This window comes from Herbiconiux sp. FW305-C-125 (genome assembly GCF_058783455.1).
In genome coordinates this window covers 57672-171314 of sequence record NZ_JBYSYO010000003.1, presented here as the reverse complement: position 1 = coordinate 171314, position 113643 = coordinate 57672, and the positions used below count along the sequence as shown (strand labels likewise).

The window sequence follows — 113643 nt, the reverse complement described above, 5'->3', positions numbered from 1 at the left end:
GCCTGCCCGTGCACGCCGCCGGTCAAGGTCAACGACGACGGCACCCCCGTCCCCCCTGACCCCGAGGACTAACCGACCGTGCTCGACGTCCGACGTTCCCGCGAACTCACGGCCGCGCTGATCTCACTCAAACGCGCGAACCGAGAGATCCGACTCGACATCAATAAAGAGGCGCGCAAGCGACTCAACCCGGTGTGGTCGGAAGCCCTTCGCGGGCACGTCGAGACGCGCATGGAAGAGCGCGTGATCGCCAAGGGTTCTCGAGTCCAAGTCGGCGTGAGGCAAGTCTCGCTCCGCGCGGCGACGTCGAACAGGCCACTACGCGGCGGGTTCGTCCCGTCGTCCGACTGGCCGTCGGTCGAACTGGGCGCACGAGTCCGCAAGCGCACCTTTGAAACCACCTCGCGGCGCGGCAAGAGATTCACCGTGACCCGCACCGTCAACACCCAGTTCCGCCCCCGTCAGAAGCAAGGCCGCGTGGCCTTCGCGGCCGCATCGGTCACCGGCCGCCGGCTGGTCGCTATGTGGGTGGAAACCATCGTCGATCTCTACCGAGACGCATTCACAGGGAAGAGCAACTAGTGGCGATCTCTATCGACTTTCTCGCGAACGTGCGCGACGTGCTGCGCGGCGGCGAGCAGGTCGAAGCCACCTTCGAGGCCGTGGCAGACTCGCTCGACGATCTCGCCCAGGACGGCCGCACCGCCGGCGATAAGGTCGCCTCTGCCCTCGACACTGCCGCCGACGCCGCCGACGATCTCGGCAAGGCCGGCGACAAAGCCGGCGACCGCCTCGCCGACGGGATCGACGACGGGGCGCGTGATGCGCGATCGAGCGTCGACCGGCTCGAAGCCAGCTTCAAAGACATGGCCGACAATGTGCGCCGGGACACCAGCACCGCCGGCGACGCGATCGACCAGAACATCGGCCGCGGAACCCGTGGCGCGAAACGGTCGATCGACGAGTTCAAAGACGAGAGCGTCTCGACCGCCAAGGAATCGGCGGCAAGCTTCGACGGGTCGGCCGACAGTATCGTCGATGCCTTCCAAGAGGTGGCCGCGAACGCCTTCGCCGGATTCGGCGGGGCCGGCCTGGTCGCCGGCCTAGGGATCGCCGCCGGTATCGGCATCGGATCGAAGGCGATTCAGGATGTGATCGCCGGCGACGAACTCATGAAGGAGCGAGTTCGGGAACTCGGGCAGGAGTACATCGACACCGGAAAGATCAGCGGCGTCTCGCTCGACTTCCTGGTCGACAAGCTGAAAGAACTCGCGACCAACACCGAAGACGGCACAGTCAAACTCGCCGACCTGCAAGACCAAGCCGGCGTCACCGGCAGCGACTTCCGGAAGCTCGCTCAGGCTTACGCCGGCAGCACCGACGAACTCGACGACCTGGTGCGCACCGAGAAGGCGCACCTCGACCAGCTGCGCGCGGAAGCCGACGCGATCGACACCACCTCGTCGACGGCCTACGGCAACGCTCTGCGCCGAGCCGACGCCCAACAGATGATCGTCGACCAGCTCGAAAAGACCCAGAGCGCCGCCAATGACGCCGCCGCCAGCGAAGCCGCCTACCTCGCCGCCGGCGGCGCAGCCATGGAGACACGCGCCGCCGCCGTCGACACCTACCAATCGGCGATCGACGAAAGCGTCGGATCGTTCGACAACTTCAAGAACGCCGAGACGAACGCGCTCGATCCCGCCGGCTACCTCGCATCGATCCAAGCCCGCATCGACGCGACCGCCAATTTCAACACGAACGTCGCCGACCTCGCGACCCGGTTCGGTCTCACCGACGCCGAGATCCAAGCCGTCCTAGATCAGGGCATCGACTTCGCACCCATGCTTCAGAGCATCAAAGACAGCGGCCTCGAAGGCGAGTTCGTCGCCAAGCTGCAAGCCGCCGTCGGGGGCGGTCAGGCCGTGCTCGACGGCACCGACCTGTCAGCCACGGCCGAGGTCGACGCGAACACCGACAAGGCCACGAACGCGGCCGAGATCTTTACATCGACGAAACGCGAAACCACCATCACCGCGAAGGCCGACACCGCGACCGCTGAGTCGCAGATCCGCGCCGCCGCAGCCGGCGACTACCGGGCAACCGTGCGCGTCGACGCTGACCTCTCCGACGCCGACGCGGCCGTCGACGCATGGCTGCGCCGGCGCCGCACGATCACGGTCACGGCGAACGTCGTCGACCGGAACGGGAGCCCTGTCGAATGATCACCATCACCTACGCCGAAGACGTCATCCTGCGCCCCGACCTCGTGCTCGGCTACGAGTGGGAGCACGAGAGCCGGAACGTCATTCACCCGGTCATCGCGAACCCACTGCCGGCCGTCACGCTGCGCCCCGCCGGCGCACGAAAGGGCACGCTCCAACTGTTCTTCATGGAAGAGGCCGCAGCGCTTGCCGCCGCCGACGCTCACCGCGCCGCCGAGGTGTTCACCTACGCCGACACCGAGCGGCCGGCGCTCACGATGCGATACGTCGTCGACGGCCGTATCGGCGTCACCCTGGACGACAAGACGCTGACCCGCTGGATCGTCGCCGTCGACTATCGCCAGGTGGCCGGGGTGGTGGTGCCGCTGTGATCATCGGCGGAACTGAGATCACCTCGCACACCCTCGACGCGGTGCTGCTCGGCGACCAGCCCGTCGACCTCAGCCCGACCTCAGCGACGATCACTCTCGACGAAGGCTGGTCGCCCTACGGTCAGATCACGCTCGTCTGCCCGTTCGCCGCCGGCCTCGCCGAGATCGACCCGGCCGACACCTGGTACGTCTCCGTCAAACTCACCCAGACTTACGGCCGGCTACTGACGATCGGCGACATGTCGCGTCGGTGGTTCGGTCAGACGCTCCGTGCGCTCTCCGAGAAGTTCCGCACACCGGGAGTCGGCGGGACATGGTTCGGCACCGTCGACCGCTTCTCGCGCAGCGCGTTCTCGTCCTGGTCGAATCCCGGCGACGCCTACCAGTCGACCTCTCGGGACTTCCCCGAGATGATGCTGCGTGCACGCGCGATCGACCACGTGGCCGGCACCGTCACCCTGACGCTCGCGACCCTCGACGTCAAGCTGCACGACTGGACACACACGTCCGATACCAACCCCGAACTGTTTCCGCCGGCCGACGTCGACCGCGTGCACGAACTCGTGGCGTGGGTGCTCGACTACATCGACGCCGAACTCGACGACGTGCCCGGCGGTGCGCTGTTCCCGACCTTCGACCGCGACGCGAACCCCTGGCGCACCGGCACGACCGCGTGGGAATACCTCACCCCCATTCTGCAGAGAGCCGACCTCCGGCTGTGGTGTGACGAAGCCGGCCTGTGGCACCTCCGCACCGACCAGCCGACCCCGGCCGACACCGTGGAACTGTCCGCCGAGCGCACCATCACGGAAGCGACCGACACGATCGATCTCGACCGCAGCGTCGTCGAGTCGGTGCTGGTCACCTACCAATGGACCGACAGCGCCGGCGTCAACCACACCGCCTACGACGTCGACCAGGTGCCCGGTGCTAGCCGCCTGCCCTACGTCGTCACCTACAACCGGCCGTTCCCCGGCAAGGGGGCGGCCGCGCGCATCCTCAAATCGAAACTTGCTCGCCGCCGGCTCGTGCCCGTCTCGGCAGTTTCCGACTACCGGCTCGAACCCGGCGCACCGATCACGCTCGACCTTCCCGAAACCCCAACCCTCGCCGGCGTCGTGTCGTCCGTCACCTGGCGATTCCCCGACGACGAGATGAACGTGGCGACGCGCGACGTCGCCCTGATCTGAGAGAGAAGAACGATGACAACCGGTCCCGGCCACTACGACGACGACGGCGCTTACGTCTACGGCGAAAGCGACCTGTTCGCCCCTGACGGTCAGTTCTCCGAACTGCTGAACAAGGGTCTGCAATCAATGAAAGGTGTGGTGCGCAACGTGACAATCCAGACGATCTCCGACGATCCGAGCATCGTCGAAGCCGCCGCCGAACTCGCTCAGGACGACGCCGGCCTCGTGCGTGCCGAGCGGCCGGCGGGCCGGCTGATCGGCTTTGTCGACCCGCTCGGGTTCGCGACGTTCATGGTCGCCGATCTCGACGACGACGGCGGCCCGATCCCGAGCGCCGCCGATCTGATTTTCAGTCGCGCCACCCTCGACCGTCTGCCCCTCGAAACCCGCACGGCGATCGCCGCCGACGTCGGCGATCGGCTCGGCGTGACCATCACTCCGAAGATGGCCGGCGTGCACGCACCCGTCGTCGACGAATCCGGCCGGATGCTGTTCACGTCGACGGCGGACGACGGGGGAATGCTCCCCTTCTGGATCGACTGGCACCGCCAGAAGTTCGCCGAGGCGCAGGGATGGATCACTGTCGACCAACTCGCCGACGACGTGCTCACGTCGTTCTCGACCCCCGGATACGTCACGGAAACGACGGGGGGATCCCCCAATCGTGCGATCTACGCGACGGCCCGCGCGACGGCCGATCGCCGGCTGATCGCGAACACCGACGACCCTCACAACCCCGAGATGACTTCTGACGGCTGGGTGCTGTTCGATGCCGCCGGCGAACGCCGCGCACGGAAGGCTGACGGGACCGGCGACGTCGTGCCCGCGGTCACCCGGCTCGACTCGCTCTCGTCGTGGGGCGACTCGCTGACGGCCGTCTATACAGGGATCGGCATCGACGACACCGAGACGTTCACCTACCTACTCGCGCAGCAGCTCGGGCTCGGCGCGAACTACTACAACGGCGGTCGCGGTGGGCAGCACATGGAAGAGATCGCCACCCGCGCCGGCGGAATCGTCCTGAAGCTCTCCGCCGGCATCACCGTGCCCGCGACCACCACGTCGGTCGCCGTCGTGCCCGATCGGATCATCAACGCCTACATCACGGCTTCCCAGGGCTGGGACATGACGTGCACCCTCGACGGTATCGCCGGCACCCTCACCCGCACGCCGAATACCAACAACTACACGTTCAAGCGGACGACCGTCGGCGCGGCCGTCGACGTGCCGGCCGGCACCCCTTTCCGCAGCGTCGAGGGCGAAGGCCGCAAGTCGTCGCTTCAGATCGTCGGCGGCGGCATGAACGATCTCCTGCACAACACCGACTCGAGCGCCGTTCTCACTCAGCGGGTGATCGACGCGACCCTCGCGATCTACGAGCACCACGCCGCCTATGCCAAGCGGGTGCTGTTCATCGGCACGATCACGCGCACGGACTGGGGAGTTGGCACCGGCGGTTACCAGCGGGTGCAGACGATCAACGACGGCATTCAAGAGGCGGTCGGCGATCTGTTCGTTCCGGTGCGAGATCTCCTGATCGCGAACGCGCCGGCGATCATGGCCGCCCAGGGCATCACGCCCACGGCCGACGATCTCGCGAAGCTCGCCGCTGACACGCTCCCGCCCTCGATCATGGCCGACGCGACTCATTACAAAGACTTCGTGCACGCCGCGATCGAGTCCTACCTCTACGCCCGAATCACTCAGAAAGGTTGGACCGCCTAATGGTCGACACGTCACTACTCATCACCACGCCGGGCAAGATCTCGAACCCGGCCGGCCCGCCCATCTACGTCCCGCCCTACCCGGTCGACACTCAGCCCGTCGCCCGCTACTCGACCGTCTACTCGACCGCCGACGTCGCCGAGGCGGTGGCCTCGCTGATCGACCTGGCCGGCGGCGCGCCGCTCGCCGCCGCCTCTCCGAAACAGCCCGTCGTCGCGATCGTCGACGACGTGCCGGTGCTCACCTTCGACGGGGTGGATGACCAGCTGCGCGCCGTCTACGCGCTCGACGGGGCGCACGCACTGACGTTCGCTCTCGCCGTGAACATCATCGCCGTGGCCGCGAACAAGGTGATCGTCGACGTCGGCGGTCGCCGGCTGTTCCTGAACGCCTCGAATCAGTTCTCGCTGTTCCTGACCGGCGGCGGTGCCGGTGGCGTTGCCGGCGTGACCGGCTGGCACTTCTTCGCCGGCCGCTTCAGTGCGACCGCGACGGCGCTTTTCGTCGACGGCAACAAGTACCCCGGCGCATCCGCCGGCACCGCCACCGGAGCGGGCACGACGAATCTCGGCGCGCTCTCGTCGGCGACCGCGACGAACATGCAGTTCGCCGAGCTCGCCGTCTTCGAGTCGGAACTCACCGACGCCGACGTCGCCGCCGTGCGCGCTGACATGCGCGCCCGCTTCCCCTTCCTGCCCTAGCCACCCGCAAAGGAGTCACCGTGCAAACTATCGATCCATTCCCCGGCCACTACGACGCATCCGACCCGTTCGGGAACGCCGACCCGCCGCGCCAGTACGGCCACACCGGCTCGGACTGGGGCAACGGCATCGGCGGCGAGTCCATCCCGGCGATCGCCGCCGGCGTGGTCGTCTTCGCCGGCTGGGAGCCCACCGGCGGCAACGGCTACTGCGTGTGCATCGACATGGGCAACGGCCTGTATTGGGCCGGCCTCCATCAGGCGCAGCAGCCGTTCGTCGACGTCGGCGAGCATGTGGCGCTGGGCGAGCACGTGGGCGTCGTAGGCGGCACCGGAAGCAACGCCCGAGGTCCGCACCTGCACGTGACCATCAGCGACAGCCCACGGGCTTACCAGGGGCTCGGCAACAAGGTCGACCCCTGGGAGTACATCCAGCAGCACCTCACCACCACCGCGGGCGACGGTTTCTCGCCCATCGATCAAGTCATCAAGAAGATGGAGGCTCAAATGCCCGTTGCAATCACCGAAGACAAGCCCGGCGGTTCGCCCTGGATTCTCGTGTTCCCCGGCGGCGAGTACGCCGTCAGCGGGGCCGAGGGGCAGGATGCCGACGGCGTGGGGCCGGCCGACCGGAACACCGGCGCTGTGATCGAAAAGGTCTGGGGGCCGGTGGTCAAGCTCAACGGCACCGACGTTCGCACCGTGCTCGCGCTCAACGCCAAGATGACCGAGGTCGCGAAAGCACGCCTCCGCGCGTGAGCGAGGGAGTGATCATCGCACTGATCGCCGCCGGGCCGGGCATGGTCACGTCGGCGATCGGTGTGGTGTCGCTCGTCAAGGTGCGCCGCATCCGCCAGGACACGGCCGCGACTCGCGACCAGGTGGAGAACAACCACGAAACCAACATGCGCGAAGAGGCCGACGAGCGCCACGAAGAGAACGCCGGCCTGCTCCGCCAGCTCGTGACCACGGTCAACGGTGTTGTGCGCGACCTAGGCGGCATCCGCGCCGAGATCCGCGGCCTCCGCGACGACGACGCCGACCAGCGCGACCGTCTCCACGATCTCGAAATCACCCAACCCAAGACCCAACCCAGGAAAGGCAGACACGCATGAATGACACCATCCCCGGCCCCGACCACGCGGCCGCAGTCGACACCACGGCGGCAAAGGCGATCGTCGGCGCATCGATCGCAATCGTCGGCTCTGGCGTGACCACGGCCGTCGCACTCGTCACCGAGGGAACCGGCTGGTTCATCGGCCTGACGATCGCGTCGGCCATGCTCACCACCGCCGGCACGTTCTTTGGCATCTACCAGACGACGAACAAGCCGAAGGGCTAGATCACCAGATCGACATAGCGTCGTGCACCGTGCAGTGCTCACCCGGGTGGGTGTTGCACGTGCACGCGCGCTCGTCCTCTTCGCGCCGCAGCCGATCGCGTGTCTCGCGGTCGACCTTGGGCCGCGCGATCAGCAGCCGCACGAAGCTAACGGCCACGAGCGCGAGGCCGGCTATGCCCAGGATCACGAGAAGGTTCATGAGGCGACCATAGCCGACCGCGCGCCGGCCATGCTAGGCCGCCGCAGCCGCTAGGACTGCGTTGCGCAGCTTCGAGCGCTTGACCTGGGTGTAGATCTCCGTCGTCGCGCTCGAAGCATGCCCGAGGAATTCCTGAGTCACCCGGATATCGCCGCCGGCGGCTTCGTGCACCTTCGTCGCGGCCGTGTGCCGCAGCATGTGGGCCGTGACGTCTGCCGGCAGCGCTCGTGACAGCAGCTTCGAGATATAGCCCGACGACAGGTGCCCGTCGAAGCGGCCGGGAAAGGCGTAGCCTTCGCCTCGCTTGCGCAGCAGCACGAGCACGTCAGGCGGCACGTCGACGTCGCGCTCACGCCGGCCCTTGCCATGTACGTGCAGCAGCCAGTCGCCGAAGAGATCCTGATGCAGATCGCGGGAGTGCACGCGGGAGATCTCGATGCACCGTAGCCCCATCTTGTGCCCTAGCTCGATCATCAATCGCTCGCGCTCGTCAGCGCCGGCGAGCCCGAAGTCGATTGCGAACTGATCGGCCGGCCGAGCGCGCCCAATGTCGGCCGGCGCCGGCGGCGTCAGCGCGGCCGGGTTGAACGTCATCCGGCCCGAGTTGTACGCCCACCCGTAGAAGCTCCGCAGAGCGTTTCGCATGCCCCGGCGGGTGTTGTTCGACCAGTCGCGGATGTTGGGCCGGCCCTTGCCGGCGAGGTAGTCGACGAGCAGATCTGTTGTCGCATCGAACGGATCGATACCCACATCGATCGCGTATCGGCGCAGCTGGTAGCTCCGCAGGTAGAGAGTTGAATCAGGACGGTTGGACGCCCGGAGCCACGATAGAAAGTCCCCCAAGGGAACTACCCACGACCCCGGCGTATGTAGTTCGGTTTTCACCCCCGACGATATCAAGCCGTTGACCCCTCGCCGGCCCATCTCACGCCGCCAAACGAAGCGGCCTATAATCGTCCAAAGCTCTTAAGCAGTGGGTTCAGGGTTCAAGTCCCTGGGGGTGCACCACGACGAGAAGGCCCTCGGTCCCAGCACATGTGCGGGATCGAGGGCCTTCTTGCATTCATCCGCTCTGGTGCCTCTGGCGCTAGGAGCCGTGCGCCGGATTCCGGCATCCGCACGGAAGCGGCGTCAACCCTGACGGATCGCTTGAGTAGTCGCGAACCTGGCATTCAGCCGGACGGGGCTTCAGTCGGAGGACGCGTCGCCACATCGACGGGCGGCGGGGCCTGATCAGGGCGGGATGAAGACATTCTTCGCACACCGGGCTCTGACCGCCTGCGCGCGTGCTCAGATCAGGAAGCCCGGGTCCGGCTTCGACGTTCGACATTGTGCGGCACTCCCCGCTGGGGCGCATCGGGGCGTGCGCCTCCCTCGACGATAGCCACCGGTAGACAGTTGTAGACAGTCCCCGATCGAGGGGAACGCCACGAGCTCACCGCTCGAAGCCCGGGCGGCGTCGACCGCGGGTTCAGAGCGCCGGGTCGCGCGTGTCCTCGTCTTCGGGATGCGGGGCCGGCGCGCGGCGGTCGGCGGACGCCGCGACGGTGACGATCGCACCGACGGCGGCGCAGCCGAACGCGATCAAGGCGATCCACGACGTCAGGCTGTCCAGCGTGGCGTCGTCGGCCCCGTCAGGCGTCGCTCCCACGATGGCGGGCGCCACGATCGCGAGCACCACGTCGAGCAGGAACAGCACCGCGCCGATCACGTACGCCAGACGGAGCGCGAGCACGAGGTGGGCCAGACGCGGGTTCACCCTTCCACGCTAGTGCGTGCGGTCGCCCGGGCGCGAGGCAGCAGCGCCGGGCCACCGATGCCGCCGCGCAGGTGGTCCGGTGGGGACTACGTAGATATTGCCCGCGGACTACGTAATCCGGCGCGCATCCGTCAATTTTTCCGTCGAAAGTGAGTAAAACCTACTCATGCCGTTTCGACCAGGCGGCCCCGTTCTCGCCCGAAATGCCGCGACGAAGCCGACGCCGCATGAAGAGAAAGTGTTCGAATCATGACACAGCACAAAAACCCCGCTCTGCTCTCCGATGGCCGCCGCCTGCGTGGTCGCGATCGCGCGTTCAAGCAGGCGCTTGCCGCCCTGGAGCGCCGCGAACCGCGGGCCGTCGTCGTCTGCGGCCACGCCGGTGTGGGCCGCACCGCCTTCCTCGACGCCCTGGTGGGCGCCCTCGATCCCGCACGAGTGGTGCATCGCGTGCGGGGCAACGCCGACCTCTCCGGTGTTCCGCTCGGTGCTCTGGCGCCGATTCTCGCGACACTGCCGGGTGGTCCTGACGGCTCCGCCATGGTCGGGTTCCACCGCGCCGTCAACTGCGCCGAAGTGGTGCTCGTGGTCGATGACGTCGAGTTGCTCGACCCCGCCAGCGTCGGCGTCCTGGAGCAGGTCGCGAACGCCGGCGTCGCCTCCCTCGTCGTGGCGCGATCCGCCCGGGCAGCGGCCGATCGCCTGGGGTCAACGGCCCTCAACCTCGCTCGAGAGGCCTCCCTGCTCATCGAGCTGCGCCCGCTGAGCGTGGCCGATGGCTGCGCGGTGGTGAAAGACCTCCTCGGCCCGAGCGTCGGCGCCGCCGCGGCCGAAGAGATGGTGCGCCTGTCCGCGGGGAGCACGCGCCTGCTCGCCGAGTTGATCGAGGCATCCGTCGGCGCGTGCGACCTCGCCGACGATCAGGGGGCGTGGCGGGAGAGCTGGCCGCACGTCTCCGACGGCGTCATCGGCGCACTGCCCGCGAACCCGCTGCTCGCCCTGCCACTCGTGCTCGACCTGCTCACGGTGCTGGCGGTGGCCGGCGAGCTGCCGGTCGAGCAGGCCGGTACGTCGGGCATCTCCGAGACCGGCACGCAGCAGGCCGAGGCGGCCGGGTTCGTGACCACGCGCCGGCGCGACGGTCGCGTCTGGGCGGAGCTCGCGCATCCGCTCTACCGGCCGGTGCTGCTCACGACCGTCTCGGAGTTCGCGCGCACCGGGTTCTGTGCGGCCGGCGTCGACATGCTCGACGGCTACCCGGAACACCGCGTGCGCCGCGCTCTGCTGCAGCTGAACGCCGGCCAGCCCGTGGCGCCCCGGGTGCTCATCGACCTGGCCCGGCGGGAGTTGCGGGAGCGGCGCTACACGACCGCCATCACCCTCGGTGAGCACGCGGCCGAATCGGCGGGCCGGGATGCAGAACTCCGCGCCGCCGGTGAGTACGTGCAGGCGCAGGCCCTGTCGCAGATCGGCCGGAGCCGCGAGGCCTCTGAGCACTTCGCCGCGGCCTGGACTGCCGTGAACAGCGCGGGCGACGCAGCCGACCGCGGGTTCATGGCCGCCCTCGCCCAGGCTGAGGGCAACCATCTGGCCTTCCGCGAACTGCAGCCTCAGGTGGCGGTGTCTCGCGTCGAGTCGGTGTTGCATCGGCTGGCCGACGACGACCGGGCGTCGGTGGAGGCCGACTTGGCGAAGTGGCGCCTGATGTCCGGTCAGGGAGTCCCGGTGGGTGTCGAGCAACTCGCCCTGGTCGGCCCGGTCGAGACACCGGGCGACCTCAACCTGCTCATCATGATCGCCACGCTGCAGACGATGGGCGGCAACCTCACCCTCGCCGGCGAGGCGGTGCAGCGGGGGCTGGCCGAGTGCGATCGTTTTCGCGACACGCTCCCGAACGCACGCGACCTGCTCGAGTTCTCGGAGGTGCTCGTGCTCTCCTTCACCAGCAGGTTCACGGATGCGCGGAGCGCGGCCCGCCGCAACCTCGCCCGCGCCGAGAAGGACAACCCGAGCGCTCGGGGCATCTGGAAGCTGGTGCTCGCGATCATCGAGTTGCACGCGGGGTCGCCTGCCCGCGCCTGGAAGCTCGTCACCGAAGGGCGACGCGATCTGGTGTGGCGCGACATTGCGGGGCTCCTGCCGACGGCCGACGCTCTGTCGGCCGCAGTCGCCGCGCGCACCGGGCGATTCGCGATCGCGCGCAGCTGGCTCGACCAGCTGACCAGTGCCGAGATCGTCGATCCGAAGGTCGAGCTGTACGCGTCGCTCGCCCGGGCGTGGGTCTCCGCGGCGTCGGGCCGGCCCGGCTTCGCCATCCGGAGTCTGAGCCCGGCGCTGCACAAGGCCGTCGACGCGGGGCACCTCTACCTGGCCGCCATGGTCGCGTACGAGGCGGTGCGCATCGAGCCAGTCGTCGGCGCGACGGTGATGCTCCCGCACCTGCTCGCGGCGCGGCACGCCTTCCCGCTCGCCGAGTCGCACGCGCGCGCCGTGATCGCCCGCTACGACGTGCTGCCCATCGCCAAGGAGCTCGCCGAGGCGGGCCTCCTCGGCCCGGCGATCGACGCCGCGCTGTGGGTGGCCGAGCACTCCGGAGGCGATCTGGTGCGGGCATCCCGAGCCCACCGCCTGGCCGACTCCTGGACGGTGCGGGCCGGCGTCGCGATGACCAGCCGCCGAGCGCGGCAGTCGCGGGTGACTCCGCTCACCGACCGCGAATGGCAGCTGGCCTCGGGCGCCGCGGCGCACCGCACGAGCGCCGAGCTGGCGGCCGAGTTCGGCATCTCGGTGCGCACCGTCGACAACCATCTCGCGCGCATCTACAAGAAGCTCGGAATCACCGGGCGCCGCGAGCTCGCGGCCGAGCTGAGCGAGCTCCGGCTCGACGGCGCCTACGCCGAGCATCCCGTCTCCCTCGCCCCCGGCGCCGTGAACAAGTAGAAATTACTCACGCCAGGGTGGCGGATGCGTGCCTGAGAATAGACCTCGGCGTAAGCCAGATCATCCGAACGCGGGGCACAGTTCTGTGTGCCCGAGGTTCACTCGTCAGTTCCTCGCCGGCGGTGCACCGCGTGATGATCCAGGAACAGGGGCGGCCTTCGGGTGGTCGTCCCTGTTCCGCTTTCCCTCCTACCGTGTCTCGTCGTCACGCTGGGCTACTGTGACAGGTATGACGCAACGGGTCGACACGCTCCTCATCTTCGGCGCCAGCGGAGATCTCACCGCACGCCTCCTGCTCCCCGGCCTCGGGCAACTCCTCAGCGATCAGCCTGATCGCCACCTCGAACTCATCGGCGTCGGCAGCGCCGACTGGAGCGACGACGACTGGCGCAAGGTCGTGACCAGCTCGTTCGGCGAAGTGACCGCATCCGGCGCGGCCGTCGACGCCCTGGTGGCCGGCACCCGTTACGTCAAGGCCGACGTGACCGACGCCGACGCGCTCACGAAGGTGCTCGGGATGGCCGCGGGCACCCCTGCCATCTACTTCGCGCTGCCGCCCGCGGTGGCAGCACAGGTCGTGGTCACGCTGCAGGGCGTCGACTTCCCATCCGGGCTGACGCTGGCGCTCGAGAAGCCCTTCGGCATGGACGTACCGAGTGCCCAGGCGCTGAACGGCGAACTCGCCAAATTGGTGCCGGAGAACCAGATCCACCGGGTCGATCACTTCCTCGGCCGGTCGACGGTGTTCAACATCCTCGGCCTGCGGTTCGCGAACCGCATCTTCGAGCCGGTGTGGAACGCCGAACACATCGCCGAGATCGCGATCGTCTACGACGAGCAGCTCGGGCTCGAGGGCCGCGCCGGCTACTACGACAAGGCCGGGGCGCTGATCGACATGATCCAGAGCCACCTGCTGCAGGTCATGGCCGTGCTCGCCATGGAGCCGCCCTCGACGCTCGGTCAGGACGACCTGCGCGATGCCAAAGAAATCGTGCTGCGCGCCACCCACCTCTGGAACGACGACCCGAAGGAATCCAGCCGCCGCGCCCGCTACTCCGCCGGCAGCATCGACGGCCGGCAGCTGCCGAGCTACGCCGACGAGCAGGGTGTCGACCCGGCCCGCGAGACCGAAACGCTCGCCGAGGTGACGCTCGAGGTCGCGACGTGGAGGTGGAAGGGTGTGCCGATCACGTTGCGCTCCGGCAAGGCCCTCGGTCAGCGCCGCCGCGAGATCGTGGTCACGTTCAAGCCCGCGCAGCAATTGCCGGTGGGTCTCACCGGTGCGAATTCGCCCACGGTGCTGCGCATCTACCTCGCACCGGATGCGATGTCCCTCGAACTCGATATCAACGGCCCGGGCGACCCCTACGAGCTCGAGCGCGTCAGCCTCGACGCCACGTTCGGCGACGGGCAGCTGCTGGCCTACCGCGAAGTGCTCGCGGGCATCCTCGACGGCGACCCGACGCTGAGCGTGCGCGGAGACTCCGCGGTGGAGGGGTGGCGCATCCTCGCTCCCGTCATCGCCGCGTGGCATGGCGACGAGGTTCCGCTGGAGGAGTACCCGGCCGGCTCAGAGGGTCCCGCGGACTGGCGGCCGATCGGCTGAGCCGGGCGTGCCCGTCGGCCCGCCGCCCAGGAGCGCGGGGTCAGATGGCGATGAAGCCGCTCTCGGCCGTCTGGCGGGCCGCGACGGCCTCGGTGACCTCGGCATGGTGCGCGACGAGCGCACGCAGCGCGTCGTCATCCATCGGGTCGGGGCCGTCGATCATCGGCGCTGCGCCGATGGCGATGCCGTCGGCCAACGCGGGGTAGGCCGGCACCTCCGGCTCGGCCGGCGCGACAGCGAGCGCCACAAGGGGCGCGGTCGGTGCGACGGATGCCCCTGGCGCGGCGGATGCCGCCGGCGACAAGCGGCTCGACACCGAACCGACCGCCCGGGCCAGCTGCCGGGGAACGGCGACCGTGTCGACGGGAGTCAGCGGTGCCACCGTGCCGTGGCCGTTCGATCTCATGCTGATGCCGTGCTCGGCGAGGTTGGCGACGATGTCGCGGGACACCGACTTGGCCAGCGCTGTGTGGAAGATGTCGTCGGTGTCGGTGCTCGACCGGCGGGTGATCGCGAACGATCCGAGCGGGCCGAAATTCTCCATCAGGGTCTGGCTGACCAGCTCGTACAGGCGCTCCTGGCTGACCGTGCTCTCCCGTGCCGCCTTCGCGCGCCGTCGCCAGCCGATCATCGCAACTCCCTCTGCATTCCCACCGTGTGAACAGTGTGCGTGCTGGAGGTGTGCGGGAGCCAATCGACACGCCGGGTTGCGGCGCGCAATGGGCTGATTAGGGTGGGAATTCGCCCGATCGCCGCCCATCCGCCCCCGCGGCCGTGCAGGAAGGACTCCCGCTCATGAACAGAACCTGGATCGTCTTCGCGATCTCGTCCGCGCTCGCCCTCGTCGTCGCGGTCGCCGTGACCGCCGTCGTCGCCCTCGTCGTGCGACTCATCGCCCGGCGCAAGCAGTGGGCGGCCACGCTCATCCGTCGCGCGCGCATCCCGTTCCGCATCGTGCTGCTGGTGCTGTTGCTCTGGGTGGCTATGGCCTCCACCCTGCCCGCGACGGACTGGCTGCCGGCCGTGAATCAGGTCTTCCTGATCCTCGCCATCGCGTCGGGGGCGTGGTTGCTCTGCGCGCTCGCGCTGTTCGTCGAGGACATCGCGCTCGCGCGGTACCGGATCGACCGGCGGGACAATCGCATCGCGCGCCGCGCGCGCACCCAGGTGCAGATTCTGCGGCGCCTCGCCATGGCGGTCGTGATCGTGCTGGCGGCGGGCGCGATCCTGCTCACCTTCCCGGGCGCGCAGGCGGTGGGCGCCAGTGTGCTGGCCTCGGCCGGGATCGTCTCGATCATCGCGGGGCTCGCCGCCCAGTCGACGCTGGCGAACGTGTTCGCGGGCATGCAGATCGCGTTCAGTGACGCCATCCGTGTCGACGACGTGGTGATCGTCGAGAACGAATGGGGGCGCATCGAAGAGATCACCCTCACCTATGTCGTCGTGCACATCTGGGACGACCGGCGCATGGTGCTGCCGAGCACCTACTTCACGGCGCAGCCGTTCCAGAACTGGACCAGGCGCAACTCCGAACTCCTCGGTTCGGTCGAGTTCGATCTCGATTGGCGGGTCACACCGGGGGAGATGCGGGAAGAACTGGGGCGCATCCTGGCCCGCACCGACCTCTGGGATCAGCGCGTGTCGGTGCTGCAGGTGACGGATGCGGTGGGCGGCTTCGTTCGGGTGCGCATCCTGGTCACCGCGATCGACGCGCCGACGCTGTTCGACCTGCGCTGCTTCGTGCGGGAGGAGATGATCGCGTGGCTCTACCGGCAGAGCCCGCAGTCGATCCCGCGCACCCGGGTGCGGATGGTGGAGGAGGAGCCGGACATCTCCCGGCCCTCCCACGTCGGCGACCCGGATGCGGTGGGCCTGTTCCACGGCGACCGCGACGCGGAAGGCCGGGCGAGCATGTTCACCGGGCCGACCGCGACGCGGAAGGCCGGGCGAGCATGTTCACCGGGCCGATCGAGACCCGGTGAGCCGCCTCAGCCGGCGGGCGGGGACTTCGGCTTGAGCGGGGCGCGCGGTGGAACGGGCGCTGCGTTGTCGGGGAGGGGGACGGTCTCGTCGGTCGCGGGGGACTCCGTCGAGGGCGCTGCGGCCGGCGCTGCCGACTGGGTCTCGGACGCCGTTGCCGGCGACGGTGCCACCGGTGGCTCGCCGACCGGGCGCGGCGGCCAGGTGAAGCGCCCCGGCTCCCCGTTCTTCACGAGGTAGACCTGGGCCGCGCGGGTGCCGAACCAGAGAAAGCGCACCAGGAGGAAGAGCACCCCCAGCACGAGCAGGAACACGAGAGCGGCGGCGATGACCGAGACCACGCCGCTCAGCACGCTGAACAGGATGGGCACCGGGCCCGCGCCGGGGTGGAACACCTCAGTGGTCCTCGAGCTCGCGGGCGTCCTCGTCCTGCTGCAGCACGCTGCCGATGGCGAGCGCGAGCGTGATGCCCCAGCTCACCCACATGAGGATCAGGCGCCAGTCACGCGGACCCTTGCGGGTGGCCTGGATGGTGGAGAACGCGCCGATCGCCGCGCCGATGATGCTGCTGTTCAGGATGTACTTGCGCACACTGTCCCCGTCCTCTTCCGTCGATGCTCCTACGGTACCCCGCACGGCCGCTCCGAGGCCCGCCCTGGTAGACTCGGAGTTGGAAATCCGGGCCGCCTGCTTCGCACCTGAACCGCGCCCGGCTCAGCCGAACGGACACATGCCCTCTTCAGCCACTCCCGCCATCCCCTCCTCCGCCGAGTTCCCGTTCGTCGTGGTCTCGAACCGGCTGCCGGTCGATCGCGTCGTCGGTGACGACGGCACACCGTCCTTCCGTACCTCGCCGGGCGGCCTCGTCACGGCGCTCGAACCGGTGATGCGCGAGGCCGATGGGGCCTGGATCGGCTGGACGGGCACGGCCGACGACGAGGCCGAGCCGTTCGAGAACGACGGCATCCACCTCATCCCGGTGACGCTCTCGGCCGACGACATCGAGCTCTACTACGAGGGCTTCTCCAACGACACGCTCTGGCCGCTCTACCACGACGTCATCGCCCCGCCCGCCTACCACCGCGAATGGTGGGAGCGGTACGTCATCGTCAACCAGCGCTTCGCCGACCGGGCCGCGGAGGTGACCGCCGAGGGCGGCACCGTCTGGGTGCAGGACTACCAGTTGCAGCTGGTGCCACGGATGCTCCGCAGCCAGCGACCCGACCTCACCATCGGCTTCTTCAATCACATTCCGTTTCCGGCATACGGGATCTACTCGCAACTGCCGTGGCGCACGCAGATCATCGAGGGGCTGCTCGGCGCCGACGTGATCGGCTTCCAGCGCACCGCCGACGCCGGCAACTTCTCGCGGGCGGTGCGGCGTCTGCTCGGCTTCCAGTCGAAGGGCACCGTCATCGACGTGCCGATCGAGGCCGAGGTGGAGGTGGCGAGCGCGAAGCACCGCATCTCGACCGTGCGGGACGACAAGCTGGTGCGCACCGTCGTGGCGAAGGCGTTCCCCATCTCCATCGACGCGGCGAGCTACGAGGAGCTCGCGCACCGACCCGACATCCAGGCCCGCGCGAAGGAGATCCGCGAGGGGCTCGGCAATCCCGAGGTGGTCATGCTCGGCGTCGACCGGCTCGACTACACCAAGGGCATCGGGCACCGGCTGAAGGCGTTCGGCGAACTGCTCGCCGACGGTGCGCTCGACGTCGAGGATGTGACGCTCGTGCAGGTCGCCAGCCCGAGCCGCGAACGGGTCCGCACCTACCAGAACCTGCGCGACGAGATCGAGTTGACGGTGGGCCGGATCAACGGCGACTACTCCACCATCAGTCACACGGCGATCAGCTACCTGCATCACGGCTACCCGCGTGAGGAGATGGTGGCGCTCTACCTCGCCGCCGATGTGATGCTCGTGACCGCGCTCCGCGACGGCATGAACCTGGTCGCGAAGGAATACGTGGCCACGCGCTTCGACAACGACGGCGTGCTCGTGCTGAGCGAGTTCGCCGGCGCCTCCGACGAGTTGCGCACCGCGCTCCGCGTGAACCCGCACGACATCGAGGGGCTGAAGGAAGCGATCCTCCAGGCCTCGCGGATGCCGCGCAGCGAGCGGGCGAGACGGATGCGGGCGATGCGCAAGCGTGTGCAGGAGAACGACGTGGCGCGGTGGTCGTCGTCGTTCCTCACCGCGCTCGCCACGCCCTCGAACGACCTGGCGCTGCCGAAGGCGAACACCCGCACGGCGGCCCCTCGGCACCAGCGGGCGGCGGAGGAGTCGGAGTGACGTCGTCGGACGTGGCCGACGGCGCCGCCGCCAGCGCCTTGGCGAGCGATCTCGAGCAGCTGGCGGCCGCGCGGCGCCTGCTCGTCGCCCTCGACTTCGACGGCACTCTCGCGCCCGAGGTCGATCGGCCCGACGATGCGCGCGCCCTCCCCGAGGCTCGGGCTGCGGTGCTCGCGCTGCTCGACCTGCCGGACACCTGGGTGGCGATGATCTCGGGCCGTGCCATGGCGAGCCTCGAGCACGTCACGCAGTTGCCCGAGACCGCGCTGCTGGTGGGGTCCCACGGGGTCGAAGTGCGGCATGACGGTGTGACGGAGGTCGCCCTCGACGCGGCCGAACGGAGCCGCGTCGCCGACCTCGGCTCCACTCTGCAGAGCATCGCGGATGCCTTCGAGGGCGTCTGGGTGGAGGCCAAGCCTGCCGGCCATGCGCTGCACGTGCGGTTGGCGAACGAGGCCGACGCCGCCGAGGCGGAGTCGCGCGCGCTCGCCGAGACCGGAGCCGAGGAGAACGGGCTGACCGTGCGGCGCGGCAAGAACATCGTCGAGTTCTCGGTGCGCGACACGACGAAAGGCGAGGCGGTGCGGATGCTCCGCACCCTCGTCGAGGCCGATGCCGTGCTCTTCGCCGGCGACGACGTCACCGACGAGGACGGTTTCGCCGCCCTCCGGTCCGGGGATCTCGGGCTGAAAAGCGGCCCGGGTGAGACGGCGGCCGCGCACCGGGTCGCCGGCCCCGCCGAGGTCGCGCGGGTGCTTGCCAGGCTCGCGGAGCTGCGCTCGAAGAAGTCCTCCACAGGCGGGCGATGAGGGCCGGTTCTCCACAGATCCGGCTGGGTGCCGGAGCACCCCTTTGCCGGTTCTAAACTCATACCATGCCGGAAATAGACATGAAGCCCCGCAGTCGCACCGTCACCGACGGAATCGAAGCCCTCACCTCCCGCGGAATGCTCCGCGGGGTCGGCATGGGCGACGGAGACTGGGAGAAGCCGCAGATCGGCATCGCGAGCTCGTGGAACGAGATCACGCCCTGCAACCTCTCGCTCGAGCGGCTCGCGCGCGCGTCGAAGGAGGGGGTGCACGCCGGCGGCGGCTACCCGCTGCAGTTCGGCACCATCTCGGTCAGCGACGGCATCTCGATGGGGCATGAGGGCATGCACTTCTCGCTGGTCTCGCGCGAGGTGATCGCCGACTCGGTCGAGACGGTGATGATGGCCGAGCGCCTCGACGGCTCGGTGCTGCTCGCCGGTTGCGACAAGTCGCTGCCGGGCATGCTCATGGCTGCCGCCCGCCTCGACCTGGCCTCCGTCTTCCTCTACGCCGGGTCCATCGCCCCGGGCTGGGTGAAGCTCTCCGACGGCACCGAGAAAGACATCACCATCATCGACTCCTTCGAGGCCGTCGGTGCCGTGCGCGCCGGGCGCATGTCGATGGAAGACGCGCATCGCATCGAGTGCGCCTTCGCCCCGGGCGAGGGCTCCTGTGGTGGCATGTACACCGCGAACACCATGGCGAGCGCCGCCGAGGCCATGGGCATGAGCCTCCCGGGTTCGGCTTCGCCCGCCGCGGCCGACCGCCGCCGTGACTACTTCGCGCACCGCTCCGGCGAGGCCGTCGTCAACATGCTGCGGCTCGGGCTCACCGCCCGCGACATCATCACCAAGAAGTCGCTCGAGAACGCGATCGCCGTCGGCATGGCCTTCGGCGGGTCGACGAACCTCGTTCTGCACCTGCTCGCCATCGCGGCCGAGGCCGACGTCGAGCTCACCTTGGCCGACTTCAACAAGATCGGCGACAAGGTGCCGCACATCGGCGACCTCAAGCCCTTCGGCCGCTTCGTCATGAACGACGTCGACCGCCACGGCGGGGTTCCCGCTGTCATGAAGGCTCTGCTCGACGAAGGGCTGCTGCACGGCGACGCCATGACGGTCACCGGCAAGACCATCGAAGAGAACCTCGCCGAGATGGACATCGCGCCGCTCGACGGCGAGGTGCTGCGCCCGCTGTCGAACCCCATCCACAAGTCCGGCGGCCTCACGGTGCTGCAGGGCTCGTTCGCGCCCGAGGGCGCCGTGGTGAAGTCGGCCGGGTTCGACGCCGATGTGTTCGAGGGCCCGGCCCGGGTGTTCGAGCGCGAGCGTGCGGCGATGGACGCGCTCACCGAGGGGCGTATCAACGCCGGTGACGTCGTGGTCATCCGCTACGAAGGCCCCAAGGGCGGGCCTGGCATGCGCGAGATGCTCGCCATCACCGCCGCCATCAAGGGGGCCGGCCTCGGCAAGGATGTACTACTATTGACCGACGGCAGGTTCTCAGGCGGCACAACCGGACTGTGTATCGGCCACATAGCACCCGAAGCGGTCGACGCAGGTCCGATCGCCTTCGTGCGCGATGGTGATCTAATACGGGTCGATATCGCCGCTCGCTCGCTCGACCTACTTGTCGAACCGGCTGAGCTGGAAGCCCGCCGAGACGGCTGGGCCCCACTTCCTCCGCGCTATACCCGTGGCGTTCTCGCGAAGTACTCCAAGCTCGTGCACTCCGCTGCGGTGGGCGCGATCACGGGGTGACTTAGCGCTCCATCACACCCGCGCTCGACTTTAGGAAAAGACCACAATGTCCACGGACGCTTTCCCCGTGCCAACCAAGAAGACTCCACCCGGTCCGGCTGAGCCCGAAATGCTCACCGGCTCCGGAGCGGTACTCCGCTCGCTGAAGAACCTCGGCATCACCGACGTGTTCGGTTTGCCGGGCGGAGCCATCATCCCGTTCTACGACGAGCTGATGACGCAGAACGACATCCGCCACATCCTCGTGCGCCACGAGCAGGGCGCCGGCCACGCCGCCGAGGGTTACGCGGCCGCGACCGGCAAGGTCGGTGTCGCCATCGCCACCAGCGGGCCCGGTGCCACCAACCTCGTCACGGCGATCGCCGACGCCTACATGGACTCGGTGCCGCTGCTCGCCATCACCGGCCAGGTGTTCTCGCACCTGATGGGAACGGATGCTTTCCAGGAGGCCGACATCGTGGGCATCACGATGCCCATCACGAAGCACTCCTTCCTCGTCAAGACCGCCGAGGAGGTGCCGGCCACGATCGCCGCGGCCTACCAGATCGCCACCACCGGGCGTCCCGGCCCGGTGCTCGTCGACATCACGAAAGACGCCCAGCAGAACCTCGCGCCCTTCATCTGGCCCCCGAAGGTGGAGCTGCCCGGCTACCGACCCATCACCAAGGCGCACGGCAAGCAGATCCAAGCCGCCGCGCAGTTGCTGCTGGAGTCGAAGAAGCCGGTCTTCTACGTCGGTGGTGGCGTCATCCGCGCCGAGGCGACGGCCGAACTGGCCCGCCTGGTCGAGGCGACCGGCGTGCCGGTGGTCACCACGTTGATGGCACGCGGGGCCTTCCCCGACTCGCATCCGCAGCACCTCGGCATGCCGGGGATGCACGGCACGGTTCCCGCCGTGCTGTCGTTGCAGGAGAGCGACCTGATCGTGTCGCTCGGGGCGCGCTTCGACGACCGGGTGACCGGCAAGGCCAGCGAATTCGCGCCGAACGCGAAGATCGTGCACGTCGATGTCGATCCGGCGGAGATCTCGAAGATCCGGGTGGCGGACGTGCCGATCGTGGGCGACGCCAAGGAGGTCATCTCCGACCTGATCACGGCGTACACCGACGCGGCGGGCGGCTCGAAGCTCGACCTCGCCGACTGGTGGAACTACCTGCACGGTCTGCAGAAGGAGTTCCCACTCGGCTACGCCGAGCCCGCCGACGGGCTGCTCGCGCCGCAGTACGTGATCAAGCGCATCGGGGAACTCACCGGGCCCGAGGCGATCTACGCAGCAGGCGTCGGGCAGCACCAGATGTGGGCCGCACAGTTCATCAAGTACGAGCGACCGCATGCCTGGCTGAACTCGGGCGGCGCCGGCACCATGGGCTACGCGATTCCCGCGGCGATGGGGGCCAAGGTCGCCGAGCCCGAGCGCACGGTGTGGGCGATCGACGGCGACGGCTGCTTCCAGATGACCAATCAGGAGCTCGCCACCTGCACGATCAACGACATCCCGATCAAGGTCGCGGTCATCAACAACTCCTCGCTGGGCATGGTGCGCCAGTGGCAGACGCTGTTCTACGACGGCCGGCACTCCTTCACCGACCTCAACACGGGTCATGAGACCCGGATGGTCCCCGACTTCGTGAAGATGGCCGACGCCTACGGCGCGCTGGGCATCCGGGTCACCAAGGTCGAGGAGGTCGACGCGGCGATCAAGCTGGCGCTGGAGACGAACGACCGCCCCGTGGTCATCGACTTCATCGTCTCGGCCGACGCCATGGTGTGGCCGATGGTGCCGCAGGGCGTCAGCAACAGCTTCGTGCAGTACGCGAAAGACCACGCCCCCGAGTGGGAAGAGGAGTAGACCCATGAGCACACACGTTCTGAGCCTCCTCGTCGAGGACAAACCGGGTCTACTCACCCGGGTCGCCGGACTGTTCGCGCGTCGCGGCTTCAACATCGAGTCGCTCGCGGTCGGCCACTCCGAGATCGACGGCCTCTCGCGCATCACAGTCGTGGTCGACGTCGAAGACCTCCCGCTCGAGCAGGTGACCAAGCAGCTGAACAAGCTGATCAACGTCATCAAGATCGTCGAACTCGACCCGGCCCAGTCGGTGCAGCGGGAGCACCTGCTGGTCAAGGTGCGGGTCGACAACACGACGCGCTCCCAGGTGCTCGAGGCCGTGAACCTCTTCCGTGCCCGCGTGGTCGACGTCTCGACCGATGCGCTCGTGATCGAGGTCACCGGCGACTCCGGCAAGATCCAGGCATTCCTCCGGGTGCTCGAGCCCTACGGCATCAAGGAGCTCGCCCAGTCGGGCCTGCTCGCGATCGGTCGTGGCAGCAAGAGCATCACCGAACGCGTCTTCAAGAACTGAAACCAAGCCCCACTAACAAGGAGAGAAACACACGTGACCGAGATCTTCTATGACCAGGACGCCGATCTGTCCCTGATCCAGTCCAAGAAGGTGGCCATCATCGGCTACGGCTCGCAGGGCCACGCCCACGCGCTGAACCTTCGTGACTCGGGCGTCGACGTCGTCGTCGCGCTGAAGGAGGGGTCGAAGTCGACCGCCAAGGCCGAGGAGGCGGGCTTCAAGGTCCTCTCCGTCGCCGAGGCCACCTCCTGGGCCGACGTCATCGTCATCCTCGCGCCGGACCAGCACCAGCGCGGAATCTACGCCCAGGACATCCAGCCGAACATCACCGAGGGCAAGACCCTCGTGTTCGGCCACGGCTTCAACATCCGCTTCGGCTACATCCAGGCGCCCGAGGGCGTCGACGTCATCATGGTCGCTCCGAAGGGCCCGGGACACACCGTGCGTCGCGAGTACGAGGCCGGCCGTGGTGTGCCCGTGATCGTCGCCGTCGAGAAGGATGCGACCGGCTCGGCGTGGGACCTCGCCTGGAGCTACGCCAAGGGCATCGGCGGCCTGCGTGCCGGTGGCATCAAGACCACCTTCACCGAAGAGACCGAGACCGACCTGTTCGGCGAGCAGGCCGTGCTCTGCGGTGGTGTCTCGCAGCTCGTGCAGTACGGCTTCGAAACCCTCACCGAGGCTGGCTACCAGCCGCAGATCGCCTACTTCGAGGTGCTGCACGAGCTGAAGCTGATCGTCGACCTCATGTGGGAGGGCGGCATCGCCAAGCAGCGCTGGTCGGTCTCCGACACCGCTGAGTACGGCGACTACGTCTCCGGCCCGCGCGTCATCGACCCGCACGTGAAGGAGAACATGCAGGCTGTGCTCGCCGACATCCAGTCGGGCGCGTTCGCCAAGCGGTTCATCGACGACCAGGACGCCGGAGCGCCCGAGTTCCTCGCGCTGCGCGAGAAGGGTGCCGCCCACCCCATCGAGGCCACCGGCAAGGAGCTGCGCGCCCTCTTCGCCTGGAAGCAGCAGGACGCGGACTACACCGACGGCAGCGCTGCGCGCTGACCTCAGCACGACCCGAAGGGCCCTGGAACGCATGTTCCGGGGCCCTTCGGTCATGTCAGGGCCGGCGGTCATCCCGGGGGCGGGGCCCTGGATGGAGCGTGGCCCGGCATGGAGCGGGGTTCGGGAGACGCGGGCGGGCTACTGGGCCGGGATGCGTTCCGGCGTGCGCAGGATCAGTCGCGGGCGCACGAGACGGTGGCGCGGGTCGTCCGCCGGAGCGTCGCCGAGCCGGCCACCGTGCACCCCCGTCAGCAGGTCGAGCACGCCGGCCGCCACCTCGTCGAGCGGCTGCTCGACGCTCGAGAGTCCGAGGGCGGCGGCGACGGGCGTGTTGTCGTAGCCGACCACAGGAATCCGGCCGCCGGATGCGATCAGCGCGCCGAGCGCGAGGGAGTCGCTCGCGCACACCACGGCATCGACATCGCCCGCGGCGAGCAGCTCGCGCATGGCGGCCCCACCCTGGGTGACGCCGTCCTCGACCGCGCGGCTCATCGCGGCGAGATCGTCGTCCGAGACGGGCCCGTGCTCACGCAGCGCGTCGCGCCAACCCCGCCGGCGATCGTCGCCGGTGCCGGAGGGGCTGGGCCAGCCGATGTAGCCGACCCGCCGATGACCCTGGGCCAGCAACGCTGCCGTGGCTTCGTGCAGGCCGAACCAGCCGTCGACATCCACCCACAGGTGCTGCGGATCGTTCATGTCGTCGATGCCCCACGGGCGCCCGAAGGTCACGAACGACTGGCCGTTCTCGATCAGCCACTGGGTGCGCGGGTCGCCGTGGAAGGTGGAGGTGAGCACGAAGGCATCGACATCGGCGGCGTCGCGCAACCGCGCGAACTGGGCGATCTCGTCGTGCGGATCGGTCGCCGTGAAGAGCATCACGCGCAATCCCTGCCGCGCGGCCTGCTCGGTCAGGGCGTGCAGGAAGCGGTCGAGCACCGAACCGGAGATGCCGTCGGTCATCGGATCGATGCGGATGCCGAGGGTCGAACTCTTGCGCGTGCGGAGCCGGCGGGCCGACTCGTGCGGCCGGTAGCCGAGCTCGGCGATGGCCGACTGCACCCGCGCGCGGGTGTCGGGACGCACGATCGCGGGGGTGTTGAGCACGTTGGAGACCGTCTGGCGCGAGACGCCCGCAACGCGGGCCACGTCGTGAATGGTGGGGAGTGCCGACACGATGCCCCTCTCCGGCTCGCTTGATCGTTCCAACGACATTACCGCCTTGCTCCTTGCCGCATCCGCAGCGCCGGGTTATGGTGGACGAATCATCCTTTGAACGATCAAATTCTCATCGACCGAGCATTAGAACGTTCAAAGCTCATCCGGGTGACCCACCGTCGGGTCCGGAGGTCCAGCACCAGCACAAGGAGAAACCCCATGCAACGACGCAGCTCCCGTTGGCTCGTCGCGCTCGGCATCGCCGGCGCGACGGCTCTCACCCTCAGCGCCTGTGGCTCCGGCTTCGACGACGCCGGATCGACCGGCGCCGCCCAGGACTCCGCGGCGCCGCTCACCGTGCTCATCGGCTCGAGCGGTGACGCCGAGACCGCGGCCGTCACCGACGCCGTGGCGGCGTGGTCGGCCGACTCCGGCACCGACGCCACGGTGACCGCCGCATCCGATCTCAACCAGCAACTCAGCCAGGGCTTCGCGAGCGGCAAGCCCGCCGACGTGTTCTACGTGTCGACGGATGCGCTGGCCGGCTTCGCCTCGAACGGCTCGCTCTACCCCTACGGCGATCAGCTGAGCAACAAGAGCGACTTCTACCCGACCCTCGTCGACTCCTTCACCTACGACGGCCAGTTCTACTGCGCCCCGAAGGACTTCTCGACCCTCGGTCTCGTCATCAACACCGACATGTGGGCCGCCGCCGGGCTGACGGATGCCGACATCCCCACCACCTGGGACCAGCTCACGGCCGTCGCCACCAAGCTCACCACCCCCGAGCACGTCGGCCTCACCTTCTCGCCCGAGTTCGCCCGCGTCGGCGCCTTCATGGCCCAGGCCGGCGGATCGCTCCTGAATGCCGACCAGACCGAGGCCACCGTCAACAGCGACGCCAACCTGCAGGGCCTGGACTACGTGAAGTCGCTGCTCACGAGTGGCGTGGCCAAGTACTCCTCCGACCTCGGTGCCGGCTGGGGTGGTGAGGCCTTCGGCAAGGGTCTCGCGGCGATGACCGTCGAGGGCAACTGGATCGCCGGCGGCCTCGAGGCCGACTACCCCGACGTGAAGTACTCCGTGGCACAGCTGCCGGCCGGCCCCGGAGGTCAGGGCACCCTGCAGTTCACCAACTGCTGGGGCATCGCCGCCGACAGCCCCAACCAGGAGGCAGCGCTGAGCCTGGTGGAGCAGCTCACCAGCACCGACCAGCAGCTCGCCTTCGCGAAGGCCTTCGGCGTCATGCCCTCGGTGCAGTCGGCCGCCGACCAGTGGAAGAGCGAGAACCCCGACAAGACCGCGTTCCTCGACGCCGCCGACTACGCCCAGGGCGTGCCGACGCTGCAGGGCTCGGCCGACGTCATCAAGGACCTCAACTCGCAGCTCGAGTCGCTGGCGAGCCAGGACCCGAAGACCATCCTCGACAGCGCGCAGAAGAACATGGAAGCGGTCGTCGCCGACAACCAGTAGGCGAACGGATGCGGGCCGGCCCGACTCGAGGGTCGGGCCGGCCCGACCGAAGCACCCCCGATCATCCGTTGTTCCGATGCGAGGCGAAGGAGACCCCATGAGTGCGAACGCGACCGCTCAGGCTCCCGTGAAGACGGGCAAGCAGCCGGGCCGTGACCGCGGTGTGGCGAGAGGGATCGCCAAGTCGGAGGGTGTGGCCGGATGGCTCTTCACCGCCCCGATGCTCGTCATCCTCGGCCTGTTCCTCGTGGTGCCGGTGCTCATGGCGCTCTGGGTCAGCTTCTCCGACTGGTCGGGCCGGGGCAGCCCGTTCTCGGGCAACGTCAGCTTCGTCGGCACCGAGAACTACGCCGACCTGCTGAGCGGGGGCGGCCTGGCCGAACGCGACTTCGGCATCTCCCTGCGCAACAACGCCTGGTACGTCGTGCTGGTGGTGCCGCTGCAGACGGCCCTGTCGTTGTTTCTCGCGGTGCTGGTGAACCGGCAGATCCTCAAAGGGCGCGGGTTCTTCCGCACGGCGTTCTACTTCCCGAGCGTCACGAGCTCGGTGGCCATCACCGTGCTGTGGCTGTTCCTCTTCGGTGCGAGCGGTGCCGTCAACAAGGTGCTCTCGTGGTTCGGCGTCAACGGGCCGAACTGGTTCCAGGACCCCTCGGGCATCGTGCACAACCTCCTCGCGGCGATCGGCGTGACCGAGGGGCCGGCGCTCCTCACCGACAACACCGCGCTCGGCGTGTCCTGGTGGGACTGGCTCTCGGGCCCCTCGGTCGCGATGTCGGCGTTCGTGCTGATGGCGGTCTTCACCACCAGCGGAACCTTCATGCTGCTGTTCATCGCCGCCCTGCAGAACCTGTCCGGCGAAGTGCAGGAGGCCGCCATGATCGACGGGGCCAACGGCTGGCAGCGCTTCTGGCGCGTCACCCTGCCTCAGCTGCGGCCGACCCTGTTCACCGTGCTCACGCTCGGTCTCATCGGCACCTGGCAGGTCTTCGACCAGATCTACACCGGAACGCAGGGCGGCCCCGGCAAGACCACCGTGACCCCCGCCTACCTCTCCTACACCTCGGCGTTCGAGAGCCAGCAGTGGGGGCGCGGCGCGGCCATCGCATTCGTGCTCTTCGTGATCATCGTGCTGTTCACCATCCTGCAACGCTTCATCCTGCGCGACCGGAAGGTGTCACGACGACGGATGCGCGCCTATGCCATCGCCGCCACTCCGAAGGAGGCGGGTCGATGACCACCCTGGCGCGCCGCCGCACCCCGCGCGCGATCGCGGCCTCGTCGATCGTCTACGCCCTCCTCGTGGTCATCGCGATCATCTACATCTTCCCGTTCCTGATCAACGTGGCCACCTCGTTCAAGACCGACGCCGAGGCCGCCAGCGATCCGCTGTCGCTGATCCCGCAGACCTGGACCACCGCGGCCTACGCGCGCCTGTTCCTCAACTCCGACTTCCCGACCTGGTTCGCCAATTCCGCGGTCGTGACGATCTTCGTGACGGCCGGTCGCGTCTTCCTCGACTCGCTCGCCGGTTACGCGCTCGCCCGCCTGCATTTCCGCGGCCGGGGGATCGTGTTCGCCGGACTCATCGCCGTGATGGCGGTGCCGGCCGTGGTGCTCCTCATTCCCAAGTTCCTCGTCATCAACCAACTCGGCATCTACGACAGTTACGCCGGCATGATCATCCCGCTGCTCGTCGATGCCGCGGGCGTGTTCATCATGAAGAACTTCTTCGAGTCGATCCCGGCGTCGGTCGAAGAGCAGGCGCGTATCGACGGAGCCGGAACCTTCCGCATCTTCTGGTCGGTCGTGCTGCCGATGGCCCGGCCCGCGCTCATCACGATCATCATCCTGTCGTTCCAGGGCTCGTGGAACGAGCTGTCGCACTTCATCATCTCGACGCAGTCGCCCGACCTCACCACGCTCACGAAGGGCGTCGCGTCACTCGCCTCGGGGCAGCTGAGTCAGGGGACGCAGTATCCGCTGAAGCTCGCGGCCGCCGCGATCATGACCATCCCGGTCGCGGTCATGTTCTTCATCTTCCAGCGCCGCATCATGAACGCGAGCGAAGGGGCGGTGAAGGAGTGACCGCGCCGCCTGCCACCATCGCCGCCCCCTGCGGCGGCTTGAACCCGGGGCGCTGGTCGTTCCGTCCGCCGCGGACGCGTGCATCGCCGGCGCCCCGCCGTTCCCGTCTTCGCCCGACCGACCAGGAGTCGTGACCATGTCCCATCCTCTTCAGCCCCTCCTCAGCGACGCGACCGTCGTCCTCGCCGCGCCCACCCAGGCCTGGTCGGCGTGGTCGGGCGCGATGACCGAACCCATCCACGGCATCTACCACTCCGACGCCCGCGTGTTCCGCGGCCTGTCGGTCACCGTGGGCGGGCGGACGCCCGAGGCGATCTCGAGCGCCACGACGGATGCGACGACCGTCGTCGTCACCTCCCTGGTGCGCAACATCGACGACCGCGGTGCCGATCCGCGGATGCGTCTGGATGCCCGCCGTGAGGTCGCGCCCGGGCGGCTCACCGAGACCTACGCTCTCTCCTCCGCACTGACCGAACCGGTCACGACCACGGTCCGGGTGACGCTCGTGGCCGACTTCGCGCCCATCCAAGCCGTGAAGGCCGGCGTCGCGGGAGTGGGTTTCGACTTCGCGTTCGTGGGCGGCGATGCAGGGGGCGCGACGGCCGACCGCATCGACGCGCTCGCCGAAGGGGAGCGGGCACGGCTCGCGGCCGGCAGTGCCTCCGCGGCGCTCGAAGCACCAGGCGCCGAGGTGCGGATCGTGCGCCCCGAGAACACGGGCGGCATGGTGCAGGTGGTGATGGACTGGCCCGTGACGGTTCCCGCCAAGGGGTCGGTGACCCTCGGTTGGCACGCCGAGCTGCGCGACGATGCGGCCGTCGTGCAGGGAGCATCCGGACAGCCTGAGTGGCGCGACGCCCGCGTCGAGGCCGGTGACACGCGCCTCGCCCGCTGGTCGGCCCGCGCCCTCGACGACCTGTCGGCGCTCCGCATGACGACGGCAGCGCATCCGCACGAGCCGTTCCTGGCCGCCGGCGCCCCTTGGTTCTTCACCCTCTTCGGCCGCGATTCGATCTGGGCCGCGCGCCTGCTGCTGCCGCTCGGCACGGACATCGCCGGGTCGACCCTGCGCGTGCTGGCGGGCCTGCAGGGCACCGCGACGGTGGGGGAGACGGCCGAGCAGCCGGGCAAGATCATGCACGAATTGCGGCCGGCCACCTTCACCATCCCGGGCGAAGGGGTGTCGTTGCCGCCGCTCTACTACGGCACCGTCGACGCCACGGCCCTCTGGATCTCGCTGCTGCATGACGCCTGGCGCTGGGGCCTGCCCGACGACGAGGTGCGTGCCCTGCTGCCGAACCTGCGCCGCGCCCTCGAATGGATGCGCGACCACGGTGACAGCGACGGCGACGGCTTTCTCGAGTACGCCGACACCACGGGCCACGGCCTGGCGAACCAGGGATGGAAGGACTCCGGCGACTCGGTGCAGTGGCGTGACGGCCGACTCGCCGAGGGGCCTATCGCGCTCTGCGAGGTGCAGGGCTACGCCTACGAGGCGGCGCTCGGGGGAGCGGAGTTGCTGGAGCACTTCGGTGAGCCGGGCGCGGCCGAGTGGCGGGGCTGGGCGGCCGCGCTCGCAGACCGGTTCCGCCAGGCGTTCTGGGTGACGGATGCGCGGGGCCGCCACTACCCGGCCATCGCGCTCGACGCGGCGAAGCGCCCGGTCGACACGCTCACCAGCAACATCGGTCATCTGCTCGGCACGGGCATCCTGAACGCGAGTGAGGCGGCAGAGGTCGCCGCCCTCCTCGCGTCCCCGGAGCTCGACTCGGGCTTCGGCTTGCGCACCATGGCCACCGACTCGGCCGGGTACTGGCCGCTCAGCTACCACGGCGGATCGGTCTGGGCGCACGACACGGCGATCGCCATCCGCGGCCTCGCGCACGACGGGTTCCGGGCCGAGGCTGCCGCGCTGAGCGCCGGGCTCCTCGCCGCCGCCGAGTCGTTCGGCTACCGGATGCCCGAACTGCACTCCGGCGATGCGGCCACCTCGGCCGTCGCGCCCGCCCCCTATCCCGCGGCGTGCCGCCCGCAGGCCTGGTCGGCCGCGGCGGCCGTGGCCGTGGCGACAGCCGCCGTCGACGTCCGCCCCACGCCCGACCGCGCGGGCATCACGGTGGCGCCTCTGGCCGACGCCGCCCTCGGTCACGTCGCTCTCGAGGGTGTGCGCGTCGGCGCGGCGCGCTTCACGGTCCACTCGGCCGCGGCCGGTGCATCCGTCTCCCCGGCCTGACCTTCGCTCGCCCTGGGCGGTTCGCGATTTCGGACGATGCCGCCGGGGAGGCAGCAAGGGGGCGCGGTAGGGTGGGGGCATGAGCGACCGGCGGGATGACGACGCGCTCGCCTGGGCGGGCGACGACGACCCGACGCTCGCGCCGGTGGGGTCTGCGGTCGAGGGCGACGAGATCGAGGAGATCGACGACGCCTCGGCCGACGAGCCCGGGCCCGCGCCGGTCGGCGCGGCCGCCCCGGCGTCCGCCGGCGCAGGTCGGGCCGCTCAGCGCACCGTGCTCGACGAGGCGGAGGACGCGGAGGACCGCGCCGCCGAACGAGAGCTCGCGGAGGCGGAGGCCGCCACGAAGCAGCTGAGCTCTGCGGCACTGATCGGCATGGGCATCCTGGGTGGGGTGTACCTGCTCTACACCATCGGCTGGGTCGTGAGCTTCAGCCGCTACCAGACCCCGCTCACGGTCGACTTCTCGGTGGTGAGCTACCGCATCACCCAGACCCTCGCCATCGCGGCCACCCCGCTCTGGTTCGTGGCGACGCTTCTCATCACGCAGCGCCGGGACATCCGCTTCCGCTTCCTCTGGCTCGTGCTCGGTGTGCTCGTGCTGGTGCCGTGGCCCTTCCTGATGGGGGTGTGACATGGGTTCGACGACAACGACGAGCACGTCGGCTGCACCGGCGAAGCGCGGCTTCCGCACCTTCGGCGCCTCCGGCTGGGCTGTTGCGGTGATCTTCGCGTTCCTGTTCGCCTACCACCTGTGGGGCGGCGTCGCGAACCTGATCGGCGTGGTCTCGACGTTCTCGAGCTTCGGCGTCGCCGTGTCGGCGGAGGTGTGGGCCCTCGTCATCGCCTATGCGGTCGCCCCCGTCGTCGTCTACGCGGCGGCGCTCCTGATCGGCCGCACGCTGCCAAACTTCGGCCGGGTGGTCGTGTTCGTCGTCGGGTTCGCCGTGGTCTCGGTCATCTCGCTCGACATCCTCGTGCTCGCCAGCGCATCCTGAGCATCGTCATTCGGCGCGTTCGCGGGCGGCCAGCGCCTCGGTCTCCGCTCGGGTGATCTCGACGGATGCCCTCAGGTGCCGCTCGAGGAATCGCAACTCCTCGAGTGAGTACCCTGCGTAGAGTCGCTCGAAGGCCGCGCCGATGCCGGCGTAGATGTTCTCGCGCTCGGCCAGTGCCGCTTCATCGGCGGAGACGACCGCCCGGCGCCGATCGGTCGGGTGGGTGTCGCGTCGGGCGAGGCCCTTGCTGCGCAATCGGTCGATCACGCCGGTCACCGCCCCCGAGGTGACGCCGAGGCGCGTCATGAGGTCGCCGGCCGATTGCGGGCCTTCGCGCAGCAGGATGCTCAGCGCCTTCATGTCGGTCACGCCGAGTCCGTTTTGTGCGGCGGCCAGTTGATGGAAGTGCGCGGTCTGGGTGGAGTCGATCTCGCCGAGCAGGGTGAGGGTGGCGATGAGTTCGCGACGGACATCCGAATCGGGCACGACTCATCTTGTCACGCATTTATCTTAACAACTAAGATAAATGCGTGATCACGCCCATCGAAGCCATCGCCATCGCGGCCGACGGCGCGCGAATCGCCTACCGCACCCTCGGCACCGGTCCCGGCCTCGCCATCGTTCACGGCGCGATGCAGTCGGCGGCCAGCCAGCTCGAACTCGCGGAGCTGCTCGCCGAGCGGCGAACCGTGCACCTGATCGACCGCCGCGGGCACGGCGCGAGCAGCCCGCAGTCGGGAGCGCCCCACACTCAGCGCGAGGTCGACGATCTGCGCGCGGTGCTCGCCGCAACCGGGTCGCGAGTCGTACTCGGCGTCAGTTCGGGCGGGATCATCGCGGCGCGCGCGGGCATCGCGAGTGCCGACATCGACGAGCTCGTGCTGTTCGAGCCCCCGCTCGTGATCGACGGGTCGGCCGATCTCGGTCTGCTCCCGCGCTTCGACGCTGCGGTGGCCGAGGGCCGCCTGCCGACCGCGATGGCGCTCGCCATGAAGATCGCCCAGATGGGACCGCCGTGGATGTTCGGCCTCCCGGTACCTGTGCTCGCCGCGGCGTCGGGGCGCATGCTGCGCGATCCGGAATTCGCCGAACGCGCCCGGGCGGTGAGTGCCGATTTCGGGATCGTGCGCGAGAACGCCGACCGCGTCGACGAGTTCCGTGCCGTCAGCGCCCGCACGCTCGTGCTCTCGGGGTCGGCGACGCGGCCCTACCTGAAGGGCGCCGCGACCGCGCTCGCGCAGCGCATCCCCGGCGCGCGGCACACCGTGCTCGACGGCCAGTGGCACAGCGCGACGCAGAACCGCGCCGAGCGGGGGCGGCCCGAGCTGGTCGCCCCGCACGTGCTGGAGTTCCTCGGCGTCTGAGCGGGTGCAGGCGAGCCCGCCCGGCTCAGAAGAAGGCGACGACGAGCACCAGCGCCGCCAGCACCAGCTGGCCGATCAGGCGCGGCACCAGGGGCACCGCCAGCGCACCGAAGCGCTCGCGGTGCCGCGCCGCGTAGGCGTTGGCCGGGAAGACGCAGGCGAGGAACACAACCAGTGCGACGCCCGCGAGCATCCGCGTGGGTGGGAACAGCAGCCCGAGCCCGCCCGCGATCTCGCACACCCCGGTGACGTAGACCAGCGTCAGGGGAGTGACCCGTCCATCCGGCCGCAGCCACGGCGGGATCATGGCCGCCATCGTGCGCGCCGACCGCGGCACGAAGTGGTTCACCCCCATGCCGATGAACACCACGGCGATCAGGATGCGCAGCACCAGCACGCCGACGCCGAACGTCACAGAGTCCATGGCCTCATTCTGCCTGCACTACGCTTGAGGGGCTCCCACCAGACCAACCGAAGGACCCGATCCGTGTCGAAGCCGGTCGTGCTGATCGCCGAAGAATTGTCCCCCGCCACCGTCGACGCTCTCGGGCCCGACTTCGACGTGCGCAACGTCGACGGCACCGACCGCCCCGCACTGCTGGCGGCGCTCGCCGACGCCAACGCGGTGCTCGTGCGCTCGGCGACGAAGGTCGACGCCGAGGCGATCGCCGCGGCGCCGAAGCTGCAGGTCGTCGCCCGCGCGGGCGTGGGGCTCGACAACGTCGACATCAAGGCCGCCACCACCGCCGGTGTCATGGTGGTGAACGCGCCGACCTCGAACATCATCTCGGCGGCCGAGCTCACCGTCGGGCACATCCTGAGCCTCGCCCGGCACATCCCAGCCGCCCACGCCGCGCTCGCGCAGGGGCAGTGGAAGCGCTCCGCCTACACCGGTGTCGAGCTCTACGAGAAGACGGTCGGCATCATCGGTCTCGGCCGCATCGGAGCGCTCATCACCGCGCGCCTGCAGGCCTTCGGCGTCAACGTCATCGCCTACGACCCCTACGTCACGAGTGCCCGGGCGCAGCAGCTCGGCGTCACCCTGGTGACCCTCGACGAGCTGCTCGAGCAGAGCGACTTCATCACCATCCACATGCCGAAGACGCCCGAGACCACGGGCATGATCAGCGACGAGCAGCTCGCACGCATGAAGCCGACCGCGTTCATCGTGAACGTGGCTCGTGGCGGCCTGATCGACGAGGAGGCGCTGCACCGCGCCCTCACCGCCGGCACGATCGCCGGCGCCGGCCTCGACGTGTTCGTGAGCGAACCGCCGAAGGACTCGCCGCTCCTCGCGCTGCCGAACGTCGTCGTCACCCCGCACCTCGGCGCCTCGACCGACGAGGCGCAGGAGAAGGCGGGCGTGTCGGTGGCGAAGTCGGTGCGGCTGGCCCTCTCCGGCGAGCTGGTCCCGGATGCGGTCAACGTGGCCGGCGGGGTCATCGACCCGTACGTGCGCCCCGGCATCCCCCTGGTGGAGAAGCTCGGGCAGGTGTTCTCGGGCCTCGCCGAGAGCCCGCTCACCTCGGTCGACGTCGTCGTGAAGGGCGAACTGGCCGATTACGACGTGAGCGTGCTGAAGCTCGCCGCCCTCAAGGGCGTGTTCACCAACGTCGTGAGCGAAACGGTGTCCTACGTCAACGCTCCGCTGCTCGCCGAGCAGCGCGGCGTGACCGTTCGGCTCATCACCGAGCCGGTCTCGGAGGAGTACCGCAACGTCATCACCCTGTCCGGCGCGCTGAGCGACGGCTCGCAGATCTCGGTCTCTGGCACCCTGACCGGCACCAAGCAGATCGAGAAGATCGTCGAGATCAACGGTTACGACGTCGAGGTGCCGTTCGCGAAGCACCTCATCGTGATGCTCTACACCGACCGGCCCGGGATCGTCGCGGTCTACGGCAAGGAGTTCGGCGAGGCATCCGTCAACATCGCCGGCATGCAGATCGCCCGCCACGAGGCCGGCGGCCAGGCGCTCAGCGTGCTGACGGTCGACTCCCCGGTGCCCGACGGCTTGCTCGCCACGCTGCAGGATGCGATCCAGGCCGACCTGATGCGCGAGATCGACGTCACGGACGAGTAATTCCCGAAGAGATCCTTCTCGGCTGTCGATTTCGGCAGCTAGCGTTCGTCGTATGGATGTCGCTTGACACATTCTGACGGAACAGAAGGAGAAGGCATCATGAAGGAATACATCGTTCTCATCCGCGAGCCGCAGTGGGACTCGTCGGCGGTCACCGAGGAACAGTGGGCCGCCGCCATGCAGGAGCACGGCGCGTTCGCGCAGGCCGTGGCCGCGGCGGGCGGACAGGTGCTGGGTGGCGACGCCCTCGAATCCAGCGACAAGGCGGTGCGCATCACCCCCGCGCGCGACGGGGCGCCGGCCGTGTTCACCGACGGACCGTTCACCGAGACCAAGGAGGTCATCTCGGGCTACTACAAGATCGCAGTCGAGAACGAGCAGCAGGCGCGTGAGCTCGCCGCCCTCGTGCCCACCGAGGGCGTCCTCGAACTCTTCCCCGTGATGGACACCCCGTGATGCACGCCGATGGACGAGCCGCCGCCGGCTGACGGTCGACGGATGCCCCGCAGCACCGGCGCGCTGGAGCACGCTTTCCGCGAGGAGTGGCCTCGCATCCTGGGCAGCGTGCTCCGGTTCACCGGCGACCTCCAGCTCTCCGAGGACGCCGTGCAGGAGGCGTTCGCGCGGGCCACGGCAGAGCCTGAGCTCCGCAACCCGGCCTCGTGGATCACCACCACCGCCAAGCACATCGCGGTGGACTGGATGCGCCGCGAGGCCGGATTCGTGCGCCACTTCGGCCGCCTCGCGGCGGAGGCGGCCGACCGTGAGGCGGCCGCCGCGGAGCAGGTGGGCGCCGATCCGTTCGCCGTCTCGATCGACGACGACCGGCTGCAGCTGCTCTTCCTGGCCTGCCGGCCCGAACTCAGCGAGGATGCGCGCCTCGCCATCGCGCTGCGTGCCGTCTGCGGCGTGTCGACCGATGAGATCGCCGAGTTGCTGCTCGTGAAGCCGGCCACCATGGCGGCGCGGCTGACGCGGGCGAAGAAGCGCATCCAGTCGTCGGGCATCCGTCTGGAGCAACCGGATGCCGCGGAACTCGCCGAGCGCACCGACGACGTGCTCTCGATCGTCTACCTGCTCTACACGGCGGGGCACACGGCATTGGCGGGCGACGAGATCAGCCGCTCGGTCACCACGGCGAGCGCGCTGTCGCTGGCGCGCTCAATGGTGCGGCTGCGGCCCCGCCATCTCGAGGCGCGGGGCCTGCTGGCCCTGCTGCTGCTCACCGAGGCCCGGGCGCCCGGGCGAACGGATGCCGCGGGGGAGGTGGTGGCGCTCGACGAGGCCGACCGTTCGCGCTGGAACACCGCGATGATCGAGGAGGGCCTCGCTCAGGCGACCATCGCGTTGGCCGGTCGCGGGCGGTTCGCGCTGCAGGCCGGCATCTCGGGCCTGCACTCGCAAGCGCCCTCCTGGGCGGCCACCGACTGGGTCTCCATCGTCTCGCTCTACGACGCCCTGGTCGCGTCGTGGCCCTCGCCGGCCGCGTGCCTCAATCGGCTCGTCGCCCGCTCGTACCTCGCCGGTGCCCGCCTCGACGACTCCCTGGCGGCCGTCGACGAGTTGATGGCGGATGCGTCGGGCCCGGCCTTCACCCGCCAGCTCTGGGCGGTGCGCGCCGATCTCCTCCGCCGGGCGGGCCGCCCGGCGGAAGCGGCGGACGCCTACGCCCGAGCGCTCGAGGGCGAGCCCAACGGCGCCATCCGGGCATTCCTCGGCAGGCGGGCGCGAGAACTCCAGGGGCGGCGGATCGCACCTCGTCGCGACGACTAATCTGGGTGCATGGCGCGAACGATCAGACTTGCACTCATTCCCGGTGACGGGATCGGCCCCGAGGTCGTCACCGAGGCGGTGAAGGTGCTCGACGCCGTCACAGCGGGCGGCGACGTGGCGTTCGAGAAGACCACGTTCTCGCTCGGTGCCGCGCGGTACCTCGAGACGGGCGACGTGCTCACCGACGACGACCTCGCCGCGATCGCCGGCCACGACGCCATTCTGCTCGGCGCGGTCGGGGGAGTGCCGGGCGACCCGCGCCTGGCCGACGCGAACATCGAGCGCGGGTTGCTGCTGAAGCTGCGCTTCGCGCTCGACCACTACGTGAACCTCCGGCCCACCACGATCTACCCCGGCGTGCCCAGCCCCCTGGCCGCTCATGGCGACGTCGACTTCGTCGTGGTGCGCGAAGGCACCGAGGGCCCGTACGTCGGCAACGGCGGCGTGCTGCGCGCCGGCACCCCGCACGAGATCGCGACCGAGGTGTCGGTGAACACCGCCTACGGGGTGGAGCGCGTGGTGCGGGATGCGTTCACCCGCGCATCCGCTCGGCGCAAGAAGCTGACGCTCGTGCACAAGACCAACGTGCTCACCTTCTCGGGCGGGCTGTGGAAGCGCATCGTCGACGAGGTGGGGGCCACCTTCCCAGAAGTGGCCGTCGATTACCTCCATGTCGACGCTGCGACCATCTTCCTGGTCACCGACCCTGCTAGATTCGATGTCATCGTCACGGACAACCTCTTCGGCGACATCCTCACCGACCTGGCCGGCGCAATCAGCGGCGGGATCGGATTGGCGGCCTCGGGCAACATCAACCCCGACGGCACGTATCCTTCGATGTTCGAACCGGTGCACGGCTCCGCTCCCGACATCGCGGGGCAGCAGAAGGCCGATCCCACGGCCGCGATCCTCTCGGTCGCCCTGCTGCTCGACCACCTCGGACTGCCCGAGCAGGCGACGCGCGTGCGCACCGCCGTCGTGACCGACATCGCCGGCCGCGACGGCTCACCTCGCGCCACCGCCGCGATCGGCGACGCGATCGCCGCCGCACTCGCCGCACCGGCCCCCGAGACCCACTGACGACGCATCACCAGAGACAGGCTGATCATGACCATCGCACCGACCTCCACCTTCCCCCTCCAGTTCGAGCTGACACCCTCGCAGGATGCGCGGGCGGAGGCCGAACGCGAGGTCATTCTGGCCGACCCCGGCTTCGGCAAGCACTTCACCGACCACATGGTGCAGATCGATTGGACCGTCACCGAGGGCTGGCACAACGCCAGCGTCATCCCGTACGGCCCGCTGCAGCTCGACCCCGCCGCCGCGGTGCTGCACTACGCCCAGGAGATCTTCGAGGGCCTGAAGGCCTACCGGCACGCCGACGGCTCCATCTGGACCTTCCGGCCCGAGAAGAACGCCGAGCGCCTGCAGAACTCCGCCCGCCGGCTCGCGCTGCCCGAGCTCGCCACCGAGGACTTCGTGGAGTCGCTGCGGCAGCTCATCGCCGTCGACGGCGCCTGGGTTCCGGATGCGCCCGAGACGAGCCTCTACATCCGCCCGTTCATGATCGCGAACGAGTCGTTCCTCGGCGTGCGGCCTTCGCAGAAGGTGGGCTACTACGTCATCGCGAGCCCCGCCGGGGCCTACTTCACGGGCGGTGTCGCGCCGGTGTCGATCTGGCTCTCGACCGAGTACTCGCGGGCCGGCCGTGGCGGCACGGGTGCGGCCAAATGCGGCGGCAACTACGCCTCCTCGCTGCTGCCGCAGCAGGAGGCCTACGAGCACGGCTGCGCACAGGTGCTCTTCCTCGACGCCGAGACCGGGCAGCACGTCGACGAGCTCGGCGGCATGAACGTGTTCTTCGTGCACCGGGGCGGCAGGATCGTCACCCCGCGGCTGTCCGGGACCATCCTCGAGGGCATCACCCGCGACAGCATCATCCAGCTCGCCCACGACCGCGGGCTGACGGTGGAGGAGCGCGACGTCACCATCGAGGAGTGGCGTGACGGCGTGGAGTCGGGCGAGATCACGGAGGTGTTCGCCTGCGGCACGGCCGCGGTCATCACCCCCATCTCGGCCCTCAAGTCGCCCGAGGGCACCATCGGCGACGAGAACGCGCCGGCCGGCGAGGTGACGCTGTCGATCCGCGAAGAGCTGACCGACATCCAGTACGGCCGCCGCCCCGACCGGCACGGCTGGCTGACGAGACTGGACGCGTAGCCCATGAAGATCGCGCGGTTCAGTCATGGCGGTGCCATCAACTTCGGCATCCTCGACGAGGGAGAGGGCGATGGCACCGACCTCGTGGTGCTGAACGGCGACCCGATGTTCGCGGGGTTCGACACCACGGGCGAGCGCGTGCCGCTGGCGGATGCGACGCTGCTGGCACCGGTCATCCCGCGCTCGAAAGTGGTCGCGGTCGGCAAGAACTACCAGGACCACGTGGCCGAGATGAACACCGGCGAGGCCCCCGCGGAGCCGTTGCTCTTCCTGAAGCCCAACACCGCGGTCATCGGCCCGGGCGACCGCATCGTGCGGCCGCCGCAGTCCGATCGTGTCGACTTCGAGGGTGAACTCGCCGTCGTGATCGGCAGCGTCGCGAAGAACGTCGCGGCCGCCGACGCGGCCAGCGTGATCTTCGGCTACACCATCGCGAACGACGTGACCGCCCGCGATCTGCAGGCCGCCGACGGGCAGTGGGCCAGGGCCAAGGGCTTCGACACCTTCTGCCCGCTCGGGCCGGTGATCGAGACCGAGTTCGACCTCGCATCCGCTGCTCTCGAGACCCGCCTCAACGGGGTGCTGAAGCAGAGTGCGCCACTCAGCGACATGATCCACTCGGTGCCCGCGATCGTGGCGTACGCCTCGGCGGCGTTCACCCTGCTGCCGGGCGACGTCATCCTCACCGGCACGCCGGCCGGTGTGGGGCCGATGGTCGCGGGTGACACCGTCGAGATCGAGATCTCGGGCCTCGGGGTGCTCTCGAACCCCGTCTCCTGACGGCCGCCGAACGGCGGGTCAGGACTCGTCGGGCGCGGGGTTCTCCTGCAGGCCGGCGGCGACGTCGAGGGCGTCGAGCGCCCCGGCGAGCTGGTCGATCTGCTCGTCGGTGAGCTCCTCGAACAGTTCGAGCACGTGCTCGGCGCGCTCGCTGCGTGCCCGCAGGATGGCTTCGGCACCGGCGTCGGTGGATTCGACGAAGAAGGAACGCCCATCGTCGGGGTCGGCGGTGCGGGTCACCAGTCGCTTCGTCTCGAGATCGGCCAGGAGCCGCGTGATGGTGGGGGCCGCGACGCGCTCCACCCGGGCGAGGTCACCCGGACGGATGGGACCGTTGCGCACGATGGTCGACAGCGCCGAGATCTGGCCCGGGGTGAGCGTGTCGCTGGTGGCCCGGATGCGCCGGTTCAGCCGCCCCACGGAGAGCGCGAGGCGCGCGGCGATCTCAGCTCGGTCCTGGTCGGGTTCATTCGTCATCGGTTCTGACTTTCGGTCACCAATCGGGCGGGTACCGTCGAGTCTTCCACATGCAGGAACTTCTTGCCCCGACTGAGCGAGGCGATTGCAGCGATCACGCTCATCACGGCGGCGGCCGTGAACACGACGACGAGTCCGGCGTGGAACGGCCCCGAGATCAGTTGCGGGAAGAACTCCTTGCCGGTGAGCACCCCGGCGTTCGACGCGGAGAGCTGGTCGAGGACGCCGGTCGGGCCGAGCAGGCTCTCGATGGGGTTGTAGCCGAGGAAGGCGGCGAACAGGCTGCCCACCGGCGGGAGGGCCCCGATCTGCTGGGCCGCCGCAGCCGGGACCCCGTGGGACGTGAGACCGTCGGTGAGCCTCTGCGGCAGCGTGGCGGCGAGGCCCACGATCATCAGCGAGAAGAAGATGCCGATCGAGAGCGAGGTGCCCGCGTTCTGCACCGTGCCGGCCATGCCCGACGCGGAGCCGCGCTGGTTGGCGGGCACGCTGTTCATGATCGCGGTGCGGTTGGGCGCGCTGAACATGCCCGATCCGAGCCCCGAGACGAGGGTGATGAGCGCGAACTGCCAGTATTCGAAGTTCACCGGGATGGCGAGCAGCGCCACGAAGGCGGCGGCGGTGACGAGGAGCCCGGCGGTGGCGAAGAAGCGGGCACCGAAGCGATCGGAGAGGATGCCCGAGACCGGGCCGGCGATGAGGAAGCCGACGGTGATCGGCAGCAGATAGATGCCCGCCCAGAGCGGTGTGTCTTCGTAGGCGTACCCGTGCAGTGGAAGCCAGATGCCCTGCAGCCAGATGATCAGCATGAACTGCAGACCACCGCGGGAGACCGCGGCGAGCAGACCGGCGAGGTTCGCCATGGCGAAGGCGCGGATGCGGAACAGCCGCATCTCGAACATCGGCGCCGCGCTCCGGAGCTCGATGACCACGAACCCGGCCAGCACCAGCAGCCCGACGACGATGGCGGCGAGTACCCAGGGGTTCGTCCAGCCGGTCGAGCTGCTTCCGTAGGGCTGGATGCCGTAGGTGATGCCGGCGAGCACGGCGGTGAGCCCGACCGCGAACGCGAGGTTGCCCGGCCAGTCGAGCTTGCCGGGGTTCCTGGTGCCCACCTCGTGCAGCGACTTGTACGACCAGATCGTGCCGATGATCCCGATCGGCACGCTCACGAAGAAGACGGCTCGCCAGTCGACGACCGCGAGGAGACCGCCCACGATGAGTCCGATGAAGCTGCCCGCGATTGCGGCGACCTGGTTGATGCCGAGTGCCATGCCGCGCCGGTGCACGGGGAAGGCGTCGGTGAGGATGGCGGTGGAGTTCGCGAACAGCATCGCACCGCCCACCCCCTGTACGAGCCGCCAACCGATCAGCCACAAGGCACCGGCCCCGCCCTGGAACGGATCGAAGGCGAGGGCGATCGAGCCCACCGTGAACACGACGAAACCCAGGTTGTAGATCTTCACCCGGCCGTAGATGTCACCGAGCCGGCCGAAGCTCACCACGAGCACCGCGGTCACGAGCATGTAGCCCATGAGCATCCAGAGCAGGTAGCTGATGTTGCCCGCCTCGAGCGGATCGAGGTCGATGCCGGTGAAGATCGCGGGCAGCGAGATGATGACGATGGAGGAGTTGATGGTGGCCATCAGCATGCCGAGCGTGGTGTTGCTGAGGGCGACCCACTTGTAGCGGGGGTGGTCCTTGCTGAGGAAACGGGTGGGCTGGGTCATCGGATGCGCTCCGCGAGTCGTCTGCGTCAGTTACTTGATGTATATAAACTAACGATACGCCTACCGTGGTGCGTGGGCGCGCACAAGAACGGGCGCAGGCCCGAGCCTCCGGCGCCGATGACGTCGCCGGGGACAGGCTCGGGGCCTACGCCCGTTTGCGCCGGGGGCGCTGGGTCAGTTGTTGGCGGTCTGCTTCGTGAGGAATGCGAGGGCCTCGTCGGCCACCGCCCGCCAGCCGTGGTCGATGGTGAGCGAGTGGCCTCGGCCCTCGATCTCGAGGTACTCCGTGACGCCGGGGTTCTTGCTCTGGATGCGGTAGGCCGCCTCGGTCATGGCCGGCGGCACGGTGTTGTCGGCGGCTCCGGAGATGATGAGGAGCGGCCCGCGGCGCGGGTTCTTCGAATCGACCTTCGTCTCGGTGAACGGGTTGAAGTTGGCTGTCGCTGCCTGGAACAGCGGGACGCCGGAGGCGGCGACGTGGTAGGTCTCCCAGAGCTCCTTCGCCTCGTCGGCGTCGAGGTTGTTCGCCCAGCCGTAGGTGAACTCCTCGAGATGAGTGAGACCGCCTTGCCGAAGTTGAGCGGGTTGCCGAGCACGGGGGCCGACGACTTGAGCGAGGACAAGGGCAGCGGCAGTACACCCTGGAACGGTGCCGGGTCGATGGCTACGGTGGCCTCGCTCGCCCCTTCGCCGGCGATCTTCTGCGCGATCAGCCCGCCGAAGGAGTGCCCTACGACGGCGGGGGAGAGCGTGAGGGCGTCGATCGCCTCGAGGTAGTGCTCGGTGACCTGCTTCACCATCTTGTGGGCGAAGACGTCCGGATCGCGGCGGGCTTCGGCCACGCTCTCCGGGTCGTCGGGCCAGCCGGGGGTGACGGTGGAGAATCCGTTCTCCTCGAACAGGGTGCGCCACGCGTCCCAGCTGCTGGAGAGCAGGCTAGTGCTGCGCGCGAGACCACCGCAAGAGGAGAATGGCTGCCATGACCACGGCAGATGGCACGGTGACTCGAACGTTCACGCTGGTGATCGACGCAGAGCCCGCTCGGGTGTGGGCGGCGCTGACGTCGCCCGAGTACACCACCGAGTGGTGGTTCGCGAACACGGTCGAGTCGACCTGGGAGGTCGGCGCGCCCATCACCTACCTCGGTGAGGACGGCCTGCCCTACGAGCTGGGCACGGTGCTGGTCGCCGACCCGCCGCATCGGCTGTCCACCACCCTGCACCCGGTCTGGTCGGACGACGTGCCCGGCCACGCAGGCACGCGGGTGGACTGGCTGCTGGAACGCGTGGACGGACTGGCGGATGGCGAGCGGACGCGGGTGACGCTCTCCCACTCCGGGGTCGTGCCGGGAAGTGCTCTGGACCGGGAGATCGACCCCGGGTGGAACTACCTGCTCGAGAGTCTCCGCAGATCGATCTGCGGGTAGCTCTTCATCCGGAGGATGTGTACACTGTTCACATCTTCTGGAACCGAATGTCGGTGGAATACGGCAGAGTACCTCCCGCGTTCTCCTTTGACAGCGGCATCGCCGATCCTCTTGCCTCCCCACGATCTCGACAGGACACCTTCGTGACCGATAGTTCCGTACCCACCACCGAGCTCCCGCCGCCCGGTGCCGCCCCTGCCGGCGCCGGCGAGCGCGCCGCCGCCGATGTGGACGGCACCGGCCGCCGCAACCGGCTCGTCATCAACCTGCTGCTCGTGGCGACCTTCGTCGTCATCCTCAACGAGACCATCATGGGTGTGGCGATCCCGCACCTCGTGGTCGACCTCGGCATCACCGAGGTGGCGGCGCAGTGGCTCTCCACCGCCTTCATGCTGACGATGGCGGTGGTCATCCCCATCACCGGGTTCCTGCTGCAGCGCTTCAACACGCGGCCGATCTTCATCACGGCCATGTCGCTGTTCAGCGCCGGAACCCTGATCGCCGCGCTCGCGCCCGGGTTCGAGGTGCTGCTGGCCGCTCGTGTCGTGCAGGCCTCGGGCACCGCCATCATGATGCCGCTGCTGATGACGACCGTGATGACCCTGGTGCCGCCGGCCACTCGCGGGCGCACGATGGGCAACATCTCCATCGTCATCTCGGTGGCACCGGCCATCGGGCCCACCATCTCGGGCATCATCCTCAGCACGCTGAGCTGGCGCTTCATGTTCATCCTGGTGCTGCCCATCGCCATCGGTGCGCTCATTCTCGGCGCCGTGCGCGTGCGCAACGTCACCGAGCCGCGTGCGGTGCCGATCGACGTCTTCTCGATCATCCTGTCGGCGTTCGGCTTCGGCGGACTGGTCTACGGCCTGAGCAACATCGGTGGGGCATCCGCCACGTTCATGGGCAGCTGGCTGCCCCTGATCGTGGGCGTCGTCGCACTCGCCGCCTTCGTGCTGCGCCAGCTGGTGCTGCAGCGCACCGACCGGGCGCTGCTCGATCTGCGCACCTTCAAGGCGCGCACGTTCACGGTCGCCATCCTGCTCATGGCGGTGTCGATGATGGCCCTGTTCGGCACCATCATCGTGCTGCCGTTCTTCATGCAGAACGTGCTGAAGCTCGACGCGCTGACCACGGGCCTCCTGCTCCTGCCGGGCGGGCTCGTGATGGGTGCCCTGGCGCCGTTCGTCGGGCGGCTCTACGACCGCTACGGGCCGACCGTGCTGCTCGTACCCGGGTCGATCATCGTGTCCGGCGTGCTCTGGGGGCTCACCATGGTGAACGAGAACACCTCGATGTGGTGGGTGCTGGTGGCGCACGTCACGCTCAGCATCGGCCTCGCGCTGATGTTCACACCGCTGTTCACCGCGGGTCTCGGCGCGCTCAAGCCGCGCCTGTACTCGCACGGCTCGGCGATCGTGGGCACGGTGCAGCAGCTGGCCGGGGCATCCGGAACCGCGCTGTTCATCGCGGTGATGTCGGGCGTGACGCTGAGTCACGTCGCGCAGGGCGCGTCGGAGGTGTCGGCGTCGGCCGCGGGCATCCAGGCCGCGTTCCTGTGCGGAGCGATCATCTCGCTGTTCGGCGTGGTGGCGGCGTTCTTCGTGCGGCGGCCCGCCGCACTGACGCCCGAGGAGCAGCGCGTGCTCGACGAGGAGGCCGGGGGCTCGCCCGAGGGTGTGCCGATCGGGCACTGACCGGACGCACTGATCGGCACGCCCACCGGAGGCACCCACCCGGCTGCGGACGGGCCGCCTAGAACTGCGGCGGCTCCGGCGGTGCCTGCGGCGGGTCGCTCGGCGCGCCGGGCGGCGGTGTGGGTGGCTCGGGCGGAAGAGTGGGCGGCGGTTCGGTCGACATGCGGCCGACCCTACTCGCCTGCGCGCGTTCCGCACGCGACGCTCCGTCGGTCAGAGGCCGAGCAGTGCGGTGAGGGCGCGCTCGCTCACCACGGGGATGCCGTAGGCGCGGGCGCGGCGGGCCTTCGTCGAGAGGGAGTCGGGGTCGGCGGCGGCCACGAGCTTCACCGCCTTCGTGACGTAGCTGCGCGGCACCACGCCGTTGCCCGCGAGGATGGCGTTCCATTCCTCGCGCGGGCGCGACATCGACCCGGTGAGGGCCACCTGGTCGCCCGCTCCCAGCGCGAGACCGTGCGGCGCCCGGCCCGCAGTGGGCCCGAAGTCGGCTTCGAACCGCACAGCACGCCGGGCCTGGCCCCCTTCGCGGTCGCCGCCCGCGCGCATCCGCCCCGCCGGCCAGGCGCGCTCGCGCGGGAACCATTCGACGCCTGAGCCCGGCAGCCGGGCGAATTCGTGTTCGGCACCGCGGGCCAGGCACTCCTGCCACCCGGAGCGTTCGCCTGAGTGGTCGAGGTAGGCCGCCAGCAGCTGCGCGGTGGCCCCGGCGTCGACGGATGCCCGGTGCGCCCCGTCGAGGTCGATGCCGAAGGTCGCGCAACAGGCGGCCAGTGACCGCCGCGACCCGGGCAGGAAGCGGCCGGCCAACTGCATGGTGCAGAGGCTCACCACCTCGGGCCCGTGCCGATAGCCCATGCGGGCCAGCTCGGCGAGCAGGAACCGCAGGTCGAAGCTCGCGTTGTGCGCCACCACGACCCGCCCCGAGAGCAGTTCGAGCAACCGCGGTGCGATCTCGGCGAAGCTCGGCGCCTGACGCGCCTCGTAGCCGCTGATGCGGTGGATGTGCTGCGGACCGAGGTCGCGCCCCGGATTGATCAGGGTGTCCCATCGACCGGTGATCGTGCCGTCGGCATCGGAGTGCACCACAGCCACTTCGACCGCCCGGTCGCTCCGGCCCGGGAACAAGCCCGTGGTCTCGAAATCGATCGTGGCGAAGCCGGGCATGGTGCTCTTCTCTGGTGTCGGATGCTGCCTTCCGAGGCTAACCAGAGCATCCGACATCGCCGCGACGACGCGCCCGCGATGCGCGCAGAGTCGTCGAGCCTCCCGGCACCACGACCGGCGGTCGGCTCAGCCGGAGAAGGCGTTCGCGCAGGTCTGCTCGGCCGCGGTCTGGCCCTTCAGGCCCTCGATCACGTCGGGCGTGGCCGCGGCATCCGTCGGCGCGTCGCTGGCCGGGGGCGCGGCCTCGGTGGGGGGCGTCTCCACCGGCGGCGCATCCACGTCGGTCGACCCCGTGACGGTGGAGTCGGCGGGCAGAGAGAAGGGTTGGTCGGCGAGCACCCGCGAGAACAGTTCATCGGCGAGACTCTGCACCGGCTGCACCTTATTCGGGTCTTCGACGTACGCCGCCACCGGGTACTGCACGAACACGACCTTGCTGAGGTCGATGTCCTTCAGTGTCAGTGCGAGCGAGACCATGGAGTCGAGTCCCGACAGCGACTGCGACGGGATGATGTTGGCCGCGGCGGCGTGGGCCAGGCCGTAGACCTTCGCCGGGTCGGCGAGGGTGCTCTCCGACTTGATCTTGCGCAGCAGTGACGACAGGTACTGCTGCTGCGAGCCGATGCGCGCGAGGTCGCTGCCGTCGCCGACACCGTGCCGGTTGCGGAGGAAGGCGAGTGCCTCCTGGCCCTGCACGGTGTGCAGTCCCGCCGTGAGGTAGGAGCCCGAGTCGGGATCGGCGATGTCGTCGGCCGCGCACACCTCCACGCCGCCCACCGCGTTCGTCATCTCGATGACGCCCTTGAAGGAGGTGGAGGCGGCGTATTGGATGGGTACACCCGTCAGCGAGCTGATCGTGTCGACCACGCAGCCGAGCCCGCCGCGGCTGTACGCCTCGTTGAGCGGCTGTGCACTCATCGCGTCGTACACGTCGCCGGTGGTGGGGTCGGTGCACTCCGGATGTGCGATCACGAGGTCGCGCGGAAAGCTCACGACCACGGCGTTCTGGTGATCGGCGGAGACGTGCAACAGGATATTGACGTCGTTGAGGGTCGCATCCCGCTCGCCGAAATCGTCGCCCTGGTTCGAGTCGTAGTCGGTGCCGACCACGAGCATCGTGAAGCCGCCCTCGAAGGCGCCGAAGAACGGTGGAGGTGGAGCGGGCGTCTCACCGCCGATGTCGACCGCGTTGTCGCTGATCGTCTGCGTGACGCTCGTGACGGCATAGCCGACCACCGCCACCGCGCTGATCGCGACGACGGCCAAGGCGACGCCGAGGAACCGCAGCACCGAGCCGATCGCCGACGGCGTCGTCTGCCGCCCGTGTCGCACCTGCGCCATGCTCGCCCCTCACCCACTCGGTCGCCGTTCGCTCGTCGAGGGTAACATCCGGCCCTGGTGGCGCGCCGCGCCGCCCGAGCGTCGCCCGAGCCGGCCGCGATCGCCGACCTCTCAGCTCAGAACCCGGCGCCGCCGCCCGTGCGATCGGTGAAGCGCGGCGCGTCGGGGGCGACCGCGGAGTGCGGACTCGAGGGCTGGTCGCGGTGTTCCAGAGTGGGACGGTAATCGCCGCTGCGCCGACGCCGTATGCCGATGGCGACGCCGAGCGCAATGATGATGGCCAGAACCGCCAGCAGGATGATCCAGATGGTGTCCATACCTCCAGGATGCCCTGTGACGGCTCCGGCCGAGCCGGATGCACACGCCATCCCCAGCCTGCAGGGCGTCAGCGCAGGCGCCGGCGATAGGCCAGTACCGCGAAGCCGCAGGCCACGGCGAGGATTCCGGCCAGCCAGGCCAGTGCGACCCAGATCTCCGCACCCACGGGCTGCCCCGCGAACAGCGCCCGCATCGTGTTCACGATCGAGGTCACCGGCTGGTTCTCGGCGAACCACGCCACCGGCCCCGGCATCGTGGCGGTCGGCACGAACGCCGAACTGATGAAGGGGAGGAAGATGAGCGGGTAGCTGAACGCGCTCGCACCGTCGACGCTCTTCGCCGAGAGGCCCGCGATCACGGCGACCCAGGTCAGGGCGAGCGTGAACAGGACGAGGATGCCCGCTACCGCGAGCCAGGCCAGCGGCGACGCGCCGGTGCGGAACCCGAGCAGCAGCGCGACCCCGATCACGATCGCCACCGAGACCAGGTTCGCGGCGAGCGAGGTGAGTACGTGCGCCCAGAGCACGCTCGAGCGCGCGATCGGCATCGACTGGAACCGTTCGACGATGCCGCCCTTGAGGTCGAGGAACAGGCGGTACGAGGTGTACGCGACTCCCGACGCGATGGTGATGAGCAGGATGCCCGGGAGCAGGTAGTTCACGTACGACTCGTCGCTCCCGGTCGAGATCGCCCCGCCCAGTACGAAGACGAACAGCAGCATGAGGGCGACGGGCGTGACCGCGGTGGTGATGATGGTGTCGGGGCTGCGCAGGATGTGCCGGAGCGAGCGCCCGGTGAGGGTGCCCGTGTCGGAGAGGGCGAAGGCGGTCATTGCGGTTCCTTTCGGCTGGTGCGGGCATCTGCCCCGACCAGGGCGAGGAAGACCTCCTCGAGCGTGGGCTGTTTCTCCACGTACTCGACGGTGGCGGGCGGCAGCAACTGCTTGAGTTCGGCGAGGGTGCCGTTCTGGATGATCGTGCCCTCGTGCAGGATCGCGATGCGGTCGGCCAGGTGCTCGGCCTCATCGAGGTATTGCGTGGTGAGGAGGACCGTGGTGCCCCGCGCCGCGAGCTGCGTGACGGTCTGCCACACCTCGATGCGAGCCTGCGGGTCGAGCCCGGTGGTCGGTTCGTCGAGCACGATGACGGGCGGGTCGCCGATCAGGCTCATCGCGATGTCGAGCCGGCGGCGCATCCCGCCCGAGTACGTGCCCGCCCTGCGGCGGGCGGCGTCGGTGAGCGAGAAACGGGCGAGCAACTCGTCGGCGATGGCGCCGGGCTGCTTGAGGTGCCGAAGTCGCGCCACGAGGACGAGATTCTCCCGGCCGCTCAGCACCTCGTCGACGGCCGCGAACTGCCCGGTGAGGCTGATCGACTCCCGCACCGCCTCGGGCGAATCGGCGACGTCGTGGCCGTGCACGCTGGCGCTGCCGCCGTCCGCCTTCAGGAGGGTGGAGAGGATGTGCACCAGGGTCGTCTTGCCGGCCCCGTTCGAGCCGAGCAGCGCGAACACGGTGCCGGCGGCGACGTCGAAGTCGACGCCGCGGAGCACCGGCAGCGCCTTGAACGACTTCGTGACCCCCCGCACCCGGATGGCGGGTTCGGCGGTCGCGCTCATCGCGGCACGCCCCGTTCGGCGTCGTCGATGGCCTTGACGAGGCGGGCGCGCTCCTTGTCGATCCACTGGGTGGCCGAGTAGGCGGCGGCGAAGGTCTCGGCGAACTCCACCGGGTCGTCGCCGACGATCTCGCGCACGGGCGTGCCGTCGACCGCGGCGCGATCCCAGAGGTCGACGTGGTCGCCGATCATCGTGACCAGTGCGTCGCCGTCGGTGAGGCCGCCGTAGTACATGAAGTACCGGTTGAGCGCCTTCGCCGAGCTGCGGTAGGGCTCCGGCAGGGCTTCGATGCGGGCCATCGCCTGCTTGTACTGCTTCTTCTGTTCGAGCGAGCCGGTGAGGGCTTCGATCCATTTTGCCGCCATGGTCATTCTCCTTCTCGGTAGTGGTGGAGCTGTTCGATGCGTTCGGCGAGGAAGTTCCAGCTGCGCCAGAACTCGTCGAGGTAGTCGCTGCCCGCGGAGTTCAGCGAGTAGACCTTGCGGGGCGGGCCCTTCTCGGAGGGCACCTTCGTCACGTCGACGAGGCCGCGCTGCTCGATGCGCACCAGCAGCGCGTAGACGGTGCCCTCGACGATGTCGGCGAAACCCTCGTCGCGCAGCCGGGCGGTGATCTCGTAGCCGTAGGCCGGCTGCCGGGCGATGGTCGCGAGCACGATGCCCTCGAGCGTGCCCTTCAGCATCTCGGTCATCTGTTTGGCCATGACGCCTCTCTTCGCTACTCAGTGTTGCTGACTACCAGTAGATAGTAACGCCGACTACCGGTAGATAGCAACACTGAATAGCGCGCGCGTCAGACGGTGGGGATGTTGGCCCCCGTCGCGCGCGGAGCCGCGCCGAAATGCTCCACCTGGTGGGCGAAGAAGACCTGCGCGACCAGCTCGCGTCTGCTCGAGACGCCGGTCTTGTCGAAGATGGCTTTCACGTGGTCCTGCACCGTGTAGGCCGACAGGTGCAGGCTGCTGGCGATCGCCTTGGTGCTGTTGCCGCGCAGGATGCCGCGCACGATGTCGGCCTCGCGCGCGGTCAGTCCGTAGGCCGCGATGAGCAGCGGGATGATGGCGGGGCTCGTCGCCTCGTCGATGGTCACCACGTGCGCTCGCGCTCCTGTTCCCGCTCCTGTTGCGTCGAGCGGGTGGAAGGGGGCGGCATGCAGCAGGTACCAGCATCCGCTCGCCGCTCGCACCCGCAGGCGGACCGCCGCGGGCGCCGCACCCGGAGCGGCGGCGGAGGTGACGGCGCCGAGCACCGACGCCACTGCGACCGGCAGGCGTTCGAGCGAGCCGCCCAGCTCGAGCAGGAGCGCCTCGGCGGTGGGGCTGGCCTGCGCGACGCGACCTGCGCCGTCGACCGTGAGCACGGCGGGCGTCGAGGTGGCTGCGGCCGCACGCGCCGCCTGGGTCACCAGGCCCGAGCGGATGCCCGTCGTCACGATCCCCTCGATGCTCGCCAGGAAGCCGGCCTCGTCGCTCGTGAAGGCGCGGCTCCCCGGCGCGCGGTAGAGCGCGTAGGCGCCCCACATGGCGCCGCCGCTCCGGGCGACCGCGCGCAGCTCGTGCTCGGCGTCGAGGTGCGGCCGGAGCATCTCGAGGTACCGCTCGCTCCGGTGCGGATCGCCGCCGGTGTCCTCGTGCAGCACGCCGACACCGCTCGGGCGGGTCGCGAGGTCGATGAACTGGTTGACGTCGGCGGTCGAGTACTCGTGCAGCGAGAACGCGTAGTTGAGGCGCTCGGCGTCGTCGATGTGCTTCTTGACGGCGCCGGTGAACAGGCCGGTGGCCGGGTCGGTGGTGGCGAAGCAGGCCGAGTCGAACGGCACGGCCCGCTCGAGCGCGTCGATCAACGCGGGAACGAAGGTGTCGAGGGGCAGCCCGCTCCCGGCCAGCGAGCGCGCTTCGCGGCGGGCGGACTCGAGGGTGTGCGCACTCATCGCGCCAGTTTAGCTACACCTGCGAGATAATCACCACATTTATGGGGTAGTGGATGTGATGGATGCGCTCCAGCATGATCCTCGTGCGCCCCCGAATCGAGTCCCGTGCGCTCACGCGCGGGCTGCTGTCCGTCGCAGCCCTCGCGGCGATGGCCGGCGAGCATCCGCTGAGCCCCGAGGAGAGCGGCGTGGCCGTCGCGCTCCATCTGGCGGCCGGGATCGTGGTGGCGGGGTCGGCGGCGGCGGTGATCGCGCTCCTCCGGCGGTCGCGCCGGTGACGATGTCGGAGGGTCGTGCGAAGATGACGATCTCTGACGAAGCGCTTTGCGTTTACGGGCGGAGGTGTTTGGGTTGATGGGATGGGGCGCAGTCCGCGCCCCGCGAACGATAGGGCCCCGCGATGATCGAGTTCCGTTCGGTGACCAAGCAGTTTCCCGACGGAACGGTCGCCGTGAAGGAGTTCGACCTCGTCATCCCGCCCCGCAAGACCACGGTGCTGGTCGGCTCCTCGGGGTGCGGCAAGACCACGCTCCTACGCATGATCAACCGCATGATCGACCCGACGAGCGGGCACATCCTCATCGACGGCGAAGACACCGCCGCGCTCGCACCCGTGAAGCTCCGGCGGCGCATCGGGTACGTCATGCAGAACTCCGGCCTGCTGCCGCACCGCAAGGTCATCGACAACGTGGCCACCGTCCCGGTGCTGAACGGCGTGCCGAAGAAGGAGGCGCGGGCGCACGCGCTCGAACTGCTCGACACGGTGGGCCTCGACCGCTCGCTGGCCGACAAGTACCCCCGCCAGCTCTCCGGCGGTCAGCAGCAGCGCGTCGGCGTTGCCCGGGGCCTTGCGGCCGACCCGAACATCCTGCTGATGGATGAGCCGTTCGGCGCCGTCGACCCGATCGTGCGGGCGGAGCTCCAGCAGGAGACCATCCGGCTGCAGCAGGGGCTCGGCAAGACGGTCGTGTTCGTCACGCACGACATCGACGAGGCGTTCCTGCTCGGGCACCAGGTGGTCATCCTGCAGAAGGGCGGGCACATCGCGCAGGTCGGCACCCCGGCCGAGATCCTGGCGAACCCCGCCGACGACTTCGTGGCGAGCTTCGTGGGCGCCGACAAAGGCAAGCGGGTGCTCCGCATCGAGAAGGTCGGCGGGCGCGACGTGGTGGTCGACGAGAACGGCACGCCCACGGGAGTGCTGCAGCCGTGAAGTGGCTCGAGTCGAACTTCGAGCTGGTCTGGCAGCTGACGCTCGCGCACATCGCGCTGAGCGTGCCGCCGATCGTCATCGGCTTCCTCATCTCCATCCCCATCGCGTGGGTGGCGAACCGCTACCGGGTGTCGCGCGGCACCATCCTCGTGGTCCTCGGCCTGCTCTACACGATCCCCTCGCTCCCGCTGTTCATCTTCATGCCCATCGTGCTCGGCACGCCGCTGCTGTCCTCGGTGAACGTGTCGGTGGCGCTCACCATCTACGCCGTGGCGCTGATGGTGCGCACCGCGGCCGACGGGCTCGAATCCGTCGACAAAGACACCCTGCTGGCCGCCTCGGCGATGGGCTACTCCGCCTGGCAGCGGTTCTGGCGGGTGGAACTGCCGCTGTCCGGTCCCGTGCTGTTGTCGGGGCTGCGGGTCGTCTCAGCCAGCACGGTCAGCCTTGCCACCATCGGATCGGTGGTGGGGGTGACCAGCCTCGGCTACCTCTTCATCAACGGTTTCCAGCGCAACATCGCGGCCGAGGTCATCACGGGCATCGTGGCGGTGCTCGTGATCGCCGTGGTGTTCGACCTGATCCTCGTGCTGCTCGGCCGGGTCGTGCTGCCCTGGAGCAGACGTGAGCGCATCGGCAGCACCCGTGCCTCTCGCCGCCAGGCGGCGCTCCTGTCGGGAGGCGTGTCGTGAACCTCATCCTCGACGGCATCGCCTGGATCCTCGATCCCGCCAACCAGACGGGGCCCGGCGGATGGTTCGCGCGACTGGGCGAGCAGCTGGCCTACACCTTCGGTGCCGTCGCGATCGCGGCGATCATCGCCATCCCGCTCGGCTACCTCGTGGGGCACACCGGCCGCGGCCGCGACGTGGCGGTCTCGCTCTCCGGCGGCTTCCGCGCGCTGCCGAGCCTCGGTGTCCTCATCCTCCTCGGCCTCGGCCTCGGCATCGGATTCCGGGCGCCGCTCATCACCTTCGTCATTCTCGCCATCCCGCCCATCCTCGCGGGAGCGTACGCGGGGTTCGAGGCGGTCGACCGCAAGACCATCGACGCGGCGCGCGCGGTGGGCATGACCGAGGGGCAGATCGTTCGGCAGGTCGAGGTGCCGCTCGGTCTCCCACTGCTGATCGGGGGCATCCGGTCCGGCGTGCTGCAGGTGGTCGCCACGGCGACGCTGGCCGCCTACGTCAGCGGGGGAGCGCTCGGCGCGTTCATCTTCGAAGGGGTGGCGACCCGGAATTATTCCGAGACCCTCGGCGCTTCCATACTCGTCACACTGCTCGCGCTGATCCTCGAAGGGGTCTTCGCGCTCATCCAGAAACTCGTGGTCCCCCGCGGCGTCGTCGCCCGGGAGATCAAAGAAGTCCGCACGGTGTCGTCCCGACCTCGTGCGGCGGTGGGATCCCCCATCCAAGAAGGGAAATAGCAATGTTCACAGCAATCAAGAAAGGCCGGCTCGTCGCAGGGCTAGTCGCGGTCAGTGCGGTGGTGGCGCTGGCAGGGTGCGCGTCGAGTAATCCCCTCGACACCTCGTCGACATCGGATTCGAGCGACGGAGCATCCGGCCCCATCGTGATCGGGTCGCAGGCGTACTACTCCAACGAGATCATCGCCGAGATCTACGCTCAGGCGCTCGAAGCCAACGACATCGAGGTGACGCGCCAGTTCAACATCGGGCAGCGCGACGCCTACCTGCCCGCTCTGGAGTCGGGTGAGGTGCAGCTGTTCCCGGAGTACACCGGCAACCTGCTGCAGTACTACGAGCCCGACACCACCGCCAAGACGAGCGACGACGTGTACGCCGCGCTCGCCGGCGCGCTGCCCGAGGGCCTCGAGGTGCTCGACCAGTCGCCCGCGACCGACCAGGACTCCTACAACGTCACCAAGGAGTTCTCCGAGGCGAACAACGTCACGAGCCTCGCCGACCTCTCGAAGGTCACCACCCCCATCACGCTCGGTGGCAACTCCGAGCTGCAGACGCGCCCCTACGGGCCCGACGGCCTCAAGAGCACCTACGACGTCACCGTCGGCTTCACGCCGATCGAGGACTCCGGCGGACCACTGACCATCCAGGCGCTGAAAGACAACACCGTGCAGATGGTGAACATCTACAGCGCCGACCCGAACATCAAGACCTCGGGTCTCGTCACCCTGGCCGACCCGAAGGGCCTGTTCCTCGCCTCGAACGTCGTGCCGCTCATCAACACCGACGCGGCGACGCCCGAGGTCACCGAGGTCATCAACAAGGTCAGCGCCGCCCTCACGGCCGAAGACCTCGTCGACCTCAACTCGCAGAGCGTCAACGACCAGGAGTCGGCCGCCACGATCGCGAAGAACTGGCTGGCCAAGGTGAAGCTGTTCTAGCTCCTCACCCTGGCTCGTCGAGCACGGCCCGTTGCGTGTGATCTCGTGCGCGGTGGTGCGGACAAGTCCAAATGAAACGGTGACCGCGGCCCTATGTGGCCGCGGTCACCGTTTCGTTTGGAGAAGTCCGCGCCGCGGCCGCGTCAGCGGCGGTGGGGGTGGCGGTGCGGAGGCGGACCTCGCGCTGCATGCGGGCCTCGTGGCGGGCGCGGCCCTTTACGGCCTCGAGTTCGCGGCTCTTGGGAGGGGCCGCGGTCACGAGCTGGTCGAGCATGCGGCGGGTCGCCGCCGCGATCTCGTCGATCGCCGCCTCGAAAGCAGGTGTGTTCGCGCGTGACGGATGCGTCGACCCGCTCACCTTCCGCACGAACTGCAGCGCGGCCTCCCGCACCTCGTCGTCGGTGGTGGGCGGCTCGAAGTTGTGAAGGCAGCGGATGTTGCGGCACATGCCGCCGACGATAGTCCAGATCCGCGCGCGGGTCAGCCCCGACGGCGCCCCGCCGCTACGAGACCGTCCCGCCCTCCCCCTCCTCGTCCGTGCCCGGCGCCGACTCCATGTGCCGCGCCTCCGCCCGGTTGATGAGTTTCTTCACCACGAAGACCGCCACCACGAACAGGGCGATGGCGGCCACGAAGGCGTAGCCGGCCCAGTGCAGGTCGCGGGAGAGCTCGCGGTACGACCCGGCCGCGAACGCCCCGACCGACACGTACGCGAACGCCCAGAGCACGCAGGCCGGCACGGTCCAGCTCATGAACCGGCGGTAGGACATCGGGCTCATCCCCACCGTGAGGGGGATGAGGGAGTGCAGCACCGGGATGAACCGGGACAGGAACACGGCGATCCCGCCGCGCTTGGCGAGGTAGGTCTCCGCCCGCACCCAGTTCTTCTCGCCGATCCGCCGGCCCACCCGGCTCGCCCGCAACCGCGGCCCGAACCAGCGCCCGATGGCGAAGCCGATGCTCTCGCCGCAGAGCGCCCCGATCACCACCACGACCACCAGGGACGTGTATTCAAGTGGGCCGTCGACGGCGGTCGAAGCCACCAGGACGACGGTGTCTCCCGGCACCACGAGCCCGATCAGCACGCTGGTCTCGAGCAGCATCGCGACTCCCGCTAAGACCGTCCTGACCAGGGGATCTACCGACTGCACGGTATCCAGGAGCCAGGACAGCAGCTCGTTCATTGCTGTATTCCACAGGGCATGCAAGAACCTTAGCGGGTCTTCGGTGGGAATCTCCGGACAGTTTGGATGCTTGTATACAAGCAGCTAGAATCGGAGTCGACGCAAGGAGTTCCCCGTGAACGAATTACTCGACCCGCTTCTGCTCTCCCGCTGGCAGTTCGGGTTGACGACGATCTACCACTTCCTCTTCGTTCCCCTGACGATCGGGCTGGCCACCACGGTGGCGATCTTCCAGACCGCCTGGGTGCGCTCCGGTCACCTGAAGTACCTGCAGCTGACCCGCTTCTTCGGCAAGATCTTCCTCATCAACTTCGCCATGGGCGTGGTGACCGGCATCGTGCAGGAGTTCCAGTTCGGCATGAACTGGAGCGACTACTCCCGCTTCGTGGGCGACGTCTTCGGCGCCCCGCTCGCGCTCGAAGGCCTCCTCGCCTTCTTCCTCGAGGCGACGTTCATCGGGTTGTGGATCTTCGGCTGGGACAGACTGCCGAAGAAGCTGCACCTCGCCACCATCTGGGTGACGGCGCTCGGCAGCATCCTCTCGGCCTACTTCATCATCGCCGCCAACGCGTTCATGCAGAACCCGGTCGGCTACGACATCAACGAGGCGAAGGGTCGCGCCGAACTCACCGACATCGGTGCGCTGCTCACCAACAAGGTGGCGGTCGCGGCCTTCCCGCACACGATCTTCGCCTGCTTCATGGTGACGGCGGGCCTCATCATCGCCACCGCCGCCTGGCACCTCTACCGCAACCAGCACCTCGAGACGATGCGCCCGGCGCTGAAGTTCGGGCTCTGGATGATGGTGGGTGCGGGCATCCTCACCGTCCTGTCGGGCGATCAGCTGGGACTTGCGATGGTGGAGACGCAGCCCATGAAGATGGCGGCGGCCGAGGCGCTCTACCGCACCTCGACCGGGGCGGATGCGTCGTTCTCGATCTTCACGCTCGGCACTCCCGACGGGGTGCACGAGTTGTTCAGCATCCGTGTGCCGTACCTGCTGAGCTTCCTCTCCACGCACACCTTCGACGGCACGGTCGAGGGCATCAACGACCTGCAGGCGCAGTACGTGCAGCTCTACGGCCCGGGCGACTACACCCCCACCATCTGGGTCACCTACTGGGCCTTCCGCTGGATGATCGGCCTCGGCATGCTGCACGTGCTCATCGCGGTCGTGGGCCTCTGGCTCACCCGCAAGGGGCGCAGCCCGCGCTGGCGGTGGCTCTGGCGAGTGGCCGTCTGGGCCTTCCCGCTCTCGCTCGGCGCGATGATCGTGGGCTGGGTGTTCACCGAGATGGGCCGGCAGCCGTGGATCGTGTTCGGCCTGCTGAAGACCTCCGACGCGGTCTCGCCCGGCATCACGGGCCTCGACGTGCTGATCTCGCTGATCGCGTTCACCGCGATCTACGGCACCCTCGCCGTGGTCGAGTTCAAGCTGATCAAGAAGGCCATCCAGAAGGGGCCGGACGACGTGCCCGAACCCGATCCGGAGTCGGGCGACGTCCGCCACGAGGCGACGGTCTACTAGGGAGACATGATGGATCTGACAGTCCTGTGGTTCTGCATCGTCGGCTTCCTCTTCGTCGGCTACTTCGTGCTCGACGGCTTCGACTTCGGCGTCGGGATGTCGCTGCCCTTCCTCGGCCGCGACGACACCGACCGGCGCGTGCTGATCAACACCATCGGCCCGGTCTGGGACCTCAACGAGACCTGGGTGATCGTGGCCGGAGCCTCGCTGTTCGCGGCCTTCCCGGAGTGGTACGCGACGCTGTTCAGCGGCTTCTACCTGCCGCTGCTGCTCATCCTGCTCGCCCTGATCCTCCGCGGTGTCTCGTTCGAATACCGCCACCAGCGCCCCGAGGCGGCCTGGAAGCGCCGCTTCGATCGGATGATCGTGATCGGCTCGGCCGTGCCCGCCTTCCTCTGGGGCGTGGCGTTCGCGAACATCGTGGCCGGGGTGCCGCTCGATGCGAACCACGACTACATCGGCACCTTCTTCGGCTTGCTGAACCCGTACGCGCTCCTCGGCGGACTCACGACGCTGCTGCTGTTCTTCACGCACGGTGTGGTGTTCGTGTCGCTGAAGACCGACGGCGACATCCGGTTGCGGGCCCGCCGGCTCGCGACCCGGGCCGGGGTCGCGACCATCGTGGTGGCGGCGGCGTTCCTGCTCTGGACATCCGTCGCCTACGGCACCCTCGCATCCGTTCTGCTCTCGGCGGCGGCGGCGGTGACCCTGATCGCGGCGGTGCTGGCCAACGCGCGTGGGCGCGAGGGCGTCTCGTTCGCGCTGATGGCGGTGACCATCGCCGTCGCGGTGCTGAGCCTGTTCTTCGCGCTCTTCCCCGACGTGATGCCGGCCTCCAACGATCCGGCGAACAGCCTCACGATCGAGAACGCGTCGTCGTCGGCCTACACGCTCACGATCATGAGCTGGGTGGCGTTGATCTTCCTGCCGCTCATCCTCGCCTACCAGGGATTCACCTACTGGATCTTCCGCAAGCGGGTGAGCCGGGCGCAGATCCCGGCGGTCGAGTCGGCCGGTGGGCACGCCGGTGACCCGAGCATCGATCCGCAGGGGGCACACTAGAGTCGTGCGCCCCGTCGATCCACGACTGCTGAAGTACGCCGCCGCGGCCCGCGCGTTCTTCGCCGTCGGCGGGGTGCTCGCGGTGCTGCAGACGGCGGTGGTCGTCGCGTTCTCGTTCTTCGTGACGCAGCTCATCGTGCAGGCGATCGCCGGGGCGCCGATCGCTTCCCTGCTGCCGCTTGTGGCCGCGCTCGCACTGGTGGTCGTTCTGCGATTCGTGCTGTTCTGGGCGGCCGACGTGAATGCCGCCCGCGGGGGTGCCGTGGTGAAGAGCGAGCTGCGCGGGCGGGTGCTCGACGCCGTGACGCGGCTCGGCCCCGGCTGGCTCGGTGGCCGCAACACCACGACCGTGGGGGTCACTGTGGGGCCCGGGCTGGATGCGCTCGACGGTTACTTCTCGAAGTTCCTGCCGCAGCTCGTGCTCACCGCCGTCGCCACGCCCGTGCTCGTCGTCGTGATCTGGTGGCAGGACTGGATCTCCGGCCTGACCGTCGCCGCGACGCTGCCGCTCATCCCGGTGTTCATGGTGCTCATCGGCTGGGCCACCCAATCGGTGCAGGCCAAGCAGTGGGAGAAGCTCGGCCGGCTCTCCACCGCGTTCCTCGACGTGGTGGGCGGGCTGTCGACGCTGAAGATCTACGGCCGACAGCGCCGGCAGGCGGGGCGCATCCGCTCGGTCACCGACGACTACCGCCGACAGACCATGAAGGTGCTGCGGGTGTCCTTCCTGTCCGGTTTCGCGCTCGAGCTCGCGGCGAGTCTCGCGGTGGCGCTCGTCGCGGTGTCGATCGGCGTGCGGCTGATCGACGGGTCGCTCGGCCTCGGCGTGGGGTTGTTCGTGCTGCTGCTGGCACCCGAGGCGTTCCTCCCGCTGCGGAACGTGGGGGCGCAGTTCCACGCGTCGGCCGACGGTGTGGCGGCGGCGAGCGATGTCTTCGCGCTGCTCGACGCGGCGCCCCCGGCGCCGGGGGTGCCCGCCGTTGCTGATGCGCCGGTGCCTGGGCGCGGGCTCGAGGTGCGGGGGCTCGGGGTGCGGTATGGGGATCAGGTCGTGTTCGAAGGGCTGGCTGCGCGCTTTCCCGCCGGGGCGGTGACGGCGGTGACCGGCGCGTCCGGCAGCGGCAAGACCTCGCTCGTGGGTGCCATTCTCGGGTTCGTGCCCGCCGAGGGCGAGATCCTGGTCGACGGGCGGTCGGCCGGCAGCGACCCGGTGCCGCGCTCGTGGCTCGCCTGGGCCGGGCAGGGTGCGGTGCTGCTCCCGGGCACGGTGGACGAGAACGTGGCGCTCGGCGACCAGGCTCCCGACACCGCGGTCGCGCGGGCAGCACTCGACCTCGTGGGAGGCGAGTCGATCGACCTCGCGACCGAGGTGGATGCGCGGGGCGGCGGCCTCTCGGGCGGCCAGGCCCAGCGGGTCGCGGCGGCGCGGGCGGTGTACCGGGCGCGCCGGCTCGCGTGCTCGGTGGTGGTGTTCGACGAGCCCACGTCGGCGCTCGACACCGACACGGAGGCGGCCGTCATCCGCTGTCTCCGGGCGCTCGCCGACGAGGGGCGGGCCGTCGTCGTGGTGAGTCACCGCCGCCCCGTCATCGATGCCGCCGACCACGAGTTCGTGCTCGCCGGGCGACGCGCCTCGGCCGCACCGGCGGCGTCGCCCGCGGCCGCGCCTTCCGCACCAGGGTTGACGGCAGCCGCACCCGAGGTGCGATCGTGAACCGCGCCGAGGTCCTGAGGCTCGCGCAGCCGCGGCTACGGCGCTTCGCACCGGGTGTGCTGCTCGGGCTCGTGAGCGCCCTCTGCGCGGTGGGACTGCTCGCGACCTCCGCCTACCTCATCACGCGGGCGGCCGAGCAGCCGCCCATCCTCTACCTCTCGGCGGCGATGGTGGCCGTGCGGGCGTTCGCGCTCGGCCGCGCCGCGTTCCGCTACGCCGAGCGCCTCGCGAGCCACGATGCGGCGTTCGCCACGATGCCGGAGCTGCGCGTCGGCGTCTACCAGCGGCTCGTCCCCGCATCGCCAGACGGTCTCGGCAGCAGCCGCCGCGGCGACCTCCTCACCCGGCTGGTGGCCGACGTCGACGAGCAGCAGAACCTGCCGCTCCGGGTCGTGCAACCCCTCATCATCTCGACCCTCACCGCGGTCGCCATCGTGGTGGTCAGCTGGCTGCTGCTGCCCGTGGCGGGCATCCTGCTCCTCGCCGGGCTCGTCCTCGCCGCCCTCCTCGGCACAGCGGTCAACGCCTGGGTCTCCGGGCGCGCCGAGCGCTCGCTGGCGGCGCTCCGTGGCCGCTACCAGGCCGAGCTCGCCGACTACCTCGCGAACCTCGACACGCTGATCGCCTACGGCGCGGCCCCCGCAGCGGAAGCGGCGCTCGCCGAGACGGATGCGCGCCTCACCCGCGCCCTCGTGCGCCGCTCGGCGGGGGTGGGTGCCACCGCCGCCGTCGTCACGCTCATCGCGGGCGCCGTCACGGCGCTCGTGCTGCTCGTCGGCATCCCACAGCTCGGCCAGGGCGGCTTCGACGGGCCGGCGCTCGCGGTCGTCGCGCTCGTGCCGATGGCGGCGTTCGAGGTCTTCAGCATGATCCCGCTGGCGCTGGGCGCCTGGCGGCAGGTCGCGGCGAGTGCCGATCGCATCGCGGCCGTCGTCCCGGATGCGGTGCCGGCGGGCATCCCCGTCGACGCCGGGTCGCCCGCCGTGCTGCCGGAAGGCCCCGTGACGGTGCGGCTGCGGAACGTGTCGGCGCGCTGGCCGGGCGCGACGACGGATGCGCTGAACGGCGCCTCCCTCGACCTCGCGCCGGGCGATCGGCTGCTGGTGCGCGGCCCGAGCGGCTCGGGCAAGACGACGCTCGCGCACGTGCTCGTGCGCTTTCTCGACTACCGGGGCACGTTCGAGGTGAACGGCGTCGAGGCCAGCGCTCTGCCGCAGGACGAGTTGCGCCGGGTGATCGGCCTGTGCGAGCAGCGGCCGTATCTGTTCGACGACGACATCCGCCAGAACCTTCTCTTCGCTCGCGACACCGCGACCGACGAGGAACTGCTCGACGTGTTGGACCGTGTGGGCCTCGGCGAGTGGGTGCGTTCCCGCGGCGGCCTGTCGGCGCGGGTGGGGGAGCGGGGCGCCCTCGTCTCGGGCGGCCAGGCGCAGCGGCTCGCGCTGGCGCGGGCACTGCTGGCCGACTTCCCTGTGCTGGTGCTCGATGAGCCGACCGCGAACGTCGACCCCGACCGTGCTGACGCCCTGGTGGCCGATCTCCTGGCCGCCGCCGCGGCATCCTCTCGCGCCGTCGTCCTGATCGCGCACACCCCGGTGCCCGCGCAGCTCGTGACCGCGACGCTCACCCTGGGGTAGAGGCGGGGTCAGAGCGGGCGGGAGAGGGCGTCCAGGCGCTTGCGCCAGGTCGCGGCGCGTGAGGGGCGCACCTCGAGCGCGGGGCCGTCGATCCACAGGTCGACGACGCTGATCCCGTGCAGGGCGCTCACGATCCACAGTTCGCACCCCGCGAGGTCGGCCGGGCGCGCTCGCTCCTCGACGACCCGGGTGCCGGTCGCCGTCGCGACGAGACGGATGCTCCGTGCCGTCACGCTCGGTACCCGCGCGAGCTCGCTCGACGGCGCGACGAGGGTCTCGCCGCGCCACCACAGCAGGGCCGAGCTCGACCCGTCGACGAGGTAGCCGCCGTCGAGGAGCACGAGCTCGTCGGCTCCGTTCTCCTGCGCTCCGGCGCGGAGCGCGAGGAGGTGCTCGAGGTCCGGTCCCTTGACGCGGGGCACCCGCCGCGGGTCGGGCCCCGCGTGCGTCATCACCACCGCGGAGTCGCGTCGGCGGGGTGCCAGCCGCACCCGCAGCCGCAACTCGTACTCGGCGCTCTCGCCGTCGGTTTCACCCACGCCCACGACGCGCGCCAGCTCGACCCGAGGGAAGAGCGCGGCCGAGCGGTAGGCGCGCAGCCGCCCGATCGCCGCCCCCCAGAACGCGTCGATCGCCGCGGGCTCCAGCGCGACATCCAGTGCTCCGGATGCGGCGGCCACGCTCTCCGTGAACCGGTCACGGTGTGCCTCCAGCGCCCGCACCCGACCCTCCGGCGACACGTACCATGAGTCCGCCACGAGCAATGCGGTGTGCGCCCGGAGCTCCCGCTCGACGAGGGCCCCGCCCGCCCAGACGAAGGTGGCGGGGGCCTCGGCCACGATCGCACCTCCTCCGCCGCGTCGGGCTCGGCGGCACGTCCTACGCTAGTGCAATGCCTCCGTCGATCCTGCGCCGCCGTCTGGCGTTCACGATCGACCCCGCGACCGCGTTCACGGCCCTGTACGCCCACGCCGAGAACGCGTTCTGGCTCGACGGGGGAGTGCATGCCGCAACCGGCATGAGTTACCTCGGCGGGTCGCACGAGGTGGTGCGGTGCGCGTCGTGGGCCGAGTTGTTCGCGGCGACGACCGAGCTCGACGGCCGGTCATCCGCGGGCGCGGACCGGAGCGCGGGGGTGCCTGTGCCGCAGCCGGATGCGCGCCCGACGCCGGCCTTCCGGCTCGGCTGGGTGGGCTGGCTGGCCTACGAACTCGGCACCCTCGACGAGGAGCGCGCGGCCGCCGAGCCTCGCGAGCCGGAGCCGCGGGCGGTGTTCCTGCGGGTCGAGCGGGCGCTCGAGTTCGACCACGCGAGCGGTGCGGTCACCCTGCTCGCGCTCGACGCCTCCGGCGCTGTGGAGTGGCTCGACGTCACCGAGGCAGCCCTCGCCGCGGCGGCCGTGCCGGCCGCGCCGGCTGCGCCCGTGCTGCCGCCTGCGTCGGCCGTGCCGGCCGCGCCGGCCGCGCTGCCAGCGTCCGCCGTGCTTGCCGAGACGCCCGCGCCCGCCTCACCGATCCCTCCCCGCCGCACCGCCAGCGCGCGCCACACCTTCGACGACTACGCCGCGCTCGTCGAGGAGTGCAAGCGCGTCATCGAGCGCGGCGACGCCTACCAGCTCTGCCTCACCAACGAGTTCTCCCTCGAGTACGAGGGAGGCGCCGACCACGATCACGCCCTCGACGCGGCCGCCGCGCCCACACCGGCGCCCGCCCCCGACCCGCTCGAGACCTACCTCCGCCTCCGCGCCGCGAGTCCGACGCATCACGGCGGCTACCTCCGCGTCGGCGACACCGCCCTGCTCAGCGCGTCGCCGGAGCAGTTCCTCGCCGTCACCCCCGACGGCACCGTCTCCACCCGCCCCATCAAGGGCACCCGCCCGCGCGGTGCAGGCCCGGTCGACGACGCGCTGCTGCGCGCCGAACTCGCCGCGAGCGAGAAGGAGCGCGCCGAGAACCTCATGATCGTCGACCTCATGCGCAACGATCTGTCCCGCGTCTGCACCCTCGGCACGGTGCGTGTCACCGAGCTCCTCCGGGTCGAGAGCTACGCCCAGGTGCACCAACTCGTCAGCACCGTCGAGGGCACGCTGGCGCCGGGCCTCACCGGGCTGGACGCAGTCGCCGCCTGCTTCCCGGCCGGCTCCATGACCGGCGCCCCCAAACGCAGCGCGATGGCGCACCTGGCCGCGCTCGAGGCGGGACCCCGCGGCATCTACTCCGGTGCGTTCGGCTACCTCTCCTTCGACGGGTCGATCGACCTGGCCATGGTCATCCGCAGCATCGTGCTGACGCCGGGTCGAGCATCCGTCGGTGCCGGCGGTGGCATCACCGCGCTGTCGGATGCGTTCGACGAAGTCGAGGAGACCCGCGTCAAGGCCGCAGCCCTGCTCGCGGTGCTCGGCGCCGAGCTGCCCGACGGGCCCACCCGACGGGAACACGGCAACCTTTAGTACTGTTGTTCACTGGTGCGCCCGGGCGCGCCGTCCCGAGCCGTCCACCCTCTGGCATCGCCGCCGCATCCGGTGGTCGCCTGCGCACAGCAACGAATGAGAGTCACGTGGTCATCGAGAATCCTTCCGCCACCGGTCCGTCGCACGACGGGCCGCACCGCGACGAGCGCGACGATGCCGAGCGCTACGACTTCCGGGCGCTCCAAGAGAAGTGGCTGCCCGTCTGGGACGAGCTGAAGCCGTTCCAGACCGACCTCGAGGGCGACAACCGCCCCCGCAAGTACGTGCTCGACATGTTCCCCTACCCCTCGGGCGACCTGCACATGGGGCATGCGGAGGCGTACGCCCTCGGCGACGTGATCGCCCGCTACTGGCGGCAGCAGGGCTTCAACGTGCTGCACCCGATCGGCTGGGACTCGTTCGGCCTGCCCGCCGAGAACGCCGCCATCAAGCGCAACCTCGACCCGCGGCAGTGGACCTACGACAACATCGAGCAGCAGCGCTCGAGCTTCCGCAAGTATGCGGGCTCCTTCGACTGGGACCGCGTGCTGCACACCTCCGACCCCGAGTACTACAAGTGGAACCAGTGGCTGTTCCTCAAGATGTACGAGAAGGGCCTGGCGTACCGCAAGGCCAGCTGGGTGAACTGGGATCCGGTCGACCAGACCGTGCTCGCCAACGAGCAGGTGCTGCCCGACGGCACCTCCGAGCGCTCGGGCGCCGTCGTGGTGAAGAAGAAGCTGACGCAGTGGTACTTCCGCATCACCGACTACGCCGACCGCCTGCTCGACGACCTGCGCCAGCTCGAGGGCACCTGGCCGGCGAAGGTCATCGCCATGCAGCGCAACTGGATCGGGCGCTCCATCGGGGCGGATGTCGACTTCCGCATCGAGGGGCGCGACGAGCCCGTCACCGTGTTCACCACCCGGCCCGACACGCTCTACGGCGCGACCTTCATGGTGGTCGCCCCCGACTCCGACCTCGCGCAGGAGCTCGTCGCCACGGGCTCGGGCGAGAACGCGGATGCGGTGCGCGAGCGTTTCGCGAGCTACCTCGCCGACGTGCAGAAGTCGTCCGAGACCGAGCGGCAGGCCACCGACCGGCCGAAGACCGGCATCTTCCTCGAGCGCTACGCGATCAACCCCGTCAACGGCGAGCGCCTGCCCATCTGGGCGGCCGACTACGTGCTGGCCGACTACGGTCACGGCGCGGTGATGGCCGTGCCCGCGCACGACCAGCGCGACCTCGACTTCGCACGCGCCTTCGATCTGCCCATCCGCATCGTGGTCGACACGCTGCAGCCGGTGACCGGCGCCATCCCGGTGGTGCAGGGCGACGAGCTGCCCGAAGACCTGCCGGCCGACATCACCGAGATCAACCCGGCGAAGACGGGCATCGCGCTCGCCGGAGAGGGGCGGCTGATCAACTCGGGGCCGCTCGACGGGCTGTCGAAGTCGAACGCCATCCGCAAGATCATCGAGATCCTCGAGGCGGCGGGCACCGGCCGGCCGGCCAAGAACTACCGCCTGCGCGACTGGCTCATCTCCCGGCAGCGCTACTGGGGCACGCCCATCCCGATCATCCACGGGGCGGATGGCACGGAGTACCCGGTGCCCGAAGACCAGCTGCCCGTGCTGCTGCCGCCCACCGAGGGGCTGAACCTCACCCCGAAGGGCACCTCGCCCCTCGGCGGCGCGACGGACTGGGTGAACGTGCCCAACCCGGTCGACGGCACGCCCGCGCTCCGCGACCCCGACACGATGGACACCTTCGTCGACAGCTCGTGGTACTTCCTGCGCTTCCTGTCGCCGAACGACGAGACGAAGGCGTTCGACCCGCGCGAAGTCGACAAGTGGGCGCCGGTCGACCAGTACGTGGGGGGCGTGACCCACGCCATCCTGCACCTGCTCTACGCGCGCTTCATCACGAAGGTGCTGTTCGACCTCGGCTACGTCTCGTTCACCGAGCCGTTCAGCGCCCTGCTCAACCAGGGCATGGTGCTGATGGAGGGCTCGGCCATGTCGAAGTCCAAGGGCAACCTGGTGCGGCTCTCCGACCAGCTCGAGGAGCACGGGGTGGATGCGGTGCGCCTCACCATGGCGTTCGCCGGCCCCCCGGAGGACGACATCGACTGGGCCGACGTCTCGCCGGCCGGGTCGGCGAAGTTCCTGGCGCGCGCCTGGCGGCTCGTGGGCGACGTGACGTCGCCGCCGTCGGTGAACTGGCGGGAGGGCGACCGCGCGCTGCGGCGCGTCACGCACCGGTTCCTCGCCGAAGCACCGGGTCTCATCGAGTCGTTCAAGTTCAACGTGGTGGTGGCGCGGCTGATGGAGCTCGTGAACGCTGCCCGCAAGGCCATCGACTCGGGCCCCGGCGGGGGCGACCCGGCGGTGCGCGAGGCCGTCGAGACCATCGCGCTCGGGCTCTCGCTGTTCGCGCCGTACACGGCGGAGGACATGTGGGCACGGCTCGGCTACGAGCCCTCGATCGCGAACTACGGCTGGCGGGGCGCGGATGCGTCGCTGCTGACCGAGGAGACGGTCACGGCGGTCGTGCAGGTCGACGGCAAGGTGCGCGACCGGCTGGAGGTGTCGCCGAAGATCGACGGGGCGACGCTCGAGGCCACGGCTCGGGAGCTGGCTTCGGTGCAGCGGTCGATCGGTGACCGTGAGATCGTGACCGTCGTCGCGCGGGCGCCGCGACTCATCAACTTCGTCACAAAACCGGCCTCGTAGCGGGTTGTCCACAGATCTCCCCGAGGGGGAGTCTGGGGTTCGGTGAGTTCCTAGGGTTGCCGCATGGCAGCTGGGCGAAGGGCACGAGGTGGGGGCGCTGCGCGCGCCCGCTCGTCGCTCGGCGGGGCGGTCGCGGGTGGCTCGGGGCCGCGCGCGGCGGATGCGGCGGATGCCACGGATGCGACGGCTGGTGCGGCGGCGGCGGCTGGTGCGGGTGCGCCAGGGCCGTCGGTGCGCATGCGCATCGGGGTCGGCGCAGCCGTGGTGCTGGTCGTGCTCGCGCTCGTGTGCTCCGTTCTCATCACCGCGTTCTCTCCCGTCGGGGTGACGACCACGCTCGGCCCGGCTGCGGCGTCCGATGAGACGGGCCCGGGCGGGCCGTCTTCACCCGCGGCCACCGGCGGTCCGACGTCGACGGCTGCGCCGCGCGACTCCGTCGCCGCTCCCGCACCCACGACGGGCGGGGTGCTCCTGGTGCACGTCCTCGGCGCGGTCGTGGCGCCCGGCGTCTACGAGTTGGCCGAAGGCGCGCGAGTGTTCGACGCGGTATCGGCCGCCGGCGGGCTCACCGACCAAGCCGACCAATCCTCCGTCAATCTGGCTCGCCCCGTGGTCGACGGAGAGCAGCTGCGGGTGCTCGCGGCGGGCGAGACGCCGCCGCCCGCTCCGCCGGGCGGCGGGGCGTCAGGCGGCGCTGCGGCCGGGGGAGCGGGCGGGGCTTCGGACGCCGCCGGTGCCGGTGAGGCGGCTGCGGCTCCCGGCGCTGTCGTCAACCTCAACTCGGCGACCGAGCTCGATCTCGACGGGCTGCCGCGAATCGGTCCGGCGATGGCGGCCCGCATCATCGCCTGGCGCACGGCGAACGGCCCCTTCACGGCGGTCGACGACCTCCTGCAGGTGACCGGAATCGGCGAGAAGACGCTCGAATCCCTTCGCCCTCTGGTCACGGTGTGACATGGCCGCACGTCTTGGCGCCTCGCCGGCCGCCTCGGCCCTCGAAGCGGGAACCGCCACCGATCTGCGCCTGGCCCCGGCGGCAGGTCTCGCCTGGGCGAGTGCCTGGTTGCTCACCGGTGTCCCGCCCGTGGCGGCACCGGCCGCCGTCGTCGCCTGGCTGCTGGTCGCAGCGACTCTCCTGGCACTCCTGGCGTCTGCGGGCTCGCCGGCAGCGCGGCGGTACCGCCCCGCGATCGAGTTCGAGCGGTCAGCCCGGTGGGGTGCATCCGCCCCGAGTCGGGTCGCTGGTGGCGGCAGGGGCGACCGCCCATCGCGCCTCCACGGCCGCGCGCGGCGCTGGTTGCCGGGCGTCACACTGGCGGCGGCAGCAGCGGGCCTCGTCTGCACGTCGGTCTTCGCGCTCGGGCACCTGCGGCATCCCGGTAGCCTCGACAGCGATCGCCCGCTCGCCGGGTCCGCCGTCGTCACGATCACCGGTGTCGCGAAACCCGCGCAGGGCGGTGGCGCCTTCGCGGGCGCCGGTGAGCGCATCACTGTCGACGGCACCCTCGAATCGTTCACCACGGGTGCTTCGCACATCGAACTCCGGGCTCCTGCCTTGGTGTTCGCGACACTGGCGCGCGCGACGACGCTCCCGATCGGTTCCACCGTCCGCGTCGCCGGCACCCTCACAGCGCTCCCGCCGGGGGAGTCGCACGAATTCCTCCTGTTCGGGCGGGGTCAACCGCAGGTCGAACGTGCCCCGCCGTGGTACCTGAGCTGGGCGCACACCGTGCGGCAGCGCTTTCGCGCCGTCACGTCCCAACTCCCCGGCGACGGTGCCGACCTCCTGGCCGGCCTCGCCGTGGGCGACGACAGCGCGGTCGAGTCCGAACTGCACGACGCGATGACCGTCAGCGGTCTCACGCACCTCACCGCCGTGTCCGGAGCGAACTGCGCCATCGTCGTGTCGGCGGTCATGCTCGGCGCCGGCGCCGTCGGCCTCGGCCGGCGCATCCGCGTCGCGGTCTCGGTCCTCGTCCTGGTCCTGTTCGTCATCCTCGTGACGCCAGAACCCAGCGTGCTCCGTGCGGCCACCATGGCCGTCATCGTGCTGATCGCGCTGGCCACCGGCCGCCCGTCCGGTGGACTGCCGCCACTCTGTCTCTCCGTCATCGTGCTCCTCGCCCTCGACCCCTGGCTCGGGCGCAGCGCCGGCTTCGCGCTCTCGGTGCTCGCGACCGCCGGGCTCCTGCTGCTCACCCGCCCGCTCGCAGCCGTTCTCCGCCGGTTCCTGCCACCCTGGCTCGCGCTCGCCGTCTCGGTGCCCGTCGCGGCCCAGCTCGCCTGCCAGCCCGTGCTCTTTCTGTTGAGCCCTCAGATCACGCCCTACACGGTGCCGGCGAACATGCTCGCCGAGCCGGCTGCGGCCGCCGTCAGTGTTCTCGGGCTGGTGGTCTGCATCCTCGCCGTCGTGGCACCACCACTCGGCGCCCTCGCCGCCTGGCTGCCCTGGGTGCCGTCGGCCTGGATCGCGGCTGTCGCCCGCTTCTTCGCGGCCGCGCCGTTCGCGGCGATCCCGGTTCCCGACGGGGCGCTCGCCGCCGCTGCCGCCATCGTGCTCACCGCTCTCTTCCTGCTGGCGGTCTTCTCCGCCCGCCGGCACCCGCTGGTCGCCTCCGTCACCGGAGTGCTGACCGCCGTCGGCCTCGTGGCGGGCGGCGGCGCGCTGATCGGTACCGTGACCGCTCGCGACGCGGCCGTGCCGCACGACTGGCAGATCGCAGCCTGCGACATCGGCCAGGGCGACGCGGTGCTGCTGCGCAGCCGCGAGGTGGTCGCGCTCGTCGACGTGGGCCCCGACCCCGAACCGCTCACCGCCTGCCTCCGTCGCCTCCACCTCTCCCGCATCGACCTCTTGGTGCTGACGCACTACGACCGCGACCACGTCGGAGGCCTCGACGCCGTCCTGGGTCTCGTCGACACCGCCCTCGTCGGGCCGGCCGACGGGCCCGCCGACGAGCGCCTGCTCGCCGACCTCCGCGACGGCGGTGCCGAAGTGGTCCACGCCGCCCGCGGCCAGAACGGAACGCTCGGCGACTACCACTGGGACGTGCTGTGGCCCCGCGCCGGAACCGGGCTCTCCGGCAACGACGCGAGCGTCACGATGCTGTTCACCGGTCCGCTGCGGGCGTTGTTCCTCGGCGACCTGGGCGAGCAGGCTCAGGATGCGGTGCGTGCGGCGAACCAGATCACGCCGGTCGACGTCGTGAAGGTCGCGCACCACGGCAGCGCCGACCAGAGCGAGCGCCTCTACGGCGACCTCCGCGCCCCCATCGCCCTCATCTCGGTCGGCGCCGACAACAGCTACGGCCACCCCACCGACCGACTCCTCGGTATCCTCGGCCGCGTCGGAAGCCGCCCCTTCCGCACCGACCTCGAGGGCCTCGTCGTCGTCTCCGGCACCTCTGCCGCACCCACCGTCTGGACCGAGACCCGTGCCCCGCCCAGGGGCGACCGTGTCGGTGGGGGCGGATAGGCTGAGGAGGCATCGACGGGAAGGTGAGCATGGCAGTCGCGCGCGGCAGAGCTGCGGCCAAACCGGCCGCCAAGGTGGCGATTCCGCAGCTGGAGTGGAATCAGGTACGTCCGGCGGCGGTCGTGCTGGTCACCGGCGCCGAGACCTTTCTGGCCGAGCGCGCCATCCGTCAGCTTCGCGACCTGTTGAAGGCCGAAGACCCGAGCCTCGAGGTCACCGACGTCGACGCCGCGTCGTACGTGCCGGGCGAGCTGCTCTCGCTCGCGAGCCCGTCGCTGTTCGGCGAGCCCCGCCTCATCCGCGTCGCCGCGGTGGAGAAATGCACTGACGCCTTCATCGAGGATGCGATCGCCTATCTCGGCTACCCGGCCGACGACACCTATCTGGTGCTGCGCCACGGTGGCGGGGTGCGCGGCAAGAAGCTCCTCGAGGCGATCCGCGCGGCGTCGGGCGTCGCCATCGAGGTCGTGTGCGCCGAGATCAAGCGGGATGCCGACCGGTACGAGTTCGCCTCGGCCGAGTTCCGGGCAGCGGGCAAGCGCGCCACCCCGGGGGCGATCCGCGCGCTGGTGTCGGCGTTCTCCGACGACCTCGCGGAGCTCTCGGCCGCGTGCGCTCAGCTGGTCTCCGACACGGCGGAAGAGATCACCGAGGTCACCGTCGAGCGGTACTACGCCGGGCGAGTCGAGACCAACGCCTTCGCGGTGGCGGATTCGGCGATCGCGGGCAACTACGGCGACTCGCTCGCGCTGCTCCGCCACGCCCTCGCCTCGGGCGCCGACCCGGTGCCCATCGTGGCGGCGTTCGCGATGAAGCTGCGCACCATGGCGAAGGTGCTCGGCACCCGTGGCGCCTCCGGCCAGCTGGCCGGCCAGCTCGGCATGGCGCCGTGGCAGGTCGATCGCGCTCGCCGTGACCTCGCCGGCTGGTCGAGCGAGGGCCTCGGCCGCAGCATCCAGGTGCTCGCCGAGACCGACGAGAACGTCAAGGGCGCCGCCCGCGACCCCGTCTACGCCCTCGAGCACATGATCAGCGTCGTCTCCTCCCGCGGCACCCTCTAACCCCGACCAGCCCGCCGGCCGCCGCCCGGCGCCCCCTGCCGGGCGGCCCACCTGCCCGGCGGCCGCACCCGCACCCCCGCCCGGCGGCCCCACCCGCCTCTTCCCCCACCCCCGCGCCGCGGTGCCCTGGAACCACGGAGCCCACCAGCAGGTTCGGGCTGTGGCTCCGTCGTTGCCGTCCGATGGCGCACAACTCCGTCGTTACGGGCGCCGTTCGGGAGCTGAGCGCACGAAAAAGGGCCCCGCCGAAGCGGGGCCCGATGCTGTGCGGCGCAGGATCAGAGCGCGGCGACCTGCTTGGCGATGGCCGACTTGCGGTTCGCCGCCTGGTTCTTGTGGATGACGCCCTTCGACGCCGCCTTGTCGAGCTTCTTGCCCGCGAGGAGCAGCGCAGCGGCTGCCTTGTCCTTGTCGCCGGCGACGACGGCCTCGCGAGTGGCGCGGATGGCGGTCTTGAGCTCGCTCTTCACGGCCTTGTTGCGCTCCTGCGCCTTCTTGTTGGTGCCGATGCGCTTGATCTGCGACTTGATGTTTGCCACGGAAATAACCTCTGTATCTGTTCGGATGAGTGCGGTGCGATGCTCCGCTACGGCCGGGCCGCGGATGGAGCCACTCGCTGATCGCACCCGACGAAATCACGTGGATGCGTAAGCCAACAGGCAACATTACCAGTTCTCGAGCGCCCGAACAATCCGAACGGCGGTCCGAAGCTCCCGAACCCAAAACCCGGGCAGTACCGTAGAAGCCTATGCCCCGTCTCGCCTCCCACACCGACGCGGTGCCACCCTCCGGCATCCGTCGCATCTTCGAGCTGGCCCAGTCGCTCGACGACGTCACGTATCTCCTCTTCGGCGAGCCCGACGTGCCCGCCCAGCCCGCCGTGCTGGCGGCGGGCGCCCAGGCCTGGCAGGCCGGCGACGCCCGCTACACACCGAACGGCGGCATCGCCCCGCTCCGCGACGCGATCGTGCGCACGGTGGCCGAGCGCAACGGCATCCGCACCGACCCCGAGCAGGTCTGGGTGACCCACGGCGCGACGCAGGGCCTCCACCTCGCGATGAGCCTCGTGCTCGATCCGGGCGACGAGATCCTCGTGCCCGACCCGGGCTACACGACTTTCACCATGAACGCGCACCTGCTCTCAGCGACGCCGGTGCCCTACCCCCTCCGGCCCGAGAACGCGTTCGTGCCCGACCTCGCCGAGCTCGCCCGACTCGTCACCGACCGCACCCGCGCCCTCATCGTCAACTCGCCCTCGAACCCGCTCGGCGCCGTCTTCGACCGCGCGACCCTGCAGGACCTCCTCGACTTCGCCCGCGAGCACGACCTCTGGGTGATCAGCGACGAGGTCTACGAGCGCTTCACCTACAGCATTCCGCACGTCAGCATGGCGAGTCTCGACGCAGCCGACGACCGCGTGTTCACGGTGTTCTCGGCCTCGAAGACCTACGCGCTCACCGGCGCCCGGGTGGGCTGGCTGCTCACCCCGCCGGGCTTCGCGCCGCTCCTCCGTTCGGCGCAGGAGGCGATGATCAGCTGCATCAACACCCCCGCGCAACGTGCGGTGGTCGCGGCGCTGACCGGTTCGCAGCAGGGGGTGACGGATGCCTCCGCCCACTACCGCGAGAACCTCGCCGCGGCCACGGCGGTGCTGCGGGAGCGCGGCATCCGCTACCTCGAGCCGGCCGGAGCGTTCTATCTGTGGGTCGACGTCTCGCATGCCACCGACGGTGACGTGGCGGCCTGGGCCGAGCGCTTCCTGCTCGAGCAGCGGGTGGCCGTGGCACCGGGCAGCGCGTTCGGGCGCATGGGCGAGGGCTGGGTGCGCCTGTGTGTCGCCGCCGCCCGTGACGACCTGCTCACCGGCGTCCGGCGGCTCCCCGCCCCAGCAGGAGCCGGTCCGGCGGCCGACGCCGGCTCGGCCTCAGACGCCGGCCCCGCCATCGTCATCCGCCCGATCCGCCCCGACGAGATCGCGCTCGCCGGCGAGCAACGGCACGCGGCTTACGCCCACGACTTCGCGATCGGGGGCGCGTACGCCGAGGAGGTGCGCTCCGTCGGCACGCACGTCGAGTCGGCGGAGGTGTGGGTGGCGGTCGATGCCGCGACCGGCGCCGTGCTCGGCTCGGTCACGCTGCCGCGACCGGGCGAATCCCTCACCGGGCTCGCGCGCGAGGGCGAGCTCGAATTCCGCCTGCTCGCGGTCGACCCGGCCGCCCGTGGTCGCGGCATCGGCCGCCGTCTCACCGAATTCGTTCTGGAGACCGCCCGCGCTCGCGGCGCGAGCCGCGTCGTGATGAACAGCGGCACCGCCATGACCACGGCGCACCAGCTCTACGAGTCGATGGGCTTCACCCGGATGCCCGACCGCGAGAACCCGCCCGGCATTGAGCCGTCCCGCGCCTACGGACGGGAGCTCTGATGCGCATCGCCGTCATCGGCGCCGGCGCGGTCGGTGGCGTGATCGCCGCTCTCGCCGATCGCGCGGGCCACGACGTGACCGTGACCGCGCGGGGCCCCCAACTCGACGCGATCCGCGCCGGCGGGCTGCACCTCTCGGGTCACTGGGGCGACCACCGGGCGCGGCCCCGCGCATCCGCTGTGCTCGACGAACGTCCTGAACTCGCCGTGCTGACCGTGAAAGCACAGGATGCCCGGGCCGCGCTCGGCGCGAACGCCGCGTTCCTCGGCGGCGTCCCCGTCGTGGTGGTGCAGAACGGTCTCGGCGGGGCGGAGGCGGCGGCCGCACTGCCCACGTCGCCCGTGGTGGGCGGACTCGCCCTGTTCGCGGCCTCATACCTCTCGCCGGGCGAGGTCGCCATCACGACCCCGGCCACCACTTACCTCGGCATCCCCGCCCGCCCCGCCCGCGCGGCCGGCAGAGGCGGTACTCCCGACGCGGCCGCGGCGCTCGCGCTCGCGAGCTCCGTGCTCGGCGGGTTCCTGCCGGTCAAGACCACCGCGAACTTCGCCGGCGCCCAGTGGACCAAGCTGATCGTCAACCAGATCAACGCCCTGCCGGCCATCACCGGGCTCTCGGTGCAGGAGACGATCGCCGACGCGCGGCTGCGGGCCGTGCTCACCGCCAGCATGCGCGAGGCGGTCGCCGTGGCCCGGGCCCGCGGAGTGCACTTCGAGACGCTGCTCGGTCTCAGTGACCCGCTGCTCCGCGTCTTCGCCGCCGCCCCGCGCGCGCTCGCCCAGCTGCTGCCCCGGCTGATGTCCCGCCGGATCGGCGCGACGCCGAACCCCGGGTCGACGCTGCAGAGCATCCGTCGCGGTCAGCGGACGGAGATCGACCACCTCAACGGCGCCGTCGTCGAAGCGGCGCGCGAGGTGCACCTCGACGCCCCGGTCAACGCCCGGTTGGTCGGCCTCGTGCATCGGGTCGAGGCCGAGGGGGACTTCCTCACCCCCGCCGAGGTCGCACGCGCCATCCCCGTCTGACGCTGCCCGTCAGCTCCCGAGGTACGCGCCCGACCGCAGCTCGTCCACGAGCGCGGGCCCGTTCGGCTCCCACCCCAGGTCGATGCGGGCCGCCGAGCCGGTGGCCTGCTGGTCGAGCAGCAGCGCGTCGGCGAACGCCGCCGAGCCCAGCCGCTCCCGCGTCTCCTCGACCGACGACGGAGCCACCCGCCCGTCGAGCCCGGCCGCCGTCGCCGCCGCCTCGCCGAGCTCCCACACGGTCGGATTCTGCCCGCTCGCCCCGATGTAGTACGAACCGGGCGACGCGAGGTCGAAGGCCAGCAGGTACAGCTCGGCCAGGTCGTCGACGTGCACGGTCGTCCAGTGCTGCTCGCCGGAGCCGATGAGCGAGAGGGCCGGCGCGACCCCCGACCCGCGCGGCGCATCCTGGATCAGCGACGGGATGCCCTGGCCCCGCCCGAACACGATCGCGGGCGCGATGATCGTCGTCTTGATGCCGGCCGCCGAGCGCACCCGCGCCTCGATGGGCAGCCGCCACGCGGTCAGCTCCGGCGGGTCGAGCGCCGAGCGCTCGGTGATCGCATCGCCGGAGCCGAACACCCAGATGCCGCCCGTGTGCACGTAGGGCTTGTCGCTGCCCTCGAGCCCGGCGAACGCCGCCGAGACGAAGGCGTCGTCGGCGGCCGCGGCGTCGGAGTCGGCCGCGAGGTGGATGACGCCGTCGCTCTCGATGGCGAGGTGCGTGACGAGCTCGCGGTCGGTGACGCTGCCGAGCACCGCCCGGGCGCCCGTCGCCTCGACCTCGGGGATCGCGTCGGGGCGCCGCACGAGGGCGACGACGTCGCGCCCCTGCTCGCGGAGGTGACGGAGGACGGTTGAGCCGATGAAACCGGTCGCGCCGGTGAGGAGGATAGCCATACCCCAATTCAACCGCTCGATCCGTCTTCCATGCCCGACATGGCAGAATAGGTCGTCCCCTCTTTCCGGTTGCAGACCGGCGTGGCGACCCAGACGATCAAGAGGAATGCGTGAGCCCCACAGCCCTGAAGGCACTCGAACCGGCCTCCACCGACCCCGCGTTCATCCGCAATTTCTGCATCATCGCGCACATCGACCACGGCAAGTCCACTCTGGCCGACCGGATGCTCGGCATCACCGGTGTCGTCAGCGACCGCGACATGCGCGCGCAGTACCTCGACCGCATGGACATCGAGCGTGAGCGCGGCATCACCATCAAGAGCCAGGCGGTGCGGATGCCCTGGCGCCTCGGCGACCAGACCTACGCCCTCAACATGATCGACACCCCCGGGCACGTCGACTTCACCTACGAGGTGAGCCGCAGCCTCGCCGCCTGCGAGGGCGCCATCCTGCTGGTCGACGCCGCTCAGGGCATCGAGGCCCAGACCCTGGCGAACCTCTACCTCGCGCTCGAGAACGACCTCACGATCATCCCGGTGCTCAACAAGATCGACCTCCCGGCGGCCGATCCCGACAAGTACGCGAAGGAGCTCGCGAGCCTCATCGGCGGCAGCCCCGACGATGTGCTGCGGGTCTCCGGCAAGACCGGGCTCGGCGTCGAGGCCCTGCTCGACCGCGTCACCGAGCTCATCCCGGCGCCGGTCGGCGACCTCGCGGCGCCGGCCCGCGCCATGATCTTCGACTCCGTCTACGACGCCTACCGGGGCGTGGTCACCTACGTGCGCATGATCGACGGCAAGCTCAGCCCGCGCGAGCGCATCCAGATGATGTCGACGAGGGCCACCCACGAGATCCTCGAGATCGGCGTCTCCAGCCCCGAGCCCACCCCCTCCAAGGGTCTCGCGGTCGGCGAGGTGGGCTACCTCATCACGGGCGTGAAGGATGTGCGCCAGTCGAAGGTGGGCGACACCGTCACCAGCGCCGCGAAGCCCGCGACCGAGGCACTGCCGGGCTACACCGAACCGCTGCCGATGGTGTTCTCGGGCCTGTACCCGCTCGACGGCACCGACTACCCGGCGCTCCGCGAGGCGCTCGACAAGCTGAAGCTCAGCGACGCCGCCCTCGTGTACGAGCCCGAGACATCCGTGGCTCTCGGCTTCGGCTTCCGCTGCGGGTTCTTGGGGCTCCTGCACCTCGAGATCATCTCTGAGCGCCTCGAGCGCGAGTTCGGTCTCGACCTCATCGCCACCGCACCCAGCGTGATCTACGAAGTGATGACCGAAGACAAGAAGACCATCACGGTCACGAACCCCAGCGAGTTCCCGGGCGGCAAGATCGCGAGTGTGAAGGAGCCCGTGGTGAACGCCGCGATCCTCGCGCCGAAGGACTACGTGGGCGTCATCATGGAGCTCTGCCAGAGCCGGCGCGGCACGCTGCAGGGCATGGAGTTCCTCGGTGAAGACCGGGTGGAGATCAAGTACACGATGCCGCTCGGCGAGATCGTGTTCGACTTCTTCGACAACCTCAAGTCGAAGACCGCCGGCTACGCGTCGCTCGACTACGAACCCGCCGGCGAGGCGGAGGCCGATCTGGTGAAGGTCGACATCCTGCTGCAGGGCGAGCAGGTGGATGCGTTCAGCGCCATCGTGCACCGCGACAAGGCCTACGCCTACGGGGTGCTGATGACGGGGCGCCTCCGCGAGCTCATCCCGCGCCAGCAGTTCGAGGTGCCGATCCAGGCGGCGATCGGCGCCCGCATCATCGCGCGCGAGTCGATCCGTGCCATGCGCAAAGACGTTCTCGCCAAGTGCTACGGCGGTGACATCACCCGCAAGCGCAAGCTGCTCGAGAAGCAGAAAGAGGGCAAGAAGCGCATGAAGATGGTGGGCCGGGTCGAGGTGCCCCAGGAGGCCTTCATCGCGGCCCTCTCGGGCGACACCGAGAAGAAGGACAAGAAGTGACCGTGGCCGATGCGCTGCCCGCCGCCGCTCCGCGCGATGCACCGCTCAGCTACGCGGCCGTCGGCGCGACGCAGGCGCCCGACCTGCTCTACTACCCGCCGAAGGGCTTCCGGCCGATGGAGCGCCAGGCGCGCATCGGCTCCGGTGCAGCCCGCTTCGAGACCGCGAGCGCGAAGCTCATGGCGTGGGGTGTGCAGCGCGGTTCGGGGCTGACGGTCGACGACATCCGGATGCCCGCCCCCACCGACACCGACTACGCCGGCCTCGTCTACGACGCCGCCGGCACGCCCGTCCGCCCGCGCAGCGCCGACGCCGAGCAGGCCTACGGCGAAGACGGCACCCCGCTCGTCACACCGGGGATGACGGCGGTCGTGGGCATCCGTCTGCTCGGGCGCACCGTGGCCGCGCCCGTGCGGGTGGTCTACCTCCTCGACGAGCCCGGTCGGCGCGGCTTCGCCTACGGCACCCTGCCCGGCCACCCCGAGTCGGGCGAGGAGCTCTTCGCCGTCGAACACCGCAGCGACGACTCGGTCTGGGTCGTGGTGCGCGCCTTCTCCCGGCCCTCGTCGTGGCTGTACTGGCTGGGCTACCCCGTGCTCCGGGTGATGCAGGAGCGCGCCACCCGCCGGTACCTGCGCTCGCTGTCGCCCGCGCGGGGCGTCTAGGGTCATGCCCTCCACTCTCCCGCTGGGAGATCCGGCGCCGGTCGACGGGCTGCTGCCTGCGTCGGCGGCCGCAGCCGCAGCCGCAGCCGCCGACGCCGGTGCTGACGTGCCCCGCGGCTTCGGGCTCTACGTGCACGTGCCGTTCTGCCGTGTGCGCTGCGGCTACTGCGACTTCAACACCTACACGGCCACCGAGCTCCGCGGCGTGCGGCAGTCGGACTACGCGAGCCAGGCCATCGCCGAGATGCGGTTCGCCGCGGGGGTGCTCGACGCATCCGGCCAGCCGGCTCGCCCGCTGGCCACCGTGTTCTTCGGCGGCGGCACACCCACCCTGCTCCCCGCCGGGCAGCTCGTGGCGATGCTCGCCGCCGCCCGCGACACCTGGGGCATCGCCCCGGGAGCCGAGGTCACCACCGAGGCCAACCCCGACTCCGTCGACGCCTCCTACCTCCGGACGCTCGCGGATGCCGGCTTCACCCGGGTGAGCTTCGGCATGCAGTCGGCGGTGCCGCACGTGCTCGCCACCCTCGAGCGCACGCACGACCCCGAGCGCATCCCGGATGTGGTGCGCTGGGCCAAGGACGCCGGTCTCGACGTCAGCCTCGACCTCATCTACGGCACCCCGGGCGAGAGCCTCGACGACTGGCAGCGGTCGATCGACGCGGTGCTGGCCGAGCGGCCCGATCACATCTCGGCCTACGCGCTCATCGTGGAGGAGGGGACGAAGCTCGCCCGCCAGATCCGGTCCGGACAGGTGGCCGCGCCCTCCGACGACCTGCAGGCCGACATGTACGAGCGGGCGGATGCCGCGTTCGGAGCCGCAGGCTACGAGTGGTACGAGGTGAGCAACTGGGCCCGCGACGCGGAGCACCGCTCGCGCCACAACCTCGGCTACTGGGTGGGCAACGACTGGTGGGGGATCGGTCCGGGGTCGCACAGCTACGTCGGCGACACCCGATGGTGGAACGTGAAGCACCCGGCGGCGTACGCGCAGCGCATCGCGGCGGGGGAGTCGCCCGCGGCCGGCCGCGAGACGATCAGTGCGGATGCGCGCGAACTCGAGCGCATCCTCCTCCTCACCCGCGTGCGCGGCGCTCTGCACCTGCGCACGCTCGCGCCCGAGGCGCGTCCCGCCGTGGCCGCTCTCATCGCCGAGGGTCTCATCGACGGCCCGGCTGCCCTCCGCGGCACCCTCGAGCTCACCCTGCAGGGCCGGCTTCTGGCCGACGCGGTCGTGCGCCGCCTCACCTGACGCCTCGACCCCTCAAGCAACGGCGAACGGCGTGTCCGTTCCCGTCGCCTTTGGGCGAAGCCCAACCGAAGACGGGAACGGACACGCCGTTCGCCGTTGCGCCTCCGCTTACTTGATGAAGCGGAAGTTGAAGAAGTAGCGGTAGGTGCCGCCCTGGTTCACCTTGATGCCGGCGATGATCGCGAAGATGAGGCCGACGATCTGCACCGCCCAGGCGAGGAAGTAGAACAGGAAGCCGATGAAGATGAACGCCGTGATCGTGCCGATGATGTAGAGGCCCACGACGAAGATCGCCACGGTGATCTGGAAGTTCAGGGACTCCTTGGCCTCCTGGTTGGTCAGCGGACCGCGGTCCTTGAACACCAGCCAGATGATCAGCGGCGGGATCCAGCCGAGGATGCCACCGAGCTGTCCGAGGAAGGCCCACTGCTTGTCCTCGGCGGGCGACAGCGGAGCGCCCGCGGGCGCCTGCTGGTAGCCCGGCTGCTGCTGGTAGCCCGGCTGGGGCTGCTGGTACCCGGGCGGCGGGGCCTGGTAGCCGGGGGGAGGTGTCGGCTGTCCGGCCGGGGGAGTGGGCTGGCCGGCGGCCGGGTCGTACGGCGGTGTTGCGTTGGGGTCAGTCATGTCTCGCCCTTTCAGACGTGGGATGCACGGGCTCGTGCACAGAGACAAGATAGCGCCCGGGCTGACGGGCAGCAATGATTTCCGCTCAGGGTGTTCGCATCCCCCGCGTCATAATCGGAGATATAATTGGCACTCCGGTGTGGTGAGTGCCAATACGAGGAGGGTGCGATGGTCTCGGAACGCAGCCTCGAGGTGCTCAGGGTGATCGTGCAGGACTATGTCGCCTCGCGCGAGCCGGTCGGTTCGAAGAGCATCGCCGAGCGGCACTCCTTCGGCGTGTCGGCCGCCACCATCCGCAATGACATGGCGCTCCTCGAAGAAGAGGAGCTGATCACCGCCCCGCACACCTCCAGCGGCCGGGTGCCCACCGACAAGGGCTATCGCCTCTTCGTCGACCACCTCGCCGACCTCCGGCCGCTCAGTCCCGCTCAGCGGCACGCCATCGAGACCTTCCTCGACTCGAGCGTCGACGTCGACGACGTGCTGGCCCGCACGGTGCGCCTGCTCTCCCAGCTCACCCATCAGGTGGCCCTGGTGCAGTACCCCTCGCTCTCCCAGGCGCGCGTGCGCCACGTCGAGGTGGTCTCGCTCACCCCGCGGCGCCTGATGACCGTCGTCATCACCGACAGCGGCCACGTCGATCAGCGCGTGGTCGACGTGCCGGCCGAGATCGACGACGCGCTCATCGCCGAGTTGCGCACACGCTTGAACGAGGCCGTCGGCGGACTCGGCCTCACCGAAGCCGCCAGCGCGCTCACCGGCGTCGCCGACCGCTTCCCGCCCGAGCACGCCCCGACGGTCTCGGTGGTGGCGGGCATCCTGCGCGACCAGGTCACGGCCAACCGGCAGGAGAAGCTGCTCATCGCCGGGGCGGCCAACCTGGTGCGCACCGAGGACGACTTCCACGGCAGCATCCTCCCCGTGCTCGAGGCGGTGGAGGAGCAGGTGGTGCTGCTGCGGCTGTTCAGCGAGATGGAGGCCGACCAGCGCGGTGTCACCGTCTCGATCGGCCGCGAGAACGAATCGTTCGGCCTCGGCGAGACATCCATTCTCGCCTCCGGATACTCCGGGATCGGCACCTCGGTGTCCCGCCTCGGGGTGCTCGGCCCCACCCGCATGGACTACTCGAGCAACATCTCGGCGGTGCGCGCGGTGGCGCGTTACCTCTCCCGCACCCTCGGAGACTCGGGCAGCGCAGACTGACCGTTCCTCCGCCACGGCTACACGACCCTCACCGATACGAAGGAGAAGCCCCCGGTGGCTGACCATTACGACGTGCTCGGCGTCTCGCGCGAAGCGACGCCCGAGGAGATCAAGAAGGCCTACCGCAGGTTGGCCCGCGAACTGCACCCCGACGTGAATCCGAGCCCGGATGCGCAGGAGAAGTTCAAGCAGGTCACCCACGCCTACGACGTGCTGAGCGACCCTGGGCAGCGCCGCGACTACGACCGCGGCCCACAGCCCGGCTTCGGCGGCGGCGCGCAGGGCTTCGGCGGGTTCGGGGACATCTTCGAGACCTTCTTCGGCGGCCAGGGCGGCGCCTCCCGCGGCCCGAAATCGCGGGCCGAGCGCGGGCAGGATGCGCTGCTCCGGGTGGAGGTCGACCTCGGCGAGGTCATCTTCGGCACCCACCGCGACCTCGAGGTCGACACCGCCGTGATCTGCGAGACCTGCAACGGCTCGTGCTGCCAGCCGGGCACCTCCCCGGTCACCTGCGACATCTGCGGCGGCTCCGGCTCCATCCAGCGCACCGTGCGCTCCCTCCTCGGCAACGTGGTGACGAGCGCACCGTGCGGCACCTGCCGCGGCTACGGCACGGTCATCCCGAACCCGTGCCCCACCTGCCAGGGTCAGGGCCGGGTGCGCGCTCGTCGCACCATCCCGGTCGACATCCCCGCGGGCGTCGACACCGGCCTCCGCCTCCAGCTGCCCGGCCAGGGCGAGGTCGGCCCGGCCGGCGGCCCGCAGGGCGACATCTACCTCGAGATGAAGGTCAAGCACCACGACGTCTTCTCGCGCAACGACGACGACCTGCTCTGCACCCTCGAGGTGCAGATGTGGGACGCCGTGCTCGGCACCACCACCACCGTCCAGGCGCTCGACGGCGACATCGAGATCGAGATCAAGCCCGGCACGCAGAGCGCCGAGGTCATCACGGTGAAGAACCGCGGCGTCACGCACCTGCGCGGCAACGGCCGCGGCGATCTTCGGGTCGGGGTGCAGGTGGTGACGCCCACGAAGCTCGACCACAAGCAGAAGGAGCTCGTGAAGCAGCTCGCCGATGCGCACAAGTACCCGGCGCCCACCCTCGGGCACTTCCAGCAGGGCTTGTTCGCGAAGCTCCGCGACCGCTTCCTCAACGTCTGACCCGCGCCCGATGAGCTCGCTCTTCCTCCGCGACGACCTGGCCTCCGTGCCGCACGGCCTGGGCGACGTCGTCGTGCTCTCGGGCGACGAGGCGCGGCACGCCGCCACGGTGAACCGGATGCGCGTGGGCGAGCACACCGCCATCGGCGACGGCCGCGGGCTCGTCGTCTCGGGGGTGGTCACCCGGGTCGAGGCGCGTGAACTCGAGCTGGCGGTGGAGACGGCGGTCCGGCATCCGGAGCCCTCACCACCCCTCGTGCTCGTGCAGGCGCTCGCGAAGGGCGACCGAGACGAGCTCGCCGTGCAGACGGCGACCGAGCTCGGGGTCGCGGCGGTCGTGCCGTGGCAGGCCGAGCGTTCGGTGTCGCGCTGGGCCGGAGCGAAGGTCGCCAAGGGCGTCGAGCGCTGGGGCGCGATCGTGCGGGAGGCGGCGAAGCAGTCGATCCGGCCGTTCGTGCCGACCGTGAGCGGGCTGGCCGACCTGCGCGCGTTGGAGGCGCTGGCGGCGGAGAGCCGGATGCTCGTGCTCGAGCCGACCGCCGAGCTCCGCCTGAGCGAGGTGGCCGGCGCGCTCGCGGCCGAGGAGAGCGCGGCGCCGGTGGTGCTCGTCGTCGGCCCCGAGGGCGGCATCTCCCCACGGGAGCTGTCCGCGCTCGCGGCGGCCGGTGCCCGTTCGGTGCGGCTCGGCACCGAGGTGCTGCGCACCTCGAGCGCGGGGCCGGCCGCGCTGGCGGTGCTGAACGCGTCGCTCGGCCGCTGGTGAGCCGCTCCACTCCTGCACAGGCACGCTCGTAGCGAACCCGGTACGCGGAGTTGTCAACACCCGGTCCGTTTATGGGGTGCCAAAACTAGACTGGAGCCATGTCCACCGAAACCGACTCGCCGTCGATCTTCAGCCGAATCGTCGCCCGGGAGATCCCGGCGACCATCCTCGCCGAGACCGATCGGGTCATCGCGTTCCCCGACATCGCGCCCAAAGCGCCCGTGCACGTGCTGGTCGTGCCGAAGACCGAGCAGTACCGCAACGTGGTCGAACTGGCCGCCGGTGACCCCGGCCTCCTGGCCGAGGTCGTCGCGGTCGCCAACTCCCTCGCTGCCGAACTGACCGACGGCGACTTCAGACTCATTTTCAACACCGGCGCGAACGCCGGACAGACCGTCTTCCACGTGCACGCCCACGTGCTCGGGGGCGGCCTCGAGGAAGGAACCCTTGGACAGGGCTGACACCGCATCCACATCCGCACAGAACTCCCCGCAGGGCGAAGCGCGCCTGCACGTCGACGGCATCGAGATGGTGCGCCTGCTCGGTCCGCAGGACAGGCTGCTCACCACCGTGGAGCGTCAGTTCCCGTCGGTCACCGTGCTCGTCCGCGGCAACGACATCACGCTGAGCGGTGACGCCGATCAGGTCGACGCGGCGCGCCGGCTGGTCGAAGAACTGCTGCTCATGGTGCGCGGCGGGCACGACCTCACACCCGTCGAGGTGTCCTCCTCGGCGCGCATCCTCGAGCACGATCGCGCGGCGAGCCCCGCCGAGTTGCTGAGCCAGGCCATCGTGACCGCGCGCGGCCGGAGCGTGCGGCCGAAGACGATGGGCCAGAAGCAGTACGTCGACGCCATCGACGAGAACACGATCGTGTTCGGCATCGGCCCCGCGGGCACCGGCAAGACCTACCTCGCCATGGCGAAGGCGGTTCAGGCGCTGCAACGCAAAGAGGTCGAGCGCATCATCCTCACCCGTCCCGCGGTGGAGGCGGGTGAGCGGCTCGGCTACCTGCCGGGAACGCTGACCGACAAGATCGACCCCTACCTGCGGCCGCTCTACGACGCGCTGAACGAGATGATGGATCCCGAGATCGTGCCGAAGCTCCTGGCCGCCGGCACCATCGAGGTGGCACCCCTCGCCTACATGCGCGGCCGCACCCTGAACAACTCCTTCATCGTGCTCGACGAGGCGCAGAACACCACCCCCGAGCAGATGAAGATGTTCCTCACCCGGCTCGGCTTCGGCTCGAAGATGGTGGTCACGGGCGACATCACGCAGGTCGACCTGCCCACCGGCACCAGTGGCCTGCAGGTCGTGACGCGCATCCTCGACCGGATCGACGACATCCATTTCGCCACGCTCACGAGCGCCGACGTGGTGCGGCACACGCTGGTGGGGCAGATCGTCGACGCCTACACCAAATACGATCAGGTGCAGATGGCGCGCCGGGAGAACGCCGGCCACGGGCCGGAGTTCGGCTCCGAGCGCGACCGTCGGTACAACCGCAGCAAACGTTAGGGTCACCGTGTCGATAGAGGTCAACAACGAGTCGTCGGTGCCGGTCGACGAGACGGCACTGCTGCGCCTGGCGAGCTACGCGCTCGACCAGATGCACGTGCACCCCGACGCCGAGCTCGCGATCGTGCTGGTCGACGAGGCGGCCATGGAACAACTGCACGTGCAATGGATGGACGAGCCGGGCCCCACCGACGTGCTGAGCTTCCCGATGGACGAGCTGCGCCCCGGCACCGAAGACCAGCCCACCCCGGCGGGCCTCCTCGGCGACGTCGTGCTCTGCCCCCAGGTGGCCGAGTCGCAGGCGCAGACGGCGGGTCACTCCACCCTCGAAGAACTGCTGCTGCTCACCACGCACGGCATCCTGCACCTGCTCGGGTTCGATCACGCAGAGCCCGAGGAGGAGAAGGAGATGTTCGGCATCCAGCGCGACATCCTGGTGGGCTTCGCGATGAGTGAGCGTCGCCGCCCGGCATGACCATCGTCCTGTTCCTGATCGCGGCGTTCGTCCTGGTGGCGTTCGGCGGGCTGTTCGCCGCCGTCGACTCGGCGATGCTCTCGCTCTCGCGGTCGGACATCCTGGAGCTCGCCGAGCGCTACCGCGCCAAGCGCTCGCTGCGCGCCATCGCCGACGACCCGGGTGCGCACGTGAACGCGGTGAACTTCGCGCGCGTCGTCTTCGAGACAACCGCCGCGGTGCTCGTCACGATCGCCCTGGCGTTCTCCATCGACATCCTGTGGCTCGCGCTCGTGCTGTCGGCGCTCATCATGACCGCGGTGTCGTTCGTGCTGGTGGGCTCGAGCCCCCGCAGCGTCGGGCGCGTGCACTCCCGTGCGGTGCTGCGGTACGGCGCCGTTCCGGTGCACCTCGTGCGCGTGGTGCTCGGGCCGGTGGCGAGCGCTCTCGTGGCCATCGGCAACCGGGTCACCCCCGGCCGGCCGCGCTCGGGCACGTTCTCCTCCGAGGAGCAGCTGCTCAGCATGGTCGACGAGGCCACCGAACTGGCGGTGCTCGAAGAGGACGACCGCGAACTCATCCACTCCATCATCGAGTTCAACGACACGGTGGTGCGCGAGGTGATGATCCCGCGAACCGACATGGTCACCCTCGAAGACGATGCGACGGTGGGGCACGGCCTCGGTCTCTTCCTGAGCAAGGGGGTCTCGCGCATCCCGGTGGTCGAGGACGACGACGTCGACAAGATCTCGGGGGTGCTCTACCTCCGCGATGCGGCACGCCTGAGCTACGAGCGACCGGACGAGGTCGACCAGATGCCGGTGAGCACGCTCGCCCGGCCCGCCCTGTTCATCCCGGAGTCGAAGAAGGTCGACGACACTCTGCGCCAGATGCAGCTCGAGTCGAACCACCTGGCGATGGTGGTCGACGAGTACGGCGGCATCGCCGGTCTCGTCACCCTCGAAGACCTGATCGAGGAGCTCGTCGGCGACATCTCCGACGAGTACGACCGCGACGTCGTCGAGGTCGAGGAGCTCGGCGACGAGCGTTACCGGGTGAGTGCTCGGCTGCCGGTCGACGAGCTGGGCGAGCTGTTCGACCTCGAGCTCGACGACGACGACGTCGACTCGGTGGGGGGTCTCCTCGGGAAGGCCCTCGGCCGGCTCCCGGTCGCTGGCTCGGTGGCTCGCGTCGGCGGGCTCGAACTCACCGCCGACCGGGTCGACGGTCGCCGCAAACGGCTGGTAACCGTGATCGTGCGTCGCGATCCGGAAGCACCGGCGCCGGTGTCGACGAACACGGGCCCCACCCGCAAGGTCAGCCCCTCGAAGGAGAACGCATGAGTGACGCCGTAGCAGACGACGACTTCCGGGCCGGGTTCGTGACCTTCGTCGGCCGGCCGAACGTCGGCAAGTCGACGCTCACGAACGCCCTGGTGGGGGAGAAGGTCGCCATCACCAGTTCGAAGCCGCAGACCACGCGGCAGGCCATCCGCGGCATCGTGCACGACCCGGCCGGGCAGCTGATCGTGGTCGACACCCCGGGAATGCACCGGCCGCGCACCCTCCTCGGTGAACGACTCAACTCCCTCGTGCAGTCCACGCTCGGCGACGTCGACGTCATCGGGTTCTGCCTGCCGGCCGACGAGAAGCTCGGCCCGGGCGACCGGTACATCAACGACCAGCTCGACGCCTACCCCGGTGCCAAGAAGATCGCCATCGTCACCAAGATCGACTCGGCGTCCAAGCAGCAGGTCGGCGAGCAGCTGCTCGCGGTGTCGGAACTGCGGGACTGGGAGACCATCGTGCCGGTGTCGGCCACCGACCGCATCCAGCTCGACGTGCTGACCCGGGAGATCATCCGCCTGCTGCCCCGCTCCGAGAAGCTCTATCCCGACGACCAGATCACCGACGAGGGGCTCGAGTCGCGCATCGCCGAACTCATCCGCGAGGCCGCTCTCGAAGGGGTGCGCGACGAGCTGCCGCACTCGATCGCGGTCACGATCGACGACATGACCGAGCGTGACGACCGCGACCTGGTGGAGATCTACGCGAACCTGTTCGTCGAGCGCGACAGCCAGAAGGGCATCATCATCGGCCCGAAGGGGTCACGGCTCGGCGAGGTCGGGTCGCGGGCGCGCGCCGAGATCGAACCGTTGCTGGGGCGGCAGGTGTACCTGAACATCCGGGTGAAGGTGGCCAAGGACTGGCAGCGTGATCCGAAACTGCTCGGCCGGCTGGGGTTCTGAATCGCACGCCGCAGAGAGGCGATAGCCTGGTGATCGTGTCTACCGCAGAGAACCCGTTCGGCCAGGTGCTGGTCGCCATGGTCACCCCGTTCACCGCCGATGGCGAAGTGGATTGGCCCGGGGTCGAGAAGCTCATCGACGACCTCATCACGGGCGGCGCCGACGGCATCGTCGTCTCGGGCACCACCGGTGAGACGTCGACGCTCACCGACCCGGAGAAGATCCGGCTCGTCGAGGTGGGCAAAGACGTCGCGGCCGGTCGCGCCAAGATCATCACGGGCGGCGGCTCGAACGAGACCGCGCACGCCATGCAGCTCGCTCGCCAGAGCGAGAAGGCGGGGGCCGACGGCAACCTCGTCGTCACGCCGTACTACAACAAGCCGACGCAGGCGGGCATCCTCACGCACTTCCGCATGATCGCGGATGCGACCGACCTCCCGGTCATCCTCTACGACATCCCCGGCCGCACCGGCGTGCCCATCAAGTACGAGACCATCCTGCGCCTGGCGAAGCACCCGAACATCCTGGCGGTCAAAGACGCCAAGGGCGATTTCAGCGAGGTCAGCCGGGTGCTGAATCAGACCGATCTGCTCTACTTCTCGGGCGACGACGCCAACGTGCTGCCGCACCTCTCGATCGGCGCCGTCGGCCTCATCGGCGTGACCGCGAACGTCGCCCCCGCGCCGTACCGCACCATCGTCGACGCGGTGAACGCGGGCGATCTCGCCACGGCGACCGCGGCCCACCAGTCGCTCGAACCGCTGGTGCGGGCGATCATGACCCACGTCCCCGGCACCGTCGCGGCGAAGTACATCCTGCACGGCCTCGGCCGCATCGGGAGCCCGCGGGTGCGGCTGCCGCTCGTCGGCCCCGAGGAGTGGGAGGCCGCGCAGATTGAGAACGAGGTCGATCTGGTGCAGGGCATCGAGGGCCTGAAGCTGAAGAAGTTCCGGCCCGACCGCAACGCCGCCGCGGGCGGGGCCCTGCCCAAGGTGGCGGGCACGACGCGCTGAGCACGACCACCGCATCCGTCACACGCACCGCATCCGCAACCAGCAAGGAGGGCCCCATGCAGAGCCCGATAGCAGAACCACCGGCGCTCGAGGCCGGCACCCTTCGCATCACCCCCGTCGGCGGGCTGGGCGAGATCGGTCGCAACATGACCGTGTTCGAGTACGAGGGCAAGCTCCTCGTCGTCGACTGCGGCGTGCTCTTCCCCGAGGAGACCCAGCCGGGCGTCGACCTCATCCTGCCCGACTTCAGCATCGTGCGCGACCGGCTCGACGACGTGGTGGGCATCGTGCTCACGCACGGTCACGAAGACCACATCGGCGCGGTTCCCTACCTGCTCAAGCTGCGCGAGGACATCCCGCTGATCGGCTCCGCGCTCACCCTCGCGCTGGTCGAGGCGAAGCTCAAGGAGCACCGGATCACGCCGTACACCTTCGACGTGACCGAGGGGCAGGTCGAGAATCTCGGCCCGTTCGAGTGCGAGTTCGTCGCCGTGAACCACTCGATCCCGGATGCGCTGGCGGTGGCCATCAAGACGCCGGCCGGCGTCGTGCTGCACACCGGCGACTTCAAGATGGACCAGCTCCCGCTCGACGAGCGGCTCACCGATCTCCGCGCCTTCGCCCGGCTGGGCGAGGCGGGGGTCGACCTCTTCCTGGTCGACTCCACGAACGCCGACGTGCCGGGGTTCACGCCGCTGGAGCGCGACATCGGGCCGGTGCTCGAGTCGATCATCGAGCGCGCACCGCGCCGGGTGATCGTGGCGAGCTTCTCGAGCCACGTGCACCGGGTTCAGCAGGTGCTCGACGCCGCCGCGGCGCACGGCCGGCGGGTGGCCCTGCTCGGCCGCTCGATGGTGCGCAACATGACCATCGCCGCCGAGCTCGGCTACCTCAAGGTGCCGGACGGCGTGCTCGTCGATTTCAAGAAGGCCGGCGACATCCCCGACGACAAGATCGTCTACATGTCCACCGGGTCTCAGGGCGAGCCGATGGCGGTGCTGTCGCGCATGGCCAACCTCGAGCACCAGATCGAGGTCGGGGAGGGCGACACCGTCATCCTCGCCTCGAGCCTCATCCCGGGCAACGAGAACGCGGTCTACCGCGTCATCAACGGCCTCACGAAGCTCGGCGCCAACGTGGTGCACAAGGGCAACGCGAAGGTGCACGTGTCGGGGCACGCGGCAGCCGGTGAACTGCTCTACTGCTACAACATCCTGAAGCCGAAGAACGTGCTGCCGGTGCACGGCGAGTACCGCCACCTGGTGGCGAACCAGAAGCTCGCGATCGAGACCGGTGTGCCGGCCCAGAACACGTTCATCGCCGAGGACGGCACGGTGATCGACCTCCGCGGCGGGGTCGCGCGGGTGGTCGGGCAGCACGACCTGGGTTACGTCTACGTCGACGGTTCGACCGTGGGCGAGATCACGGATGCCGACCTCAAAGACCGCCGCATCCTCGGCGAAGAGGGGTTCATCTCGATCATCGTCGTCGTGGAGGCGCAGACCGGTCGCATCGTCGTGGGTCCCGAGATCCACGCGAAGGGGTTCGCCGAGGACGAGTCGGTGTTCGACGCCGTCAAGCCCAAGATCAGCGCGGCGCTCAGCGAGGCCGCGCAGAACGGCGTGCGGGAGCCGTACGCCCTGCAGCAGGTGGTGCGCCGCACCGTCGGCCGCTGGGTCAACACCTCCTACCGCCGCCGCCCGATGATCGTCCCCCTCGTCATCGAGGCCTGACCCACCCCACCTCCTCGCGACCCGTCGATTTTGGCCCTACCCGGACAGTTTTAGGGCCAAAATCGACGGGTCGCGAGGAGGTTTGGCGACACCCACGGGGGAGAGCGGGCGAAGTCGGTGGTTCCGGGTAGCGTGCTGGTATGGCCACGAGTAGCAAGTCGACGTCCCGACCCCGGGCGTCTTCCGCGCGCGGCACGGGCGCGGCACCTCGCAAGCCCGCAGCCCGCACCGCGACCCAGAAGACCGTCAAGTACCCCGCCGTCGTCGAGCACGAGGGGCCCGGCGTACTGACGCGTGCGTGGCTGGCGCTCGCTCATGTCGTCGGCGGCGCTGCGCGCGCCTTCGGCCCCGAGAAGCTCGAGAAAGAGGAACGGCGGGACGGCCTGCCGTTCCTCATCTTCCTGCTCGCGGTCGCGGGCGCACTGGTCGAGTGGTTCCTGGCGTCCAACGCGGTCGCCAACTCGATCAGCGCGTGGACGTTCGGCGGATTGTTCGGCCGGGTCTCCTACGCGATGCCCGTCATCCTGCTGCTGCTGGCACTGTGGTTGTTCCGGCATCCGAGCTCCGTCAACGACAACGGCCGCATCGGCATCGGGCTCGCGGTCTTCCTCGTCTCGGTCTCCGGGCTCTGCCACATCTTCGGCGGCCGCCCCGACCCCGCGGCGGGGATCGACCACCTGGCTGTGGCCGGCGGCGTGCTCGGCTGGATCGTCGCGGCACCGCTCGCGGCACTCATCACGCCCATCGGCGCCACCATCATCATGGTGTTCTTCGCGGCGCTCTCGCTGTTCATCATCACCAAGACCCCGCCGAACAAGATCGGCCGGCGGGTTCGGGAGCTCTACGCCTACCTCTTCGGTGCCCCGGCGCCCGAGTCCGAGGATGCGCGGGACGACCAGCCCAAGACCGGCCGCGCCTCGAAGACCGCGAAGATCGCATCCGGAGCCGAGGCCGACGACATGCTCGACTTCGACGCCGACCGGAGCGACAGCGACACCGGCGCGCTGCCGTGGTGGCGGCGCAACAAGAACCAGCGCGAGGTCGACCCCGACTTCGACGAGCCGCTGCTGCCCCGGGTGGTCGACCGCACGCCGCCCCCGGAGGACAACGGAGCCTTCGAGCGGGCCGCGGACATCGTCGGCGCCGAGCCGGGCGGCGACCTCGACAGCACCGAGAGCTTCGGCAACGGCCTGCTCGACGACATGGCGGCGGCCGAGCGCGCCGTGAAGCGCGTCACAGGCGAAATCCTGCCGGGGCGCCCGTCGGCGACCGGGTTGCTCGACGATTCGGGCACCGAGGCGCTCCCCGCCTTCTCCGGAGCGTCCATCCCCACGGAGCCGGTCGACGACGCGCCGGCCGACGACGCCTTCACGCTCGCCGCCGCTGCCGAGCGCGACGCGGCGAACTACCGTCTCCCCGCCTCGTCGAACCTCGCCGCGGGTGGGCCCGCGAAGGCCCGGTCCGAGGCGAACGACGAGATCGTGCGGGCGATCACCGACGTGCTGAAGCAGTTCAACGTCGACGCCACGGTCACCGGCTTCTCCCGCGGCCCCACCGTCACGCGCTACGAGATCGAGCTCGGCCAGGGCGTGAAGGTGGAGCGCGTCACCGCGCTCAGCAAGAACCTCGCCTACGCGGTCGCCTCGAACGAGGTGCGCATCCTCTCGCCCATCCCGGGGCGCAGCGCCATCGGCATCGAGATCCCGAACACCGACCGCGAGACGGTGGTGCTCGGTGACGTGCTGCGGTCGTCGAAGGCGCTGAACGACACGCATCCGATGACCATCGGCGTCGGCAAGGACGTCGAGGGCAAGTTCGTGCTCGCCAACCTCGCGAAGATGCCGCACCTCCTGGTGGCCGGCTCGACCGGCTCGGGCAAGTCGAGCTTCGTCAACTCGATGGTCACCTCCATCCTCATGCGGGCGAAGCCCAGCGAGGTGCGCATGGTGCTCATCGACCCGAAGCGGGTCGAGCTCACGGCCTACCAGGGCGTGCCGCACCTCATCACCCCCATCATCACGAACCCCAAGAAGGCCGCCGAGGCGCTCTCCTGGGTCGTGAAAGAGATGGACATGCGGTACGACGATCTCGAGAGCTTCGGCTTCCGGCACATCGACGACTTCAACCGGGCTGTCATCAACAACGAGATCCAGCTCCCGCCGGCCTCGCAGCGTGTGCTGAAGCCCTACCCCTACCTCCTCGTCGTGGTCGACGAGCTCGCCGATCTCATGATGGTGGCTCCGCGCGACGTCGAAGACTCGATCGTGCGCATCACCCAGCTGGCCCGCGCATCCGGAATCCACCTCGTGCTGGCCACGCAGCGTCCGTCGGTCGACGTCGTCACCGGCCTCATCAAGGCCAACGTGCCCTCGCGGCTCGCCTTCGCGGTGACGAGCGTCACCGACTCGCGCGTCATCCTGGATCAGCCGGGTGCCGACAAGCTGATCGGGCAGGGCGATGCGCTCTTCCTCCCGATGGGGTCGTCGAAGGCAATCCGGGTGCAGGGCGCGTGGGTGAGCGAGGGCGAGATCGCGAAGGTCGTCGAGCACGTCACCCGTCAGGCGCGGCCCGAGTACCGCGACGACGTGGCGGTGACGGCCGAGAAGAAGAACATCGACTCCGACATCGGCGACGACCTCGAGGTGCTGCTCGCGGCCGCCGAGATCGTCGTCACGACGCAGTTCGGCTCGACCTCCATGCTGCAGCGCAAGCTCAAGGTCGGTTTCGCGAAGGCCGGCCGGCTGATGGACCTGCTCGAGTCGCGCGAGATCGTGGGCCCGTCGGAGGGCTCGAAGGCGCGCGACGTGCTCGTCACGGCCGAGCAGCTGCCCGAGGTGCTCGCCATGCTGCGGGGAGAGACGGGCGGCCCGGCGCAGGCCCCGGCCGCACCGGCCTATCGCGGTGTGACGGATGCGCCATCCGCCGCCCTCGACCAGTACCCTGAAGTGGAAGGCGAATCAGACGAGGATGCCTGGGGGCTGACCGGCAGGGAGTGATCGCGTGACGTCGACCGACGGAACCACCGGAAGAGCGGCGCGGCCCAGCAACTGGAACCTGCCGAACGCGATCACGATCATCCGCATCCTGCTCGCGCCCGTCTTCTTCATCATGCTGCTCGTCGACAACGGGCAGGACGGCTGGCTCCGTTGGGCGGCCGCCGTGCTCTTCATCCTCGCCATCGCCACCGACGGGATCGACGGGCACATCGCCCGCAGCCGTGGCCTCGTGACGGATCTCGGCAAACTGCTCGACCCCATCGCCGACAAGGTGCTCACGGGTGCCGCGCTGATCGGCCTGTCGATCCTCGCCGAGTTGCCCTGGTGGGTCACCATCGTCATCCTCGTGCGCGAGGTGGGCATCACGGTGTGGCGTTTCGTGCAGCTGTCCGATCGCGTGATCCCGGCCTCCCGGGGCGGCAAGCTCAAGACGCTGGTGCAGTCGATCGCCATCTCGCTCGCGCTGCTGCCGTTCCCGAACCTCTTCGGCGACTGGGTCAACTGGGTGAACGGGGTCTTCATGGCCCTCGCGGTCATCCTCACGGTGGTCACCGGCCTCGACTACCTCTGGCAGGCCTGGCGGCTCAACCGCACCCCGCCGGCCGCACGATGACGGGCGAGGCGGATGCGCGGGCCGAGCGCATCGTGCGCGCCCTCACGGCGCGGCACGTCACCATCGCGGTAGCCGAGTCGCTCACCGGTGGCCTCCTCACTGCCGCCTTCGTGGCGGTGCCCGGCGCATCCGTGGTGCTGCGCGGGGGAGTGGTGGCCTACGACACCGCCATCAAGCACAGCGTGCTCGGGGTCGACGCGGAGGTGCTCGCGGCGCACGGGCCAGTGCATCCGGATGTGGCGATGCAGATGGCCGCCGGCGTTCGAACGGCACTCGCCCTCGACGGTGTGGAGCCGGAGATCGGCCTCTCCACCACGGGTGTGGCCGGGCCGGATGCTCAGGACGGGCATCCGCCGGGAACCGCGTTCGTGGGCGTCGCCGTGGGAGCCACGGTGCGGAGTTTCGCGCTGCGACTGCCGGGCGACCGCAACACCGTGCGGGCGTCCGTGGTGCAGGAGGCGCTGCGATTCCTGGAAGAATCCCTGTGAGCGCCGGGGCGGGGAATGCGGCGCGTTTCGATCTCGTTACATCTGATGTCATTCACAAGATATGTCCAGTCCCAGTCGTTTAGAGTTTCTGCTACGAACCACAGCCGAGAGGCCGGTTCGGTGCCACTCGAAAGACCGTGACGGGAACGCAAGGAGGGTCCAGTGATTCTAGTTCGTCAGGAAATCGGCGACGTGCTTCGGGACTTCCGCCTGCAGAAGGGGCGCACCCTTCGTCAAGTGGCAAGTAAGGCGAGCGTTGCGCTCGGCTACCTGAGCGAGGTCGAGCGGGGCCAGAAAGAGGCCTCGAGCGAGATCCTCGCATCGGTCGCGGAGGCGCTCGACACCCCGATCTCCGTCATCATGCGTGAGGTCGGCGATCGTCTCGCCGTCGTCGAGGGCATCGATCCGATCCCCGACACGATTCCCGACGAGTTCGTGGCCGACTTCGACGCCGACCTCGTGGCTCGCTGATTGCGACTCAGCGAGTTCAGGCAGGCCGTCGTCGATGAGTTCGGCGAAGCGTACGGCCAGGTCGTCACCAACGATCTCGTGCTCGTGGAGCTCGGAGATCGAACTCCCCAGTCGGCGTTGAAGGCAGGTGTCTCTCCGCGAGAGGTGTGGCTCGCGGTCTGCCGGGCGGCGGATGTTCCGCCGTCGCGCTGGCACGGAGCGGGATTGCCCGCTCAACCCAGAAGCTGAAACGAAGGCCCCCGGATGCGTCCGGGGGCCTTTGTCGTGCGAGTCGGGTATCACGGGCCGGCTGCTTCGAAGATCGAGTCGAGACACGCCGTGCTTTTCTCGAAGATCTGTTCGAGAGCGAGTAGTGTTCTGCACATCGGGAGCTTCGGTGAAAGTTCTCCACAGATCGGATGCGAGTCGGCGCGATGTCGGTGGGTGTCCGTACCGTGGTGATCGTTCGACGAACTCCCGTAACGCCCTGTCGTCGCCCTCGCGGATAGCTCGGACGCACACGACAGCCTGTGGGCACACCATCGCAGCCGAGAGGCCGCACACCGACAGAAAGAAGACCGAAATGCCGTCAGACGCCAATCGCGAAAAAGCTCTGGAGACCGCGCTCGCCCAGATCGACCGTCAGTTCGGCAAGGGGTCGGTGATGCGCCTCGGCAGCGACGAGCGCGCTCCCGTCGAGGTCGTTCCCACGGGGTCGATCGCGCTCGACGTGGCGCTCGGCATCGGGGGTCTGCCCCGAGGCCGCATCGTCGAGATCTACGGTCCGGAGTCGTCGGGTAAGACCACGCTCACGCTGCACGCCATCGCCAACGCGCAGCGTGCCGGCGGCATCGCGGCCTTCATCGACGCGGAGCACGCTCTCGACCCGGAGTACGCGAAGAAGCTCGGGGTCGACATCGACTCCCTGCTGGTCTCGCAGCCCGACACGGGGGAGCAGGCGCTCGAGATCGCCGACATGCTCGTGCGCTCGGGGTCGATCGACCTCATCGTCATCGACTCGGTGGCGGCGCTCGTGCCCCGCGCCGAGATCGAGGGCGAGATGGGTGACTCACATGTCGGCCTCCAGGCCCGCCTGATGTCGCAAGCCCTCCGCAAGCTCACCGGTGGCCTCAACCAGACCAACACGACGATGATCTTCATCAACCAGCTGCGCGAGAAGATCGGCGTGTTCTTCGGCAGCCCCGAGACCACGGCCGGTGGCAAGGCGCTGAAGTTCTATGCCTCGGTGCGGCTCGACATCCGGCGCATCGAGACCCTCAAGGAGGGCACCGAGGCCGTGGGCAACCGCACCCGGGTCAAGGTCGTGAAGAACAAGATGGCGCCGCCCTTCAAGCAGGCCGAGTTCGACATCCTCTACGGCGTCGGAATCTCCCGCGAGGGCAGCCTGATCGACTTCGGTGTCGAGCACGAGATCGTGCGCAAGTCCGGTGCCTGGTACACCTATGACGGCGACCAGCTGGGGCAGGGCAAGGAGAACTCGCGCCGCTTCCTGAAAGAGAACCCCGATGTGGCGCTCGAGATCGAGAACAAGATCCTCGCCAAGCTGGGCGTCGGAGCCGCCGGTGCGGGTGCCGCAGCTGATGCTGCCGGTGCCGGCAACGTCGAGTCCATCGAGACCAAGCTCGCGTCGCGAAAGGGTGCGTAGGGCGACATGAACGACATCGTCAGCCTGGACTCGGTGCGGCGGGGGCGTGGTCGCGAGCGCGGTCGCGTCGTGCCGGCCGAGTCCGGCGCTGAGGTGGAGTCCGAGGTCGTGGTGAGTCACGAAGCGGTCGATGAGTGGTATTCCGCGGGGCCTGAGACGAATTCCGCGCAGCCCGAGGCGCGGAAGACGGCCCGCTCGTCGAATCACCCCGCGGGCCGGGCTCGCGTGGTCGATGACCCGCCGGTCGCCGTGCAACCCATCGCGGTGTTGCCCGTCGCCCCCCAGCTCAGCGATGAAGAGCGCCTCGACCGGGTGAGCGACACCGTGATCCGGGCGCTCGGCCGCCGCCAGCTCTCCGCCGATGAGACCCACGCGTTGCTCATGGCGCAGGGCGCTTCCGACGAAGAGGCGGTGGTGCTCGTGGCGCGGTACGAAGAGCTGGGGTACCTCAACGACCTCGCGCTGGCCGAGTCGCTCGTCGAACGACTGAGTGAGCGCAGCCACAAGAGCCGCGCGGTCATCTCGCGCGAACTCATCGCGCGCAAGATCCCCATGGCGTTCGTGGAGGCGGCGCTCGAGCAACTCGACGAGAGCGAGGAGTTCGAGCGTGCGCTCGAGGCCGGCATCAAGCGGGCCGGCCAGCTGTCGTCCTACGACGACGTCACGGCCGAGCGCCGGCTGATGGGGTTTCTCACCCGGCGCGGGTACCCCTCGGGAGTGGTGCGTGAGGTCACGAAGCGGGCGCTGGCCGAGCGCAACAAGCGTTCGAGCGGGCCGCGGTTCCGCTGAGCTCGCGCAGGTTTCCCCGCGTAAGTTTCGTAGACTGGTGCGATCATGAGCACTGTCAGCGAAGCCCCCACCGTCATCGGGATGTCGGATGCGTCGCGTGATGCCGCGGGCCGGGTTCGCACCTACGAGGTGCGCACCTACGGGTGCCAGATGAACGTGCACGACTCCGAGCGTCTCAGCGGATCGCTCGAAGCGGCCGGCTACGTGCGTGCCGACGGTGTCGAGCCCGATGTCGTGGTCATCAATACCTGCGCGGTGCGCGAGAACGCCGACAACAAGCTCTACGGCAACCTGGGTCACCTCGCGTCGGTCAAGCGGCGGCACGAGGGCATGCAGATCGCGGTCGGTGGCTGCCTGGCTCAGAAGGACAAGAACGTCATCCTCGACAAGGCGCCCTGGGTCGACGTCGTGTTCGGCACGCACAACATGGGGGCGCTGCCCAGCCTCCTCGAGCGGGCACGGCACAACGACGCGGCGCAGATCGAGATCCTCGAATCGCTCGAGACCTTCCCGTCCACGCTGCCCACCAAGCGCGACTCCACCTACAGCGGCTGGGTGTCGGTCTCCGTCGGCTGCAACAACACCTGCACGTTCTGCATCGTGCCGTCGCTCCGCGGCAAGGAGAAGGATCGCCGACCGGGCGAGGTCCTCGCCGAGGTGCAGGCGCTGGTCGACGACGGGGCGATCGAGGTCACGCTGCTCGGCCAGAACGTCAACTCCTACGGCGTGGAGTTCGGCGACCGCTTCGCGTTCGGCAAGTTGCTCCGGGCGGCCGGTGCCATCGAGGGGTTGGAGCGCATCCGCTTCACGAGCCCGCACCCGGCGGCGTTCACCGACGACGTGATCGACGCGATGGCCGAGACACCCTCGGTCATGCCGCAACTGCACATGCCGCTGCAGTCGGGCTCCGATCGCATCCTCCGGGCGATGCGCCGCTCGTACCGTTCGGCGAAGTTCCTCGGCATCCTCGACCGGGTGCGGGAGAAGATTCCGAACGCGGCGATCACGACCGACATCATCGTGGGCTTCCCCGGGGAGACCGAGGAGGACTTCCTCGAGACGATGCGGGTGGTGGAGGAGGCGCGGTTCGCGTCGGCGTTCACCTTCCAGTACTCCATCCGCCCCGGCACGCCGGCGGCGACCCTGCCCGACCAGGTGCCGCACGAGGTGGTGCAGGAGCGCTACGAGCGGCTGGTGGCGCTGCAGGAGCACATCTCGTTCGAGGAGAACCAGAAGCTCGTAGGCACCGAGGTCGAGCTCGTCGTGGCCAACGGCGAGGGTCGCAAAGACACCGAGACCCACCGCCTCAGCGGTCGCGCCCGCGACAGCCGGCTCGTGCATTTCGAGCTTCCGGCGGGTTCGGCGCGGCCTCGGCCCGGCGACGTCGTCACCGTCACCATCACGCAGGCCGCGCCGTTCCACCTCATCGCCGACAGCGACGGTTCCCCGCTCGCCGTGCGCCGCACCCGAGCGGGCGACGCTTGGGATCGCGCGGAGGCCGCGTCCTGCGCCGTCCCCACGCCGGCAGGCGACTCGGCATCGGCCGCCGCCCCCGGCCGCGTCTCGCTCGGCCTCCCCGGTCTCCGCGTCGGTGCCCCGACCGTCGTTCCTGCAGCCGTCGCCGCGCCCCTCATCGACGACCCGCGCGTCACCACGACCCCGATTTACAGCGCCACCGACGACCTCCGCGCCTAGCCCATGTCCGACGCCCACGCCGTCGGCGCCCACCCCGACGGCGCCGGGTCACCCGAGGCCGCGCGCACGAACGCCGGCGCCGCCACCGGCAGAGCCCACACCCCCGGCTCCTCCGCGCCCAGCGCCATGTCGGACGCCGGCCCCGTCGATGCCGGTTTCCCCGGGGCCCGCCCCGACTCTGCCGTGCGAGCATCGACGGATGCACACCACCCCACGGAACTCATCGCGGTGGTCGGGGCGACCGGCACCGGCAAGTCCGACCTGTCCCTCGACATCGCCGAGCGGATCGCGGCGGCCGGCGGCGGCGCCGAGGTCGTCAACGCCGACGCCATGCAGCTCTACCGCGGGATGGACATCGGCACGGCCAAACTCACCGTGGCCGAGCGCCGCGGCATCCCGCACCACCTCCTCGACGTGCTCGACGTCACCGACGAGGCCTCCGTCGCCGCCTACCAGCGCGATGCGCGCGCCGCGGTCGACGCCATCCTCGCCCGCGGCCGCACCCCCATTCTGGTCGGCGGCTCCGGCCTCTACGTCTCGTCGGTGCTCTTCGACTTCCAGTTCCCGGCGCGCGACGACGCCCTTCGCGCGCGCCTCGAAGCCGACCTCGACCAGCTCGGCGCCCGGGCCCTGTACGACCGCCTGAAGGCGATCGATCCCGCCGCCGCCGCTGCCATCGGCCAGTTCAACGGCCGTCGCATCGTGCGCGCACTCGAGGTCGTCGAACTGACGGGACGACCGGTCACCGGCACCCTGCCCGAGGTGCCGTCGTTCTGGCGGCCGACCACGATCATCCGGCTCGGCATCGATCGGGCCGCCCTCGTGCCCCGGCTCGATCAGCGGGTGGAACGGATGTGGGCCGCCGGACTCGTCGCCGAAGCCGACGCCCTCCAGGCCGCCGGGCTCCGCGAGGGCACCACGGCTTCCCGCGCCATCGGGTACGCGCAGGCGCTCGCACAGCTCGACGGCATCATGAGCGAGCCCGAGGCCATCGCCGAGGCGCAGGCCCTGACCCGCCGCTACGCCCGACGCCAGGTGAGCTGGTTCAAGCGCTACCCCGACGCCCTCGACGTCGACGCCCTGGCGCCGTCTGCCCTGGCTTCCGCTGCGGCGAAGGCCACGACCTCCCTCGCCCGATCCACCCCACGCCGACCCGTCAGTTGAGGTTGGTATGCGCGCCGGATACCAACCAGTTGTGACGGGTCGACGCTCCCTGCCTCGGGCTGGAGCCCGCGGCGCGCCCCCTAGACTTGTCCCATGCCAGCCGACCTCCACTTCACCAAGGGCCAGGGCACCGGAAACGACTTCGTGCTCTTCTCCGACCCCGACGGCGAGATCGACCTCAGCCCCACCCAGATCGCCGCGATCTGCGACCGCCACTTCGGCGTCGGGGCCGACGGCATCCTCCGCGTCGTGCGCTCCCGCAGCCTCGAGGCGGGTGCCGCGGCGCTGGCTGAAGACCCGGCCGCCGAGTGGTTCATGGACTACTACAACGCCGACGGCTCGCTCTCCGAGATGTGTGGCAACGGCATCCGGGTCTACACGCGCTACCTGATCGAGAACGGTCTCGCCACCCTCGCGCCCGGCGAGACCCTCGTCATCGGCACCCGCGGCGGCGTGCGCGACGTGCAGCTGAACAAGCTCGGCTTCCAGGTCGACCTCGGCCGCTGGCGCCTCGACGGCGGCGAGCCGCTGGTGCGCGCTAAGAACCTGCAGGTGGCCCGCCCGGGCCTCGGCATCAACCTCGGCAACCCGCACGTGGTGGTGGCGCTGGCCGACGACGACGAGCTCGACGAGGCCGACCTCACCTTCATCCCGCACCTCGAGCCGGCGCCGATCGATGGCGCGAACGTCGAGTTCGTCGTACCGGGCGAACCGCTCGTGCGCGACGGCGTCGGGCACATCCGGATGCGCGTGCACGAACGCGGCAGCGGTGAGACGCTGTCCTGCGGCACCGGCGCGGCGGCGGCCGCCCTCGCCACCCGCTACTGGGCGGGCGAGGCCGCGCCGAACAACTGGAGCGTCGCCGTTCCGGGTGGTGTGCTCGGGGTGCGGATGTTCCCCACGGAAGACGGCGAGCACGTGGCCCTGTCCGGCCCCGCCGACCTCGTCTACGAGGGCGACCTGGCGATCTAACGCCGGCGCACGCGCAGCACGCGGAACCCCTTGTTGGTGGCGGCACGCGTCACCGCGAGGCCCGGGAACTCCGCGTCGAGCCAGCGCTGAAGCGAATCCGACCCGAGGTTCTTCTGTACGACGAGCCAGGCATCCGCGCCTTCCTCGAGCCGGGGCAGCCACGTCTGCAGCATCGAGTGCAGCACCGCCTTGCCCACCCGTATCGGCGGATTCGACCAGATCGTCATGAATCCGAGACCTTCGGGAACATCCTCCGGCCGGCAGGCGTTGATATTCTCGAGACCAATCATGTGAGCATTTCTACGAACCAGATCCAGAGCGCGCTCGTTCACGTCGACCGCCCACACCGTCGCATGCGGTGATTCCAGGGCGAGTGAAAGCGCGATCGGCCCCCATCCGCATCCGAGATCCAGCAGATTCCCGCCGGGCGGAGGAGTGGGCACGTTCGCCAGCAGCACCTGGGTGCCGGTATCGATCCGCTCGGGGCTGAACACGCCCGACGCCGTCGTCAGGCGGTAGCGATCGCCGGCCAGGGTGACGTCGATCTCACGCAGCGAGAGTTCTCCCGCCGGGTGCGCGGAGAAGTAGTGCTCGCCAGCCATAGAGGGAATCTAGCAAACAAGGAGGCTAGTCTTGACCGCAATGTCAGACCACGAGACCGTTGACACCGAGACCACGAACGACGACGTCGTCGCCCGCGTGCTGTCCCGTGCCGAGACCCGATCGAGCGGCTATTCGCTCTTCGCCACCGGCGCGGCGCAGGCGCTGCAGCGACCCGAGACCACGGCGACGGATGCGGGTGACGGCTACGACGGCGACCAGTTCGACCGAGACGACCGCCAGTCGCTCCGCCGCGTCGCCGGGCTCTCGACGGAGCTCGACGACGTCACCGAGGTCGAGTACCGGCAGTTGCGACTGGAGAACGTCGTGATCATCGGCGTCTACTCGCAGGGCACGCTCGCCGACGCCGAGAACTCGCTGCACGAACTCGCCGCGCTCGCCGAGACGGCGGGTGCGGTGGTGCTCGACGGGCTGCTGCAGCGCCGGCCACATCCCGACCCCAGCACCTACTTCGGCAAGGGCAAGGCCGAGGAGTTGCGCGCCATCGTGGCCTCGCTCGGCGCCGACACGGTGATCGCCGACACCGAGCTCGCCCCGAGCCAGCGTCGTGCGCTCGAAGACGTGGTGAAGGTGAAGGTGATCGACCGCACCGCGGTCATCCTCGACATCTTCAGCCAGCACGCCAAGAGCCGTGAGGGCAAGGCCCAGGTCGAGCTCGCGCAGCTCGAGTACCTGCTGCCGCGGCTGCGCGGATGGGGTGAGTCGATGTCCCGCCAGGCCGGTGGCCAGGTGGGTGGCGCGGGCGCCGGAATGGGCTCGCGCGGGCCGGGTGAGACGAAGATCGAGCTCGACCGCCGCCGCATCCACACCCGCATGGCCAAGCTCCGCCGCCAGATCAAGGAGATGAAGCCGGCGCGCGACGCGAAGCGGGCCAACCGCAAGCGCAACGCCGTGCCGAGCGTCGCGATCGCCGGGTACACCAACGCCGGCAAGTCGTCGCTGCTGAATCGCGTGACGAGCGCGGGCGTGCTGGTCGAGAACGCCCTGTTCGCGACCCTCGACGCCACGGTGCGCAAGGCGTCGACCGCCGACGGCCGGCCGTACACGCTGGCCGACACGGTCGGTTTCGTGCGGCAGCTGCCGCACCAACTGGTGGAGGCGTTCCGCTCGACCCTCGAAGAGGTCGCCGACGCGGATGTGGTGGTGCACGTCGTCGACGGATCGCACCCCGACCCGGCCAGCCAGATCACCACGGTGCGCGACGTGCTCGGCGACGCCGGCGCGCGTGACATCCCGGAGATCGTCGTGTTCAACAAGAGCGACCTCGTCTCGCCCGACGACCGCTTGGTGCTGCGCGGCCTCGAACCGCACGCCATCTTCGTGTCGGCACGCACCGGCGAGGGCATCGCCGAGCTGCTGGCGGCGATCGACGCGATCCTGCCACGGCCGAGCGTGCCGGTCGACCTGCTCGTCCCCTACGAGCGGGGCGACGTGGTGACGATGCTGCACGAGAAGAACACGGTCCTCAGCACCGAGTACGAGGCCGACGGAACGCACGTGCGCGCGCTCGTGAACCCCGAGTTCGAGGAGCGACTGGTGGAGTTCGCGGTCGACCGCTGACCCGCCCCGGCGGCCGGCCGGCCTTCTTCGGAGGCGGCCGGCCGCATCCGCTCGTCACATTCGGTCACAGCCCTGTTGCCCGCGGGGGTGGCTTGTTAGAGTCGTCGCAATCGTTGCCCACCCGGGCACGAGGAGCGACAGCCGAGCCCGGCACCCGCCCACGAAGCGCCTTCGACCGCGATGGTTCCGGATGCGCCGTGGTCGCGTGCGGCCTCGGCACCACGGCACTCCCGGCGAGACGTCAACTGACCTCGACCACAGGGAGCACCGCCGATGACCGCATCCGCCTCGCGCACCCCGTCCGGGTCCGGTGCGCCGGAGGCCGACTGTCCGGAGCCCGACTGTCCCGACGTCGCCGCCGTTCCGTTCTCGTTCGAGCTCTTCCCGCCGCGCTCCGAGCAGGCCGCCGCCGCGGTGCGCGAGACGGTGCGGATGCTCGCTGCTGCGCAGCCGCAGTACATCTCGGTCACGTACGGCGCCAACGGTACGAGTCGCGACACGTCGATCGAACTGCTCCGTTACATCCTCGAGCACACCGACGTGCATCCGCTCGCCCACCTCACCTGCGTGGGCAATTCGCACGCGGAGGCCTCGAAGGTCATCCGCGAATTCCTCGAGGCCGGGGTCACCAGCTTCCTCGCCTTGCGGGGCGACCCGCCCGCCGATGCGCCCGCGGGCGAGGTGGTGCTCGGCGATCTGCACAGCGCCAGCGAGCTGGTGCAGCTGATCCACCGGGTGCAGGCCGAACGGATGCCCTACACCGAAGAAGGGGTGCCGGGCCTGCCCGGGGCGACCCGCGTGAAAGACGGGCGGCGCCGGCTCGAGGTGGCGGTCGCGGCGTTCCCGAACGGGCATCCGCGGAGCAAGGCGGGCTTCCACGACGTCGACGCGCTGCTGGCCAAACAGGTGGCGGGCGCGGAGTTCGCCATCACGCAGCTCTTCTTCCACGCCGACGACTACCTCGGCTTCGTCGAGCGCGCCCGCGCCGGCGGCGTGACCATGCCGATCGTTCCGGGCATCATGCCGGTGACCACACCAGCACGGCTGCTGCGTATCGCCGAACTCGCCGGCCAGGACGTGCCGACCGATCTGCTGCGTGCGCTCGAGGGCGCGCCTGACGACGAGGCACGGTTCCGCGTCGGCGTCGACCACGCTGCCGACCTCGCTCGCACGGTGCTCCGTGGCGGAGCGCCGTCGTTGCACCTCTACACCTTCAATCAGCACCGTGCCGCACTCGCCGTCCTGCGGGCGTGCGGTCTCCTCCCCGCCCCATCGATCAAGGAATACGCATGAGCAACCAGACCTCCTTCCCGGCCGGCACCATCCTCGGCTACCCGCGCATCGGCCGTCGCCGCGAACTGAAGAAGGCCGTCGAGGCCTTCTGGGCCGGCACGATCGATGCCGACGAACTCGAGGCGACCGCCGCGAGCCTGCGCTCGGCGACGCGTGCCCGCCTGGTCGAGCTGGGGCTCGGGCAGAGCGACTCGTCGATCCCGGAGAGCTTCTCCTACTACGACCAGGTGCTCGACGCAGCGGTGACGGTGGGCGCCGTGCCGGCTCGGTTCGCCGACCTCGTCGATGCGGAGGGCCGCATCGATCTCGCCGGCTACTTCACCATCGCCCGCGGCGAGGGCGCGCGGGCGCCGCTCGAGATGACGAAGTGGTTCGACACGAACTACCACTACCTCGTGCCCGAGATCGGGCCGGAGACCGGGTTCTCGCTCGCGAGTCGGCGGCTTCTCGACGAATTCCTCGAGGCCAAGGCCGAGGGCTACCTCACCCGCCCGGCCATCGTCGGCCCGGTGACGTTCCTCCTCCTCAGCAAGGCGAGCGACGACGCGCCGGAGGGGTACCGGCCGCTCGACCGGCTCGCCGACCTGCTGCCGGTGTACCAGCGGCTGCTGGCAGAACTCGCCGATGCCGGCGCCGAGTGGGTGCAGCTCGACGAGTCGGCGCTCGTCAGCGAGAGCATCGACATTCCCCGGGCGGATGCCCTCGACGCGCTCCGCACCGCCTACGCGGCCCTGACGACGGGTGAGCGGCCCTCGATCTTCGTCGCTTCGGCCTACAACAGCCTGGACGACGCCCTGCCGGTGCTCGTCGAGTCGGGCGTCGAGGCGATCGGCCTCGACCTCGTGCGCGGCGAACTGCCCGATGCCCTCGACCCCGCGCTCGGCCACCTCGGCGAGACCGTGCTGGTGGGCGGCGTGATCGACGGTCACAACATCTGGCGCGGCGATCTCGCGGGCGCCTACGCGAAGCTCGAGGCGCTGGGGGCGTTCACCTTCAACGTGTCGGTGTCGTCGTCGACCTCGCTCTTCCACCTGCCGCACGACGTCGCCGACGAGTCGAAGCTCGACCCGCGCCTGGTCTCCTGGCTCGCCTTCGCCGACCAGAAGGTGCAGCAGATCGCCACGCTCGCGCACGGCCTGAGCGGCGGCCGCGTCGCGATCGAGGACGAGCTCGCGGCGGCGACCGCGGCGCTCGCCGATCGCCTCGCCGCACCCGGTGTGCGCGACGGAGCGGTGCGTGCCCGGGAGGCGGCTCTGACGGGTGGCGACTTCACCCGCGACAGCTACGCCGACCGCCTCGCGGCTCAGGATGCGGCGCTCGGCCTGCCCCTGCTCCCCACCACCACGATCGGGTCGTTCCCGCAGACCGGCGACATCCGTCGCGCCCGCGCCCGCCTGCTGAAGGGCGAGCTCACGCAGGAGGACTACACGGCACTGATGCGCGACGAGATCCGCCGCGTGGTGCAGCTGCAGGAGGAGATCGGGCTCGACGTGCTGGTGCACGGCGAGCCGGAGCGCAACGACATGGTGCAGTACTTCGCCGAGCACCTCGACGGTTTCGCGGTGACCGAGCACGGTTGGGTGCAGTCCTACGGCAGCCGTTGCACTCGGCCCTCGATCCTCTGGGGTGACGTGTCCCGGCCGGCTCCCATCACGGTCGACTGGTCGGTGTTCACCCAGAGCCTGACCGCCAAGCCGGTGAAGGGGATGCTCACCGGCCCGGTCACCATCCTCGCCTGGTCGTTCGTGCGCGACGACCAGCCGCTCGGCGAGACCGCGCGGCAGGTCGCCTTCGCTCTCCGGGACGAGATCCACGACCTCGAGGAGGCCGGCATCGGCATCGTGCAGGTCGACGAGCCCGCGCTCCGCGAACTGCTGCCGCTCAAGAAGCGCGACCAGCCCGCCTACCTCGACTGGTCGGTCGGGGCGTTCAAGCTGGCGACGTCGGGGGTCGGGGCGGCGACGCAGATCCACACGCACCTCTGTTACTCGGAGTTCGGCGTCGTGATCGACGCGATCCGCAACCTCGACGCCGACGTGACCTCCATCGAGGCGGCCCGCTCGCGCATGGAGGTCGTGCACGACATCGAGTCGAGCGGCTTCGACCACGGCGTCGGCCCCGGGGTCTACGACATCCACTCGCCGCGCGTGCCCTCGGTCGAGGAGGTCACCGAACTCCTGGAGAAGGCGCTCGCCGGAATCCCGGAGCGCCAGGTCTGGGTGAACCCCGACTGCGGGCTCAAGACCCGCGGCTACGACGAGACGGTCGCGTCGCTGCGCAACGTGCTGGCCGCCACCCGCGCCGTGCGCGAGCGCGTCGCCACCTCCGCGTAGTCGCTCGACAACGCAAACGTCGCGCCATCCGGCCGCCCTGGCGGCGCGGATGGCGCGACGTTCGCGTCTCTGAAGGGCCCGCGGCTCAGACGGCGCGGAGCACCGCGACCACTTTGCCGAGCACGGTGGCGTAGTCGCCGAGGATCGGCTCGAAGTTGCTGTTGCGGGGGAGCAGCCAGGTGTGGCCGTCGCGCTGCCGGAACACCTTGACGGTGGCCTCCTCGTCGAGCATGGCGGCCACGATGTCGCCGTTCTCGGCGGTGGCCTGCTGCCGCACCACCACCCAGTCGCCGTCACAGATGGCGGCATCGATCATCGACTCGCCGACCACCTTCAGCATGAACAGGTCGCCGTTGCCCACGAGCTGCCGGGGGAGAGGGAAGACCTCGTCGACCTGCTGCTCTGCGGTGATCGGGATGCCCGCCGCGATGCGGCCGACGAGTGGCACCAGGGTCGCGTCGCCCACGGGCGGTGCGGAGTCGATGTCGGGCCCGGGATTCGCATCCGACCCCGGGATGTCGATCAGCACCTCCATCGCCCGCGGACGGTTCGGGTCGCGCCGGAGGTAGCCGCTGAGCTCGAGCTGGTTCAGCTGGTGCGTCACGCTCGAGAGTGAGGAGAGCCCGACGGCGTCGCCGATCTCGCGCATGCTCGGCGGGTACCCGCGCGCCACGACCGAGCGCTGGATGACGTCGAGGATGGCGAGCTGCTTGTCGCTGAGGCTCTTGCGCCGCCGGGTGCGGCCCGCGTCGTTCGCCACGTCTACCTGCTTTCTGGATGCTCCGGATGTCCCGCCCCGTCTCAATGTCGGTGGCTGGTGATTGAGTTCTCCTGTCGATCGAAACTGTATCCGAGAACTGCTCGGAAACGTACATGAATTCGAGTGTGTCGCGGACGCAGGCCTTGATTTCGACTTGACGAGACCGAAAATCGAATATACATTCGGAACATAACTTCGTACCCGGAGGAAATCATGAGCATTGCAGCACCCCGCCTGGTTACCACTGCTCCGTCCACGCGCCTGCGCATCACGGCGCGCGGCCGCAAGGTGCTCGCCGTGGTCATCACACTGCCCGTCATCGCCGTACTCGGCCTGCTCGCCATGTTCAGCGGCGGCTCCGCCATCGCCACCGGGAGCGCCGGCACCGCCGACTTCGACTACCTCACGGTGCAGGCCGGTCAGAGCCTGTGGGGCATCGCCGAGACCATCGCACCCGAGGCCGACCCGCGCGACGTCATCGCCGAAATCATGAGCCTCAACCAGCTGCACGAGTCGGCGGTTCAGCCCGGCCAGCGCATCGCCATCCCGGCCGACCTCGCCGACTGAGACCGATCGACCGGGCGCGGAGGCGGCGCGCGCGGGCCCGTAGAATATTTCGGGTGACTTCCCTCGACGAGCTGCCCATCCGAGACGACCTGCGCGGTCTCGAGCCCTACGGCGCTCCCCACCTGCACCTTCCGGTCGAGCTCAACGTCAACGAGAACACGCACCCCATTCCCGAAGACGTCGCCCGCGACATCATCGAGGCCATCGCGCGCGAGCTGCTCACGGTCAACCGCTACCCCGACCGCGAGTTCACCGCCCTGCGCGACTCCCTCGCCGTGTACCTCGGCAACGGGCTCATCCGTGAGAACATCTGGGCGGCCAACGGTTCCAACGAGGTGCTGCAGCAGATCCTCATGGCCTTCGGCGGCCCGGGCCGGTCGGTGCTCGGCTTCCCGCCCACCTATTCCATGCACTCCATCATCGCGTCGGCCACCGGCACCCGCTGGATCGCGGGGGAGCGCGACGCCGATTTCGAGATCACGCCCGCCACCGCGGTGGACTGGATCGAGCGCACCAGCCCCGACATCGTCTTCTTCTGCTCGCCGAACAACCCCACCGGCACCGCGCTCGGCCTCGATACGATCGCCGCCGCCTACGACGCGACCGAGGGCATGGTGGTGGTCGACGAGGCCTACGCCGAGTTCACCCCGGCCGACGAGCCCTCCGCGCTCACCCTCCTCGAGGGCCGGCCGCGCCTCATCGTCTCGCGCACCATGAGCAAGGCCTTCGCCTTCGCCGGTGCGCGCTTGGGCTACCTGGCCGCCGACCCGGCGGTGACGGATGCGCTGCGCCTCGTCCGTCTGCCGTACCACCTGTCGGCCCTCACGCAGGCGGCCGCCGTCGCGGCGCTGGCGCACGCGGACGAGATGCTCGCGATGGTCGACGACATCAAGCGGCAACGCGATCGCATCGTCGCCGGCCTCACCGAGCTCGGCTACCAGCCGTGGCCGAGCGCCTCGAACTTCGTGCTCTTCGGCGGGGTCGACGACCCCGAGTGGGTCTTCGACCGGCTCATCGAGCGCGGCATCATCATCCGCAACCTCAGCATCCCGAACCACCTGCGGGTGAGCGCGGGAACCGCGGCCGAGACCACCGCCTTCCTCGAGGCCATGCGCGAGCTGACCGCCGGTGCCGCTGCCCGCGAGTCGGCGCAACCGGCTGCTCGGTAGGATCGAGACCATGACAGAACCCCGCACCGCCCACCTCCAGCGGGAGACGAGCGAGTCGTCGATCGATCTCACCCTCGACCTCGACGGAACCGGCGTGGCCGACATCCAGACCTCGGTGCCGTTCTTCGATCACCTGCTCACGGCGTTCGCGAAGCACTCGCTCACCGACCTCACCGTACGGGCCACGGGCGACACCCACATCGACGTGCACCACACCGTCGAAGACACCGGGATCGTGCTCGGTCAGGCCATCCGCCAGGCGCTCGGCGACAAGTCGGGCATCTCGCGCTTCGGCGACGCGCTCGTGCCGCTCGACGAAGCGCTCGTCCAGGCCGTCGTCGACATCTCCGGCCGGCCGTTCCTCGTTCACACCGGCGAGCCCGCCGGTTTCGAGTTCCACCTGATCGGCGGCCACTTCACGGGGTCGATGGTGCGGCACGTCTTCGAGGCAATCGCGTTCAACGCCGGGTTGACGGTGCACGTCACCGTGCTCGGGGGCCGCGACGCGCACCACATCGCGGAGGCGGAGTTCAAGGCGTTCGCCCGCGCGTTCCGTCAGGCCAAGGCGCTCGACCCGCTGGTGTCCGGCGTGCCCTCGACGAAGGGCGCGCTGTGACGAAGGTCGTGGTGCTCGACTACGGCAGCGGCAACATCCACTCGGCCGCCAAAGCGCTCGAACGCGCCGGGGCCGATGTCACGGTCACCGCCGACCGCCAGGCCGCGATGGAGGCCGACGGTCTCGTCGTGCCCGGCGTCGGCGCGTTCAGTGCCGTGATGGAGCAGCTGAACGCCGTGCGCGGCGGCGAGATCATCGACCGGCGACTGGCCGGCGGCCGGCCCGTGCTCGGCATCTGCGTCGGCATGCAGGTGATGTTCGCCGACGGGATCGAGCGCGGCGTCGACACCGAAGGTCTCGGCGAGTGGCCGGGCACCGTGGAACGGCTCGACGCCGAGGTGGTGCCGCACATGGGCTGGAACACGGTGGATGCGCCGGCCGACTCGGTGCTGTTCGCGGGCATCCGCGACGAGCGCTTCTACTTCGTGCACTCCTACGCCGCGCAGGAGTGGGAGCTCACCCCCGACAAGACGCACCGTCCGCCGCTCGTGACCTGGGCCGAGCACGGTTCGCGGTTCGTCGCCGCGGTCGAGAACGGGCCGCTGTCGGCCACCCAGTTCCACCCGGAGAAGTCCGGCGACGCCGGCATCCGGCTGATGGCGAACTGGATCGGCACGCTGCGGTAGGTTTTCTGGGGGCCTTTCGGCCCGCTTCCCCACCGATCGAGGAATGATGAGCGAGTTCAACAAAGCGCCCGGTCTCGTGCTGCTGCCGGCCGTCGACGTCGCCGACGGCAAGGCCGTGCGGCTCACGCAGGGCAAGGCCGGCACCGAGACCAACCACGGCGACCCGGTCGATGCCGCGGCGGACTGGATCGCGCAGGGCGCCGAGTGGATCCACCTCGTCGACCTCGACGCCGCCTTCGGCCGTGGCAGCAACCTCGGCGTGATCAAGAAGGTCATCCGCCAGGCGCGCGGTGTGAACGTGGAGGTGTCGGGCGGCATCCGCGACGACGCCAGCCTCGAGACGGCCCTCGAGTCGGGCGCGAAGCGCATCAACCTGGGCACCGCCGCGCTCGAGAACCCCGAGTGGGCGGCCCACGTCATCGCGCAGTACGGCGACGCCATCGCTGTGGGCCTCGACGTGCGGGGCACCACTCTGGCCGCCCGGGGCTGGACGCAGGACGGCGGAGACCTCTGGCAGGTCATGGACCGCCTCGAGGAGGCCGGTTGCGCCCGCTACGTCGTGACCGACGTCACGAAGGACGGCACGCTGAAGGGTCCGAACGTCGACCTGCTGCGCCAGGTGATGGAGCGCACCTCGCGGCCCGTCATCGCCTCGGGCGGCATCTCGAGCCTCGACGACATCGCCGAGCTCCGCGCCCTGGTTCCCCTCGGCCTCGAAGGCGCCATCGTGGGCCGCGCGCTCTACGCGGGCGCATTCACCCTGGCCGAAGCCCTGGATGTGGCGTCTGACTGAGCACGACCACGCCGCGGGGCCGGGTGGCCTCGCCGACTCGGCCGGACAGCCCTGGCGCGGGCGTCACTTCGAGTCGCACGGGTCGGAGAACGACGACGGGAGCGCACCCGAGGAGCTGATCACGGCGATCACGCGCTTCCGAGCGGGTGAACTCGGTGCGGCCGGGGTGGTCGACGCGCTCCGCGGCGTGCGGCTGCTCGTGCCCCTGGTCGCCCATGCGGGCGAGGAGGGGGTGACGGATGCGGGCCTGCGGGTCGACAAGACCCAGGAACTCTCCCTGGTGACGGTCGCCGGGCCCGACGGGCGGCGGGTGCTGCCCGCCTTCACCTCGGTGGCTGCGCTGGCCGCGTGGAACCCGAAGGCCCGCCCCATCCCGGTGGCCGCCCGGCGGGCAGCCCTCGCCGCCGCGGCGGAGGACACCGAGCTGATCGTGCTCGACCCCGGCTCACCGACCGAGTTCGCGCTGCGCCGCCCCGCCGTGTGGGCGATCGCCCAAGACCTGCCGTGGCAGCCCGCGACCGACGACCACGAGGTCGCCGCCGCGTTCGAGCGATCCGTGGTGAGCGAACCGGCCGTCGCCGGCGTACGCCTGATTCCCGGCGATCCGGATGCCCGGCTCACCGGCCGCGACGTCGTCGTCGTCCTCGCCCTCGTCCCGGGTCTCGATCAGGCACGGCTCACTGCCCTGGTCGCGAGGCTGCAGGAGGCGTGGGCTCAGGACAGCACGATCGCCGAACGCGTCGACTCGGTGGGTCTGAAGCTGACCGCGGTCAGCTGACCGGCCCGGTGTACTTCTCGCCCGGCCCCTCGCCGATCGGGTCCTGAATGGGCGACGCCTCCCGGAACGCCAGCTGCAACGAACGCAGCCCGTCGCGGAGGCTGCGGGCGTGCTGGTCGCCGAGGAAGGGGGCGGATGCG

General features: G+C 69.8%; 110 protein-coding genes and 1 pseudogene (2 of these 111 running past the window's edge). 82 read left to right on the top strand and 29 right to left on the bottom strand.

Features of this window, described 5'->3' with window-relative positions:
• The 10 genes in view from AC3WLB_RS11145 to AC3WLB_RS11100 are tightly spaced (at most 20 nt apart) and all read left to right on the top strand, a layout consistent with a single transcriptional unit that may run on beyond the window.
• A protein-coding gene (locus tag AC3WLB_RS11145) for a hypothetical protein (protein ID WP_492505928.1) crosses the window boundary here: on the top strand, window positions 1-72 show its end. Its footprint begins 372 nt before the window's first position; the window shows 72 of its 444 coding nt (coding positions 373-444); its start codon lies beyond the left edge, outside the window; the stop codon is at window positions 70-72.
• A 6-nt stretch (window positions 73-78) separates the two neighbouring features.
• Window positions 79-582 carry a hypothetical protein gene (locus AC3WLB_RS11140; RefSeq protein ID WP_492505926.1) on the top strand — a complete coding sequence of 168 codons (504 nt, stop codon included), beginning with the start codon at window positions 79-81 and terminating at the stop codon, window positions 580-582.
• Complete coding sequence (locus tag AC3WLB_RS11135; protein WP_492505924.1) at window positions 582-2225, top strand: hypothetical protein; 1644 nt, start codon at window positions 582-584, stop codon at window positions 2223-2225. Before AC3WLB_RS11140 ends, AC3WLB_RS11135 begins: the two co-directional genes overlap by 1 nt.
• Window positions 2222-2596, top strand: a complete 375-nt coding sequence (locus AC3WLB_RS11130; protein ID WP_492505922.1) for a hypothetical protein — start codon at window positions 2222-2224, stop codon at window positions 2594-2596. The genes AC3WLB_RS11135 and AC3WLB_RS11130 overlap by 4 nt, the downstream gene beginning before the upstream one ends.
• On the top strand, window positions 2593-3786 hold the full coding sequence (locus AC3WLB_RS11125; RefSeq protein WP_492505920.1) for a hypothetical protein: 1194 nt from the start codon (window positions 2593-2595) through the stop codon (window positions 3784-3786). The genes AC3WLB_RS11130 and AC3WLB_RS11125 overlap by 4 nt, the downstream gene beginning before the upstream one ends.
• 12 nt (window positions 3787-3798) lie before the next feature.
• Window positions 3799-5511 (top strand): hypothetical protein, encoded by a 1713-nt coding sequence (locus AC3WLB_RS11120; protein ID WP_492505918.1) that lies wholly within the window; start codon window positions 3799-3801, stop codon window positions 5509-5511.
• The gene (locus AC3WLB_RS11115; protein ID WP_492505916.1) at window positions 5511-6212 is read left to right on the top strand and encodes a LamG-like jellyroll fold domain-containing protein; all 702 of its coding nucleotides are present in this window, start codon (window positions 5511-5513) and stop codon (window positions 6210-6212) included. Before AC3WLB_RS11120 ends, AC3WLB_RS11115 begins: the two co-directional genes overlap by 1 nt.
• A 20-nt stretch (window positions 6213-6232) precedes the next feature.
• Window positions 6233-6970 (top strand): M23 family metallopeptidase, encoded by a 738-nt coding sequence (locus AC3WLB_RS11110; RefSeq protein ID WP_492505914.1) that lies wholly within the window; start codon window positions 6233-6235, stop codon window positions 6968-6970.
• A gap of 8 nt (window positions 6971-6978) precedes the next feature.
• Window positions 6979-7326, top strand: coding sequence for a hypothetical protein (locus AC3WLB_RS11105; RefSeq protein WP_492505912.1), 348 nt, complete (start codon window positions 6979-6981; stop codon window positions 7324-7326).
• Window positions 7323-7553, top strand: coding sequence for a hypothetical protein (locus AC3WLB_RS11100; protein WP_492505910.1), 231 nt, complete (start codon window positions 7323-7325; stop codon window positions 7551-7553). The genes AC3WLB_RS11105 and AC3WLB_RS11100 overlap by 4 nt, the downstream gene beginning before the upstream one ends.
• 1 nt (window position 7554) lies before the next feature.
• On the opposite strand, the gene AC3WLB_RS11095 is transcribed toward AC3WLB_RS11100, so the two are convergent.
• From AC3WLB_RS11095 to AC3WLB_RS11085, 3 genes are all read right to left on the bottom strand, one after another.
• Window positions 7555-7752 carry a hypothetical protein gene (locus AC3WLB_RS11095; protein WP_492505908.1) on the bottom strand — a complete coding sequence of 66 codons (198 nt, stop codon included), beginning with the start codon at window positions 7750-7752 and terminating at the stop codon, window positions 7555-7557.
• Between the two features lie 33 nt (window positions 7753-7785).
• Entirely contained in the window at window positions 7786-8502 is a 717-nt protein-coding gene (locus tag AC3WLB_RS11090; RefSeq protein ID WP_492505906.1) for a tyrosine-type recombinase/integrase, read from the bottom strand.
• A 721-nt stretch (window positions 8503-9223) separates the two neighbouring features.
• On the bottom strand, window positions 9224-9511 hold the full coding sequence (locus AC3WLB_RS11085) for a hypothetical protein (RefSeq protein WP_492505904.1): 288 nt from the start codon (window positions 9509-9511) through the stop codon (window positions 9224-9226).
• A gap of 249 nt (window positions 9512-9760) precedes the next feature.
• Between AC3WLB_RS11085 and AC3WLB_RS11080 the strand changes: the two genes are divergently transcribed.
• Complete coding sequence (locus AC3WLB_RS11080; protein WP_492505902.1) at window positions 9761-12451, top strand: helix-turn-helix transcriptional regulator; 2691 nt, start codon at window positions 9761-9763, stop codon at window positions 12449-12451.
• 229 nt (window positions 12452-12680) lie between these two features.
• On the top strand, window positions 12681-14057 hold the full coding sequence (locus AC3WLB_RS11075; protein ID WP_492505900.1) for a glucose-6-phosphate dehydrogenase: 1377 nt from the start codon (window positions 12681-12683) through the stop codon (window positions 14055-14057).
• A gap of 40 nt (window positions 14058-14097) precedes the next feature.
• Here the strand turns inward: AC3WLB_RS11075 and AC3WLB_RS11070 are convergent, their stop codons facing one another.
• On the bottom strand, window positions 14098-14688 hold the full coding sequence (locus tag AC3WLB_RS11070) for a hypothetical protein (RefSeq protein WP_492505898.1): 591 nt from the start codon (window positions 14686-14688) through the stop codon (window positions 14098-14100).
• A gap of 164 nt (window positions 14689-14852) precedes the next feature.
• Here AC3WLB_RS11070 and AC3WLB_RS11065 point away from each other — a divergent pair, with 164 nt between their 5' ends.
• Window positions 14853-16277, top strand: a complete 1425-nt coding sequence (locus AC3WLB_RS11065) for a mechanosensitive ion channel family protein (RefSeq protein ID WP_492505896.1) — start codon at window positions 14853-14855, stop codon at window positions 16275-16277.
• 156 nt (window positions 16278-16433) lie between these two features.
• Here the strand turns inward: AC3WLB_RS11065 and AC3WLB_RS11060 are convergent, their stop codons facing one another.
• On the bottom strand, window positions 16434-16628 hold the full coding sequence (locus AC3WLB_RS11060; protein WP_022896757.1) for a hypothetical protein: 195 nt from the start codon (window positions 16626-16628) through the stop codon (window positions 16434-16436).
• Between the two features lie 139 nt (window positions 16629-16767).
• Here AC3WLB_RS11060 and otsA point away from each other — a divergent pair, with 139 nt between their 5' ends.
• The 6 genes from otsA to ilvC all read left to right on the top strand — a co-directional run bounded on the left by otsA (window position 16768) and on the right by ilvC (window position 24321).
• Complete coding sequence (otsA, locus tag AC3WLB_RS11055; protein WP_492505894.1) at window positions 16768-18330, top strand: alpha,alpha-trehalose-phosphate synthase (UDP-forming); 1563 nt, start codon at window positions 16768-16770, stop codon at window positions 18328-18330.
• The gene (otsB, locus tag AC3WLB_RS11050) at window positions 18327-19139 is read left to right on the top strand and encodes a trehalose-phosphatase (RefSeq protein WP_492505892.1); all 813 of its coding nucleotides are present in this window, start codon (window positions 18327-18329) and stop codon (window positions 19137-19139) included. Before otsA ends, otsB begins: the two co-directional genes overlap by 4 nt.
• Window positions 19140-19204: 65 nt before the next feature.
• Entirely contained in the window at window positions 19205-20899 is a 1695-nt protein-coding gene (gene ilvD, locus AC3WLB_RS11045) for a dihydroxy-acid dehydratase (protein WP_492505890.1), read from the top strand.
• A gap of 46 nt (window positions 20900-20945) precedes the next feature.
• Window positions 20946-22748: an acetolactate synthase large subunit gene (locus tag AC3WLB_RS11040; RefSeq protein WP_492505888.1), complete on the top strand. Its 1803-nt coding sequence runs from the start codon at window positions 20946-20948 to the stop codon at window positions 22746-22748.
• 4 nt (window positions 22749-22752) lie between these two features.
• A complete protein-coding gene (gene ilvN, locus AC3WLB_RS11035) occupies window positions 22753-23262 on the top strand; it encodes an acetolactate synthase small subunit (protein ID WP_492505886.1) in 510 nt (169 codons plus the stop codon).
• 33 nt (window positions 23263-23295) lie between these two features.
• Window positions 23296-24321 (top strand): ketol-acid reductoisomerase, encoded by a 1026-nt coding sequence (gene ilvC, locus AC3WLB_RS11030; protein WP_492505884.1) that lies wholly within the window; start codon window positions 23296-23298, stop codon window positions 24319-24321.
• 138 nt (window positions 24322-24459) lie between these two features.
• Here the strand turns inward: ilvC and AC3WLB_RS11025 are convergent, their stop codons facing one another.
• Entirely contained in the window at window positions 24460-25494 is a 1035-nt protein-coding gene (locus AC3WLB_RS11025; protein ID WP_492505882.1) for a LacI family DNA-binding transcriptional regulator, read from the bottom strand.
• Between the two features lie 201 nt (window positions 25495-25695).
• On the opposite strand from AC3WLB_RS11025, the gene AC3WLB_RS11020 reads away from it, so the two are divergent.
• The 6 genes from AC3WLB_RS11020 (at window position 25696) to AC3WLB_RS10995 (ending at window position 32268) form a co-directional block, all read left to right on the top strand.
• A complete protein-coding gene (locus AC3WLB_RS11020) occupies window positions 25696-26949 on the top strand; it encodes a sugar ABC transporter substrate-binding protein (RefSeq protein ID WP_492505880.1) in 1254 nt (417 codons plus the stop codon).
• Between the two features lie 97 nt (window positions 26950-27046).
• The gene (locus AC3WLB_RS11015) at window positions 27047-28186 is read left to right on the top strand and encodes a carbohydrate ABC transporter permease (protein WP_492505878.1); all 1140 of its coding nucleotides are present in this window, start codon (window positions 27047-27049) and stop codon (window positions 28184-28186) included.
• On the top strand, window positions 28183-29037 hold the full coding sequence (locus tag AC3WLB_RS11010; protein ID WP_492505876.1) for a carbohydrate ABC transporter permease: 855 nt from the start codon (window positions 28183-28185) through the stop codon (window positions 29035-29037). Before AC3WLB_RS11015 ends, AC3WLB_RS11010 begins: the two co-directional genes overlap by 4 nt.
• A 136-nt stretch (window positions 29038-29173) precedes the next feature.
• Window positions 29174-31270 carry a glycogen debranching N-terminal domain-containing protein gene (locus AC3WLB_RS11005; protein ID WP_492505874.1) on the top strand — a complete coding sequence of 699 codons (2097 nt, stop codon included), beginning with the start codon at window positions 29174-29176 and terminating at the stop codon, window positions 31268-31270.
• 79 nt (window positions 31271-31349) lie between these two features.
• The gene (locus AC3WLB_RS11000; protein WP_492505872.1) at window positions 31350-31904 is read left to right on the top strand and encodes a hypothetical protein; all 555 of its coding nucleotides are present in this window, start codon (window positions 31350-31352) and stop codon (window positions 31902-31904) included.
• 1 nt (window position 31905) lies between these two features.
• Window positions 31906-32268, top strand: coding sequence for a hypothetical protein (locus AC3WLB_RS10995; protein ID WP_492505870.1), 363 nt, complete (start codon window positions 31906-31908; stop codon window positions 32266-32268).
• Between the two features lie 6 nt (window positions 32269-32274).
• Here the strand turns inward: AC3WLB_RS10995 and AC3WLB_RS10990 are convergent, their stop codons facing one another.
• Window positions 32275-32754, bottom strand: a complete 480-nt coding sequence (locus AC3WLB_RS10990) for a MarR family winged helix-turn-helix transcriptional regulator (protein WP_492505868.1) — start codon at window positions 32752-32754, stop codon at window positions 32275-32277.
• A gap of 44 nt (window positions 32755-32798) precedes the next feature.
• Between AC3WLB_RS10990 and AC3WLB_RS10985 the strand changes: the two genes are divergently transcribed.
• Window positions 32799-33632 (top strand): alpha/beta fold hydrolase, encoded by an 834-nt coding sequence (locus AC3WLB_RS10985; protein WP_492505866.1) that lies wholly within the window; start codon window positions 32799-32801, stop codon window positions 33630-33632.
• Window positions 33633-33657: 25 nt separating this feature from the next.
• Here the strand turns inward: AC3WLB_RS10985 and AC3WLB_RS10980 are convergent, their stop codons facing one another.
• Window positions 33658-34056, bottom strand: a complete 399-nt coding sequence (locus AC3WLB_RS10980) for a DoxX family protein (RefSeq protein ID WP_492505864.1) — start codon at window positions 34054-34056, stop codon at window positions 33658-33660.
• Window positions 34057-34119: 63 nt separating this feature from the next.
• Here AC3WLB_RS10980 and serA point away from each other — a divergent pair, with 63 nt between their 5' ends.
• The 6 genes from serA to AC3WLB_RS10950 all read left to right on the top strand — a co-directional run bounded on the left by serA (window position 34120) and on the right by AC3WLB_RS10950 (window position 40485).
• Window positions 34120-35712 (top strand): phosphoglycerate dehydrogenase, encoded by a 1593-nt coding sequence (serA, locus tag AC3WLB_RS10975; RefSeq protein ID WP_492505862.1) that lies wholly within the window; start codon window positions 34120-34122, stop codon window positions 35710-35712.
• 99 nt (window positions 35713-35811) lie between these two features.
• A complete protein-coding gene (locus tag AC3WLB_RS10970; RefSeq protein WP_022895194.1) occupies window positions 35812-36168 on the top strand; it encodes a YciI family protein in 357 nt (118 codons plus the stop codon).
• Window positions 36169-36210: 42 nt separating this feature from the next.
• On the top strand, window positions 36211-37485 hold the full coding sequence (locus AC3WLB_RS10965) for an RNA polymerase sigma factor (RefSeq protein WP_492505859.1): 1275 nt from the start codon (window positions 36211-36213) through the stop codon (window positions 37483-37485).
• A 9-nt stretch (window positions 37486-37494) separates the two neighbouring features.
• Entirely contained in the window at window positions 37495-38565 is a 1071-nt protein-coding gene (locus AC3WLB_RS10960; protein ID WP_492505857.1) for a 3-isopropylmalate dehydrogenase, read from the top strand.
• A gap of 27 nt (window positions 38566-38592) precedes the next feature.
• Window positions 38593-39705 (top strand): branched-chain amino acid aminotransferase, encoded by a 1113-nt coding sequence (locus tag AC3WLB_RS10955; protein WP_492505855.1) that lies wholly within the window; start codon window positions 38593-38595, stop codon window positions 39703-39705.
• 3 nt (window positions 39706-39708) lie between these two features.
• Window positions 39709-40485, top strand: coding sequence for a fumarylacetoacetate hydrolase family protein (locus tag AC3WLB_RS10950; RefSeq protein ID WP_492505853.1), 777 nt, complete (start codon window positions 39709-39711; stop codon window positions 40483-40485).
• 18 nt (window positions 40486-40503) lie between these two features.
• Here AC3WLB_RS10950 and AC3WLB_RS10945 read toward each other — a convergent pair whose 3' ends face one another.
• The 4 genes from AC3WLB_RS10945 to AC3WLB_RS10930 all read right to left on the bottom strand — a co-directional run bounded on the left by AC3WLB_RS10945 (window position 40504) and on the right by AC3WLB_RS10930 (window position 43627).
• On the bottom strand, window positions 40504-40962 hold the full coding sequence (locus AC3WLB_RS10945) for a MarR family transcriptional regulator (RefSeq protein ID WP_022895200.1): 459 nt from the start codon (window positions 40960-40962) through the stop codon (window positions 40504-40506).
• Window positions 40959-42692 (bottom strand): MFS transporter, encoded by a 1734-nt coding sequence (locus AC3WLB_RS10940; protein WP_492505850.1) that lies wholly within the window; start codon window positions 42690-42692, stop codon window positions 40959-40961. The genes AC3WLB_RS10945 and AC3WLB_RS10940 overlap by 4 nt, the downstream gene beginning before the upstream one ends.
• 174 nt (window positions 42693-42866) lie before the next feature.
• Complete coding sequence (locus tag AC3WLB_RS10935) at window positions 42867-43025, bottom strand: hypothetical protein (RefSeq protein WP_492505848.1); 159 nt, start codon at window positions 43023-43025, stop codon at window positions 42867-42869.
• On the bottom strand, window positions 43022-43627 hold the full coding sequence (locus AC3WLB_RS10930) for an alpha/beta fold hydrolase (RefSeq protein ID WP_492506201.1): 606 nt from the start codon (window positions 43625-43627) through the stop codon (window positions 43022-43024). Before AC3WLB_RS10930 ends, AC3WLB_RS10935 begins: the two co-directional genes overlap by 4 nt.
• A gap of 44 nt (window positions 43628-43671) precedes the next feature.
• Between AC3WLB_RS10930 and AC3WLB_RS10925 the strand changes: the two genes are divergently transcribed.
• On the top strand, window positions 43672-44118 hold the full coding sequence (locus AC3WLB_RS10925) for an SRPBCC domain-containing protein (protein ID WP_022895203.1): 447 nt from the start codon (window positions 43672-43674) through the stop codon (window positions 44116-44118).
• Window positions 44119-44261: 143 nt separating this feature from the next.
• On the top strand, window positions 44262-45815 hold the full coding sequence (locus AC3WLB_RS10920) for an MDR family MFS transporter (RefSeq protein WP_492505846.1): 1554 nt from the start codon (window positions 44262-44264) through the stop codon (window positions 45813-45815).
• A gap of 213 nt (window positions 45816-46028) precedes the next feature.
• Here the strand turns inward: AC3WLB_RS10920 and AC3WLB_RS10915 are convergent, their stop codons facing one another.
• The 8 genes from AC3WLB_RS10915 to AC3WLB_RS10880 all read right to left on the bottom strand — a co-directional run bounded on the left by AC3WLB_RS10915 (window position 46029) and on the right by AC3WLB_RS10880 (window position 52184).
• Window positions 46029-46979, bottom strand: coding sequence for a DNA polymerase III subunit epsilon (locus AC3WLB_RS10915; RefSeq protein WP_022895205.1), 951 nt, complete (start codon window positions 46977-46979; stop codon window positions 46029-46031).
• Between the two features lie 126 nt (window positions 46980-47105).
• The gene (locus tag AC3WLB_RS10910; protein WP_492505843.1) at window positions 47106-48320 is read right to left on the bottom strand and encodes an LCP family protein; all 1215 of its coding nucleotides are present in this window, start codon (window positions 48318-48320) and stop codon (window positions 47106-47108) included.
• Window positions 48321-48436: 116 nt separating this feature from the next.
• The gene (locus tag AC3WLB_RS10905) at window positions 48437-48637 is read right to left on the bottom strand and encodes a hypothetical protein (protein ID WP_492505841.1); all 201 of its coding nucleotides are present in this window, start codon (window positions 48635-48637) and stop codon (window positions 48437-48439) included.
• 68 nt (window positions 48638-48705) lie between these two features.
• Window positions 48706-49470: an ABC transporter permease gene (locus AC3WLB_RS10900; RefSeq protein ID WP_492505839.1), complete on the bottom strand. Its 765-nt coding sequence runs from the start codon at window positions 49468-49470 to the stop codon at window positions 48706-48708.
• A complete protein-coding gene (locus AC3WLB_RS10895; protein ID WP_492505837.1) occupies window positions 49467-50255 on the bottom strand; it encodes an ABC transporter ATP-binding protein in 789 nt (262 codons plus the stop codon). The genes AC3WLB_RS10900 and AC3WLB_RS10895 overlap by 4 nt, the downstream gene beginning before the upstream one ends.
• Window positions 50252-50620 (bottom strand): DUF1048 domain-containing protein, encoded by a 369-nt coding sequence (locus tag AC3WLB_RS10890; RefSeq protein WP_492505835.1) that lies wholly within the window; start codon window positions 50618-50620, stop codon window positions 50252-50254. The genes AC3WLB_RS10895 and AC3WLB_RS10890 overlap by 4 nt, the downstream gene beginning before the upstream one ends.
• 2 nt (window positions 50621-50622) lie before the next feature.
• Window positions 50623-50958 carry a PadR family transcriptional regulator gene (locus AC3WLB_RS10885; RefSeq protein WP_022895211.1) on the bottom strand — a complete coding sequence of 112 codons (336 nt, stop codon included), beginning with the start codon at window positions 50956-50958 and terminating at the stop codon, window positions 50623-50625.
• Window positions 50959-51047: 89 nt separating this feature from the next.
• Window positions 51048-52184: a helix-turn-helix transcriptional regulator gene (locus AC3WLB_RS10880; protein WP_492505832.1), complete on the bottom strand. Its 1137-nt coding sequence runs from the start codon at window positions 52182-52184 to the stop codon at window positions 51048-51050.
• A gap of 62 nt (window positions 52185-52246) precedes the next feature.
• Between AC3WLB_RS10880 and AC3WLB_RS10875 the strand changes: the two genes are divergently transcribed.
• The 5 genes from AC3WLB_RS10875 to AC3WLB_RS10855 all read left to right on the top strand — a co-directional run bounded on the left by AC3WLB_RS10875 (window position 52247) and on the right by AC3WLB_RS10855 (window position 55761).
• The gene (locus AC3WLB_RS10875; protein WP_492505830.1) at window positions 52247-52462 is read left to right on the top strand and encodes a hypothetical protein; all 216 of its coding nucleotides are present in this window, start codon (window positions 52247-52249) and stop codon (window positions 52460-52462) included.
• 122 nt (window positions 52463-52584) lie between these two features.
• The gene (locus AC3WLB_RS10870; protein ID WP_022895214.1) at window positions 52585-53397 is read left to right on the top strand and encodes an ATP-binding cassette domain-containing protein; all 813 of its coding nucleotides are present in this window, start codon (window positions 52585-52587) and stop codon (window positions 53395-53397) included.
• Window positions 53394-54089, top strand: coding sequence for an ABC transporter permease (locus AC3WLB_RS10865; RefSeq protein WP_492505828.1), 696 nt, complete (start codon window positions 53394-53396; stop codon window positions 54087-54089). The genes AC3WLB_RS10870 and AC3WLB_RS10865 overlap by 4 nt, the downstream gene beginning before the upstream one ends.
• Complete coding sequence (locus tag AC3WLB_RS10860; RefSeq protein ID WP_022895216.1) at window positions 54086-54823, top strand: ABC transporter permease; 738 nt, start codon at window positions 54086-54088, stop codon at window positions 54821-54823. Before AC3WLB_RS10865 ends, AC3WLB_RS10860 begins: the two co-directional genes overlap by 4 nt.
• A 2-nt stretch (window positions 54824-54825) precedes the next feature.
• Entirely contained in the window at window positions 54826-55761 is a 936-nt protein-coding gene (locus tag AC3WLB_RS10855) for an ABC transporter substrate-binding protein (protein WP_022894892.1), read from the top strand.
• 181 nt (window positions 55762-55942) lie between these two features.
• Here AC3WLB_RS10855 and AC3WLB_RS10850 read toward each other — a convergent pair.
• Together AC3WLB_RS10850 and AC3WLB_RS10845 are read right to left on the bottom strand one after the other, a co-directional pair.
• A pseudogene (locus AC3WLB_RS10850) lies at window positions 55943-56209 on the bottom strand (DUF2277 domain-containing protein); the annotation flags it as partial.
• Window positions 56210-56264: 55 nt separating this feature from the next.
• The gene (locus tag AC3WLB_RS10845; protein WP_492505825.1) at window positions 56265-56945 is read right to left on the bottom strand and encodes a DedA family protein; all 681 of its coding nucleotides are present in this window, start codon (window positions 56943-56945) and stop codon (window positions 56265-56267) included.
• Between the two features lie 115 nt (window positions 56946-57060).
• Here AC3WLB_RS10845 and AC3WLB_RS10840 point away from each other — a divergent pair, with 115 nt between their 5' ends.
• From AC3WLB_RS10840 to cydC, 4 genes are read left to right on the top strand one after another with little or no spacing between them, the layout of a single operon-like run.
• A complete protein-coding gene (locus AC3WLB_RS10840) occupies window positions 57061-58473 on the top strand; it encodes a cytochrome ubiquinol oxidase subunit I (protein WP_022894889.1) in 1413 nt (470 codons plus the stop codon).
• Between the two features lie 9 nt (window positions 58474-58482).
• Complete coding sequence (cydB, locus tag AC3WLB_RS10835; protein WP_492505822.1) at window positions 58483-59535, top strand: cytochrome d ubiquinol oxidase subunit II; 1053 nt, start codon at window positions 58483-58485, stop codon at window positions 59533-59535.
• A 4-nt stretch (window positions 59536-59539) separates the two neighbouring features.
• A complete protein-coding gene (gene cydD, locus AC3WLB_RS10830; RefSeq protein WP_492505820.1) occupies window positions 59540-61249 on the top strand; it encodes a thiol reductant ABC exporter subunit CydD in 1710 nt (569 codons plus the stop codon).
• Window positions 61246-62889 carry a thiol reductant ABC exporter subunit CydC gene (cydC, locus tag AC3WLB_RS10825; RefSeq protein ID WP_492505818.1) on the top strand — a complete coding sequence of 548 codons (1644 nt, stop codon included), beginning with the start codon at window positions 61246-61248 and terminating at the stop codon, window positions 62887-62889. The genes cydD and cydC overlap by 4 nt, the downstream gene beginning before the upstream one ends.
• Window positions 62890-62897: 8 nt before the next feature.
• Here cydC and AC3WLB_RS10820 read toward each other — a convergent pair whose 3' ends face one another.
• Window positions 62898-63728: an aminotransferase class IV gene (locus tag AC3WLB_RS10820; RefSeq protein WP_492505816.1), complete on the bottom strand. Its 831-nt coding sequence runs from the start codon at window positions 63726-63728 to the stop codon at window positions 62898-62900.
• 53 nt (window positions 63729-63781) lie between these two features.
• Here AC3WLB_RS10820 and AC3WLB_RS10815 point away from each other — a divergent pair, with 53 nt between their 5' ends.
• From AC3WLB_RS10815 to holA, 5 genes are all read left to right on the top strand, one after another.
• On the top strand, window positions 63782-65338 hold the full coding sequence (locus tag AC3WLB_RS10815) for an anthranilate synthase component I family protein (protein WP_492505814.1): 1557 nt from the start codon (window positions 63782-63784) through the stop codon (window positions 65336-65338).
• 113 nt (window positions 65339-65451) lie between these two features.
• Window positions 65452-68073, top strand: coding sequence for a leucine--tRNA ligase (gene leuS, locus AC3WLB_RS10810; RefSeq protein WP_083890460.1), 2622 nt, complete (start codon window positions 65452-65454; stop codon window positions 68071-68073).
• Between the two features lie 63 nt (window positions 68074-68136).
• The gene (locus AC3WLB_RS10805) at window positions 68137-69027 is read left to right on the top strand and encodes a ComEA family DNA-binding protein (RefSeq protein ID WP_492505812.1); all 891 of its coding nucleotides are present in this window, start codon (window positions 68137-68139) and stop codon (window positions 69025-69027) included.
• Between the two features lies 1 nt (window position 69028).
• The gene (locus AC3WLB_RS10800) at window positions 69029-71548 is read left to right on the top strand and encodes a ComEC/Rec2 family competence protein (RefSeq protein ID WP_492505810.1); all 2520 of its coding nucleotides are present in this window, start codon (window positions 69029-69031) and stop codon (window positions 71546-71548) included.
• 29 nt (window positions 71549-71577) lie between these two features.
• Window positions 71578-72609: a DNA polymerase III subunit delta gene (gene holA, locus AC3WLB_RS10795; RefSeq protein WP_492505808.1), complete on the top strand. Its 1032-nt coding sequence runs from the start codon at window positions 71578-71580 to the stop codon at window positions 72607-72609.
• 278 nt (window positions 72610-72887) lie between these two features.
• Here holA and rpsT read toward each other — a convergent pair whose 3' ends face one another.
• On the bottom strand, window positions 72888-73148 hold the full coding sequence (gene rpsT, locus AC3WLB_RS10790; RefSeq protein ID WP_492505806.1) for a 30S ribosomal protein S20: 261 nt from the start codon (window positions 73146-73148) through the stop codon (window positions 72888-72890).
• A 209-nt stretch (window positions 73149-73357) separates the two neighbouring features.
• On the opposite strand from rpsT, the gene AC3WLB_RS10785 reads away from it, so the two are divergent.
• Window positions 73358-75031 carry an aminotransferase class I/II-fold pyridoxal phosphate-dependent enzyme gene (locus AC3WLB_RS10785; RefSeq protein WP_492505804.1) on the top strand — a complete coding sequence of 558 codons (1674 nt, stop codon included), beginning with the start codon at window positions 73358-73360 and terminating at the stop codon, window positions 75029-75031.
• Window positions 75031-76056 carry a ketopantoate reductase family protein gene (locus tag AC3WLB_RS10780; protein ID WP_492505802.1) on the top strand — a complete coding sequence of 342 codons (1026 nt, stop codon included), beginning with the start codon at window positions 75031-75033 and terminating at the stop codon, window positions 76054-76056. Before AC3WLB_RS10785 ends, AC3WLB_RS10780 begins: the two co-directional genes overlap by 1 nt.
• A 9-nt stretch (window positions 76057-76065) precedes the next feature.
• Here the strand turns inward: AC3WLB_RS10780 and AC3WLB_RS10775 are convergent, their stop codons facing one another.
• A complete protein-coding gene (locus AC3WLB_RS10775) occupies window positions 76066-76953 on the bottom strand; it encodes an NAD-dependent epimerase/dehydratase family protein (RefSeq protein WP_492505800.1) in 888 nt (295 codons plus the stop codon).
• 110 nt (window positions 76954-77063) lie between these two features.
• Between AC3WLB_RS10775 and lepA the strand changes: the two genes are divergently transcribed.
• From lepA to hemW, 3 genes are read left to right on the top strand one after another with little or no spacing between them, the layout of a single operon-like run.
• Entirely contained in the window at window positions 77064-78914 is a 1851-nt protein-coding gene (gene lepA, locus AC3WLB_RS10770) for a translation elongation factor 4 (RefSeq protein WP_492505798.1), read from the top strand.
• Complete coding sequence (locus AC3WLB_RS10765) at window positions 78911-79579, top strand: DUF1990 domain-containing protein (protein ID WP_492505796.1); 669 nt, start codon at window positions 78911-78913, stop codon at window positions 79577-79579. The genes lepA and AC3WLB_RS10765 overlap by 4 nt, the downstream gene beginning before the upstream one ends.
• Before the next feature lie 4 nt (window positions 79580-79583).
• Entirely contained in the window at window positions 79584-80831 is a 1248-nt protein-coding gene (gene hemW / locus AC3WLB_RS10760; RefSeq protein WP_492505794.1) for a radical SAM family heme chaperone HemW, read from the top strand.
• 108 nt (window positions 80832-80939) lie between these two features.
• On the opposite strand, the gene AC3WLB_RS10755 is transcribed toward hemW, so the two are convergent.
• A complete protein-coding gene (locus tag AC3WLB_RS10755; protein ID WP_492505792.1) occupies window positions 80940-81455 on the bottom strand; it encodes a DUF4870 domain-containing protein in 516 nt (171 codons plus the stop codon).
• 168 nt (window positions 81456-81623) lie between these two features.
• On the opposite strand from AC3WLB_RS10755, the gene hrcA reads away from it, so the two are divergent.
• The 20 genes from hrcA (at window position 81624) to dapF (ending at window position 102387) form a co-directional block, all read left to right on the top strand.
• Window positions 81624-82658: a heat-inducible transcriptional repressor HrcA gene (gene hrcA, locus AC3WLB_RS10750; protein ID WP_022896401.1), complete on the top strand. Its 1035-nt coding sequence runs from the start codon at window positions 81624-81626 to the stop codon at window positions 82656-82658.
• 54 nt (window positions 82659-82712) lie between these two features.
• Window positions 82713-83822: a molecular chaperone DnaJ gene (dnaJ, locus tag AC3WLB_RS10745; protein WP_022896402.1), complete on the top strand. Its 1110-nt coding sequence runs from the start codon at window positions 82713-82715 to the stop codon at window positions 83820-83822.
• A gap of 10 nt (window positions 83823-83832) precedes the next feature.
• The gene (locus AC3WLB_RS10740) at window positions 83833-84585 is read left to right on the top strand and encodes a 16S rRNA (uracil(1498)-N(3))-methyltransferase (RefSeq protein WP_492505789.1); all 753 of its coding nucleotides are present in this window, start codon (window positions 83833-83835) and stop codon (window positions 84583-84585) included.
• Between the two features lie 98 nt (window positions 84586-84683).
• Window positions 84684-85046, top strand: coding sequence for an HIT domain-containing protein (locus AC3WLB_RS10735; RefSeq protein WP_022896404.1), 363 nt, complete (start codon window positions 84684-84686; stop codon window positions 85044-85046).
• Window positions 85033-86106 (top strand): PhoH family protein, encoded by a 1074-nt coding sequence (locus AC3WLB_RS10730; RefSeq protein WP_492505787.1) that lies wholly within the window; start codon window positions 85033-85035, stop codon window positions 86104-86106. Before AC3WLB_RS10735 ends, AC3WLB_RS10730 begins: the two co-directional genes overlap by 14 nt.
• Before the next feature lie 7 nt (window positions 86107-86113).
• Window positions 86114-86581, top strand: coding sequence for an rRNA maturation RNase YbeY (gene ybeY / locus AC3WLB_RS10725; RefSeq protein WP_022895987.1), 468 nt, complete (start codon window positions 86114-86116; stop codon window positions 86579-86581).
• The gene (locus AC3WLB_RS10720; RefSeq protein WP_022895988.1) at window positions 86578-87903 is read left to right on the top strand and encodes a hemolysin family protein; all 1326 of its coding nucleotides are present in this window, start codon (window positions 86578-86580) and stop codon (window positions 87901-87903) included. The genes ybeY and AC3WLB_RS10720 overlap by 4 nt, the downstream gene beginning before the upstream one ends.
• A complete protein-coding gene (gene era, locus AC3WLB_RS10715) occupies window positions 87900-88808 on the top strand; it encodes a GTPase Era (protein ID WP_022895989.1) in 909 nt (302 codons plus the stop codon). Before AC3WLB_RS10720 ends, era begins: the two co-directional genes overlap by 4 nt.
• A 35-nt stretch (window positions 88809-88843) precedes the next feature.
• Complete coding sequence (dapA, locus tag AC3WLB_RS10710) at window positions 88844-89821, top strand: 4-hydroxy-tetrahydrodipicolinate synthase (protein ID WP_031281908.1); 978 nt, start codon at window positions 88844-88846, stop codon at window positions 89819-89821.
• A 56-nt stretch (window positions 89822-89877) separates the two neighbouring features.
• A complete protein-coding gene (locus AC3WLB_RS10705; protein ID WP_492505783.1) occupies window positions 89878-91554 on the top strand; it encodes a ribonuclease J in 1677 nt (558 codons plus the stop codon).
• Between the two features lie 140 nt (window positions 91555-91694).
• On the top strand, window positions 91695-94550 hold the full coding sequence (locus tag AC3WLB_RS10700) for an FtsK/SpoIIIE family DNA translocase (RefSeq protein WP_492505781.1): 2856 nt from the start codon (window positions 91695-91697) through the stop codon (window positions 94548-94550).
• Between the two features lie 4 nt (window positions 94551-94554).
• Window positions 94555-95163 (top strand): CDP-diacylglycerol--glycerol-3-phosphate 3-phosphatidyltransferase, encoded by a 609-nt coding sequence (gene pgsA / locus AC3WLB_RS10695; RefSeq protein WP_492505779.1) that lies wholly within the window; start codon window positions 94555-94557, stop codon window positions 95161-95163.
• Entirely contained in the window at window positions 95160-95651 is a 492-nt protein-coding gene (locus tag AC3WLB_RS10690; protein WP_492505777.1) for a CinA family protein, read from the top strand. Before pgsA ends, AC3WLB_RS10690 begins: the two co-directional genes overlap by 4 nt.
• Window positions 95652-95813: 162 nt before the next feature.
• Window positions 95814-96122 carry a helix-turn-helix domain-containing protein gene (locus AC3WLB_RS10685; protein WP_022895995.1) on the top strand — a complete coding sequence of 103 codons (309 nt, stop codon included), beginning with the start codon at window positions 95814-95816 and terminating at the stop codon, window positions 96120-96122.
• A complete protein-coding gene (locus AC3WLB_RS10680) occupies window positions 96123-96350 on the top strand; it encodes a DUF3046 domain-containing protein (protein WP_083890212.1) in 228 nt (75 codons plus the stop codon).
• A gap of 334 nt (window positions 96351-96684) precedes the next feature.
• Complete coding sequence (gene recA, locus AC3WLB_RS10675; RefSeq protein WP_492505774.1) at window positions 96685-97767, top strand: recombinase RecA; 1083 nt, start codon at window positions 96685-96687, stop codon at window positions 97765-97767.
• 6 nt (window positions 97768-97773) lie between these two features.
• The gene (locus tag AC3WLB_RS10670) at window positions 97774-98556 is read left to right on the top strand and encodes a regulatory protein RecX (RefSeq protein ID WP_492505772.1); all 783 of its coding nucleotides are present in this window, start codon (window positions 97774-97776) and stop codon (window positions 98554-98556) included.
• A 45-nt stretch (window positions 98557-98601) separates the two neighbouring features.
• The gene (gene miaB / locus AC3WLB_RS10665; protein WP_492505770.1) at window positions 98602-100251 is read left to right on the top strand and encodes a tRNA (N6-isopentenyl adenosine(37)-C2)-methylthiotransferase MiaB; all 1650 of its coding nucleotides are present in this window, start codon (window positions 98602-98604) and stop codon (window positions 100249-100251) included.
• A gap of 3 nt (window positions 100252-100254) precedes the next feature.
• Window positions 100255-101415 (top strand): tRNA (adenosine(37)-N6)-dimethylallyltransferase MiaA, encoded by a 1161-nt coding sequence (gene miaA, locus AC3WLB_RS10660; protein ID WP_492505768.1) that lies wholly within the window; start codon window positions 100255-100257, stop codon window positions 101413-101415.
• A 93-nt stretch (window positions 101416-101508) separates the two neighbouring features.
• A complete protein-coding gene (gene dapF, locus AC3WLB_RS10655) occupies window positions 101509-102387 on the top strand; it encodes a diaminopimelate epimerase (protein ID WP_492505766.1) in 879 nt (292 codons plus the stop codon).
• On the opposite strand, the gene AC3WLB_RS10650 is transcribed toward dapF, so the two are convergent.
• Window positions 102384-102989, bottom strand: a complete 606-nt coding sequence (locus AC3WLB_RS10650) for a class I SAM-dependent methyltransferase (RefSeq protein ID WP_492505764.1) — start codon at window positions 102987-102989, stop codon at window positions 102384-102386. The genes dapF and AC3WLB_RS10650 overlap by 4 nt on opposite strands.
• Before the next feature lie 40 nt (window positions 102990-103029).
• Here AC3WLB_RS10650 and hflX point away from each other — a divergent pair, with 40 nt between their 5' ends.
• The 3 genes from hflX to metE all read left to right on the top strand — a co-directional run bounded on the left by hflX (window position 103030) and on the right by metE (window position 108194).
• Complete coding sequence (gene hflX / locus AC3WLB_RS10645; protein WP_492506199.1) at window positions 103030-104568, top strand: GTPase HflX; 1539 nt, start codon at window positions 103030-103032, stop codon at window positions 104566-104568.
• Between the two features lie 273 nt (window positions 104569-104841).
• On the top strand, window positions 104842-105861 hold the full coding sequence (locus tag AC3WLB_RS10640; protein WP_492505762.1) for a methylenetetrahydrofolate reductase: 1020 nt from the start codon (window positions 104842-104844) through the stop codon (window positions 105859-105861).
• The gene (gene metE / locus AC3WLB_RS10635; RefSeq protein WP_492505760.1) at window positions 105858-108194 is read left to right on the top strand and encodes a 5-methyltetrahydropteroyltriglutamate--homocysteine S-methyltransferase; all 2337 of its coding nucleotides are present in this window, start codon (window positions 105858-105860) and stop codon (window positions 108192-108194) included. The genes AC3WLB_RS10640 and metE overlap by 4 nt, the downstream gene beginning before the upstream one ends.
• An 85-nt stretch (window positions 108195-108279) precedes the next feature.
• On the opposite strand, the gene lexA is transcribed toward metE, so the two are convergent.
• Window positions 108280-108954 carry a transcriptional repressor LexA gene (lexA, locus tag AC3WLB_RS10630; protein WP_492505758.1) on the bottom strand — a complete coding sequence of 225 codons (675 nt, stop codon included), beginning with the start codon at window positions 108952-108954 and terminating at the stop codon, window positions 108280-108282.
• 213 nt (window positions 108955-109167) lie between these two features.
• On the opposite strand from lexA, the gene AC3WLB_RS10625 reads away from it, so the two are divergent.
• The 6 genes from AC3WLB_RS10625 to AC3WLB_RS10600 are packed head-to-tail and all read left to right on the top strand — an operon-like array spanning window position 109168 to window position 113503.
• The gene (locus AC3WLB_RS10625) at window positions 109168-109521 is read left to right on the top strand and encodes a LysM peptidoglycan-binding domain-containing protein (RefSeq protein WP_492505756.1); all 354 of its coding nucleotides are present in this window, start codon (window positions 109168-109170) and stop codon (window positions 109519-109521) included.
• Window positions 109522-109574: 53 nt separating this feature from the next.
• Complete coding sequence (locus AC3WLB_RS10620; RefSeq protein WP_492505754.1) at window positions 109575-110690, top strand: histidinol-phosphate transaminase; 1116 nt, start codon at window positions 109575-109577, stop codon at window positions 110688-110690.
• Between the two features lie 10 nt (window positions 110691-110700).
• Complete coding sequence (gene hisB, locus AC3WLB_RS10615; protein ID WP_492505752.1) at window positions 110701-111306, top strand: imidazoleglycerol-phosphate dehydratase HisB; 606 nt, start codon at window positions 110701-110703, stop codon at window positions 111304-111306.
• Window positions 111303-111932 carry an imidazole glycerol phosphate synthase subunit HisH gene (gene hisH / locus AC3WLB_RS10610; RefSeq protein ID WP_492505750.1) on the top strand — a complete coding sequence of 210 codons (630 nt, stop codon included), beginning with the start codon at window positions 111303-111305 and terminating at the stop codon, window positions 111930-111932. Before hisB ends, hisH begins: the two co-directional genes overlap by 4 nt.
• Before the next feature lie 46 nt (window positions 111933-111978).
• Window positions 111979-112725, top strand: a complete 747-nt coding sequence (gene priA / locus AC3WLB_RS10605) for a bifunctional 1-(5-phosphoribosyl)-5-((5-phosphoribosylamino)methylideneamino)imidazole-4-carboxamide isomerase/phosphoribosylanthranilate isomerase PriA (RefSeq protein WP_031283624.1) — start codon at window positions 111979-111981, stop codon at window positions 112723-112725.
• Window positions 112709-113503, top strand: coding sequence for an SseB family protein (locus AC3WLB_RS10600; RefSeq protein ID WP_492505748.1), 795 nt, complete (start codon window positions 112709-112711; stop codon window positions 113501-113503). Before priA ends, AC3WLB_RS10600 begins: the two co-directional genes overlap by 17 nt.
• Here the strand turns inward: AC3WLB_RS10600 and AC3WLB_RS10595 are convergent.
• Window positions 113496-113643, bottom strand: the 3' end of a protein-coding gene (locus tag AC3WLB_RS10595) for a DUF1844 domain-containing protein (RefSeq protein WP_022897554.1). 191 nt of this gene lie beyond the right edge of the window; only the last 148 of its 339 coding nucleotides appear in the window; the start codon falls outside the window, past its right edge; it ends in the stop codon at window positions 113496-113498. The two genes, AC3WLB_RS10600 and AC3WLB_RS10595, sit on opposite strands and share 8 nt — an antisense overlap.

Bases quoted from the DNA above. Each gene is read 5' to 3' on its own strand.
- AC3WLB_RS10800 (WP_492505810.1), top strand. From the start codon at position 69,029: ATGGCCGCACGTCTTGGCGCCTCGCCGGCCGCCTCGGCCCTCGAAGCG.
- cydB (WP_492505822.1), top strand. From the start codon at position 58,483: ATGGATCTGACAGTCCTGTGGTTCTGCATCGTCGGCTTCCTCTTCGTC.
- AC3WLB_RS10805 (WP_492505812.1), top strand. From the start codon at position 68,137: ATGGCAGCTGGGCGAAGGGCACGAGGTGGGGGCGCTGCGCGCGCCCGC.
- AC3WLB_RS10965 (WP_492505859.1), top strand. From the start codon at position 36,211: ATGCCCCGCAGCACCGGCGCGCTGGAGCACGCTTTCCGCGAGGAGTGG.
- AC3WLB_RS10995 (WP_492505870.1), top strand. From the start codon at position 31,906: ATGGGTTCGACGACAACGACGAGCACGTCGGCTGCACCGGCGAAGCGC.
- ilvD (WP_492505890.1), top strand. From the start codon at position 19,205: ATGCCGGAAATAGACATGAAGCCCCGCAGTCGCACCGTCACCGACGGA.
- AC3WLB_RS10970 (WP_022895194.1), top strand. From the start codon at position 35,812: ATGAAGGAATACATCGTTCTCATCCGCGAGCCGCAGTGGGACTCGTCG.
- ilvN (WP_492505886.1), top strand. From the start codon at position 22,753: ATGAGCACACACGTTCTGAGCCTCCTCGTCGAGGACAAACCGGGTCTA.
- AC3WLB_RS10925 (WP_022895203.1), top strand. From the start codon at position 43,672: ATGACCACGGCAGATGGCACGGTGACTCGAACGTTCACGCTGGTGATC.
- AC3WLB_RS10845 (WP_492505825.1), bottom strand. From the start codon at position 56,945: ATGAACGAGCTGCTGTCCTGGCTCCTGGATACCGTGCAGTCGGTAGAT.
- AC3WLB_RS10900 (WP_492505839.1), bottom strand. From the start codon at position 49,470: ATGACCGCCTTCGCCCTCTCCGACACGGGCACCCTCACCGGGCGCTCG.
- AC3WLB_RS10740 (WP_492505789.1), top strand. From the start codon at position 83,833: ATGAGCTCGCTCTTCCTCCGCGACGACCTGGCCTCCGTGCCGCACGGC.
- AC3WLB_RS10775 (WP_492505800.1), bottom strand. From the start codon at position 76,953: ATGGCTATCCTCCTCACCGGCGCGACCGGTTTCATCGGCTCAACCGTC.
- AC3WLB_RS10915 (WP_022895205.1), bottom strand. From the start codon at position 46,979: ATGCCCGGCTTCGCCACGATCGATTTCGAGACCACGGGCTTGTTCCCG.
- AC3WLB_RS10880 (WP_492505832.1), bottom strand. From the start codon at position 52,184: ATGAGTGCGCACACCCTCGAGTCCGCCCGCCGCGAAGCGCGCTCGCTG.
- miaA (WP_492505768.1), top strand. From the start codon at position 100,255: ATGTCCGACGCCCACGCCGTCGGCGCCCACCCCGACGGCGCCGGGTCA.
- priA (WP_031283624.1), top strand. From the start codon at position 111,979: ATGAGCGAGTTCAACAAAGCGCCCGGTCTCGTGCTGCTGCCGGCCGTC.
- AC3WLB_RS10870 (WP_022895214.1), top strand. From the start codon at position 52,585: ATGATCGAGTTCCGTTCGGTGACCAAGCAGTTTCCCGACGGAACGGTC.
- AC3WLB_RS10650 (WP_492505764.1), bottom strand. From the start codon at position 102,989: ATGGCTGGCGAGCACTACTTCTCCGCGCACCCGGCGGGAGAACTCTCG.
- AC3WLB_RS10955 (WP_492505855.1), top strand. From the start codon at position 38,593: ATGACCATCGCACCGACCTCCACCTTCCCCCTCCAGTTCGAGCTGACA.
- AC3WLB_RS10670 (WP_492505772.1), top strand. From the start codon at position 97,774: ATGAACGACATCGTCAGCCTGGACTCGGTGCGGCGGGGGCGTGGTCGC.
- AC3WLB_RS11100 (WP_492505910.1), top strand. From the start codon at position 7,323: ATGAATGACACCATCCCCGGCCCCGACCACGCGGCCGCAGTCGACACC.
- AC3WLB_RS11005 (WP_492505874.1), top strand. From the start codon at position 29,174: ATGTCCCATCCTCTTCAGCCCCTCCTCAGCGACGCGACCGTCGTCCTC.
- AC3WLB_RS10780 (WP_492505802.1), top strand. From the start codon at position 75,031: ATGCGCATCGCCGTCATCGGCGCCGGCGCGGTCGGTGGCGTGATCGCC.
- AC3WLB_RS10885 (WP_022895211.1), bottom strand. From the start codon at position 50,958: ATGGCCAAACAGATGACCGAGATGCTGAAGGGCACGCTCGAGGGCATC.
- otsA (WP_492505894.1), top strand. From the start codon at position 16,768: ATGCCCTCTTCAGCCACTCCCGCCATCCCCTCCTCCGCCGAGTTCCCG.
- AC3WLB_RS11015 (WP_492505878.1), top strand. From the start codon at position 27,047: ATGAGTGCGAACGCGACCGCTCAGGCTCCCGTGAAGACGGGCAAGCAG.
- AC3WLB_RS10960 (WP_492505857.1), top strand. From the start codon at position 37,495: ATGGCGCGAACGATCAGACTTGCACTCATTCCCGGTGACGGGATCGGC.
- AC3WLB_RS11130 (WP_492505922.1), top strand. From the start codon at position 2,222: ATGATCACCATCACCTACGCCGAAGACGTCATCCTGCGCCCCGACCTC.
- era (WP_022895989.1), top strand. From the start codon at position 87,900: ATGAGTGACGCCGTAGCAGACGACGACTTCCGGGCCGGGTTCGTGACC.
- AC3WLB_RS11080 (WP_492505902.1), top strand. From the start codon at position 9,761: ATGACACAGCACAAAAACCCCGCTCTGCTCTCCGATGGCCGCCGCCTG.
- AC3WLB_RS11120 (WP_492505918.1), top strand. From the start codon at position 3,799: ATGACAACCGGTCCCGGCCACTACGACGACGACGGCGCTTACGTCTAC.
- AC3WLB_RS10640 (WP_492505762.1), top strand. From the start codon at position 104,842: ATGACCGCATCCGCCTCGCGCACCCCGTCCGGGTCCGGTGCGCCGGAG.
- AC3WLB_RS10735 (WP_022896404.1), top strand. From the start codon at position 84,684: ATGTCCACCGAAACCGACTCGCCGTCGATCTTCAGCCGAATCGTCGCC.
- AC3WLB_RS11010 (WP_492505876.1), top strand. From the start codon at position 28,183: ATGACCACCCTGGCGCGCCGCCGCACCCCGCGCGCGATCGCGGCCTCG.
- hisB (WP_492505752.1), top strand. From the start codon at position 110,701: ATGACAGAACCCCGCACCGCCCACCTCCAGCGGGAGACGAGCGAGTCG.
- AC3WLB_RS10755 (WP_492505792.1), bottom strand. From the start codon at position 81,455: ATGACTGACCCCAACGCAACACCGCCGTACGACCCGGCCGCCGGCCAG.
- AC3WLB_RS10875 (WP_492505830.1), top strand. From the start codon at position 52,247: ATGCGCTCCAGCATGATCCTCGTGCGCCCCCGAATCGAGTCCCGTGCG.
- AC3WLB_RS10950 (WP_492505853.1), top strand. From the start codon at position 39,709: ATGAAGATCGCGCGGTTCAGTCATGGCGGTGCCATCAACTTCGGCATC.
- recA (WP_492505774.1), top strand. From the start codon at position 96,685: ATGCCGTCAGACGCCAATCGCGAAAAAGCTCTGGAGACCGCGCTCGCC.
- AC3WLB_RS11000 (WP_492505872.1), top strand. From the start codon at position 31,350: ATGAGCGACCGGCGGGATGACGACGCGCTCGCCTGGGCGGGCGACGAC.
- AC3WLB_RS10700 (WP_492505781.1), top strand. From the start codon at position 91,695: ATGGCCACGAGTAGCAAGTCGACGTCCCGACCCCGGGCGTCTTCCGCG.
- AC3WLB_RS10600 (WP_492505748.1), top strand. From the start codon at position 112,709: ATGTGGCGTCTGACTGAGCACGACCACGCCGCGGGGCCGGGTGGCCTC.
- AC3WLB_RS10980 (WP_492505864.1), bottom strand. From the start codon at position 34,056: ATGGACTCTGTGACGTTCGGCGTCGGCGTGCTGGTGCTGCGCATCCTG.
- AC3WLB_RS10895 (WP_492505837.1), bottom strand. From the start codon at position 50,255: ATGAGCGCGACCGCCGAACCCGCCATCCGGGTGCGGGGGGTCACGAAG.
- holA (WP_492505808.1), top strand. From the start codon at position 71,578: ATGGCAGTCGCGCGCGGCAGAGCTGCGGCCAAACCGGCCGCCAAGGTG.
- hrcA (WP_022896401.1), top strand. From the start codon at position 81,624: ATGGTCTCGGAACGCAGCCTCGAGGTGCTCAGGGTGATCGTGCAGGAC.
- AC3WLB_RS10705 (WP_492505783.1), top strand. From the start codon at position 89,878: ATGCAGAGCCCGATAGCAGAACCACCGGCGCTCGAGGCCGGCACCCTT.
- AC3WLB_RS10855 (WP_022894892.1), top strand. From the start codon at position 54,826: ATGTTCACAGCAATCAAGAAAGGCCGGCTCGTCGCAGGGCTAGTCGCG.
- hflX (WP_492506199.1), top strand. From the start codon at position 103,030: ATGTCAGACCACGAGACCGTTGACACCGAGACCACGAACGACGACGTC.
- AC3WLB_RS10815 (WP_492505814.1), top strand. From the start codon at position 63,782: ATGCCTCCGTCGATCCTGCGCCGCCGTCTGGCGTTCACGATCGACCCC.
- AC3WLB_RS10690 (WP_492505777.1), top strand. From the start codon at position 95,160: ATGACGGGCGAGGCGGATGCGCGGGCCGAGCGCATCGTGCGCGCCCTC.
- hemW (WP_492505794.1), top strand. From the start codon at position 79,584: ATGCCCTCCACTCTCCCGCTGGGAGATCCGGCGCCGGTCGACGGGCTG.
- AC3WLB_RS11020 (WP_492505880.1), top strand. From the start codon at position 25,696: ATGCAACGACGCAGCTCCCGTTGGCTCGTCGCGCTCGGCATCGCCGGC.
- AC3WLB_RS11075 (WP_492505900.1), top strand. From the start codon at position 12,681: ATGACGCAACGGGTCGACACGCTCCTCATCTTCGGCGCCAGCGGAGAT.
- AC3WLB_RS11040 (WP_492505888.1), top strand. From the start codon at position 20,946: ATGTCCACGGACGCTTTCCCCGTGCCAACCAAGAAGACTCCACCCGGT.
- AC3WLB_RS10940 (WP_492505850.1), bottom strand. From the start codon at position 42,692: ATGACCCAGCCCACCCGTTTCCTCAGCAAGGACCACCCCCGCTACAAG.
- AC3WLB_RS10720 (WP_022895988.1), top strand. From the start codon at position 86,578: ATGACCATCGTCCTGTTCCTGATCGCGGCGTTCGTCCTGGTGGCGTTC.
- metE (WP_492505760.1), top strand. From the start codon at position 105,858: ATGAGCAACCAGACCTCCTTCCCGGCCGGCACCATCCTCGGCTACCCG.
- AC3WLB_RS11115 (WP_492505916.1), top strand. From the start codon at position 5,511: ATGGTCGACACGTCACTACTCATCACCACGCCGGGCAAGATCTCGAAC.
- AC3WLB_RS10785 (WP_492505804.1), top strand. From the start codon at position 73,358: ATGCCCCGTCTCGCCTCCCACACCGACGCGGTGCCACCCTCCGGCATC.
- AC3WLB_RS10890 (WP_492505835.1), bottom strand. From the start codon at position 50,620: ATGGCGGCAAAATGGATCGAAGCCCTCACCGGCTCGCTCGAACAGAAG.
- AC3WLB_RS10910 (WP_492505843.1), bottom strand. From the start codon at position 48,320: ATGGCGCAGGTGCGACACGGGCGGCAGACGACGCCGTCGGCGATCGGC.
- AC3WLB_RS11070 (WP_492505898.1), bottom strand. From the start codon at position 14,688: ATGATCGGCTGGCGACGGCGCGCGAAGGCGGCACGGGAGAGCACGGTC.
- AC3WLB_RS11095 (WP_492505908.1), bottom strand. From the start codon at position 7,752: ATGAACCTTCTCGTGATCCTGGGCATAGCCGGCCTCGCGCTCGTGGCC.
- AC3WLB_RS10935 (WP_492505848.1), bottom strand. From the start codon at position 43,025: ATGACCGAGGCGGCCTACCGCATCCAGAGCAAGAACCCCGGCGTCACG.
- AC3WLB_RS10905 (WP_492505841.1), bottom strand. From the start codon at position 48,637: ATGGACACCATCTGGATCATCCTGCTGGCGGTTCTGGCCATCATCATT.
- miaB (WP_492505770.1), top strand. From the start codon at position 98,602: ATGAGCACTGTCAGCGAAGCCCCCACCGTCATCGGGATGTCGGATGCG.
- AC3WLB_RS10945 (WP_022895200.1), bottom strand. From the start codon at position 40,962: ATGACGAATGAACCCGACCAGGACCGAGCTGAGATCGCCGCGCGCCTC.
- AC3WLB_RS11065 (WP_492505896.1), top strand. From the start codon at position 14,853: ATGAACAGAACCTGGATCGTCTTCGCGATCTCGTCCGCGCTCGCCCTC.
- dapF (WP_492505766.1), top strand. From the start codon at position 101,509: ATGCCAGCCGACCTCCACTTCACCAAGGGCCAGGGCACCGGAAACGAC.
- AC3WLB_RS10625 (WP_492505756.1), top strand. From the start codon at position 109,168: ATGAGCATTGCAGCACCCCGCCTGGTTACCACTGCTCCGTCCACGCGC.